The 115,343-nt window shown below is 59.2% G+C and carries 99 protein-coding genes and 1 pseudogene; 57 read left to right on the forward strand and 43 right to left on the reverse strand.

Annotated elements, in window-relative coordinates; all coding sequences use genetic code 11:
• The 4 genes from BN1800_RS10830 to modC all read left to right on the forward strand — a co-directional run.
• Positions 1-518, forward strand: a 518-nt coding sequence (locus BN1800_RS10830; RefSeq protein WP_086997254.1) for a class I SAM-dependent DNA methyltransferase, incomplete at its 5' end; no start/stop codon positions are given.
• Positions 519-733: 215 nt separating this feature from the next.
• On the forward strand, positions 734-1,525 hold the full coding sequence (modA, locus tag BN1800_RS10835; RefSeq protein WP_086997257.1) for a molybdate ABC transporter substrate-binding protein: 792 nt from the start codon (positions 734-736) through the stop codon (positions 1,523-1,525).
• A 50-nt stretch (positions 1,526-1,575) separates the two neighbouring features.
• Positions 1,576-2,274: a molybdate ABC transporter permease subunit gene (gene modB / locus BN1800_RS10840; RefSeq protein ID WP_086997262.1), complete on the forward strand. Its 699-nt coding sequence runs from the start codon at positions 1,576-1,578 to the stop codon at positions 2,272-2,274.
• Positions 2,271-3,338: a molybdenum ABC transporter ATP-binding protein gene (gene modC, locus BN1800_RS10845; protein WP_086997265.1), complete on the forward strand. Its 1,068-nt coding sequence runs from the start codon at positions 2,271-2,273 to the stop codon at positions 3,336-3,338. The genes modB and modC overlap by 4 nt, the downstream gene beginning before the upstream one ends.
• On the opposite strand, the gene BN1800_RS10850 is transcribed toward modC, so the two are convergent.
• A complete protein-coding gene (locus BN1800_RS10850; RefSeq protein ID WP_086997268.1) occupies positions 3,339-3,716 on the reverse strand; it encodes a winged helix-turn-helix domain-containing protein in 378 nt (125 codons plus the stop codon).
• Positions 3,717-3,889: 173 nt separating this feature from the next.
• Here BN1800_RS10850 and rsfS point away from each other — a divergent pair, with 173 nt between their 5' ends.
• The 8 genes from rsfS (at position 3,890) to BN1800_RS10890 (ending at position 13,342) form a co-directional block, all read left to right on the forward strand.
• A complete protein-coding gene (rsfS, locus tag BN1800_RS10855; protein WP_086997271.1) occupies positions 3,890-4,363 on the forward strand; it encodes a ribosome silencing factor in 474 nt (157 codons plus the stop codon).
• 116 nt (positions 4,364-4,479) lie between these two features.
• Complete coding sequence (gene rlmH, locus BN1800_RS10860) at positions 4,480-4,962, forward strand: 23S rRNA (pseudouridine(1915)-N(3))-methyltransferase RlmH (protein ID WP_027512206.1); 483 nt, start codon at positions 4,480-4,482, stop codon at positions 4,960-4,962.
• Positions 4,963-5,103: 141 nt separating this feature from the next.
• Positions 5,104-6,516, forward strand: coding sequence for a murein hydrolase activator EnvC family protein (locus BN1800_RS10865; protein WP_425298990.1), 1,413 nt, complete (start codon positions 5,104-5,106; stop codon positions 6,514-6,516).
• Positions 6,506-7,828, forward strand: coding sequence for a S41 family peptidase (locus tag BN1800_RS10870; protein ID WP_086997277.1), 1,323 nt, complete (start codon positions 6,506-6,508; stop codon positions 7,826-7,828). Before BN1800_RS10865 ends, BN1800_RS10870 begins: the two co-directional genes overlap by 11 nt.
• A 79-nt stretch (positions 7,829-7,907) precedes the next feature.
• Positions 7,908-9,101, forward strand: coding sequence for a divergent polysaccharide deacetylase family protein (locus BN1800_RS10875; protein WP_086997281.1), 1,194 nt, complete (start codon positions 7,908-7,910; stop codon positions 9,099-9,101).
• Positions 9,102-9,111: 10 nt separating this feature from the next.
• Entirely contained in the window at positions 9,112-9,645 is a 534-nt protein-coding gene (locus BN1800_RS10880; RefSeq protein ID WP_086997284.1) for an RNA pyrophosphohydrolase, read from the forward strand.
• Positions 9,646-10,046: 401 nt separating this feature from the next.
• Entirely contained in the window at positions 10,047-10,799 is a 753-nt protein-coding gene (locus tag BN1800_RS10885) for a protein-L-isoaspartate(D-aspartate) O-methyltransferase (RefSeq protein WP_086997287.1), read from the forward strand.
• A complete protein-coding gene (locus BN1800_RS10890; protein ID WP_143533941.1) occupies positions 10,796-13,342 on the forward strand; it encodes a spermine/spermidine synthase domain-containing protein in 2,547 nt (848 codons plus the stop codon). Before BN1800_RS10885 ends, BN1800_RS10890 begins: the two co-directional genes overlap by 4 nt.
• A gap of 153 nt (positions 13,343-13,495) precedes the next feature.
• Here the strand turns inward: BN1800_RS10890 and bfr are convergent, their stop codons facing one another.
• The 7 genes from bfr to BN1800_RS41355 form a co-directional block, all read right to left on the reverse strand.
• Entirely contained in the window at positions 13,496-13,981 is a 486-nt protein-coding gene (gene bfr / locus BN1800_RS10895; protein WP_027512212.1) for a bacterioferritin, read from the reverse strand.
• On the reverse strand, positions 13,947-14,363 hold the full coding sequence (locus tag BN1800_RS10900) for a (2Fe-2S)-binding protein (RefSeq protein ID WP_086997290.1): 417 nt from the start codon (positions 14,361-14,363) through the stop codon (positions 13,947-13,949). Before BN1800_RS10900 ends, bfr begins: the two co-directional genes overlap by 35 nt.
• Before the next feature lie 470 nt (positions 14,364-14,833).
• A complete protein-coding gene (mazF, locus tag BN1800_RS10910) occupies positions 14,834-15,190 on the reverse strand; it encodes a type II toxin-antitoxin system toxin MazF (protein WP_086997296.1) in 357 nt (118 codons plus the stop codon).
• Positions 15,190-15,453 carry a type II toxin-antitoxin system antitoxin MazE gene (mazE, locus tag BN1800_RS10915; protein ID WP_086997300.1) on the reverse strand — a complete coding sequence of 88 codons (264 nt, stop codon included), beginning with the start codon at positions 15,451-15,453 and terminating at the stop codon, positions 15,190-15,192. The genes mazF and mazE overlap by 1 nt, the downstream gene beginning before the upstream one ends.
• A 385-nt stretch (positions 15,454-15,838) precedes the next feature.
• Complete coding sequence (locus tag BN1800_RS10925; RefSeq protein WP_086997305.1) at positions 15,839-19,300, reverse strand: error-prone DNA polymerase; 3,462 nt, start codon at positions 19,298-19,300, stop codon at positions 15,839-15,841.
• A complete protein-coding gene (locus tag BN1800_RS10930) occupies positions 19,297-20,844 on the reverse strand; it encodes a Y-family DNA polymerase (RefSeq protein ID WP_342210300.1) in 1,548 nt (515 codons plus the stop codon). The genes BN1800_RS10925 and BN1800_RS10930 overlap by 4 nt, the downstream gene beginning before the upstream one ends.
• Entirely contained in the window at positions 20,756-21,700 is a 945-nt protein-coding gene (locus BN1800_RS41355; protein ID WP_086997311.1) for an ImuA family protein, read from the reverse strand. The genes BN1800_RS10930 and BN1800_RS41355 overlap by 89 nt, the downstream gene beginning before the upstream one ends.
• A 164-nt stretch (positions 21,701-21,864) precedes the next feature.
• On the opposite strand from BN1800_RS41355, the gene BN1800_RS10940 reads away from it, so the two are divergent.
• The gene (locus BN1800_RS10940) at positions 21,865-22,302 is read left to right on the forward strand and encodes a metallopeptidase family protein (protein WP_086997315.1); all 438 of its coding nucleotides are present in this window, start codon (positions 21,865-21,867) and stop codon (positions 22,300-22,302) included.
• Between the two features lies 1 nt (position 22,303).
• Here BN1800_RS10940 and BN1800_RS10945 read toward each other — a convergent pair whose 3' ends face one another.
• Positions 22,304-22,510 carry a DUF1737 domain-containing protein gene (locus BN1800_RS10945; RefSeq protein WP_086997318.1) on the reverse strand — a complete coding sequence of 69 codons (207 nt, stop codon included), beginning with the start codon at positions 22,508-22,510 and terminating at the stop codon, positions 22,304-22,306.
• Entirely contained in the window at positions 22,507-23,430 is a 924-nt protein-coding gene (locus BN1800_RS10950) for an HpcH/HpaI aldolase/citrate lyase family protein (protein ID WP_086997321.1), read from the reverse strand. Before BN1800_RS10950 ends, BN1800_RS10945 begins: the two co-directional genes overlap by 4 nt.
• Positions 23,431-23,541: 111 nt before the next feature.
• Here BN1800_RS10950 and BN1800_RS10955 point away from each other — a divergent pair, with 111 nt between their 5' ends.
• The 5 genes from BN1800_RS10955 to BN1800_RS10975 all read left to right on the forward strand — a co-directional run bounded on the left by BN1800_RS10955 (position 23,542) and on the right by BN1800_RS10975 (position 27,233).
• A complete protein-coding gene (locus tag BN1800_RS10955; RefSeq protein WP_027512220.1) occupies positions 23,542-23,772 on the forward strand; it encodes a hypothetical protein in 231 nt (76 codons plus the stop codon).
• 127 nt (positions 23,773-23,899) lie between these two features.
• Complete coding sequence (locus tag BN1800_RS10960; RefSeq protein WP_086997324.1) at positions 23,900-24,319, forward strand: VOC family protein; 420 nt, start codon at positions 23,900-23,902, stop codon at positions 24,317-24,319.
• Positions 24,320-24,455: 136 nt separating this feature from the next.
• Entirely contained in the window at positions 24,456-25,064 is a 609-nt protein-coding gene (gene leuD, locus BN1800_RS10965) for a 3-isopropylmalate dehydratase small subunit (RefSeq protein ID WP_086997326.1), read from the forward strand.
• A gap of 186 nt (positions 25,065-25,250) precedes the next feature.
• On the forward strand, positions 25,251-26,363 hold the full coding sequence (leuB, locus tag BN1800_RS10970) for a 3-isopropylmalate dehydrogenase (protein ID WP_086997329.1): 1,113 nt from the start codon (positions 25,251-25,253) through the stop codon (positions 26,361-26,363).
• Between the two features lie 111 nt (positions 26,364-26,474).
• A complete protein-coding gene (locus BN1800_RS10975) occupies positions 26,475-27,233 on the forward strand; it encodes a phosphatase PAP2 family protein (RefSeq protein WP_086997333.1) in 759 nt (252 codons plus the stop codon).
• Positions 27,234-27,373: 140 nt separating this feature from the next.
• Here BN1800_RS10975 and BN1800_RS10980 read toward each other — a convergent pair whose 3' ends face one another.
• Both BN1800_RS10980 and BN1800_RS10985 read right to left on the reverse strand, forming a co-directional pair.
• Positions 27,374-28,879 (reverse strand): xylulokinase, encoded by a 1,506-nt coding sequence (locus tag BN1800_RS10980; protein WP_086997336.1) that lies wholly within the window; start codon positions 28,877-28,879, stop codon positions 27,374-27,376.
• 100 nt (positions 28,880-28,979) lie between these two features.
• Positions 28,980-29,954: a sugar-binding transcriptional regulator gene (locus tag BN1800_RS10985; RefSeq protein ID WP_244564481.1), complete on the reverse strand. Its 975-nt coding sequence runs from the start codon at positions 29,952-29,954 to the stop codon at positions 28,980-28,982.
• Positions 29,955-30,165: 211 nt separating this feature from the next.
• On the opposite strand from BN1800_RS10985, the gene BN1800_RS10990 reads away from it, so the two are divergent.
• From BN1800_RS10990 to BN1800_RS11035, 10 genes are all read left to right on the forward strand, one after another.
• A complete protein-coding gene (locus BN1800_RS10990; protein ID WP_244564479.1) occupies positions 30,166-31,497 on the forward strand; it encodes a sn-glycerol-1-phosphate dehydrogenase in 1,332 nt (443 codons plus the stop codon).
• A 4-nt stretch (positions 31,498-31,501) separates the two neighbouring features.
• The gene (locus BN1800_RS10995; RefSeq protein WP_086997345.1) at positions 31,502-32,308 is read left to right on the forward strand and encodes an HAD-IIB family hydrolase; all 807 of its coding nucleotides are present in this window, start codon (positions 31,502-31,504) and stop codon (positions 32,306-32,308) included.
• Positions 32,305-32,733, forward strand: coding sequence for an FAD-dependent oxidoreductase (locus BN1800_RS11000; RefSeq protein WP_143533945.1), 429 nt, complete (start codon positions 32,305-32,307; stop codon positions 32,731-32,733). The genes BN1800_RS10995 and BN1800_RS11000 overlap by 4 nt, the downstream gene beginning before the upstream one ends.
• Before the next feature lie 138 nt (positions 32,734-32,871).
• Positions 32,872-33,759, forward strand: coding sequence for a carbohydrate ABC transporter permease (locus BN1800_RS11005; protein ID WP_027512230.1), 888 nt, complete (start codon positions 32,872-32,874; stop codon positions 33,757-33,759).
• Between the two features lies 1 nt (position 33,760).
• A complete protein-coding gene (locus BN1800_RS11010) occupies positions 33,761-34,642 on the forward strand; it encodes a carbohydrate ABC transporter permease (protein ID WP_027512231.1) in 882 nt (293 codons plus the stop codon).
• Between the two features lie 83 nt (positions 34,643-34,725).
• Complete coding sequence (locus tag BN1800_RS11015) at positions 34,726-36,222, forward strand: ABC transporter substrate-binding protein (RefSeq protein WP_086997348.1); 1,497 nt, start codon at positions 34,726-34,728, stop codon at positions 36,220-36,222.
• Positions 36,223-36,303: 81 nt separating this feature from the next.
• Positions 36,304-36,972: an SDR family oxidoreductase gene (locus BN1800_RS11020; protein WP_086997351.1), complete on the forward strand. Its 669-nt coding sequence runs from the start codon at positions 36,304-36,306 to the stop codon at positions 36,970-36,972.
• Positions 36,973-37,034: 62 nt separating this feature from the next.
• Positions 37,035-38,099: an ABC transporter ATP-binding protein gene (locus BN1800_RS11025; protein WP_027512234.1), complete on the forward strand. Its 1,065-nt coding sequence runs from the start codon at positions 37,035-37,037 to the stop codon at positions 38,097-38,099.
• A gap of 78 nt (positions 38,100-38,177) precedes the next feature.
• On the forward strand, positions 38,178-40,226 hold the full coding sequence (locus BN1800_RS11030; protein ID WP_086997354.1) for a bifunctional aldolase/short-chain dehydrogenase: 2,049 nt from the start codon (positions 38,178-38,180) through the stop codon (positions 40,224-40,226).
• Positions 40,227-40,337: 111 nt separating this feature from the next.
• Positions 40,338-41,366 (forward strand): 2-dehydropantoate 2-reductase N-terminal domain-containing protein, encoded by a 1,029-nt coding sequence (locus tag BN1800_RS11035; protein WP_086997357.1) that lies wholly within the window; start codon positions 40,338-40,340, stop codon positions 41,364-41,366.
• Between the two features lie 214 nt (positions 41,367-41,580).
• Here BN1800_RS11035 and BN1800_RS11040 read toward each other — a convergent pair whose 3' ends face one another.
• A complete protein-coding gene (locus BN1800_RS11040; RefSeq protein ID WP_027512237.1) occupies positions 41,581-43,467 on the reverse strand; it encodes an MFS transporter in 1,887 nt (628 codons plus the stop codon).
• A 236-nt stretch (positions 43,468-43,703) separates the two neighbouring features.
• Here BN1800_RS11040 and BN1800_RS41360 point away from each other — a divergent pair.
• From BN1800_RS41360 to BN1800_RS11050, 3 genes and pseudogenes are all read left to right on the forward strand, one after another.
• Positions 43,704-43,883 (forward strand): annotated as a pseudogene (locus BN1800_RS41360) (hypothetical protein); the annotation flags it as partial.
• A 111-nt stretch (positions 43,884-43,994) separates the two neighbouring features.
• Entirely contained in the window at positions 43,995-45,029 is a 1,035-nt protein-coding gene (locus BN1800_RS11045; RefSeq protein ID WP_027512238.1) for an aspartate-semialdehyde dehydrogenase, read from the forward strand.
• A gap of 186 nt (positions 45,030-45,215) precedes the next feature.
• Complete coding sequence (locus BN1800_RS11050; RefSeq protein ID WP_086997360.1) at positions 45,216-46,037, forward strand: lytic murein transglycosylase; 822 nt, start codon at positions 45,216-45,218, stop codon at positions 46,035-46,037.
• An 18-nt stretch (positions 46,038-46,055) separates the two neighbouring features.
• On the opposite strand, the gene BN1800_RS11055 is transcribed toward BN1800_RS11050, so the two are convergent.
• Positions 46,056-46,697, reverse strand: coding sequence for a carbonic anhydrase (locus BN1800_RS11055; protein WP_027512240.1), 642 nt, complete (start codon positions 46,695-46,697; stop codon positions 46,056-46,058).
• A gap of 73 nt (positions 46,698-46,770) precedes the next feature.
• A complete protein-coding gene (gene pdxY, locus BN1800_RS11060) occupies positions 46,771-47,649 on the reverse strand; it encodes a pyridoxal kinase PdxY (RefSeq protein ID WP_086997363.1) in 879 nt (292 codons plus the stop codon).
• A gap of 275 nt (positions 47,650-47,924) precedes the next feature.
• Here pdxY and BN1800_RS11065 point away from each other — a divergent pair, with 275 nt between their 5' ends.
• Both BN1800_RS11065 and BN1800_RS11070 read left to right on the forward strand, forming a co-directional pair.
• On the forward strand, positions 47,925-52,706 hold the full coding sequence (locus BN1800_RS11065; protein ID WP_086997366.1) for an NAD-glutamate dehydrogenase: 4,782 nt from the start codon (positions 47,925-47,927) through the stop codon (positions 52,704-52,706).
• A 31-nt stretch (positions 52,707-52,737) separates the two neighbouring features.
• Positions 52,738-54,138, forward strand: coding sequence for an MFS transporter (locus BN1800_RS11070; RefSeq protein WP_086997369.1), 1,401 nt, complete (start codon positions 52,738-52,740; stop codon positions 54,136-54,138).
• A 35-nt stretch (positions 54,139-54,173) separates the two neighbouring features.
• On the opposite strand, the gene purH is transcribed toward BN1800_RS11070, so the two are convergent.
• From purH to htpX, 5 genes are all read right to left on the reverse strand, one after another.
• Positions 54,174-55,790, reverse strand: a complete 1,617-nt coding sequence (purH, locus tag BN1800_RS11075) for a bifunctional phosphoribosylaminoimidazolecarboxamide formyltransferase/IMP cyclohydrolase (RefSeq protein WP_086997372.1) — start codon at positions 55,788-55,790, stop codon at positions 54,174-54,176.
• Positions 55,791-55,887: 97 nt separating this feature from the next.
• On the reverse strand, positions 55,888-57,561 hold the full coding sequence (locus BN1800_RS11080) for a heparinase II/III family protein (protein WP_086997375.1): 1,674 nt from the start codon (positions 57,559-57,561) through the stop codon (positions 55,888-55,890).
• Between the two features lie 70 nt (positions 57,562-57,631).
• Positions 57,632-57,850 carry a hypothetical protein gene (locus BN1800_RS11085; protein ID WP_143533948.1) on the reverse strand — a complete coding sequence of 73 codons (219 nt, stop codon included), beginning with the start codon at positions 57,848-57,850 and terminating at the stop codon, positions 57,632-57,634.
• A 363-nt stretch (positions 57,851-58,213) separates the two neighbouring features.
• A complete protein-coding gene (locus BN1800_RS11090; RefSeq protein WP_086997381.1) occupies positions 58,214-59,599 on the reverse strand; it encodes an RsmB/NOP family class I SAM-dependent RNA methyltransferase in 1,386 nt (461 codons plus the stop codon).
• Complete coding sequence (gene htpX, locus BN1800_RS11095; RefSeq protein ID WP_086997384.1) at positions 59,590-60,552, reverse strand: zinc metalloprotease HtpX; 963 nt, start codon at positions 60,550-60,552, stop codon at positions 59,590-59,592. Before htpX ends, BN1800_RS11090 begins: the two co-directional genes overlap by 10 nt.
• 108 nt (positions 60,553-60,660) lie before the next feature.
• Here htpX and BN1800_RS11100 point away from each other — a divergent pair, with 108 nt between their 5' ends.
• Complete coding sequence (locus BN1800_RS11100; RefSeq protein WP_086997538.1) at positions 60,661-60,885, forward strand: DUF1674 domain-containing protein; 225 nt, start codon at positions 60,661-60,663, stop codon at positions 60,883-60,885.
• Between the two features lie 227 nt (positions 60,886-61,112).
• Here the strand turns inward: BN1800_RS11100 and acs are convergent, their stop codons facing one another.
• Positions 61,113-63,068, reverse strand: a complete 1,956-nt coding sequence (gene acs / locus BN1800_RS11105; protein WP_086997387.1) for an acetate--CoA ligase — start codon at positions 63,066-63,068, stop codon at positions 61,113-61,115.
• Positions 63,069-63,300: 232 nt separating this feature from the next.
• On the opposite strand from acs, the gene BN1800_RS11110 reads away from it, so the two are divergent.
• Positions 63,301-64,002 carry a DUF1013 domain-containing protein gene (locus BN1800_RS11110; protein ID WP_027512251.1) on the forward strand — a complete coding sequence of 234 codons (702 nt, stop codon included), beginning with the start codon at positions 63,301-63,303 and terminating at the stop codon, positions 64,000-64,002.
• A gap of 74 nt (positions 64,003-64,076) precedes the next feature.
• On the opposite strand, the gene BN1800_RS11115 is transcribed toward BN1800_RS11110, so the two are convergent.
• From BN1800_RS11115 to BN1800_RS11125, 3 genes are all read right to left on the reverse strand, one after another.
• Entirely contained in the window at positions 64,077-64,982 is a 906-nt protein-coding gene (locus tag BN1800_RS11115; protein ID WP_086997389.1) for a flagellin N-terminal helical domain-containing protein, read from the reverse strand.
• A gap of 174 nt (positions 64,983-65,156) precedes the next feature.
• Positions 65,157-67,067 carry a propionyl-CoA synthetase gene (locus tag BN1800_RS11120; protein WP_086997392.1) on the reverse strand — a complete coding sequence of 637 codons (1,911 nt, stop codon included), beginning with the start codon at positions 67,065-67,067 and terminating at the stop codon, positions 65,157-65,159.
• An 83-nt stretch (positions 67,068-67,150) separates the two neighbouring features.
• Positions 67,151-67,810: a YggS family pyridoxal phosphate-dependent enzyme gene (locus tag BN1800_RS11125; protein WP_027512254.1), complete on the reverse strand. Its 660-nt coding sequence runs from the start codon at positions 67,808-67,810 to the stop codon at positions 67,151-67,153.
• A 190-nt stretch (positions 67,811-68,000) separates the two neighbouring features.
• Between BN1800_RS11125 and leuS the strand changes: the two genes are divergently transcribed.
• From leuS to holA, 3 genes are read left to right on the forward strand one after another with little or no spacing between them, the layout of a single operon-like run.
• Entirely contained in the window at positions 68,001-70,631 is a 2,631-nt protein-coding gene (leuS, locus tag BN1800_RS11130) for a leucine--tRNA ligase (protein WP_086997395.1), read from the forward strand.
• Positions 70,621-71,142, forward strand: coding sequence for an LPS assembly lipoprotein LptE (lptE, locus tag BN1800_RS11135; protein WP_086997398.1), 522 nt, complete (start codon positions 70,621-70,623; stop codon positions 71,140-71,142). Before leuS ends, lptE begins: the two co-directional genes overlap by 11 nt.
• Before the next feature lie 10 nt (positions 71,143-71,152).
• Positions 71,153-72,190: a DNA polymerase III subunit delta gene (gene holA / locus BN1800_RS11140; protein ID WP_086997401.1), complete on the forward strand. Its 1,038-nt coding sequence runs from the start codon at positions 71,153-71,155 to the stop codon at positions 72,188-72,190.
• 2 nt (positions 72,191-72,192) lie between these two features.
• On the opposite strand, the gene BN1800_RS11145 is transcribed toward holA, so the two are convergent.
• From BN1800_RS11145 to hemE, 8 genes are all read right to left on the reverse strand, one after another.
• On the reverse strand, positions 72,193-73,077 hold the full coding sequence (locus BN1800_RS11145; protein WP_086997404.1) for a ParB/RepB/Spo0J family partition protein: 885 nt from the start codon (positions 73,075-73,077) through the stop codon (positions 72,193-72,195).
• A gap of 19 nt (positions 73,078-73,096) precedes the next feature.
• A complete protein-coding gene (locus BN1800_RS11150) occupies positions 73,097-73,891 on the reverse strand; it encodes a ParA family protein (RefSeq protein WP_086997407.1) in 795 nt (264 codons plus the stop codon).
• A 19-nt stretch (positions 73,892-73,910) separates the two neighbouring features.
• A complete protein-coding gene (rsmG, locus tag BN1800_RS11155; protein WP_086997410.1) occupies positions 73,911-74,528 on the reverse strand; it encodes a 16S rRNA (guanine(527)-N(7))-methyltransferase RsmG in 618 nt (205 codons plus the stop codon).
• 19 nt (positions 74,529-74,547) lie between these two features.
• Positions 74,548-76,422: a tRNA uridine-5-carboxymethylaminomethyl(34) synthesis enzyme MnmG gene (gene mnmG, locus BN1800_RS11160; RefSeq protein ID WP_086997413.1), complete on the reverse strand. Its 1,875-nt coding sequence runs from the start codon at positions 76,420-76,422 to the stop codon at positions 74,548-74,550.
• Between the two features lie 37 nt (positions 76,423-76,459).
• Entirely contained in the window at positions 76,460-77,776 is a 1,317-nt protein-coding gene (gene mnmE / locus BN1800_RS11165) for a tRNA uridine-5-carboxymethylaminomethyl(34) synthesis GTPase MnmE (protein ID WP_086997416.1), read from the reverse strand.
• Positions 77,777-77,867: 91 nt separating this feature from the next.
• Positions 77,868-79,133, reverse strand: coding sequence for a transcription termination factor Rho (gene rho / locus BN1800_RS11170; protein ID WP_086997419.1), 1,266 nt, complete (start codon positions 79,131-79,133; stop codon positions 77,868-77,870).
• A gap of 188 nt (positions 79,134-79,321) precedes the next feature.
• Positions 79,322-79,858 carry a protoporphyrinogen oxidase HemJ gene (gene hemJ, locus BN1800_RS11175; protein ID WP_086997541.1) on the reverse strand — a complete coding sequence of 179 codons (537 nt, stop codon included), beginning with the start codon at positions 79,856-79,858 and terminating at the stop codon, positions 79,322-79,324.
• Between the two features lie 3 nt (positions 79,859-79,861).
• Positions 79,862-80,896: a uroporphyrinogen decarboxylase gene (gene hemE, locus BN1800_RS11180; RefSeq protein ID WP_027512265.1), complete on the reverse strand. Its 1,035-nt coding sequence runs from the start codon at positions 80,894-80,896 to the stop codon at positions 79,862-79,864.
• A gap of 403 nt (positions 80,897-81,299) precedes the next feature.
• Here hemE and BN1800_RS11185 point away from each other — a divergent pair, with 403 nt between their 5' ends.
• Genes BN1800_RS11185 through dnaQ form a run of 5 tightly spaced genes read left to right on the forward strand, consistent with a single transcriptional unit; the run spans position 81,300 to position 84,922 of the window.
• Positions 81,300-82,121, forward strand: a complete 822-nt coding sequence (locus BN1800_RS11185; protein WP_086997422.1) for a pyruvate, water dikinase regulatory protein — start codon at positions 81,300-81,302, stop codon at positions 82,119-82,121.
• 34 nt (positions 82,122-82,155) lie between these two features.
• Positions 82,156-82,755, forward strand: a complete 600-nt coding sequence (locus tag BN1800_RS11190; protein ID WP_086997425.1) for a Maf-like protein — start codon at positions 82,156-82,158, stop codon at positions 82,753-82,755.
• Positions 82,748-83,605, forward strand: a complete 858-nt coding sequence (locus tag BN1800_RS11195) for a shikimate dehydrogenase (protein WP_086997428.1) — start codon at positions 82,748-82,750, stop codon at positions 83,603-83,605. The genes BN1800_RS11190 and BN1800_RS11195 overlap by 8 nt, the downstream gene beginning before the upstream one ends.
• A complete protein-coding gene (gene coaE, locus BN1800_RS11200) occupies positions 83,605-84,216 on the forward strand; it encodes a dephospho-CoA kinase (protein ID WP_086997431.1) in 612 nt (203 codons plus the stop codon). Before BN1800_RS11195 ends, coaE begins: the two co-directional genes overlap by 1 nt.
• Complete coding sequence (gene dnaQ, locus BN1800_RS11205) at positions 84,209-84,922, forward strand: DNA polymerase III subunit epsilon (RefSeq protein ID WP_086997433.1); 714 nt, start codon at positions 84,209-84,211, stop codon at positions 84,920-84,922. Before coaE ends, dnaQ begins: the two co-directional genes overlap by 8 nt.
• A gap of 52 nt (positions 84,923-84,974) precedes the next feature.
• Here dnaQ and secB read toward each other — a convergent pair whose 3' ends face one another.
• Together secB and BN1800_RS11215 are read right to left on the reverse strand one after the other, a co-directional pair.
• Entirely contained in the window at positions 84,975-85,451 is a 477-nt protein-coding gene (gene secB, locus BN1800_RS11210) for a protein-export chaperone SecB (protein ID WP_086997436.1), read from the reverse strand.
• Positions 85,452-85,532: 81 nt separating this feature from the next.
• Positions 85,533-86,042: an FxsA family protein gene (locus BN1800_RS11215; protein WP_027512272.1), complete on the reverse strand. Its 510-nt coding sequence runs from the start codon at positions 86,040-86,042 to the stop codon at positions 85,533-85,535.
• Positions 86,043-86,168: 126 nt separating this feature from the next.
• Between BN1800_RS11215 and BN1800_RS11220 the strand changes: the two genes are divergently transcribed.
• From BN1800_RS11220 to gyrB, 5 genes are all read left to right on the forward strand, one after another.
• Positions 86,169-86,870 carry a Tim44/TimA family putative adaptor protein gene (locus BN1800_RS11220; protein ID WP_086997438.1) on the forward strand — a complete coding sequence of 234 codons (702 nt, stop codon included), beginning with the start codon at positions 86,169-86,171 and terminating at the stop codon, positions 86,868-86,870.
• On the forward strand, positions 86,867-87,985 hold the full coding sequence (gene mltA / locus BN1800_RS11225) for a murein transglycosylase A (RefSeq protein WP_086997441.1): 1,119 nt from the start codon (positions 86,867-86,869) through the stop codon (positions 87,983-87,985). Before BN1800_RS11220 ends, mltA begins: the two co-directional genes overlap by 4 nt.
• A complete protein-coding gene (locus BN1800_RS11230) occupies positions 87,985-88,548 on the forward strand; it encodes a Smr/MutS family protein (RefSeq protein WP_086997444.1) in 564 nt (187 codons plus the stop codon). The genes mltA and BN1800_RS11230 overlap by 1 nt, the downstream gene beginning before the upstream one ends.
• A complete protein-coding gene (locus BN1800_RS11235) occupies positions 88,545-88,922 on the forward strand; it encodes a helix-turn-helix domain-containing protein (RefSeq protein WP_086997447.1) in 378 nt (125 codons plus the stop codon). Before BN1800_RS11230 ends, BN1800_RS11235 begins: the two co-directional genes overlap by 4 nt.
• Positions 88,923-89,056: 134 nt before the next feature.
• Positions 89,057-91,492 carry a DNA topoisomerase (ATP-hydrolyzing) subunit B gene (gene gyrB, locus BN1800_RS11240; RefSeq protein WP_086997450.1) on the forward strand — a complete coding sequence of 812 codons (2,436 nt, stop codon included), beginning with the start codon at positions 89,057-89,059 and terminating at the stop codon, positions 91,490-91,492.
• Positions 91,493-91,548: 56 nt separating this feature from the next.
• Here the strand turns inward: gyrB and BN1800_RS11245 are convergent, their stop codons facing one another.
• The gene (locus tag BN1800_RS11245; protein ID WP_086997454.1) at positions 91,549-92,142 is read right to left on the reverse strand and encodes a nitroreductase family protein; all 594 of its coding nucleotides are present in this window, start codon (positions 92,140-92,142) and stop codon (positions 91,549-91,551) included.
• Positions 92,143-92,374: 232 nt separating this feature from the next.
• Here BN1800_RS11245 and BN1800_RS11250 point away from each other — a divergent pair, with 232 nt between their 5' ends.
• From BN1800_RS11250 to BN1800_RS11290, 9 genes are all read left to right on the forward strand, one after another.
• Positions 92,375-93,217: a fumarylacetoacetate hydrolase family protein gene (locus BN1800_RS11250; RefSeq protein ID WP_027512279.1), complete on the forward strand. Its 843-nt coding sequence runs from the start codon at positions 92,375-92,377 to the stop codon at positions 93,215-93,217.
• A gap of 201 nt (positions 93,218-93,418) precedes the next feature.
• Positions 93,419-94,690 carry a polyhydroxyalkanoate depolymerase gene (locus BN1800_RS11255; protein WP_027512280.1) on the forward strand — a complete coding sequence of 424 codons (1,272 nt, stop codon included), beginning with the start codon at positions 93,419-93,421 and terminating at the stop codon, positions 94,688-94,690.
• A 144-nt stretch (positions 94,691-94,834) separates the two neighbouring features.
• Positions 94,835-95,269: a DUF2852 domain-containing protein gene (locus BN1800_RS11260; protein WP_086997457.1), complete on the forward strand. Its 435-nt coding sequence runs from the start codon at positions 94,835-94,837 to the stop codon at positions 95,267-95,269.
• A gap of 94 nt (positions 95,270-95,363) precedes the next feature.
• On the forward strand, positions 95,364-96,128 hold the full coding sequence (locus tag BN1800_RS11265) for a M48 family metallopeptidase (protein WP_027512282.1): 765 nt from the start codon (positions 95,364-95,366) through the stop codon (positions 96,126-96,128).
• A gap of 77 nt (positions 96,129-96,205) precedes the next feature.
• Positions 96,206-96,874, forward strand: coding sequence for a phosphoribosylanthranilate isomerase (locus BN1800_RS11270; RefSeq protein ID WP_027512283.1), 669 nt, complete (start codon positions 96,206-96,208; stop codon positions 96,872-96,874).
• Positions 96,875-96,876: 2 nt separating this feature from the next.
• Complete coding sequence (gene trpB / locus BN1800_RS11275; RefSeq protein WP_086997460.1) at positions 96,877-98,097, forward strand: tryptophan synthase subunit beta; 1,221 nt, start codon at positions 96,877-96,879, stop codon at positions 98,095-98,097.
• A gap of 5 nt (positions 98,098-98,102) precedes the next feature.
• The gene (gene trpA / locus BN1800_RS11280) at positions 98,103-98,942 is read left to right on the forward strand and encodes a tryptophan synthase subunit alpha (RefSeq protein WP_027512285.1); all 840 of its coding nucleotides are present in this window, start codon (positions 98,103-98,105) and stop codon (positions 98,940-98,942) included.
• Between the two features lie 39 nt (positions 98,943-98,981).
• Positions 98,982-99,884 (forward strand): acetyl-CoA carboxylase, carboxyltransferase subunit beta, encoded by a 903-nt coding sequence (gene accD, locus BN1800_RS11285; protein WP_027512286.1) that lies wholly within the window; start codon positions 98,982-98,984, stop codon positions 99,882-99,884.
• Positions 99,885-99,911: 27 nt separating this feature from the next.
• Positions 99,912-101,264: a bifunctional folylpolyglutamate synthase/dihydrofolate synthase gene (locus BN1800_RS11290; protein WP_086997463.1), complete on the forward strand. Its 1,353-nt coding sequence runs from the start codon at positions 99,912-99,914 to the stop codon at positions 101,262-101,264.
• 48 nt (positions 101,265-101,312) lie between these two features.
• On the opposite strand, the gene trxA is transcribed toward BN1800_RS11290, so the two are convergent.
• From trxA to BN1800_RS11330, 8 genes are all read right to left on the reverse strand, one after another.
• Positions 101,313-101,633, reverse strand: coding sequence for a thioredoxin (gene trxA / locus BN1800_RS11295; RefSeq protein ID WP_086997466.1), 321 nt, complete (start codon positions 101,631-101,633; stop codon positions 101,313-101,315).
• Positions 101,634-101,708: 75 nt separating this feature from the next.
• Positions 101,709-105,260 (reverse strand): double-strand break repair helicase AddA, encoded by a 3,552-nt coding sequence (addA, locus tag BN1800_RS11300; protein ID WP_086997469.1) that lies wholly within the window; start codon positions 105,258-105,260, stop codon positions 101,709-101,711.
• Entirely contained in the window at positions 105,253-108,447 is a 3,195-nt protein-coding gene (gene addB / locus BN1800_RS11305) for a double-strand break repair protein AddB (protein ID WP_086997472.1), read from the reverse strand. The genes addA and addB overlap by 8 nt, the downstream gene beginning before the upstream one ends.
• A 3-nt stretch (positions 108,448-108,450) precedes the next feature.
• A complete protein-coding gene (locus tag BN1800_RS11310) occupies positions 108,451-109,185 on the reverse strand; it encodes a nucleotidyltransferase family protein (protein ID WP_086997475.1) in 735 nt (244 codons plus the stop codon).
• Positions 109,186-109,208: 23 nt separating this feature from the next.
• Positions 109,209-110,711, reverse strand: a complete 1,503-nt coding sequence (tsaE, locus tag BN1800_RS11315; protein WP_425298989.1) for a tRNA (adenosine(37)-N6)-threonylcarbamoyltransferase complex ATPase subunit type 1 TsaE — start codon at positions 110,709-110,711, stop codon at positions 109,209-109,211.
• On the reverse strand, positions 110,708-113,296 hold the full coding sequence (locus BN1800_RS11320) for a PAS domain-containing sensor histidine kinase (RefSeq protein WP_086997478.1): 2,589 nt from the start codon (positions 113,294-113,296) through the stop codon (positions 110,708-110,710). Before BN1800_RS11320 ends, tsaE begins: the two co-directional genes overlap by 4 nt.
• A 202-nt stretch (positions 113,297-113,498) precedes the next feature.
• Positions 113,499-114,899, reverse strand: a complete 1,401-nt coding sequence (ahcY, locus tag BN1800_RS11325) for an adenosylhomocysteinase (RefSeq protein WP_086997481.1) — start codon at positions 114,897-114,899, stop codon at positions 113,499-113,501.
• A gap of 167 nt (positions 114,900-115,066) precedes the next feature.
• A complete protein-coding gene (locus BN1800_RS11330) occupies positions 115,067-115,342 on the reverse strand; it encodes an HPr family phosphocarrier protein (RefSeq protein ID WP_027513443.1) in 276 nt (91 codons plus the stop codon).
• Position 115,343 lies beyond the last annotated feature (1 nt).

The raw sequence follows: 115,343 nt of genomic DNA on the forward strand, positions 1-115,343 counted from the left end.
TGACCGAGCTGGGCGGCTCGGGCAGGGTGCTGGAGATCGGAAGCGGTGGCGGGCGAGATGCACTTGAGCTTGAGAAGCGGGGAATTAGCGTCCGGCGCACCGACATTTCAAAGGGGTTCGTCGAACTGCTTCGCGAAAGTGGCTTCGAGGCCGACCTGCTGGACCCGCTGACCGAAGACTTGGCCGACCCGCAGCGTCCCGGCACGCCGTACGACGGGATCTGGGCCTGTGCCTGCCTGATTCATGTCGCGCGCGAGGATTTCGGCACGGTGCTTGGGCGGCTTGCCAAGGCGACCCGGACCGGTGGCCGATTGCACGCCTCGGTTAGAGAGGGCGAAGGCGAGGATGTGTCCACACACGGCAGTGCTGCAGCGCCCCGGCGCTACGTCGAGACGTACTGGCGCGCGTCTGCCCTGCGGTCCGCACTCACAGACGCCGGCTGGATCGTCAGCGAGGTACGTCGGTGCGTCGGAAAGCCCCATGATCGGTGGCTGAGCGTTCGGGCGAGTCGGGCGTGACGCACACAGAACTTGCCGGTGTGGCCGGTTGTGGCGATGAACTCTAGGTGGTCACCGCAATCGGGAGGGCAGCTTATTGACCAAATAAGGCAATCTTCCACGGAAAACGACAACAGCTTATCGCAGCTGCGCAATATATTTCTGAGAACATATCGATAGCCAATCCCATCTATATCGATATATTCATCTCGATATTTCGGACTGTGGAGTGAAGCATGGATAATCGTCGGGAATGGATGAAGCGCGTAATCGGGATGATCTCTGCGGCCTGGATTGGCACCGCAGGGCTGCCGCAGTCGGCAAGCGCTGCGGATAAGGTTGTCGTCTTTGCGGCGGCGAGCCTCAAGAATGCCCTTGATGCCGCAAACGCCGCTTGGACAAAAGAAAGCGGGAAGGAAGCCGTCGCTTCCTATGCAGCGAGCTCCGCGCTCGCCAAGCAGATCGAAAATGGTGCACCAGCCGATATCTTTATCTCTGCCGACGGCGACTGGATGGACTACGTCGCCAAGAAAGGCATGATCAAGGAAGACACTCGCGCAAACTTGCTTGGCAACCGCATCGTGCTCGTGACCGCCAGCGACAAGGCAAAGCAGGTCGGCATCAAGCCGGGGTTCGATCTTTCCGGTCTTCTTGGCGATGGCAGGCTTGCCATGGGAGAGGTGAAATCCGTCCCCGCCGGCAAATATGGCAAAGCCGCGCTCGAAAAGCTCGGCGTCTGGACGTCGGTGGAATCGAAGATTGCCGGTGTAGAAAGCGTGCGTGCCGCCCTTGCGCTCGTCTCCCGTGGCGAAGCGCCCTATGGCATTGTCTATCAGACAGATGCCGCAGCCGATAAAGGCGTAGCAATCGTCGGCACGTTTCCCGCCGATTCGCATCCGCCGATCATTTATCCTATTGCGCTACTTGCCGGCAGCAGGAACGCGGATGCCGGTGCCTATCTCGAGTTTCTGAAGTCGGATAAGGCCGCACTCTTCTTTACTGCGCAGGGCTTTGCGATTTTAAAGTGAAGAGAGATTTTATCCTGCAGTTTCGCTGAGACCTATCGGAGACACCCAACTTGGATTTTGGCCTGAGCAATGATGAGTGGACGGCGATCTTGCTCAGCCTGCGGGTTTCCGTTGTCGCCATGTTCGCAAGCTTGCCGTTCGGCATTGCGGTCGCGCTGCTTCTTGCCCGCGGCCGCTTCTATGGCAAATCGGCCCTCAATGGCATAATTCATCTGCCGCTGATCCTGCCACCGGTCGTCACCGGCTTCATTCTTCTGATCCTCTTCGGCCGCAGCGGACCGATCGGCAGCTTGCTGGATCAGTATTTCGGGATTGTCTTTTCCTTCCGCTGGACGGGCGCAGCGCTCGCCTGCGGCGTTATGGGGTTCCCGCTGATGGTCCGAAGCATCCGGCTTTCGATCGAGGCGATCGACCGCAGGATCGAGGAAGCGGCAGGCACGCTGGGCGCAAGCCCGCTCTGGGTGTTCCTGACCGTCACCCTGCCGCTGACACTGCCCGGGATCATCGTCGGAATGATCTTAGCCTTTGCCAAGGCCATGGGCGAATTCGGCGCGACTATCACCTTCGTTTCGAACATCCCGGGTGAGACGCAGACGCTGTCTGCCGCCATCTATACGTTCACCCAGGTTCCAGGCGGCGACGCCGGCGCCATGCGTCTTACCTTGGTTGCCATCGTCATCTCAATGGCAGCACTGCTGGCATCTGAATTAATGGCGCATCTCGCGGGCCGGAGGATCGATCCGGAATGATGCTCACTATCGAAACCAGACACCGCTTCGGCGCCTTCGCCCTTGACGCCGCTTTTACCTCCGAAGTCGGTGTGACGGCCCTCTTCGGCCGGTCCGGCTCGGGCAAGACCTCGATGATCCGCATCATTGCCGGCCTGGTCCGGCCGAATGAAGGCCGGGTTATCCTAGACGGGATGCCGCTGACCGATACGGCGAAAGGCATCTTCGTCCCCCGACATCGCCGCCGTTTCGGCTATGTCTTCCAGGACGGAAGACTGTTTCCGCACATGAGCGTTCGCAAGAATCTCTCTTACGGAAGCTGGTTCGCGCCGAAGGCTTCGCGGACCGGCAGCTTTGACCATATCGTGGATCTGCTTGGTATTGAAAGCCTGCTCGACCGAAGCCCTTCCAACCTCTCAGGCGGAGAAAAGCAACGTGTGGCAATCGGCCGCGCGCTGCTTTCCTCTCCGCGTCTTTTGCTGATGGACGAACCGCTCGCAGCGCTTGATGACGCCCGCAAAGCCGAGATCCTGCCCTATCTCGAACGCCTGCGTGATGAGACACAGATCCCGATCGTATATGTCAGCCATTCGATCTCCGAAGTGGCACGCCTTGCCAATCAGGTCGTCGTGATGCGAGAAGGCAAAGTTGAGGCGGCAGGCAGCGTAGCCGATGTGCTGAGCCGTCCTTCGGCGGCCGAGGACCGGCGCGAAGCGGGTGCGCTTCTCGAAGGCATTGTCGAAAGCCTCGATGAAAAGCATCGCCTTGCGACGCTCGCATTAAAAGGATCGCACCTTCATGTCCCGGGCGCTACGGTATCGCCGGGCAAGCGCGTTCGCGTCCACATTCCTTCCCGAGATGTCATGCTGGCGACCGTCAGGCCGGAAGGTTTAAGCGCGTTGAATATTATTGACGGTATCATACGGCAGATATCGCCTGCGGAAGACGGAACGGTCGAGGTGCAGGTCGACTGCGGTGGCGATATCATCCTGTCGCGCATCACGGCACTCTCCGCTGAGAGGCTCGATCTTGCATCCAACAAGCCTGTCTTTGCTGTCATCAAGACAGTTGCGCTGCAGCCTTGACTATTTCCTAACCGCCTCCGCCTGACTGCGGTTGCCCTCCAGCCAGGCAAGATCACCCGCAAGAGCTGTTCGCACGGCCTCCTCCATATGCCGGAAGCGCGACAGCAACTCCTCGCCAAATGGCGTCAGTGCGGCGCCGCCGCCCCTTTGGCCGCCGCGCTGGGATTCGACCACCGGCACCTTGAACATTCGGTTCATGTCGCTGACAAGCAACCACGCGCGCCGGTAGGACATATCCATCGCTCTGCCGGCTGCCGAAATCGAGCCGGTTTCGCGGATGTGCTCCAGGAGTTCCATCTTGCCGCGGCCCAGGCGATCCTCATGCGGAAAGCTGATGCGCAGGATGGGAACGAGTTGATGTCTGGCGGCGCTGTCCATGCAGTTCTGCGGTTACGGAAAATCGCGGGCACTGTACGCTTGGCCGTTGGCGCTGTACACCGCCGCCTTCGCTGCCGGCAACAATATAAATCTTGAACGCGAATCTAAGTCTTCGCGAAATGAATAACCGGCTCGTGTCTTGAAAGATTAACGGTTTAGTGCCTATCTTAACCATGATTTGGTTCGCCCAAATCAGTGATGCGCATGTTGTTTATTGCAGGAAAGGAAAAGCACTGACAACAGTACACGCCAAGGGAAGAACGCTCGCCGTTGTCCCGAAGAGCCTGGAACGTGGCGCCGATGCCGCCGCCCGCGCTCTGCAAGCTGTCCTCACGAGCCTTGAGGACTCCAAAGCCGAAGATATCGTCACCATCGACATTACCGGGAAATCTGCGCTGGGCGACTATATGGTCGTCGTCTCCGGCCGATCGAACCGCCATGTCCTGGCGATCTCGGATCACCTGCTCACCGACTTGAAAGACGAGGGCTTCGGTACAGCCCGCGTTGAGGGCAAGGAGGGCGGTGATTGGGTCCTGATCGACACCGGTGATATCATCGTGCACGTCTTCCGCCCCGAAATCCGCGAGTTTTACAACATCGAAAAGATGTGGGCAGCGCCGGATATGGACGAAGAAACGCGGCACTGATAGGCGGTCCGGGTTGTCCGGCGTCTGAGACGCGGCATTTGAACAGGCCGGAAACACGCGAGCCCGGCCGAGAGAGCCGGTACTGTGCCTTCGCGGCGCATGACGGGAGCGGGTGAATGCGGGTTGGTCTTTTTGCAGTGGGGCGGCTCAAATCCGGCCCCGAGAAGGATCTTGCGGCCCGCTATTTTGACCGTTTTGCCAAGGCTGGTCCCGCGGTTGGTCTCGAATTCTCACGCGTTGCCGAGGTTGCCGAGAGCCGCGCCTCGAATGCAGAGACGCGCAAACGCGAGGAGGCAGCCATGCTGCAAAAGACGCTGGCTGAAGGCAGTGTTCTCCTTCTTCTCGATGAGCGCGGCAAGGCGTTGGATAGCGAAGCCTTTGCAAACGTCCTCGGCAACTATCGCGACCAGGGAAAACGGGATCTGATAATTGCCATCGGCGGTGCCGACGGCCTTGATCCCGCGCTTTACGACCGTGCCGACATGACGCTGTGCCTCGGCAAGATGACTTGGCCGCATCAGTTGGTGAGAACGCTCATAGCCGAACAGCTCTACCGTGCCGTCACTATCCTCTCCGGTCACCCCTATCACCGTGCCTGATGGTCACGCAGCCGTGTTTTGCCACGTGCGGCCTTGTCCACCAATCTTTCTGGCAAATGACGCCAAATCAGCTTAGTCTCCGCGCGATTTGAAAGTTACCCCTGAACCCGCATGACGAGAACTGCCCGCAAGCGAAAGCGACTGATCCTACCCGCATTCGCGGCTGGCCTCGGCGTGACGGCGATTTTCGTCCAGTTCGATTTTGGCGGAGCAGGCGCGTTCGCCCAGAACACACCGGCGCCGGCGGCGGCCGGAGCACCTGAACAGCCCGCCGATGCGATTAAGCCGTTGCCAGACCCGGCCGCAGAACTCGCAAGAAAACGTGACGAGACCCGCACCCAACTCGAGGCCTTATCAAGAACGATCAATCTTTCGTCAGATAAAGTGATCGCGCTGCAGAAGAGCATTGCGAATCTGGACAAAAGCAGCACGAATATTCGCCAGGCGCTGATCGATTCCGCCGCACGGCGCAAGACGCTCGAAACGCAGATCCTCGAAAGCGAGAAGAAGCTCGCCGATCTCGGTGTCAAGGAAGACGCTATCCACCGCTCGCTTCATGAGCGACGCGGCCTGCTTGCTGAAGTGCTCGCCGCCCTTCAGCGCATGGGCCGCAATCCGCCGCCCGCTCTCCTTGTGACACCGGACGATGCGCTTGCCTCGGTGCGCAGCGCAATCCTGCTAGGTGCCGTCGTGCCCGGCATGCGCAGGGAGACTGATAAGCTTGCCGCAGATCTGGCCAATCTCGCAGCCTTGCAGGCAGCAAGTGCCGAGGAAAAGGCAAATCTTACCGCTACGATGACGAACAGCATCGAGGAAGAGCGGCATATGGATCTGCTCCTCGCCGAAAATGATAAATTGAGCCGCAGCAATGCTACGGATCTCGAAGCGGAGAAGAGACGCTCTGAGGAGCTGGCGGCCAAGGCGACAACGCTCGAAGGCCTTGTGACTTCGATGGAATCCGAGATTTCCTCTGTACGCGAGGCCGCTGAAGCAGCCCGCCGTGAGGAAGAGAACCGGAAACTCCTCACGGACGAGCAGCGAGCTCAGGCTAGGGCCCTGGCCGAGAGCGGCGTGCCTGATAAAAACCGCATTGCGCCCGCATATCCGTTCGGAGAATTGAAGGCGAAATTGGAGCTGCCCGTGGCGGGCGATATTCTGCGCCAATTTGGCGACGCCGATGGCACTGGACACGAGGCCATGGGAATGACGCTGGCCACCAATCCGGATACTGTGGTGACCGCGCCGGCAGACGGACTGGTGGTTTTTGCCGGCGCCTTCCGCAGCTATGGCCAGATGATCATCCTCGATGCGGGCGGCGGATACCACTTGGTTCTCTCTGGAATGGACCTGATCAGCACCCGCCAGGGAAAATTCGTTTTTGCCGGTGAGCCGCTTGCGGTGATGGGTGCAAAAAGAGTCGCGAGCGCGACAGCATTGGCGCTGGAAACCAACCGCCCAACGCTTTACATTGAATTTCGAAAAGACGGAAAACCGGTCGATTCCCGACCGTGGTGGTCCGCCAAAGACACTGGAAAGGCACGCAATGATTCGTAGGGCTTCTCTTGTTCTGGTCGGCGCATTGATGGGTGCGACCGCCATGGGCGTTATTTATGCAGCTGGGGTGCCGGCCGAAGCGGCCGGAGCATCCACCTACAAGGAACTCTCCGTGTTTGGCGACGTCTTCGAGCGCGTCCGCGCCCAATACGTCACGCCGCCGGCCGAAGACAAACTCATCGAAAATGCCATCAATGGCATGCTTTCGTCCCTCGATCCGCATTCGAGCTATATGAATGCCAAGGATGCCGAGGACATGAGCACCCAGACGAAAGGTGAGTTCGGCGGTCTCGGCATCGAAGTGACGATGGAAGACGAACTCGTCAAGGTTATCACGCCGATCGACGATACGCCCGCCGCCAAGGCAGGCGTTCTTGCGGGTGATTACATTTCCGAGATCGACGGCCAGTCCGTCCGTGGATTGAAGCTCGAAGAAGCTGTCGAAAAGATGCGGGGCGCCGTCAACACCCCGATCAAGCTCACGCTCATCCGCAAAGGTGCGGATAAGCCGATCGAATTGACGATCGTTCGCGACATCGTCGCCGTACAGGCCGTCAAGTCTCGCGTCGAGGATGACGTCGGCTATCTCCGGGTCATCTCCTTCACCGAAAAGACCTACCCGGACCTCGAAAGGGCGATCGCCAAGATCAAGGCGACGGTTCCGGCCGACAAGCTGAAGGGTTACGTACTCGACCTGCGCCTCAACCCCGGCGGTCTGCTTGATCAGGCAATCAAGGTTTCTGACGCTCTGCTGCAGCGCGGCGAGGTGGTCTCGACCCGCGGCCGTAATCCGGACGAAACCCGCCGCTTCAATGCCGGCCCGGGTGATCTCACGGATGGCAAGCCGGTGATCGTGCTCGTCAACGGCGGCTCGGCCTCCGCTTCGGAAATCGTCGCCGGTGCCCTGCAGGATCTGCGCCGCGCGACTGTTCTCGGCACGCGGTCCTTCGGCAAGGGCTCCGTCCAGACGATCATTCCGCTTGGCGAAAACGGCGCACTCCGCTTGACGACCGCGCTCTACTACACACCGTCGGGCCGCTCGATTCAGGGCACCGGCATCACGCCGGACATCAAGGTCGAAGAGCCGCTGCCGGACGATCTGAAGGACAAGATGGCAACCGAAGGCGAATCCAGCCTGCGCGGCCATATCAAGGGTCAGAGCGAGACCGATGAAGGCTCCGGTTCTGTTGCCTATGTTCCCCCGGATCCGAAGAACGACGTGCAGTTGAATTTTGCGCTCGAACTGCTTCGCGGCAAGAAGACCGATCCGGCCTTCCCCCCGAATCCGGACAAGGCGGTTTCCGCCAAGTAAACTTTCATAGGTCATCAGGCCGGATTTTTGATCCGGCCTGATTTTTTGCTGCTTCCCGGTTTTGGAGCGGGCGAGGAAATTGGGAACGGATTTGCATGCACCATTGGGCCAGAACCGCAAGGCTGGCCGAAAGCGGCCGAATGTCCTGCGGATTGGCCGGATTGCCGCTAGCCTCTGCCTGATCACGATCGGCGGCTTTTCTCTCTACACGATGCTCAGTGACGATGGCCTTCAGCGGACAAAGCCGCCTCTGGCCGATCCAGCGGCGTCACCACCAACGGATGCCGTCCAGAAACTCCCCACGCAGAGCCAAGCCGCAAATGGCATGCCTCGCTCCGATCCGCATTCGGGTGCGAATGTCGAGCAGATGGTGACCGGGGACGGCTCTGTTGTGACCAAATACAGCCCGCGGCCACGCCATGACAACGGCCCGGTTCTAGTGGACGCCATGCAGGTCGGCCAGGATCCGCGCATGGCAGCGATGCCGAATGAGAGCCTTCTGGAGGACGGCCCTTTTGGCCGCCTACCCATCATCGGGCCGGATGGCCGTCGCCCGATGGATCAGTATGCGCGTCCATGGTCCGGCGCACGCGGCACCCGTGTGGCGATCGTAGTCAGCGGTCTCGGTCTCAGTCAGACGGGTACGCAGCGCGCCATCAAGAAACTTCCGGAGGAAGTCACCCTCGCATTCGCCGCGAGCGGCAACAGCCTGCAGCGCTGGATGCAGGAAGCGCGCCGCGACGGACATGAGATCCTCATGCAAGTTCCACTGGAGCCCTTCGATTACCCGGCGAACAATCCCGGCCCGGAAACGCTGCTGATTTCGAAGTCACCGGGAAAGAACATCGAAAACCTGCATCGCGCGATGGCCGAAATCACCAATTATACGGGAATCATGAACTACCTGGGCGGACGCTTTCTCTCAAATCCCGATGCCATGGAGCCGGTGATGCGCGATATCAGCAAGCGCGGCTTGCTGTTTCTCGACGACGGTTCTTCCGCGCAATCAAAGACGGAAGCTGTGGCGAAGGGAACAGAGCTTCCCTATGCCTTTGCGGATCTGCAGCTCGACGGTCAGGTTGATGTCAATTCAATCCTGAAAAAGCTTGACGAGCTCGAGCGCATTGCCAAGCGGAACGGCGAGGCAATTGGCGTTGCGTCGGCTTTCAACGAGAGTATTGACGCAATTTCCAAATGGAGCGAAGAGGCGGGCATGCGCGGCATTGAGATCGTCGGTGTTGCTGCTCTTGCTACAGACCCCAAAAATCCTTGAGGAGCCCCCCGTGAATCAGGCGATAGTCAAAGCCGAAGACCTTCCTTACCGTCCCTGCGTCGGCGTGATGATCCTCAACCGCAACGGGCTCGTATGGGCGGGGCGGCGCATTCCGGATGGCAATTCCGAGTATGATGGCTCGCCTCAGCTATGGCAGATGCCGCAAGGCGGTATCGACAAGGGCGAAGATCCGCTCGACGCCGCATACCGCGAACTCTACGAGGAAACCGGCATCAGAACGGTGACCTTGCTCGCAGAGGCCAGGGATTGGATCAACTATGATCTGCCGCCGCAGCTGATCGGCATCGGCCTCAAGGGGAAGTTTCGCGGTCAGACGCAGCGCTGGTTCGCCTTCCGCTTCGACGGCGACGAAAGTGAAATCACCATCAATCCACCGCCCGGCGGCCACGATCCAGAGTTTGATGCCTGGGAGTGGAAATCCATGCACGAGCTGCCTGGGCTGATCGTGCCCTTCAAACGCGCCGTCTACGACCGGGTCGTATCGGAATTCAGCCACTTGGCCGACCTGCGAGCGGCGGACTGACGGCGGCAGCAGTCTCTCGTGTCCAGATCCAATTTGCCGGTCCCCGAACCACCGAGGACGCCCAAGGCTTACCGTCGATGATTTTGGCCTTTCCTGTTCAAGCTCGGAAATTTGAAGAAAACAGGATAGCCACCGGTAAACCTTTCAACGGCAGTCCTGCTTCGCCTCCCGACGCCTCCCTTTTCCGATCCTGTTCAGCATGGAGAATCTTTTGATTTCACGGGGCTGAAGGTTCTGCAATTCATCGAGGGTGGGGGTTACAGTAGACGCGGCCACTTTCTATCAGCCACGTCGCTTTTGTTGCGAGGTCTCAAGCCGGAGAGCGGCTGAGAGCCAAGCGAACCCTGTTCAAAATTGCCTCCGCAGCCACTATACTCTTTGCCTTGGACGGGAGAGAGCTCATGCGTCCACTAGCCCAGTGCCAAACGTTATTGGCCGCGGTTCTGGCGGGAGCTGCCGCTGTGGTTTCGACATCTGCGTCCGCTCAGGATCGCCTCGCCGAGCGTACGGCGATGATCGAAACAATCAATTTGCACGCTCGCTCAGCGCCGTCAGCCGTCGAGGGCCAGGGCATTGATCCGGTGGTACTGAAGACCATGGGGAAGGTGCCGCGCCACTTCTTCGTGCCCGAGGAGCTGCGCGGGGCGGCCTATCGAGATCGACCACTGCCGATCGGATACGGTCAGACAATCTCGCAGCCCTTCATCGTCGCGCTGATGACCGACCTGATCAACGTCGGCCCTGGTGACGTTGTCCTCGAGATCGGCACTGGCTCGGGCTATCAGGCAGCCGTCTTGTCGCCGCTCGCAGCAAAGGTTTACTCGATTGAGATCATACCGAAACTGGGCGAAAGGGCAGCCGCCCGGCTCGCGGAGCTCCACTTCGACAATGTCGAGGTGAAGGTAGGCGACGGTTACTATGGTTGGCCTGCGCACGCGCCATTCGACGGGATCGTGGTGACTGCTGCTGCCAGCCACATCCCCCCGCCGCTGGTCGAACAGCTCGCACGGGGCGGACGGATGGTCGTCCCCGTCGGAGGTCCCTTCGCGACCCAGTTTCTCATGCTGGTCGAGAAGCGAGTGGACGGAAGCATCATGACCCGGCAGCTGTTGCCGGTGAGCTTTGTGCCACTGAGGGGAGGTCAAGCCCGATGAGAGTGGGTCGCCTGCTGCCGGTCGGTCTCATATCGGCGGCGACCCTTGCCCACGAAGTGCTCCTGATGCGGCTCTTCTCGATCATTCAGTGGCATCATTTTGCCTATATGATCATAAGCATCGCGCTCCTGGGCTTCGGCGCGAGCGGTACATTCCTTGCGCTTGCCCACCGCCCTCTGGTGGATCGCTATCCCGCCGCGTTCGCAGCGTCGGCAGCCCTGTTCAGCACTACTGCGGTTGCCAGTGTCGCCGGTGCCGAACGGCTTCCGTTCAACGCGCTCGAGATTATCTGGAATCCGGGGCAGCTCGGTTGGCTCGCGGCCAGCTATGCTCTCCTGGTTCTGCCGTTCTTTTGCGGCGCAACCTGTATCGGCCTTGCCTTCATCCGCCACCCTGGCCAGATTGGACGCGTCTATGCCTTCGACCTGGTTGGCGCAGGGATCGGCGCGCTGGGCACCGTCGGGCTCTTGTTCCTTGTCCCTCCCCCTGCGGCACTGTATTTCGTCGCAGCGCTGGGATTCGCTGCGGCTGCTCTCGCCGCGACGGACATGGCTCGTCATCGGTGGCTCGCCGTCGGCAGTTTGGGGCTTGCAGCCTTGCTCATCGCGGTGTGGCTGCCACCGTCCTGGACGGCCCCCGGCCCGCACATGTCGCAGTACAAGGGCCTGCGCATGGCGCTCGAAGTGCCGAACGCGCGAGTGGTCGAGGAGCGATCAAGCCCGTTGGGACTGCTGACGGTCGTCGAGAGCCCGACCGTGCCTTTCCGGTACGCGCCGGGCCTCAGCCTCGCCAACACCCAAGAGCCGCCCGCGCAACTCGCCGTCTTCACCGATGGCGACAGTATTACGACGATCACCGCCTATGGCGGCGATCCCACGACAGTCGCATATCTCGATCGGACAACAGCGGCGCTCCCGTACCGCCTCCTTAAGCGACCGCGGGTGCTGATCCTTGGTGTCGGCGGCGGCGAGCAGGTGCTGCTCGCGCTGCGCGCCGGAGCCGACACCGTGGATGCCGTAGAGCTTAACCCGCAGATGATCGACCTTGCTCGCAATCGCTTCGCGGATTTCGCCGGCGGCATCTTTAGCCGCCCAAACGTGCATCTGCATTTGGCCGAGGCGCGCGCCTTCGCCGCGGCTACTGGCGAGCGTTACGACCTGATCCAGATGCCGCTCCTTGACTCTTTCAGTGCGGCCGCGGCCGGCGTACAGACCATGCATGAGAACTACACCTACACACTGGAGGCGCTGCGGGATTACCTCGCAGTGCTGAGACCGGGTGGTATTATTGCCGTCACGCGATGGCTGCGGGCGCCGCCACGCGACATCCTCAAGCTGTTCGCCACCGCTACCGCAGCGCTTGAAGCTGATGGCGTGGCCGAGGCAGGCCAGCACCTTGCGCTGATCCGCAGCTGGAACACTGCAACCCTCCTCGTCGCCAGGTCGGCGTTCACCGGCGAAGACGTCGCAGCCATCCGCGGCTTCGCGGCCGAGAATTTCTTTGACATTTCCTGGGCGCCGGGCATCTCGTCGGCCGACGTAAACCGCTACAACCAGCTCGACCAGGAGTATCTCTACGAAGGAGCCCTCGCTCTCCTCGGCCCCGAGCGGACCGACTTCATCGAGCGCTACAAGTTCGATATTGCACCCGCCACTGACGATCGGCCTTATTTCTTCGATTTTTTCCGCTGGCGCGCCCTGCCCGAACTCCTAGCGCTGCGCACCCAAGGTGGGGCAGCGATGCTCGACTGGGGCTACCTGATTCTGGCGACGACGCTCGTCCAGGCCGCGATCCTCAGCGCCATCCTGATTCTGCTACCGCTCTGGCTTCGCCGGCGCGCACTCGGGAGAGGAGTACATCGGCTGCGCTTCGGGCTCTATTTCCTTGCCTTGGGCCTGGCGTTCCTCTTCATCGAGATCGCCTTCATTCAGCGCTTCGTGCTGTTCCTCGGCCATCCGCTTTACGCTGTCGCCGTCGTACTTGCGGGATTCCTTGCCTTCGCGGGTCTCGGCAGCGCCGTAGCCGCACGCTGGATGGCGATCGTCGGACGCGGATCGGCGGTGCGCGGCATTGCACTCGCCGTCGTGGTGATCGCATGCCTGGCTACCACCTACCTCCTAGCGCTCCCTTTGATATTCGAACGGCTGGTGGCACTCCCGGATGCCGCGAAGATTGCGATCGCACTCCTCCTCATAGCGCCACTCGCAATCTTCATGGGCATGCCCTTCCCCCTCGGCCTCGGCCACGTTGGCGCCTCCTCGAAGGAGTTTATTCCCTGGGCGTGGGGGATCAATGGCTGTGCATCGGTGCTGAGCGCAATCCTCGCTGTACTGCTTGCCATGCATATCGGGTTCACTGGCGTCGTGGTGATCGCCACCATCCTCTATCTTGTCGCCCCGGCCCTACTCGCCGGGTCGTGGGACCCCTACGATCAGCAGACGCCGCAAGGCTTTGTCCCAGATCGGAACCGTGCGCGAGTTGAACCAACGCCTGAAAACCGGAACCGGCTAGCGACTACGCCGATCGAATCCGGGAGGGGATGATGTCCTTAGCTCTCGTCGCATGAGGTAATGCCCTTGTTCGTCACTGGCGACGGGAAGAGCCCGTTCCCGCGAATTAATCCTGCCGCACACGCGTCCTCGACGTGAAAAGCCAACCGGCCGCATTTTTGCGGCCGGTTGGCTTTGAAGGTTCAGTTACTCGGCCTCGTTGGCAGAGTCGGCGTTCAGCTGGCCATACTTGGCTTCGCCGATCTTCTCGAGCAAGTCGAGCTGCGTTTCGAGGAAGTCGATATGGCCTTCCTCATCGGCAAGGAGTTCCTCGAAGAGCTTCATGGAGACATAGTCACCGGCGTCATGACAGATGTCGCGCGACTTCTTGTAAGCTGTGCGGGCATCATACTCGCCGGCAAGATCGGCTTCCAGAACTTCCTTGACGTTCTGGCCGATACGCAACGGAGCAAGCGTCTGCAGGTTTGGATGGCCCTCAAGGAAGATGATGCGCGCGACGAGGCGGTCGGCATGATGCATTTCTTCGATGGATTCGGCGCGCTCCTTCTTGGCAAGCTTGGTATAGCCCCAGTCCTCCAACAGGCGGTAGTGAACCCAGTATTGGTTGACCGCGCCAAGTTCGAGGAAGAGTGCCTCGTTAAGCCGCTCGATGACTTTTTTGTCGCCTTTCAATGTCCGCTCTCCTGGTTTCTTCGTGGAATTGTCTCAGGCGGGACATGAAATCAAATATCTCATCATCCGTCGAGTGGCGACCGGCATGATATTCCTCAGTCGTCCGGATGATGAGATCGACGACATTAGGGAAACAGCCGCAGCAACGGCCGCGCTTTTCCATGGCGTGATAGACCTTCGCAGGCACGATAAGCTGCCAACAGTCTTCATCGAGAAGGCTGTTGATAACCTCCCGGATTTCCTTGTCGGTTATATAATTGCAGCTGCAAACGAGCACGTCTTCATTCCAAACATGACACTGACTATCGTGTTTTCTGCAAAAGAAGATGGGGACTGTCAAGAAAAAATCGAGATGGGATGCATATGGATTTTTGTTTGGCATTCACATGGTGGCAAAAACCTCTCGTCTGACATCGTTGGTTTCCCGCTCCCGCTGGCACCTCGCGTGCCTGCCTATGTTTTGGGGAGAGAACATGCCGCTGGGGCTTAGTGGCTGACGTAGTGGCAGGCTCCGGCTGTACGTTCATACTCGACCTCTTGGGACGGGGAACGTCTCCATTTGTTCCAGTTTTGGACAGAGCAGGTGAGCATGGTGTTTTTCAGAGGCGAATGTGTTGAAACCTCTGCTGTTATGAGTCCTGGCAGAGGAAACATCACGGAAATGGACACGGCTGGCAGCCAACGGGCTCGCGCACTGGAACTCCTGAAGGCCCGACATATGCTGCAGCTGAGGGATTTCGCGGCATTATGGCGCAAGTGCCGCAAACCTTATCGGCGGCTCGTAGCACACTTGAGTTTTGGAGATGCGATCACGTGATGATCGGTGCTTCCCAGCGATATTTTGATGGCCGGTTAAGCAGGATCGATCATGCTGACCACTCTGGCGACAATTTCGTCAGTGGTGGAGGTGTCTAGCGTGTCGACATGTCTGGCCGTCTTTTGTTTCACCCGCTCCATGATGTCGAGCGCTCTCACCTGATTGCATAGAGCGACCCCGGTCGTATGACCTGAGATGTTGACGGCAAGTCCAGCTTTGCGGGTAAACGCACCCCCCGTTGTAATAGGAACCGTAAGGCACATTCCCACAAGATTGATTTCGCGAGGGGTGATTACGACACAGCGATGATCATCCCTCATTTCATTACCTACGACTGGATTCAGGTCGACGAGAAAGACGTCGCCACGCTTCGGAACATTGCTCCGGACCATCAGGACACTTCGTTACCGACAGGCGAGCTAACATTCCAGGAGGCTGCTTCCTTGTTGAGCGCGGCCATTTCATCTGCTCCTTCGAGCAGCTCGGCTAAAGTATATCTTCTCTTCGCCTGCTTCGGCGTCGCCACAAGCGACCCATTACTGACAACCAAGGTCAACTCCGTGCCTACTTCGACGCCGAGCATTTTCAAAAGCGCGGGAGGAATGCTAAACACGGTTGCGCCGCCCTGACGGCGAATCTTTGCTGTGTTGCTCATCTGAATACCTACAATTTGTGCTACTTAAATAGCACATTTTTTAAATGAGATAAGGTGTTCTCTCGCAAAGTTCATGAGATGTAATCTTTCTACTTTTCCCATACCATCGCGCTCCAGAGCAATTCGGATCGACTCTCGGTCGCATCCCTGGTTTTCGTCCGCCATGTTCAGATCGATACGAACTCTGGACATATGCGAAGAGGGCCAGAATCTGGTCGATCATGCGACCCTATGTTGAAGCGACGGTGGCTGATGGCGCGTGAACCGAAGAGAAACGTCGGAGCATCGGTACGCGCCGGCTCCTGGATCGGAGAGATATACCCGCGCTACGCCAGATTAGCTTCCTATGGCTGGCCGCCCTGGCGGACATCGTTGGACGACAGTATCAATGAAAATTGCGTCCCCTCGGCATGACCTGTGCGGTCTCCGCGGCATTCGTCTCACCGCTTGCCGATATCATTCGCCTTTCGATGGCCGCTTTTTCGAGAATACCCGCCATCTTTTTTCCACGAGGATCGGCCGTCGGCCGCACTGCCTCGTCGGCGCGCTCGCATGCGCCGAAACGTTGCGCCTCCTTCTGCAGGAGACCGAGAGCGGGCGTCATATCTTCGATGTGCTCGACGACCGTATGAATTACGCCGCTATGACTTTGCAGTCTGCCGTGGATTTTCACGAGACGCGCGCCCATGACGATCGAACGGTATTTCTCGAAAGCCTTTTTCCAGATAATGGCATTGGCAACGCCCGTTTCATCCTCCAGCGTCATGAAGACCACCCCCTTGGCGGTGCCCGGCCGCTGGCGGACCAGCACCAGCCCCGCAATCGTCACCGTCTTTCCGTTCGACACGGTCAGAAGATCGACATTGCGCGTCATTCCAGCTCTCCGGAAGTCCTCTCGCAGGAAGGAAACAGGGTGCGCCTTCAGTGACAGCGAAAGATAGCGATAATCCTCGACCACCTGTTCGCCCGGCAGCATTTCGGGCAGTTTCATCCTCGGTTCGACTTGGAGATCGACATGGGATACCCGATCGAACAAGGGCAGCTTCTCTGCCGCACTTTTCACGTCGAGCGCCCGCGCTGCCCAGAGCGCCTCTCGCCGCGACAAGCCGATGGAACCGAACGCATCTGCATCTGCCAGCCGTTCGATATCCGATTTTTCAAGGTCTGAGCGCAGCCATAGGTCGCGGATCGATCTATACCCGGCACCCCGATTTGCGATCAATTTCTCTTTTATCCTGTCTTCGGAAAGGCCCTTCACCTGCCGGAAACCCAGACGAACCGCTCTCTTCGTCCGAATGACCTCGCACATATCCTTGTGCCGGAAATCGATTTTCGACCTGTCGAAACGGGCTTCCTCCAAGAGGCAATCCCAATCCGAACGGTTGATATCGACCGCCCGAATTTCCACGCCGTGCTCCCGCGCATCCCGGACCAGTTGCGCCGGCGCATAAAACCCCATCGGCTGCGAGTTCAGCATCGCCGCGCAGAAAACATCGGGATAATAGGCCTTGATCCAGGATGAAGCGTAAACGAGCAGCGCGAAGGAAGCCGCGTGGCTTTCCGGAAAGCCGTACTCGCCGAAACCCTTGATCTGGTTGAAGCATTGCTGCGCGAATTCACGGGCGTAGTTCTTTGCAATCATTCCATCGATGAACCGCTTCTCGAAATTGCCGATCGTTCCTGTTCTCTTGAACGTCGCCATTGCCCGCCGAAGCCGGTCGGCTTCTGCGGGTGCAAAACCTGCGGCGGTGATCGCAATCTGCATGGCTTGCTCCTGAAACAGGGGAACGCCGAGCGTTCTTTCAAGGACCGCTTCCAACTCCGGGTTGGGATATTCGATCGGGATGTTGTTTTTCCACTGTTCTCGGCGTTTCAGGTAAGGATGTACCATGTCGCCTTGGATTGGTCCCGGCCGCACGATCGCCACCTCGATGACGAGATCGTAGAATTTCCTCGGTTTCAGACGCGGCAGCATGCTCATCTGCGCCCGGCTTTCGATCTGGAAGACGCCCAGCGTATCGGCCCGGCACATCATGGCGTAGACGGGCTCGCCTTCCTCCCCGTGCTCCTTGTTACCGAGATCGGCAAGGGTCTTCTTCACGTCGTAATGAAGCTGAAGGAGCGAAAAGGCCTTCCGCAGGCAGGTCAGCATGCCGAGCGCCAGGACGTCCACCTTGAGGATCTTGACGTTGTCGAGGTCGTCTTTGTCCCACTCGATCATGTAGCGATCTGGCATCGCCGTCTTCATGATGGGCACGACTTCGTCGAGCCGGTCCCGGGTGATGACAAATCCGCCGACGTGCTGGGTGAGGTGGCGCGGAAACCCGAGAAGCTCGGACGCATATCTGAGAACATTCTTCGTCACCGGATCGCCAATGTCGAGGCCGCCCGCCTTTGCATCGCGCTCGGAGAGACTGTCCTCCGACCAGCCCCAGACGAGGCTACTGATCGCCGACTGAACATCTTCCGAAAGCCCAAAGGCCTTGGCGACTTCGCGGCCAGCCGAGCGCGTCCGATAAGTAGTCACTCCCGCCGTTAGCCCCGCATGCTCTATGCCGTATCTTTTATAGATGAACTGGATAACCTCCTCGCGCCTGTCATGCTCGAAATCGACGTCAATGTCCGGCGGCTCGTCCCGGTCCATCGAGATAAACCGGTCGAAGAGAAGCGTGCTCTTGGCCGGATCGACTTCCGTTATTTCGAGGCAGTAGCAGATGACCGAGTTCGCAGCCGACCCTCGACCCTGGCAAAGAATCTTCAGCTCACAACGGGCATGCTGGATGATCTTGTGAACGGTCAGGAAATAGGACGCGTATTTTTTCTCGCGGATGAGGTTGAGTTCATAGTCGATCTGCGCCGCGATCTTTTCGGGGATACCCTCCGGATAGCGTTTTTGCGCTCCCGCGCGCGTCAACCGTTCGAGCGTTTCGTAAGGCGTCTCGCCGGGATCGTTTTCAGGCGGATAATTGTGCTCCAACTCGCTGAGCGAGAAGGTGAGGCTGGAGAAGAACGTGCGCGTATTTTCGATCGCATCGGGATAGTCCCTGAAGAGACGGAACATTTCGCGTGTTCCCTTGAGGTAGCGCTCGGCATTCGGCGCCAGGAGGAAACCGGCTTCGGCAATCGGCACATGCTCCCGGATCGCAATCACGATATCGGAGAGGGGGCGACGCTCAGGATGATGGTAAAGGGGCTGATTGGTCGCGATCAGCGGAATGCGGTTGCGCGCCGCGAGCATGGCAAGCACTGCGAAGGCCTGCCTGTCGCGGCCGTCATAGGCCGGCACCAGCGCTATGTGGAGTGCTTTGCGGAATCGCTTCCGGAACCGCTCCAGACGGTCTTCCAGCGCCTTCAGTCCGGCAGCGTCGTCCAGGACGGACCGGTCGGGAACGAGAGCGAATACCATCTCGTCTCCCCATTCCATGAACTCCGTCTCCGTAAGAATGCAGGTCCCCTTCTCCGCCTCGTCCTTCAGGTTCCCGGCGCTCAGCAGGCGGCAAAGATGCGCCCACCCCTTCCTGTTCCGTGGATAGGCAAGAACATCCGGGGTTCCATCCGAAAAGACGAGACGTGCACCTGGCTGGATGCGGATTGGATCGGGAATGTTCCTCTCCTTCTCATCCGCTTCCAGAAGGCCGGCTTCCTTCCTCTCGAATTTTTTCCTGATCTCCTCCGCCTGCGCATGCGCCCGCACGACGCCGGCAACCGAATTCTTGTCCGCAATCCCGAGTCCGCCGAGCTTCAGGCATGCCGCCTGCACAACCATCTCCTCGGGGCTGGAGGCTCCTTCGAGAAACGAGAAATTCGTTCTCGCACCGATCTCGAAAAATGCGGGCACCGTGCTCATGCGAAAATCCCATGCATGAACCAGCGTGGAGGAAGTGCATGCCCGTAAAAACCTTCGCGATAGATCCAGAAACGGTGACCCGCATCATCCTCGATGCGGAAATAATCGCGCGCCTCGGCATCCGCGCCATCGATCCACCATTCCATGGCAAGCCGCTCCGGTCCCTCGCTTGTTGCCACGCGATGCTGCATACGCCGCCAGCGGAAGACTTGCGGCGGGCCGTCGGGCACTTCGGCAAGCAGGGCCTCCATTCGCTCCGGCCGGGCAAAAAGCCGCAGGGGACGCTCGCTCCGTGAAGGAAAGGAATTTCCCTCCTCCGCCTTCCGGCGTGCCGGAGGGCCTTCCATGGCGGGAATTGCAGTCACCGCCCGCTCCGGCACGTGGCTCTCGCGCAGTTGAAATCTCTGTAGGCAATCCGTGCCGAGGCGGGCCGAGACTCGGTCGATGAAAGTCGCAAGCGACATCTCCTTCTGTCGGCCTCCTTCGAAATCCCCCTGTGCCGCATCGAATGGATCATGGCGCAGCACATTCAGCCGCAGGATTTCAAAGCCGTAGCCGGCATCGAGATCGTCGTGGATTGCCTGCAGACGCTCGCAGAACAGCGAAGCGATATGCTTCGGATCCCTGAGAGGCTGTGAGGCCCCGACGGGAATCCTGAAGACCCTGCCGTCGACGCGAAACAGCACGAGTTCGAACGCACGGCCGCCGGCGCCGCGTGCCTCAAGCGATGCTTTCAGTGAGGCGGCAATCTGGCCGGTGACGGCGAGGATATCTTCTTCCGTACCAATCGGCTCGATGAGGCGTCGTTCCGCGGAAAGACTGGCAACGGGCCGCCGCGGGGAAACCGGCTCCTCTTCCGCTCCCAGCGCCTGATCGAGCCTGGGCAGGAGTTGCGCGCCGAAACGGCGGGCCAACGGTGCGCGGGGGGCACACAGGAGGTCGCCGATATACTTGAGCCCGAGCTTCTTCAGTGCCTCGACAGTCTCTTCCTCCAGCCGAAGGGCCGCGACCGGCAACGGCGCCAGCACATGTTCCATCTCATCGGCTTCAATGACGCCACCACTCCCGAAGTGGGAAACGGCCCAGGAGAGGCCCGGCGACGAAGAGATCGCGCCGCAAACATCGAGCCCCATATGGAAGAGCCGGGAAAGGATATCCTTGAGCATTGCCCTTTCGCCGCCAAAGAGATGGGCGCAGCCTGTAATATCCAGAAACAGGCCGTCCTTGCCGTCGAACGCTACCAGCGGCGTATAACGGTCGCACCAATCAGCGATGCCTTCGAGAAGCCGGCGATCGGCGGCCGGATCTTCCTCGATGACATCCAGAAGGGGGAATATGGCGCGCGCTTCGGCTACCCCTTGGTTTTTCTTCAGTTTAATCCGTTCCGCCACCTCATCGAGTGCCGTCAGGCGCATGGCATTGTTGAACCGTCCAGAACAGACGATCGGCGGCGCGTCAGGGCGTCCGGCCGAACGCCAGGACAGCCCCCACCTCTTGCGGGCGATTCTGTCGGTTGGAAGATGAGGAAAGCTGAGCGACAGAATGCGCTGATTGGTCGCCTGGAGAGCGAGTGTGCTCTGGTTGGTTAACGGGGAAAAACCGGCGGTCATAAGGATTCCATTCCAGAAGAAAGGAGACGGGAGCCGGGTTGCGGCTCTTCTCCAGGATGAGACGAAAAACCGGATTGCCGAGGCTGCCGCCTAACATCGAACCATCCGGCAGAGGCCGTGCACTGACCGGCGCGGGTTCGGCAAGGAGCCGGAACAAGGCGCTGCTCGCCTCCTCCTCGCCGCCCTGCCGCAACAGAAAAAGCGGACGGCCGGAAGCCTTTGCCCGCAAGCTCAATCGCCGGCTTTCCGTCAGGCCGAAATGAGCGGGATTACCGCGTACCTCCAGGATCGTGACGGGGAAGATGCCGCTTTCGACTGCCGCTTCGGCAAGCCATAGCGCCTCTTCCAACTTGTGTGGCGAAGCAATGAGAAAGCGTTCCGGCTCCAATCCGAAATCCTTGAGGCCGACAGCATAGGGAAGCCCTGCTTCCATCGTGCATATCCTGTCGCCGATCCAGAGAACGGGCATGCCATCCGCCGTCTCCTGTCGCTGCAGCAAAGCCGCAAGCGCCAGCACGAAACCGCTGGCGCCGCCTGCCTCCCTCAGCATCAGAGACCGGACTTCGGTAATGCCGTTAAGCGGCAGACCGCCTTCAAGTGCCTCGTCGAGAATGGGAATGCCGAAAGACAGGCGCGGGGGCGTTTTTGCGGATTTCGAATAGGTATCGTCACCAGTCGCAAAAGCCTCCTGCGCCGCCGCCGCAAGCGCCGGCGCAGGCTTGCCTTCGAGTTTCGCAATGGTTTCGCGGAGCGCAAAAAGCTGCTCGCGCGCCACGGCCGTCTGCGCCATGACGTTCACTCCAAAGTCAGATTGTTCCTGTTATGTTCTTATGGATTCCAGAGCTTGCTAGAAGAGTCAACAGCCAATTCTTGTGAATTTATTCCTGCCTTTGATTCCACACTCGAAAATCCTCCACAAAGGTTCTATATGGGCGCCAAAGGAAGGGATTTTTCATGGCCCGCATAAACCAGAGCGAGGATTGGCGGGACCGCCATGCTCCAACGCTCAGCACATTCGAGTCCCTGGCGATGGAAGCCTATAGCCATTTGCCGGATGAGTTCCGGTCGCTCACCGACAATCTGACCATCGAAATCGAAGATTTTCCGGACGATGACGTCTTCGAGGACATGGCGCTGGAAACGCCGTTCGATCTGCTTGGACTCTTTGAAGGCAGGGGCATTTCCGAGCGTTTCACGCTCGAGACCGGCGAGATGCCCAATCGTATCCGCATCTACCGACGTCCCATTCTGGATTATTGGGCGGAAAATGATGAAACGCTTGGAGACATCATCACCCATGTTCTCATCCATGAGATCGGTCACCATTTCGGCCTGAGCGATGACGACATGGAGCGGATTGAAGCCAGCGTCGAGGAAGCTGCCGACCGCTGAGCTATTGTTCGGAGAGTTTCATCTCCGGATGATAATCCTTGCCTTCGACCTCTTTGACGATCGCCTGGCCGGCAATCACCTGGCCGGTCTGAGCGTTGAAGGTCAGCGACGGCGCACCGTGAAGCGACCAGCCCTTGTTGAGCGCATTGGTTACGCGATGACAGAACGCGGCGTCGTCCTGGCCGGTCAAAAGGCGGTAGAGCTTCATGATAAAGGCTTTCGTTCAGCAGTCTGGCGTTCGGCAATCAGGCGGGCTTTATGGACCAGGCTTTCCGCCTGCACAAGATGCAGCCGCTCGATCATCCGGCCGTTTAAATTGATGACGTTGAGACCTTCGGCCGAAGGATCGGCGAAAGCCGCAATGATTTCTTCCGCCTCCCGGATGGCAGCCGCGTCGGGAGCGAAGTGCCGGTTGGCAGCCTCGATCTGCGCCGGATGGATCAGCATCTTGCCATCGAAGCCCATGGCTCGGCCATGCGCGCATTCGGCCTCGAAAGCATCCATTTCCTTGAAATCATTGAAAACGCTGTCGATCGCATCGAGACCATAGGCCCGCACGGCGAGGATGACCTGCATCAGCCACGGTACGAGATAGGTTCGGCCCGGTTGCGGCAGAACGCCGGTCTCCTTGCGCAGATCGTTCAGTCCGATAACGAAGCAATCGAGCCTCGAGCCCAAAGTGCGGCCGGCTTCTGCGATTGCGGCACCGTTCAGGATGCCACGCGGCGTCTCGATCATCGCCCAGATACGCAAGGTCTCCGGCGCATCCGCGTCGGCAAGAAGGTCGCTCACCGCCATGACGTCCTGCGGTTCGTCCACCTTCGGTAAAAGCACCGCATCCGGCCGGAGAGCCTGCACCAGTTCCATATCGGCATGGCCGAAACTCGACGAGAGCGCATTGATGCGGATGATCTTTTCCTTGTTCTCGAGCGGTTTCCCCGAAAAGAAGGTTTTCAGGTGTTCACGCGCTTCTTCCTTCTTCTCGAACGCCACAGAATCTTCGAGATCGAAAATGACGGCGTCGCAATCGAGCGCACGGGTCTTTTCGAGCGCGCGGAGATTGATGGCGGGAACGCTCAGCACTGAACGGTGCAGACTGAAGGAACGGACGGGCGAATTCTGGCTCATCACGAATGTGTGCCAAGCTTTGTGAAGAGTGGCAAGACAACAAAAAGCCATGCTTGACTTGCAGAGAGGAAAACCAAGGACCACATTCCTTTCGTAGAAAGGTCTAAACTCATGCAGAATATACGTTCCATCTTCCTCATGCTGTCAGGGATCACTGTATTCGTGGCGCTCGCTGCTCTCACCGTTTCGGTGACGCTCGCCATCGGCGGTATCCTGACCGTCCTCATGGTCGGCCGTGCGCTTTCGATGAAGATGAAGCCGGCGCCCGTCCGCGCCAAGGCTGAGGCAAAGCGTGAAATGCGCATCTGGAACGACGGCCGCGGCACGATCATCGATCTTTGATCGCAACCGGCCATTCAGCCCTTCACAAAAATTCTTTATGGAGCTGTCGGTTCCCGTTCTAGTCCCACGTCCTTGAAGCGGTCGGCCGTGATGCCGGACCTTTAAAATCAAGAGACGGAGGAAGAACATGGATAGCAATGAAAACGTCCCCGCCAAGATGCCCCCGGTCAAAAACTGCCTGCTGCCCTATCTGACGGTCGACGGCGCGCTCAAGGCCGCGGAATTCTATAAGAAGGCATTTAACGCCGAAGAAGCCTATGTCGTGCCAGCCGACGAGAAGGGTCGGACGATGCATGTGCATCTTTATATCAATGGCAGCTCTCTCATGCTGTCGGATGCCTATCCTGAATACGGCCATCCCTTCAAAGGCCATGAAGGCTTCGCAATACAGCTGATCGTCGATGACATCGACTCCTGGTGGCAGCGCGCCGTGTCTGTCGGCGCCGAGGTCGTCATGCCGGTCGAACGAATGTTCTGGGGCGACCGCTACGGTCAACTTCGCGATCCATTCGGCGTGCTCTGGGGGCTGAACGAAACGTCCAAGTAACGGGACATGGACGATGGACAGGCCGCGCGAAACGCCGTGTGGCCGCCAATTCAGAAAGATTCTCCTTCATTTCGGCGGGAAACTGGACTAGATGCTGATCAACGAAAGTACATCCGCTGAATTTGGAGCCTAGGTCATGGATAAATTCGTGAAGCTCACCGGCGTTGCAGCGCCCCTGCCTGTCGTCAACATTGACACGGACATGATCATTCCGAAGGACTATCTGAAGACCATCAAGCGCACCGGTCTCGGCAAGGGCCTCTTCGCCGAGGCCCGCTACCACGAGGATGGTTCCGAAAACGCCGATTTCGTGCTGAACAAGCCGGCATACCGCAACGCCAAGATCCTCGTTGCCGGCGGTAATTTCGGTTGTGGCTCCTCGCGCGAGCATGCCCCGTGGGCGCTTCTCGATTTCGGCATCCGTTGCGTTATCTCCACAAGTTTTGCGGACATCTTCTACAACAACTGTTTCAAGAACGGCATTCTGCCGATCAAAGTCAGCCAGGAAGATCTCGACAAGCTGATGGACGACGCTTCGCGCGGCTCCAATGCTGTCCTGACGGTCGATCTCGAAAGCCTGGAAATCACCGGCCCGGACGGCGGTTCGATCAAGTTCGACCTCGACGAATTCAAGCGCCATTGCCTGCTGAACGGCCTCGATGATATCGGCTTGACGCTGGAAAAGGGCAAAGCGATCGACAGCTTCGAGAAGAAGAATGCTGCGGCGCGTCCCTGGGCAGCTTAGTCTTCCAAACACAGCATGCGATCAAGCCGGGCTTTCACCCGGCTTTTTCTTTGCTGCTTGGAAAAATACGGGGATACACGTCACCATCGTGAAGCCACAAACCGTACCGATTCGGCCGTTCTGTTCCTTGAAATGGCTTCCGGCGGGGTCTAAGAAGCCGCAGCTTGTTTTTCCGCGGAGGGTTTCATGACAGCGCGCAATCTTTTCCTGCTGCCGGGCGACGGCATCGGTCCCGAGGCAATGGGCGAGGTCCGCAAGATCATTGCTTACATGAACGAGGCGATGAATGCCGGCTTCGTTACCGATGAAGGCCTTGTCGGCGGCAGTGCCTACGATGCGCATGGCGCAGCCATCTCCGAAGACGACATGAAAAAGGCGCTGGCAGCAGACGCCGTTCTCTTCGGGGCCGTCGGCGGCCCTAAATGGGACAGCGTGCCTTATGAAGTGCGCCCGGAAGCAGGCCTTCTGCGCTTGCGCAAGGACTTGGAACTCTTTGCAAACCTGCGCCCGGCAATCTGCTATCCGGCGCTTGCCTCCGCCTCTTCGCTGAAGCCGGACCTGGTCGAAGGACTCGACATCCTCATCATCCGCGAGCTGACGGGCGGGGTCTATTTTGGCGAACCGAAGGAGATCATCGATCTCGGCAACGGCCAGAAGCGTGGCATCGATACGCAGGTCTACGACACTTACGAAATCGAACGCATCGCCGGCGTCGCCTTCGAAATGGCGCGGACCCGCCAGAATCGCGTCTGCTCCATGGAAAAGCGCAACGTCATGAAGTCGGGCGTGCTCTGGAATCAGGTTGTTACCGAGACGCACAAGGCGAAATACTCCGACGTCCAGCTCGAGCATATGCTGGCCGATGCCGGCGGCATGCAGCTGGTACGCCAGCCGAAACAGTTCGATGTCATCGTCACCGATAACCTTTTCGGTGACATGCTTTCCGACGTCGCGGCGATGCTGACCGGTTCGCTTGGCATGCTGCCGTCCGCTTCTCTCGGTGCGCCGGATGGCAAGACAGGCAAACGAAAAGCGCTCTACGAGCCCGTCCACGGCTCGGCTCCCGACATCGCCGGTAAGGGCATCGCCAACCCGATCGCCATGATCGCCTCCTTCGCCATGTGCCTGCGTTATTCCTTCAACCTCGTGAAGGAAGCCGACAATCTTGAGAAGGCGATCGCCAACGTTCTCAACAAGGGTGTCCGCACGGCCGACATCATGGCCGAAGGCGCAAAGAAGGTTGGAACTGTTGAGATGGGCGAGGCGATCCTTGCCGAGTTCAAGATGCTTTCTGCCTGATATCTCACGTGAAAACGCTTTTCCGCCCTCCGTACCGATCAGTATGGAGGGCTTTTTATTGAACGCATCTGCTGCGGTTCCTATGTCCCATGGAAACGGCGAAGGGATGGCATGAGCAATACCGACGATCACAAACGAGGCTGGCGATCTTATCTGGGCACACGCTACGACGCCCGGCGCACGGTCCATCGCAGAGTTCCCTGGAAGGCATTCACGCTTTCCGCAATCAATGTGGTCGCCATTGCCTTTTTTGTCTTCGACAGACCGCTTGGACAGGCGGCGGAAAGCCTTTCGCCTCCCTTAGTAATGATCGCAGGCAACGTAACGGATATCGGCCGCCTTGCATGGATCCTTGCCGGCCTTTGCACCATTCTTGCCACCGGTTACGCTGTTCGAAGGCGGCTTTGGAAAGTCCGCCGCAAATTCCGCATGGTCTATTTCGTCCAGATGACAGCCTATGTCGGTCTGTCGGTGATCCTGGCCAGCATCTGCGCGAACACTTTGAAATTCCTGATCGGACGGGCGCGGCCGCTTATCTATGAGCAGGAGGGCATTTTCAGTTTCTCGCCCTTGACCATGGATTTCCTGCATCAGAGCTTTCCCTCAGGTCATGCGGCCAATATCGGCGCGCTCTTTGTGGCACTCATCCTCCTTTTTCCGCACGTCAGGCTCATTTTCATCGGTATCGGGCTCTGGCTCGGTGCAACCCGCATCATCATCGGCGTCCACTATCCGAGCGATGTCGTAGCAGGCCTGGCACTCGGTGCCTGGCTCGCATTTGCTCTCTCAATCCTTTTTGCCCGCTTCGGTCTGGTCTTTGCCATCGACCTCGAAGGCCGGCCTGTGCCGCGGCTCAGCAAGCTTATCTGAGGATCTGCTCGTAAAAAACTGTCACTGCCTTCTGCTAGCTAAACATCGGCCTGGATGCGACAGGGCGTGACATACTGGACTCCTGTTGCGCGACCGCTGTGATGATAGTCAGGACAAAACGAAACCACGGCTGAGCCTTCTCACATCCGCTGCCGATCGAGATCCAGATCCCGCACGGCATAATAGAGGTTTGCCTGCCGATGCGAGAGTCTCGCCCAGGCGTCGGCGGCAGTCGGGTCGGGTTCGACCTCTTCGGCGAGGCGCGACATCGCATTGGCGGCGGCGTGGAAGTCTGGATACCAGCCCGCACCGACTGCTGCAGACATGCCGGAGCCAAGCGCGGAGGCCTCGTTCGAGAGGCTGCGGATGACCGGCAGGCCGCTGGCATCGGCGACCATCTGGCGCCAGAGCCGGCTGCCGGCGCCGCCGCCGATCACGAAGATCCGCGTCGCGATCACGCCTGTCCGGCGCATCTCAGCAAGCGAACGGTTGAATTCGAGCGTGATGGCTTCCATGCCGGCGCGGTAGAGGTGAGCCATGCCGGTTTCCGGCCCGAGCCCGACGAAGCCGGCGCGGGCATTCTTGTCCCAGTGCGGGTCCATGCAGCCCATGAGATAAGAGAGTGCGGTCACGCCGCCCGAGCCGACGCCGAGGCCGCTCGCCTCCGCTTCCAGCGACTCGAAAATCGCCGGATTGGTGCGCCCGCCGGCGAAGGTATCGATCAGCCAGTTGACGAAATAGGCGCCTCCGCGCTGGCAGCTTTCGAGGAGATAGCCGTCCCCGTCCGGCGAGACGAGTGTGCGCCAGAAGCGGCTGAGTGCCGGCGTTGCCGACCAGCACCCGCCGACCACCGCCGTGCCGAGATTGAGATAGACGACGCCGGGGCTGATCGCATTGACGCCGAGTCCGGCGCAATTGCCGTCGCCGCCACCGGCATAGACCGGGGTGCCGGGAAGGAGACCCGTTGCCGCCGCCGCCGCTGGCGTGATGCGACCGATCTTCGTACCGGGACGGTGGAGCGCGGGGAGCTTTTCCGGCGCAATGGCGAGATGGTCGAGGATCTCGCGCGACCAGACCTTGTTCTCGATGTCGAGAATGCCGAACGGGTCGCCGCTGGTCCAGCTCGCCTGTGCCGTTCCCGTCAGTTTCATCGTCAGGAAATCATGCACGCTGAGGATCTGGGCGGCCTGGTCGAGGAGCTCCGGCTGGTGTTCGCGATAATAGCGCAGGCGGTTGACGCAGGGGATGACGTCAATCGGCTTGCCGGAAATCGCATGAAGCCGCTCGGCGCCGAGCTCCTGCGCCAGAACCGGCACGACGTCCTGCGCCCGCCGGTCGAGCCAGAGTGTCGCCGGCGCCAGCGGCTTGCGGTTCTCGTCGAGCAGCACCATCGTCTCGCGCTGGTTGGAAATCGCAATACCGTCGACACGGGCGGGATCGATCTTCTGCATGAGCGACGACAGCGCGGCCGCCGCGGCCGTCCACCAGTCCTCGGCGTCCTGCTCCGCATGCAGCGGATGGGGCGTCGAAATCACATGGGCGGCGCGGCCCTCGGCGCGCGGCGTGCCATCGGCCGTCCAGGCGATCGCCTTGACCGATTGTGTCGATGAATCCATGCCAATGACATAGCGTTCGTCCGGTTGCATCCTGATCTCCTCCGCGGCGCGAAGGAGCCGCGCCGTTCTTTTCCCTGTCGCCCGGCGCGTCCTCCCGGCCGGTGCGACAGTCTCTTCTCCCTGACGGAGGCTAGACCGCCAGCAGGGCCTCGCCCGTGGCAATGTCGGTGACGAAATGGGTGGCGTAGCCGGCCCCCAGCGTCGCGATGATCGCCGGGACCTTGGCCCGCCCGCCGGCGAGGCAGATGCGGCTCGGCACCTGTTTAAGCTCGTCGAGCGTGATGCCCACCATTCGTTCGTCGTGGTCCCCGCCCACCGCCGCACCATGCGCATCGATGAAGCGGCCGATGATGACGGCGACGGCGCCGCGGGCGATGTAATCGTCCACTTCCTCCCGGCTGGCGATGCCGGAGGCGCGCACCGTGCTGCGCGGACCGAGATCGCCGACGCCGAAAAGGATACGGTGGGTCGAATGGACCAGATCCATCTGCTTCTTCAGCACGGGTTCTGCCAGCAGCGCCGCCTTGAGCTCGCGGGTCGACAGAACGGCGGGTGCGAGCAGGTTGACGCAGCGCGCGTGAATGCGGTTCGACAGCAGCGACGTGCAGAGTTCCGGCGAGAAATCCGGCTCGCCGGTGGAACTGCCCGAAACCTGCACCACGGTGAGATTGGACAGTGGCCGCGTCAGCGAGATCTGGTCGGCGGCCGCCAGCACCGTGCGGCCCCAGGCGACGCCGATGATGTCACCATCCTCGATCTGGTCGGCGAGAACGCGCGCGCCGGCATCGCCCAGCCGCTGCGAGACGCTCTCCTCCTCGCCGTTCGGAATGACGAAAACGCCGGACAGGCCGAAGCGCTGCATCAGCGCCCGAGCGACGCTGGTGCGCCCGCCCGCCTGCGGGTTGATGTTGACCGAGACGATGCCGCGCTCGCGGGCTTCCTGCAGATGGTTGACGATCGTCGCGCGCGATACGCCGAGGCGCTTGGCGATCTCGCTCTGCGTCATCTGGTCTGCGTAGTAGAGCCAGGCGGCCCACATCACCGCGTCGTCGAACTCCGTGGGCAAGGATGACCCCGCCTCGGCGACGCTGCGCGCCGACTTCATTTCGCGTGTGGTCTTCTCCCGTCCCATCCCGTCCTCTTCCCTCGCTCGTATCAGACAGCGTGCAGTGTCATTTGTCAATCGTGTCTGTCATATGTATTGACAAATGACAGAGAGTGTTGTCATTTGCTACCGACAGCATGTGGAGGCGACCTCGTTGCCGCTTGAGCACGTGATTAGAGCCGTCGAGGAAGCGGTTCAAGGGAGGATGAAGATGCCCGGCAACGCGCCTGTGGGTGGCTGGACTACGCTCATCGACGACATCGTCGCCGGCAAATGGACGAATCCGGAGACCGGCGAGCGCGCCACGGTTCCCTATGAGTCCATCGTCATTGGCGAGAGCCTGCAGGGCCGCGAGGCCGATCTGGTCGCCGGCCTGGAGCTTGGCGAGCGCTATACGATCGTTGCCGACGCGCAGACGTTCGACGCCATGGGCGCGCGGGTGGAAAAGGCGCTGAAAAGCCTCGGGCCCGTCGACACCGTGATCCTCGATCATCCGCACGCCGACATGGCCGCGGTCCATGACCTGACGGAAAAGCTCGCCCGGTCCGAGGCTGTCATTGCGGTCGGTTCCGGCACGATCAACGATCTCTGCAAATTCGTCACCGGCCGTACCAACCGCCGCTATGCCGTCTTCGGCACGGCCGCATCGATGAACGGCTACACCTCGACCACCGCCTCGATCACGCTCGAAAACGGTCTGAAAGTGTCGCTGCCCTCGCACGCGCCGTCGGGCTTCTTCATCGATCTCGGGGTGACGGCGGCAGCGCCTGCCTATCTTTCGGCCGCCGGCTTTGCCGATTGCCTCGTCCGCTCCGTCGCGCAGGTCGACTGGTGGATGTCACACCGCCTGCTCGGCACGCTCTATTCGACTGTTCCCTACATCATCCAGGAGGATGACGAGCGCGAACTGAACCGGCGCGCCGCCGGCATCGCCACGGGGGATATCGCCGCCAACGGCTATCTCCACCGTGTGCTGGCGCTCTGCGGCCTCGGCATCTCCTTTACCGGCATGTCGAACCACGGTTCGATGGGCGAGCACCAGGTGTCGCACTACATCGACTGCTTTGCCAGGGACAAGCATCCCGGAACGCTGCACGGCCAGCAGGTCGGCGTCGCGACGCTCTCCATGGCGCGCCTCCAGCGCATCTTCCTGGACAGCGAGACGCCGCCGCAGATCCGCCCGAGCCGGATCGTTCCGCAGGCGATGGCGCGTCGCATGGGCGCGGAGGTTGCCGCCCAGTGCTACCAGGAAATCCAGCCGAAGATCTTCGACGCGCGCGGCGCGGCGGAGATCAACGAGAAACTGGCCACGCTGTGGCCGGTGCTGCGCGCCGAGCTCAATGCCTTCGCCCTGCCGGTTGCGGAGATGGAGCAGTTGCTCCGTGATGCCGGCGGTCCGATGACGGCCGCCGATCTCGGCCTGCCGGTCGAGATCTATCGCGAGGCGCTGATCTACAGCCGCGAGATGCGCAACCGCTATTCCTTCCTCGATATCGCGGCGGACACCGGGATGCTCGAGGATTTCGCCGGCGGGGAGGCGTGAGCGGATGCGCCCGATTGCCACCATGCCGCTTGATGTTGCAGCCCGGATCAAAGTGCTCTTCGCCGATATCGACGATACGCTGACGAATGAGGGCCGGCTGCCCGCCGTTGCCTATGGCGCGCTGGAGCGCCTGAGTGCGGCCGGCATTGCGGTTGCGCCGATCACCGGCCGCCCGGCCGGCTGGTGCGACATGATTGCCCGCATGTGGCCGGTGGCCGGCGTCGTCGGCGAGAACGGCGCCTTCTATTTCTCCTATGACCAGCAGACCCGCCGTATGCGCCGCAACTTTGCCATCGACGATGCCCAGCGGGCGGCGGACCGCGAAAGGCTTGAAGCTGTCCGTACCCGCATCCTCGCCGAGGTTCCGGGTGCGGCGATCTCGGCCGACCAGCTCTACCGTGAAGCCGATCTTGCCATCGACTTCTGCGAGGATGTGCCGCCGCTTGCCGATGGCGAGGTGGACCGGATCAAGCGCATCTTCGAGCAGGAGGGTGCTGTGGCCAAGGTGTCGTCCATCCATGTGAACGGTTGGTACGGAGCCTATGACAAGCTGACGATGAGCCGCCGCTTTGCCGCCGACATTCTCGGCGTCGATCTGGAGGCTGACAAGTCGCGGATCGTTTTCGTCGGCGACAGTCCGAACGACGCGCCGATGTTCGGCTTCTTTCCGAATGCCTGCGGTGTCGCCAATGTGCTGGCTCTCCGGAACCGCATGGATGCGGAGCCCGCCTATGTGACGACGGCGCGCGGCGGGTACGGCTTCGTCGAGGTGGCGAACCATATCCTCGCGGCACGAAGGGAAGTGGCATGAGCGGCGTGGTCTACGACATCGCCATCATCGGCGGCGGCATCAACGGCGCGGGCATCGGCGGCGACGCGGCCGGGCGCGGGCTGAAGGTGCTGCTCGTCGAACAGGCCGATCTCGGCTCATCTGGCCGCTGCGCTTCGAACGCGAGGCACGCCGTCTGGTCCGGCATTACGGGCTCGAGGCGCGCGCGATCCTCGGCACGGCGAAGAGCCGTCCGGAGCTTGGCCGCGATTTCGGCGGCTCCATCACGGCGGCGGAAGTCGGCTTCGATGACGCAGGAATACACCCGGACGGCGGCCGACATCATCCGGCGACGGACGAAATCGGGCCTGCGGATGAGCCGGGATGAGATCGAGGCACTCGACCTCTACATGCGAGAGCGACGGGAGATCGCCTCCGCATCGGCGGAGTGGCGAGCCCCGGAATAACAAGGCTCCTCCACCTGTCCCTTCGGGGCGGGTGGCGGAGAGACAGGAAGCGCCGATGGCGCTTCAGGAAAGACGAGGAGGACGGGACGCCCGCGGCTGGACTGCGGATGCGCCGCTGTACCCGGGAGGAAGAAGGCAATGCCCATCGTGCAGGTCAAACGCATCGCGATCTCGGATTCGCCATGGCCATGGCTCTTGCCGCTCATCGCGCTGCTGGTGGTCTTCACCATCTATCCGCTGATCTACAATATCTGGCTGAGCTTCCATGAATTCGCCCCAGCCACCCGAGGGCTGAAATTCGTCGGCTTCGCCAACTGGGTGCAGCTCTGGAACGACACGCGCTTCTGGAGCGCGCTCGGCGTCACCTTCGTCTATTTCGCCGTGGCGCTCACCCTCGAGATCATCCTCGGCATGGCGATCGCCCTGCTGCTCGATGCGGAGCTGCCGGGCTTCGGCGTGCTGCGGGCCGTCCTGTCGATGACGCTGGTGATCCCGCCGGCGATTGCCGGCATGATGTTCCTTCTGATGGAAGACCCGCAATTCGGCGTGCTGCCCTATCTGCTTGGCCAGTTCGGCCTGCTCGACAAGTCGACGCCGATCCTCGCCACCTCGTCGCTGGCACTGGCCGGGGTTCTCATTGCCGAGATCTGGCAGTGGACGCCCTTCATGGTTCTGATCTTCATGGCCGGCCTTCGTGCCCTTCCCGTGGAGCCCTACGAAGCGGCGAGCATCGACGGCGCCTCGTCCTTCCAGATGTTCCGCCGGCTGACCCTTCCGATGATGTCGAAGGTCATCGCGGTCGCGGTGCTGTTGCGCGGCATCGATCTGTTCCGCGTCTTCGACTACGTCTTCGTCATGACTTCGGGAGGACCCGGTACGGCGACCTATACGGTCAGCCTCTATGCCTGGCAGCAGACCTTCTCCTTTCTGAAATGGGGCTATGGCGCGACGCTGAGCCTCACCAGCCTCATCATCGTCATGGTGATGGCCAACCTCTTCATCCGCATCGCAAAGGTCAGGTGGTAACATGCAACAGAGCAAATCCGCCCGCGCGCTGCGCACCCTTGCCGGCTGGGTCGTCGTCGGGATCTTCTTCTTCCCGATCTACTTCTGGACCTCGGTCGCCTTCCGCGACGCCAAGGACATCTTCAACTGGCCGCCGATCATCGTCGATTTCGTGCCAACCGTGAAGAATTTCGAGCAGGTCTTCGGCATCTCGCTCGGCTTCTCCTTCGGCCAGCAGGCCGCGGTGACGCCCGGCGGCGGCAATTTCTACATGGCGCCGCGGCTGTGGGACTCGATCGTCGTCGCCTCGATGTCGACGGTCCTCGCCATCACCGTCGCGACGCTTGCGGCCTATTCGCTGTCCCGCATGCATTTCCGCGGCAGGCACGAATTCGTCAACTGGGTGCTCTCGACGCGCATGATGCCGCCTGTCGCCGTCGCCATCCCAATGTTCTTCATCTTCAAGCAGTTCAGCCTGCTCGATACCTATATCGGCGTCATCCTGATCCACGGGCTGATGAACCTGCCGCTCGCGGTGCTGCTGCTGAAGAGCTTCTTCGACGATATTCCCGCCGAGATCGACGAGAGCGCGCTTCTCGACGGCGCCTCGCGCTGGATGATCTTCCGCCGCATCGTGCTGCCGATGGCCAAGGGCGGCATCGCCGCCAGCGCGGTACTCTGCTTCATCTTCTCGTGGACCGAGTTCCTGTTCGTCCTGACGCTGACGCAGACGGGCCTGAAGACGGTACCCGTCGTGTCCTCGACCTTCGTCACATCAATCGGCACCGCCTGGGGAAACATGGCCGCGCTCGGCGCCGCCGCGATCGTGCCGGCCTTCATCGTCATTCTGCTGGTTCAGCGTCATCTCGTGCGCGGCCTGACGATGGGCTCGCTGAAGCAATAATCCGGCAGGCCGAAGGGGCTGGCCTGTCGTGTGAAGAGATACCCGGTGCCAATTCCGGCGTTGGATATGGAGGAGGAATACCTATGAACGAACGTGATAGAAAATCATACCTAGCGGCGGTCACCGACCGCTTCGTCCGGGGCGGTATGGACCGCCGCGAATTCCTGCGCGTCGCCGGCAAGCTCGGCCTCGGCGCCACGGCTCTCGGCATGGGCTTCGGCAACCGCCCGTTCATGCTGAACAAGGCCGTCGCCCAGGAACAGCTGAAGCCGTCGGCCGATGTCATGGCCTGGCTCAAGGATGTTGGTAAACCCTTCGCCGGCACGACGCTGAAGCTTGCGACGGAATCGACCCCGCCGTCGAATGCGATCAACTCTCAGCTAAAGCAGTATTTCGAGGAAGCGACCGGCATCAAGGTCGAGATCGAAGTCCTGCCGCTTGAGCAGGTTCTGCAGAAGCTGACGCTCGACGTCGCCTCCTCGCTCGGCACCTACGACCTCTACTATATCGACCAGAGCTGGTCGGCCTCGTTCAGCAAGGACGTTTTCGACCCGCGCGAGCAGATAGAGGCGAATGCCGAACTCGCCATGCCGAACTACAATATCGACGATTTCCTTCCGGCGCTCGTCGACGGTATCTCCAAGTACGAGGATCGCTGGGTCGGCGTCCCCTACGACATCCCTATCTTCATCATGATCTACCGCAAGGATATCTACGAGAAGCTCGGCCTCAAGGCTCCGACCACCTTCGAGGAACTGCTGAACAACTCGGCGACGATCACCAAGGAAATGGGCCCGACGACCTTCGGTTATGCCGGCCAGATGAAGTCCGGCCACTATGCGCTGGAATGCGAGTGGACCTCGATGCTCTGGGGCAATGGCGGCTCGATCTTCAGCGCCGACAAGAAGTTCGTCGGCAATGACGAACGCGGCATTGCCGCTCTCGACTACTACACCAAGCTGAAGGCCACCATGCCTCCGGGCGTCGACGGCTGGACCTGGGACGGCCAGGGCCAGGCGGTGGCGCAGGGCGTTGCGGCATCCATGCTCTCCTGGGGCGAGTTCTTCCCCTATTTCGACGATGCCAGCCAGACCAAGGTCTCCGGCCTCTGCGAAGCCGTCATCCCGCCGCAGCCGATCGCGCTGCGCAAGCCTTCGGAATGCGGTTACGGCGAAATCCCCGGCGTCGGCCACCAGGGCGGTTCCTCGCTCGCCGTGTCGCGCTATTCGAAGAGCCCCCATGCCGCCTGGATCTTCATGCAGTGGGCGACCTGCGCCGACACCCAGGCGCTGATCACCACGCTCGGCGGCGGCACGGGCCCGACCCGCGCCTCCGTCTATGACGATCCGCGCGTCGTCGCCAACGCCCGCGTCGGCGCCGGCACGACGCGCCACCTGCCGGTCGTGCGCGAGACAATCGCCAAGTACATGGGGTCCGAGCCGGATCTGCCGCAGTGGGCGCAGATCTCCTCCGACACCATCCCGGTCGGCCTCGGCAAGTACTTCGCCGGCAATTACGGCTCGTCGAAGGAAGCCATGGACGACATCGGCGCCCAGATCGAAACGATCGTGCAGGGCTGATGGGTCAGACAGGAGGGGGCGCTGCCAGGCGGCGCCCCCTCCATCCGACATCTTTCCCAGACGACCGAAACGGAGGAGACCATGGCAGACAAACCGTTGATCGCAATCACAGGCGCGAGCTCGGGCATCGGCGAGGCGGTCGCGCGGGCCTTTTCGAAGGCCGGCCATCCGCTGCTGCTAATCGCCCGCAGGCTCGTTCGGCTGGAAGGGCTGGGGCTGCCGAACGCGGTGCTGAAAAAGGCCGACGTGCGCGACCGCGCTGCGCTGGTCGAGGCGGTGCGGGAGGCGGAAGCGCAATACGGCCCCGTCGACATGATGTTTGCCAATGCTGGCGTCGCGCGGCTGGGCGACATCGCCACGCAGCCACCGGAAGACTGGGACGAGATGATCGCCCGCAAGCACGGCACGCTGATGATGATGAGCTCGATTGCCGGCCGGCAGGTCTATCCGGATCACACCGTCTATTGCGGCACGAAATTCTTCGTCCATGCCGTCTCGGAAAGCCTGCGCGGCTATATGGCGCCGCATGACGTGCGCGTCATCGTCATCTCGCCGGGCATCATCGATACTGAAGTGCTCGACGGCGTGCGCGACGAGACGACACTTGCCAACTACAAGGCGAACAAGGCGGCGATCGGCGGCGGTATTTCGGCGGGCGTCGTCGCGGACCTGATCCTTAATGCCTACCAGCTGCCGCAGCGTGCCATCGTCCAGGAAATCGTCATCACGCCGACAAGGCAGACCTATTGAAACATCGGCCGCCTCTGCCGCGAGCGGCGGAGCATGGCGCCCGACACATGGAGTGGAGCCCTATGGCGACCGTGGAATACCAGCGCATCGGAAAGTCCTTCGGTGCCGTGAGGATCATGCGCGACATCTCGTTCAAGATCGAGGACCATGAATTCGTGGTCCTGCTCGGGCCATCCGGCTGTGGCAAGACGACCCTTCTGCGCATGACGGCCGGGCTCGAGGGTATCAGCGAGGGCGACCTGAAGATCGGCGAGAAACGGGTCAACGACGTCCATCCGCGCGACCGCTCGATCGCGATGGTGTTTCAGAACTACGCGCTCTACCCTACGATGAAGGTCTACGACAACATCGCCTTCAGCCTGGAAGTGGCCAAGGTGCCGCCGGCCGAGATCCGGAAGAAGGTGGAGTGGGCCGCCGCGACGCTGAACCTCACCGACTATCTCGGCCGCTACCCGAAGGAGCTTTCGGGCGGCCAGCGCCAGCGCGTCGCCATGGGCCGTGCCATGGTTCGCGAGGCGCACGTGTTTCTCTTCGACGAACCCTTGTCGAACCTCGACGCCAAACTGCGCGCCCATATGCGCACCGAGATCCGCCAGCTTCACAACCGGCTGAAGACGACGACCATCTATGTCACGCACGACCAGATCGAGGCGATGACCATGGCCGACAAGATCGTCGTCATGCGCGCCGGCAAGATCGAGCAGATCGGCTCGCCGGACGACGTCTACGACCGGCCGGCCAGCAAATATGTTGCCGATTTCATCGGATCGTCGGCGATCAATTTCCTCCCCGGAACGGTCGTCGTGGCAGATGGCGTACCCGCCGTCGACACGGCGACCGGACGGGTGCCGATCGACCCCGCGACCACCGCAAAGCCCGGCCAGAAGGTCATCATCGGCCTGCGGCCGACGGATATCCTGGTCGACAGCGCCGGCCCGCTTGCGGCGAAGTCGGTGTTGCTGGAGCGGCTCGGCCACGACGCTCAGCTGTTCTGCGATGGCCCCGACGGCCGTTTCATCGCGGTGGTCGACAAGGCTGCCCGCTTCGCCGAGGGCTCGGACGTCCGCTTCGCGGTTCCGACCTCCAAGGTCCATGTTTTCGACGCCGGGACCGAAGTCCGCATCTGACGCTGCGGCTTTGCTCTCCCTCTTGACGATACGCTGAGCCGGACCGGCGCTGCCCGGCGGCCAGGGAAAGGAATATCCATGAAATCGCGCTGGTCAGACACCGAGTTCCACGCCGTGGTCGACGCCTATGTCGCTAGGGGCATCAACCGCGACCTCGCCATCCGCACCTATACGACCCGGCTTCTCGGCTCGGACCCCGAACTAGTGCTGCATGGCGGCGGCAACACATCGGTGAAGACCGTCTTTGCTGAGATGGACGGATCGACGGTCGATGTGCTGTGCGTGAAGGGCAGCGGCTGGGACATGGGCACGATCGAGCCGCAGGGCCTGCCCGCCGTCCGGCTCGAACCGCTGAAGGCGATGGTGGCCTTCGAGATCCTGTCGGACGACGACATGGTCATGCTGCAGCGCCGGCTTCTCCTCGATCCGACCGCCCCCAACCCCTCGGTCGAGGCGATCCTGCATGCGCTGCTGCCGTTCAAGCATATCGATCACACTCACGCCAATGCGATCGTCTCGCTGACCAACCAGCCGCATGGCGAGGAGATTGTCCGCGAACTCTTCCCCAAATCGATCATCGTTCCCTATGTCATGCCCGGCTTCGATCTGGCCAAGGCCTGCGATGCGGCCTTCCGCGCCAATCCGGAGGGCGACGGGATGATCCTGTTGAAGCATGGCATCTTCACTTGGTCGGATGACCCGCGCGTCGCCTATGAGGACATGATCGCCAAGATCGACCAGGCCGAACAGCGGATCGCCAAGGGCCGGTCGAAGCCGTTCCGCAGCATCGCCGTTCCGGCCAGGCTCGCCCCGGCAGCCGAGATCACGCCGATCCTGCGCGGCGCGCTCGCCATCGATACCGGCGTCGAGGGCGCCCCCCGGCGCTTCGTCCTCGAACATCGCGCCACAGACAAGGTCCTCGATTTCTGCAATGCGGAGACGGTCGAAAGCCTGGTGCGCCGCGGCAATGCGACGCCTGAACATGTCATCCACATCAAGCGCTTCGGCGTGGCCCTGCCGGCGCCCGAAGCCGCCAAGCTGGACGACTGGGCCGTCAAAGTCCGGCAGGCGGTTGCCGCCTACGAGGCCAACTACGAGGAGTATTTCGAGCGCAACAATGCCCGCGTTGGCGGCCACAAGCGGATGCTCGACCCCAAGCCACGGGTCTTCTATGTCGCCGGTGTCGGCCTGTTTGCCGCGGGTGCGGCCCGCAAGAACGCCATCGTAGCCGCCGACGTCGCGGAGGCCACCATCAATGTCATCACCAATGCCGAGGGAATTGAAGCCTTCGAGGCGCTGTCGGAGGCGGATCTCTTCGACATCGAATACTGGTCGCTGGAGCAGGTGAAGCTGACCAAGATGCAGGAGAAGCCGATGACGCGACAGGTGGCGATCGTCACCGGTGCGGCCAGCGGCCTCGGCCTTGCCGTGGCGGAAGCCCTGAAGGCAGAGGGTGCGGAACTGGCCCTCTTCGACATAGCCGAAGAGGCGCTGACCACCACCGCGAAGACGCTCGGCGCGCTTCCCGTCGTCTGCGACATCACGGATCCCGCGGCGGTCGATGCGGCAGTGGCAAAGGTCGCCGCGCATTTCGGCGGGGTCGACATCCTGATCTCGAATGCCGGCGCCGCCTTCCAGGGCAGCCTGCTGACGGTGGACGAGGCGACGTTCCGCAAGGCGTTCGACCTGAATTTCTGGAGCCATCATTATATCGCCCGCGCGGTCGTGCGGGTGATGGAACAGCAGAAGACCGGCGGCGCTCTCGTCTTCAACGTCTCGAAGCAGGCGGTGAATCCGGGCGCGGATTTCGGCCCCTACGGCACGTCGAAGGCGGCGCTGATGGCGCTGATGCGACAATATGCGGTGGAGCATGGTGCCTCGGGCATCACCTCGAATGCCGTTAACGCCGACCGCATCCGCACCGGCCTGATGACCGACAAGATGGTCGAGGATCGCTCCAGGGCACGCGGCCTGACGCCCGAGGCCTATATGCGGGGCAACATGCTCGGCCGCGAGGTGACCGGCGCGGATGTCGCCGCAGCCTTCGTGCATCTCGCCAAGGCCCGCACATCGACCGGCGCGGTCATCACCGTCGATGGCGGCAATGTCGCGGCGATGATGCGTTAGGAAAGATCGTAGGCGGACCTCCTCTTTGTTGGAGGGGGGAAGGTTCGCGCAGGCCGGGCCTGCGTGGTGCATAGGCGCAGGGCAAGTGGAAGACACCGAAAGGAACACAGCATGGCTACTATCCTCATCCTCGGCGCGGGTGTCATGGGATCGGCACTGGCCGTCCCGGCAAGCGACAACGGCCATACGGTGACGCTTGCCGGCACCCCGCTCGACACGCAGGTGATCGCCCGTCTCAAGGAGAAGGGCGGCGTGCATCCCAACCTCGACAAACCGCTTGCCGACACGGTGACGATCCTCGATGACCGGGAGGTGACACCCGAGCATGCCGCCGCCGCCGATTTCGTCATCATCGGCGTCTCGAGCCCCGGTATCGCATGGGCGGTCCGGCGGCTCAATGATCTGCTGCGAATGAGGAAACCGGTCGCCTTCGTCACCAAGGGGCTCGACCGTCAGGGCGACCGCATTGTGACCTATGCCGAAACCCTGCCGGGCCTGGTGCCGAATATCGCCTCCTTCATCGGCATCGGCGGGCCCTGCATCGCCAAGGAACTGTCAAACCGCTTCCCGACGCTGAGCATCTATGCCAGCCGCGACCGCGTGGCGGCGGAGACTGCCGCCGGGCTGATGCGAACACCCTATTACAGGCTTGCCATTGCCGAGGACGCAACCGGCGTCGAGGCCTGCGCGGCGCTCAAGAACTTCTTTGCCATCGGGGTCAGCGCAATGCAGACGCGTTACCCCGACCGGACGCGAGCCGACGGACAGTCAAAGAACCCGACGGCGGGTGCCTTCAACCAAGCTGCACAGGAGATGGCCGCGCTCTGCGAATATATCGGCGGCGCACGCGCCACCGCCTTCGACCTCGCCGGGCTCGGCGATCTCCATGTGACCGTCGGTGGCGGCCGCAACAGCCGGCTGGGCCACGGGCTCGGCGGGAACCGTACGGTCCCGGATGTGATGAGCGGCGAGCTGGCGGGCGAAACCGTCGAAGGTATCGATACGGCGAGGATCGTGGACGCCCTGCTCCAGCAGGTCGACGACGCGGCGACGCGGTTTCCGCTGGCGACGGCTATCACCCGCGCGGTGACGGGCAACGGGACGCTCGATTTCGACTTCGACCGCCTGTTCGGCTGGTAGGCGCCTCTCCTCCCGCCAGGCTCTCTCGAAACGTCCTTCCTCCCCGCGCGAGACGGCTCGCGCGCCTGGCCGGCCGTGGCCGCGTTCGCACTTCGGACTGCTCTTCAAGACGGATCTGGACGGGTGGCGGGTGCCGAAGCGGCTTCTCCAGGCATAAAAAAACCCGGCGCTGTTGAGGCGCCGGGGTTTCGTTTTTCCTGCTTGACGATCTATCTCAATCCATCGCGTGGATATCGCGGTCCTTGGTTTCCGGTAGGAAGAGCATACCGATGACTAAGGTGATGCCCGCAAAGACGATCGGGTACCAGAGGCCGTAATAGATGTCGCCTGCGAAGGCGCTCATCGCGAAGGCGGTTGCCGGAAGCAGGCCACCGAACCAGCCGTTACCGATGTGATAGGGCAACGACATGCCGGTATAGCGGATACGGGTCGGGAAGAGCTCGACCAGCAGGGCAGCGATCGGCCCATAGACCATCGTTACATAGATGACGAGGACCGTCAGCACGGCGATGACACCCACCCAATTGACCCTTGCCGGATCGGCGACCATCGTGAACGCTCCACCTTTGGCGATTGTATAGACCGCCATGTCGGTGACGCCGGTGGCTTCGTCCGCCGTGAGCAGCTTGCCCGCGATGAGCTGGTCGGCCGGCATGGTGGCTTTTTCGCCGGCACGGATCGCTTCCGCATTCAGGCTGAGTTCCGGATTGGAAGCGATAAAGGCGTCGAGCTTGGAGTCCGGCACCTTGGCGGCCGCCCGAACCAGCGGATAGCCTGCATTCTGAAGACCAATATTGACGCCCTTTTCAAAGGCAGCATTGAGCGATTTTGCCTTATCGCCGGCGGCAGCCGCGTCATAACCGGTGATCGTCTCGTTGGCGATCTTCACCGTGGCCGCCGAACCAGCAGGACCTGCGACGACATCATAAGGCACCGAATTCTTTGTCAGGAACGCGGTGGCGATATCACACGAAGTGGTGAACTTCGCTGTTCCCGTCGGATTGAACTGGAACTTGCAATCGCCCGGTGCCGCGGTGACTGTCGCCCGGACCGTTGCCTGTGACTCGGCAAGTGCGGGATTGGCGAAGTTGGTCATGGCCTTGAACAGCGGGAAGTAGGTCACCATGGCGAGCAGAAGGCCGGCCATGATGATCGGCTTGCGGCCGATCTTGTCGGAGAGCCAACCGAAGAAGACGAAGAAGCCGGTGCCGAGCAGCAGCGACGCGGCGACCATCAGGTTCGCCGACTGTCCGTCAACCTTCAGGATGTTCTGCAGGAAGAACAGCGCATAGAACTGACCGCAGTACCAGACAACGGCCTGGCCCATGACGGCACCGAGAAGCGCCAGCAACGCGACCTTGGCGTTCTTCCATTGACCAAAGGCTTCCGTCAGCGGCGCCTTCGAACCTTTGCCCTCGGCCTTCATCTTCTGGAACGCTGGTGACTCGTTCATCTTCAGACGAATCCAGACGGATACACCGAGGAGAACGACGGAGACGAGGAAAGGAATTCGCCAGCCCCAGGCGGCAAACGCAGTGCTGCCGAGCCAGAACTGCACCAACAGGATGACCAGGAGCGAAAGGAAAAGCCCGAGTGTGGCCGTCGTCTGGATCCACGAGGTGAAATAGCCACGCCGGCCATGTGGCGCATGCTCGGCGACATAGGTCGCCGCACCGCCATATTCACCGCCGAGCGCCAGACCCTGCAGCAGGCGAAGGCCGACCAGGATGATGGGGGCCGCGATACCGATCGATGCCGCCCCTGGAAGAATACCGACGAGGAAGGTCGACAGACCCATGATCAGGATCGTGATCAGGAAGGTATATTTGCGGCCGACCAGATCGCCGAGGCGGCCGAAGACCAATGCGCCGAAGGGCCGCACCAGGAAGCCCGCTGCAAAGGCGAGCAGGGCGAAAATGTTTCGTGTCGTTTCCGGGTACTGGCTGAAAAAGGTAGCACCGATATAGGTGGCGAGTGAACCGTAAAGATAGAAATCATACCACTCGAAAACGGTACCGAGCGACGAGGCGAAGATGACCTTCTTCTCCTCGCTCGTCATTGGGCCGGCTTTCGAGCCCTCGAAACTTGTGACATTTGCCATGGTCTGTCCTCCACAGAGTGATGAGCAAACGAGGCGCGTCCCAAATTCTCCTCGAAGTATCCCCTGGACGCGACTCGCCTGACTGGAGTGTGACAGAAAAGAATTCGGAGAAAGAGAGAGGCTTTGGGATTATGACTTTAGTCTAACGCGCGTGCGCAGATTGTCGCAGGCATCTGAGCGTGCGCGTCGCTGGATAGCAAATCTCGCCCGGCTCACGGCTGCATGGCTGACAACGCCGCAAAAACCTTGACTCCTGTGGAAAACCTTTTATGAGCAACGGCGGAAAAGGAATATCCATGGTTCGCGACGAACACGCCATTGCTGCATGCAGTGACCAGGCACCAAGTGCCGGGATGGATATTGCCGTTCCGGTTTCTTCCAAAACCAGGGCCAAAACGACGACGAAAACCGTCTGACGTCTCTGGCCTGCCGCTCTCTCCCCGGCCCGGCTGGGGACAGGAAGCCGCGATCATTTCGCGCCTTCCCCCTCACCAGACAAGAGGAGAGAAGAGAAAGAGAGCTTGAAAATGGGTTTCAAAGTTGCAGTTGCGGGAGCGACCGGAAATGTGGGCCGGGAGATGCTCAACATACTTTCCGAGCGCGGCTTTCCCGCCGATGAAGTCGTGGCGCTCGCCTCCGCGCGTTCGCAAGGAACGGAAGTCTCCTACGGCGACCGGACGCTGAAGGTTTCCAATCTCGAGAATTACGATTTCTCCGACACCGACATCTGCCTCATGTCTGCGGGTGGCGAGGTGTCCAAGAAGTTCTCGCCGAAGATCGGCCAGCAGGGATGCGTCGTGATCGACAACTCCTCGGCCTGGCGCTACGACGCCGACGTGCCGTTGATCGTTCCAGAAGTGAACCCCGATGCTGTGACGCAGTTCACCAAGCGCAACATCATCGCCAACCCGAATTGCTCGACCGCACAACTCGTCGTGGCTTTGAAGCCGCTGCATGATTTCGCCAAGATCAAGCGCGTCGTCGTCTCGACCTACCAGTCTGTTTCCGGCGCAGGCAAGGACGGCATGGACGAGCTCTTCAACCAGACGCGCGCCGTCTTCGTCGCTGATCCGATCGAGAACAAGATGTTCACGAAGCGCATCGCCTTCAACGTTATTCCCCACATCGACGTCTTCATGGAAGATGGCTACACAAAGGAAGAGTGGAAGGTTCTGGCCGAGACCAAGAAGATGCTCGACCCGAAGATCAAGGTCACCTGCACGGCAGTTCGTGTTCCGGTCTTCATCGGCCATTCGGAATCGGTCAATATCGAGTTCGAGAACGAGATCACTGCAGATCAGGCGCGCGATATCCTGCGTGACGCTCCGGGCTGCCTCGTTATCGACAAGCATGAAAACGGCGGCTACATCACGCCTTACGAATCTGCCGGCGAAGACGCGACCTATATTTCGCGTATCCGCGAAGACGCGACCGTCGAGAACGGCCTCAACATATGGGTGGTGTCAGATAACCTGCGTAAGGGCGCCGCTTTGAACGCAATCCAGATTGCTGAGCTCCTCATCAACCGCGGCCTCATCAAGCCACGCAAGAAGGCCGCCTGATACCAAAAATTAACCATAATTTGCTATCAGCCCCGCATATCGCTGGATATGCGGGGCTTCCTGTGAAAACCGGCAGACGGCAATCAGGGTTGCAAGACCCGCCGAAAAGGTGATCGTGACAAAATTATCTGCTGCTGGCATTCTTGCGCGGCGCCAAGCTTATGCAGATCGAGATCGGGGTTTCTCATGAGCATGACTAAATTCTTTGTGGCGGTCGTCGCAGTGGCGAGCGCACTCCACGCTGTTCCGGCAGCGGCAAAGGCTGCCCAATGCGGCAACAACAGCGCGGGCTTCCAAGCCTGGGTTACCGACTTCAAGCAGGAAGCGGCCGCCAGTGGCATCAACCCATCGGTCCTGAACCGAGCCTTTGCCAATGTAAGCTATAATAAATCGACAATCGCAGCCGACCGCGGTCAAAAGAGCTTTAAGCTGTCCTTCGACGCCTTCATGAAGAAGCGGGGCGGTGCAACGATCATCTCCCGCGGCAGAAGCATGAAGCGCTCCAATCAGGCGCTGTTTGCCTCGATCGAGCGCCGCTACGGCGTTCCAGCAGGCCCGCTGATCGCGATTTGGGGTATGGAGACCGGCTTCGGCAGCTATATGGGCAATCAGCACACGCTGTCTGCCGTTTCGACGCTCGCTTACGACTGCCGCCGCTCGGATTATTTCACCGACCAGCTTTATGCCGCTTTGCAGCTCGTGTCTGAAGGCTATCTGAACCCGCAAGCCCGCGGCGCAGCGCACGGCGAAATCGGCCAGACGCAGTTCCTGCCGCGCAGTGTTGTCCGTTTCGGCGCCGATGGTGACGGCGACGGTCGCATCGACATGGTCGGATCGCGTGCTGATGCCCTGGCTTCGACAGCAAACTTCCTCAGAGGGCACGGTTGGCAGATGGGCGCCGGTTATCAGCCAGGCGAAGCGAACTTTTTGGCAATCGCAGGCTGGAATGCCGCCACGGTCTATCAACAGGCAATCGCTTATATCGGCCAGCAGATCGACGGCCAGTGAGCTTCCGCCCGCGAAGATTTATACTTCCGGGCGGATAAAATCGCGCGTTTCCGCGTCCATCACCCATAATTCGCCGGTCGAAATATCGAACCAGGCTCCATGCAGGGCAATCTCTCCTGCCTCTTCCAGCGCCTTGATATCCGGAAAACTTCTCAGGTTGTTGATTGAGTTGCGGATCGAGACGCGCTCGAGCGCCGTCTGACGCTCAGCGGCGGTCATTACGTCATTGCTCTGAATCTGTTCGGCGGCAGGCCGGACGAGCGACATCCAGCGGCCGATGAAGTCGCCGGATGACAGCGGCTCGGCATTGGGATCAAGTGCTGCGCGAATACCGCCGCAGCGGCCGTGACCCATCACGACGATGTCGGAAACCTTCAAGACCTGCACGGCGAATTCCAAGGCGGCAGACGTCGCGTGGAAATGCCCGTCCGGCTCGTAAGGCGGCACCATGTTGGCAACGTTGCGGATGACGAAAAGCTCACCGGGGCCGGCGTCGAAGATAAGTTCGGGTGCGGCGCGCGAGTCCGAACAGGCAATAACCAGCGTATTCGGGTTCTGACCGTTTTCAGCCAGCATCTTATAGCGGTCGCGGGCGTCAGCGTAACGCCCGTTCATGAAGTTGCGGTAGCCGTCCAGAAGGGAACTTGGAAAACGCTGCATGACTGTCGATTAGCGCGCGGACGCAGCAAGATCAACAGCTGCACATGCGAAATGCGCAAACTGGCGTCCGCGGCTAACTTTTCCGCCTCTGGGCGGGGTGTACGAGGCGGCGCATCTGCACCATGGCCATCGGCGTCGAGAGGCTTGATGCGTCGCTTGCGAGCGTAAGCTCGTCGCTGCCGCGCTTGACCGCGCGCACCAGCGCTTCATAGACGCTGGCTGTTGCAAGCTGCAACGCTTTTTCGTCGTCCATCCCGGAAAGAAGCCGTGAGAGGAAGACAGCCGCCAGCAGGTCGCCCAGTCCATTCGGCGCATTGTCGATAACGCGATGCTCGGCAAGCAGGGCATGGCGGCCGGAGAGATAGAGATTTCCGGTGCCGCCGGCCATCATCGCAACAGCGGAAGTGACAAGCATGCGTGAGGGGCCGAGTGACAAAGCAGCTTCCATGACGGCTGTATTGTCCTCCAACGCTGCGCCAACCATCCAGGCCAACTCATAGCGGTTGGGCGTTGCCAGAGAAGCAAGCGGAATCAGGTGGTCGCGGATCGCCTTCGCCGTCGCTTCGGGCACATAGAGGCCGCCCAGATCCCCCATCACCGGATCGCAGACATAAAGCAGCTCCGGACTTTTTTCACGCAATGCGCTGACCAGGCGGGCAACGGAACGAGCCTGAGCAGCGTTTCCGAAATAGCCAGACAAAACCGCCTTCACTTCTCCAACCCACGGTGCACGGATGAGATCGTCGATGGCAGCATCAAAATCGGCTTCCGCAAAAGTGAGCCGGGTCGAACGGCCATGGCCGGGATGCCAGGGCAGAACGATCGTCGGCAGTGCCCAGACCTGATGGCCGAGCGTCTCAAGCGCGAAGACGGCGGCGCGATTGCCGACCGAACCGCGAATGACATGGCTGGAGATGACGATCACCGTTCCTGCAGCACCATTATCCGGCATGACGATTTAAACCCCGAATTCGATGCGCTGTTGATCGTCTTTTTGCCGCGCAGCTGTCAACCATTCTTCATCGATGCGTGGAAATCTCGACGAGCCAGTAAAGCGTAGGCAGCCTGTGGGTAAGACCCATCCTTTAATCGAGAATCTTTCGGAATTTTGCCGAAGCCGGGTCAAAGACGCACAAAAACTGCCTCAGTGGGGCATCTTTTAGAGATTTTTTCGATAATTCTTCTGCTAACTTGCCGCAAATCACACAAATCGGGGGAATGTCTTCAATGGCTGCCAAAAACAATCCGCGACGGGAGAAGCTGATCGAAAGCGCGAAGAAGATCGCTGCTGCAACCAAAGAACAGTATCTCGATCCGGAAATCCTCTTCGGCCGGGCGAGCGGCGACGACCTCGATCGCTACACGCCGGAGATGCTGGCGCTTTCCGCCGTTCATTCTGCTAAGGAGCTCTCGACCTGGGACGGCAAGGTTCCGCGCGTTACGATCGAAACGCTGGCCGGTGTCGAACCCGATGGCGTTGCAGTCTCGGTCCTGACGGTTACCGATCGCAATATGCCGTTCCTCTACGAGTCGGTCATGAGCGAGGTCACGAGTACCTATCGCGATCTCTACATGGCAGTGCATCCGATCCTGGTGGTGGAGCATGGCAAGGCGCCGGTACTTTATTCCGCCGAGGAACCGAGCGATCCGGCAAAACGCGTCAGCCACATCCAACTTCACATTTCGCCGTTGACCGCGACACAATCCGGCGACCTCCTGAAGCGCATCATGATCGTGCTGGAGCAGGTCCGCCAAGCCGTTTCCGACTGGAAACCCATGCTCTCCAAGCTCGACACGGTAATTGCCGAATTGGGCAGCTACAATGCCGGCCGCAAGAAGGCCGACCGCGACGAGGCACTGGCTTTCCTAGCCTGGCTGCGCGACGAGAACTTTACCTTTCTCGGCATGCGCGAATATGTCTATTCCGGCAAGGGCGGCGATGCTGTCAAAGTCGAGCGTCACAAGGGCGCCGGTCTCGGCATTCTTTCCAATCCAGATGTATTGGTGCTGCGCACCGGCAAGGATGCCGTAACGACGACGCCGGAAATCCTTGCCTTCCTGGACGGCCCGGACTTTCTGATCGTCACCAAGGCGAACGGGAAATCAGTCGTCCACCGCCGCGCCTATATGGACTATGTCGGCGTGAAGCGATTCGACAAGGATGGCAACGTCACCGGCGAGCTGCGTATCGTCGGCCTTTTTACCTCGACGGCCTATACGTCCCCCGCGTCGGAAATTCCGCTCATCCGTTCCAAAGTTGCCAAAGTGAAAGATCATTTCGGCTTCGATCCCATGAGCCATTCGGGCCGAATGCTGGAAAACACCTTGGAATCTTATCCGCGCGACGATCTTTTCCAGATCGACACGACGCTGCTCGCGAATTTCGCTGAACAGATCAATGATCTTGTTGAGCGCCCGCGTGTCCGCGTTCTGCCGCGCATCGATCATTTCGACCGTTTCGTCTCGGTCATCGTCTATGTGCCGCGTGAGGAATACGACTCCATCGTTCGGGAAAAGATCGGCACCTATTTGAAGACTGTCTACGATGGCCGGGTTTCCGCCTATTATCCGGCTTTCCCGGAAGGGCGGGTTGCGCGCGTACACTTCATCATCGGCCGGTCCGGTGGCAAAACGCCGCGCATCCCGCAACCGAAGCTCGAGGAAGCGATCCGTGCCATTACCGCCCGCTGGGACGATCGCTTTGAAGCGTTGGCGGGGCCAAGGGCGCCGAAGATCGGCGTCAGCAACGCCTTCCAGGATTCCTTCACCCCGGAGGAAACGGTTACCGATCTCCCGGACATTACCGATTGCGCCTCCGGCGAGCCGATACGCATCGCATTCTATTACCGCAATGATGCAGAACGCGGCCCGATCTTCTCACTCAAGATTTTCCATGCTGGCGAGCAGCTTCCACTCTCACGCCGCGTGCCACTTCTCGAAAATCTCGGTTTCAACGTGCTGAGCGAGCGGACTTTCGACATCGAAGTTCCAGCCGCCGACGGCTCGGTCAACGTCGTCGTGCTGCATGATATGGAACTCGAAGCCCGCAGCGGCGCTGAAATTGACCTCAGCCGTTATGGTGCCCCGTTGGAAGAAGCCTTCGTTTCCGCTTTCGACGGCACGATTGATAATGACAGTTTCAACCGGCTGATCCTTTCGGCTGGGCTTTCCGCGCGCGAGACGAATGTCCTGCGGGCCTATGCGCGTTATCTTCGCCAGGCGGGTATCGCCTATTCGCAGGATTACATCGCAACGACCCTCGACAAATACCCAGAGATCGCCGCTTCGATCTTCCGGCTCTTTTATGATGCACTCGATCCGCAGCTTAGCGAAAAGGCGCGCATGAAAAAGCTCGCCGATCTGCATCGATCGATCGAGGTGGCGCTCGCCAATGTGCCGAGCCTTGACGATGACCGTATCTTGCGCCGCTACATCAACGTCGTCGATGCGACGCTGCGGACCAACTATTTCCAGCGCACTGCCGAAGGCTCGCCGAAGGCGATGCTTGCCTTCAAGCTCGATCCGCATCTCGTCGACGGCCTGCCGGACCCCAAGCCCTTCCGGGAAATCTTCGTCTACGGGGTCGAAGTCGAGGGCGTGCATCTGCGTTTTGGCAAGGTTGCCCGCGGCGGTCTGCGCTGGTCGGATCGCGCCGAAGACTATCGCACGGAAGTTCTTGGCCTCGTAAAGGCGCAACAAGTGAAGAACGCCGTCATCGTTCCGGTCGGCGCCAAGGGCGGCTTCTATCCGAAGAGACTGCCCGCAGGCGGCAGCCGCGATGAAATCTTCAGTGCCGGCCGCGAAGCCTACAAGACCTATATTCGCACCCTGCTTTCGATCACAGACAACATTTCCGGCACCGATATCGTGCCGCCGGCAAATACGGTGCGGCTTGATGGCGATGATCCCTATTTTGTCGTCGCCGCCGACAAGGGAACGGCAACCTTCTCCGACACGGCCAACGCGTTGGCGCAGGAAGCCGGCTTCTGGCTCGACGATGCCTTCGCGTCAGGCGGCTCGGCCGGCTACGACCACAAGAAAATGGGCATCACCGCACGCGGCGCCTGGGAAACCGTAAAGCGTCATTTCCGCGAGATGGATATAGACATCCAGACGACGCCATTTACGGTGGGCGGTGTCGGCGATATGTCCGGCGACGTCTTCGGCAACGGCATGCTGCTCTCCCCGAAGATCAAGCTCATTTCCGCTTTCGACCATCGTGATATCTTCATCGATCCCGATCCGGATATGGAAAAGACGCTCGCCGAACGGCAGCGGCTATTCAACCTGCCCCGTTCAAGTTGGCAGGACTTCGACAAGTCGGTTCTTTCCAATGGCGCGATGATCATTTCACGCGCGTCGAAATCTGTCACGCTGACCCCGGAAGCGGTTGCGGCAATTGGCATCGACAAGGCGGTGGCAACCCCCTTCGAGATCATCACAGCAATCTTGAAGAGCCCGGTAGATCTCCTCTGGTTCGGCGGCATCGGCACCTATGTGAAGGCGCAGTCGGAAACCGATACGGAAGTGGGCGATCGTTCGAACGATCCGATCCGCATCACGGCTGATGAGGTGCGGGCGAAGGTGATCGGCGAAGGCGCCAACCTTGGCGTCACGCAAAAGGGCCGCATCGCTTATGGCCTGAAAGGCGGACGGAGCAATTCCGATGCGATTGACAATTCGGCAGGCGTCAACACCTCGGATGTCGAGGTGAATATCAAGATCGCGCTCGCCAAGGCGATGCATGACGGCCGGCTCACACGGGCAAAACGCGATCAGCTGCTTTCGTCGATGACAGACGAAGTGGCGGCTCTCGTTCTGCGCAACAACTATTTGCAATCACTGGCGATTTCGCTGACCGAACGTAAGGGAACCGCCAATGGCCTTGAGCTTGCGCGCTTCATGAGCGTGCTGGAAGGCGCCAAGCAGCTCAACCGGAAAGTGGAAACGCTTCCCGATGAGGCAACGCTTGCAGAGCGCTATGCTGCCGGCAAGCCGCTCACGCGGCCGGAAATCGCCGTGTTGCTCTCTTACGCCAAGATCGTGCTTTTCGATGCCGTTGCCGCCAGCGATCTTCCAGACGACACTTATTTCGCGTCGACCCTTTCAAACTACTTCCCGGCTAAGATGCAGAAAACCAATGCCTCCGACATCGCAACCCACCGGCTGAAACGCGAGATCATCGCGACGGTGCTTGCCAATGAGGCAATCAATCGTGGCGGCCCAGGCTTTGTAGTGAGCATGATGGATGCGACAGCCGCGTCAGCGCCGGAAGTCGTCCGTGCCGCAATCATCGCCCGCGATGGCTTCGACCTGACCAGGCTTTGGACTGAGACCGATGCGCTAGACGGCAAGATTTCCGGCCAGATGCAGAACCGTGTCTATGAAGAGATCGGCCACAGCTTCACCGTCCTGACTCGCCTGCTTCTGAAGACCGGCATGGCAAAAGGCGGCGTGGCTGAGACCATTAGCCGGCTTCAAACTGCATTGAAGAAATTGAAGCCCTCCTTCGCCGCGCAGGCCCCTGCAGAGTTCGAAGCGCGCGCCATGGAGTATCGCGATGCCGGGCTGCCGGAAATATTAGCTGCTGACATTGCCGGGCTGCCGAGCTTTGCGCTGGTGCCGGAGATCATGCAGATAGCCGAACGTACAGGCGAGGCACTCGGACGTGCCGCCGAAAGCTATTTTGCCGTATCGCAGACCTTCCGCGTCGGAAGGCTCCTGGCCGCCGGCGCCCGCATTCTCACCTCGGATCATTATGAAAACCTGGCGCTGGCGCGCAGCATCGACCAAATTGCCAGCGCCCGCCGCGATATCGTCATCTCGGCGCTGTCCGACCATGGCAAGGAAAAGCTGCCGGTTCAGGCGTGGCATGCAGTCGATCGCATCAGGATCAACCGCATCGCCGAAGAACTGTCAAACCTCAGCGATAGCGGCGATCCAACTCTTGCGCGCATCACGGTGGCCGCAGGTCTTTTGACCGATCTTGCGCGCGACCGGGCGAGGTGACACAGTCCGCCGCGAAAGCGGGAGTGTACGCGTGAGCAGAATAGACTGGACCGGAACGGGAACGCCGGCGCCGCAAAAGGCGTCGGAAAAGGGCATCTGGAGCTGGATGCTCTTCGATTGGGCGGCGCAGCCGTTTTTCACAGTCGTAACCACGTTCATTTTCGGACCCTACTTCGTCGCGCGCCTGACGGCTGATCCGGTTTCGGCACAGGCGATGTGGAGCAACACGGCGACGATCTCTTCGGTGATCATCGCCCTGCTCTCTCCAATCCTCGGCTCCATCGCTGATCAATCCGGTGCCCGCAAACCCTGGATAGCCTGTTTTGCGGTCATCAAAATTGCGAGCCTCTTCGGTCTCTGGTTTGCAGCACCCGGCTCGCCGGTTATCTACCCGGTGATGTTCATGATCCTGGCCTCGATCGCCGCCGAATTCTCGATCGTCTTCAATGATTCCATGATGCCACGCCTTGTGAGCAAAGACGAGGTTGGCAGGCTGTCCAACACAGCCTGGGGACTTGGTTACCTCGGCGGCATGATCGTGCTGATCGCTGTTGTCGGGCTGCTTGCGGGGAGCCTGGAAACGGGAACGACGCTGTTCGGGCTCAACCCGTTGTTCGGGCTTGATCCGCATACCGGCGAGGATGCACGCATTACCGGCCCGATCTCCGCCGTCTGGTATCTCATCTTCATCATTCCGATGTTCCTCTTCACGCCGGATGCGGCGAAGGGGCTGCCGTTCGCTGCTGCCGTACGTTCAGGCTTCAGACAGCTCGGGAACACGATCGACGAGCTGAAGCTCCGAAGAGGTATCCTGAAATTCCTGATTGCTCGAATGATCTATCAGGATGGCGTCAACGGGCTGCTGATCCTTGGCGGCACCTTCGCCGCCGGCATGTTCGGTTGGGCGACGATCGAAATCGGACTTTATGGGATCATCCTCAACGTCGTCGCGATTTTCGGCTGCGTCATCGCCGGACGCGTTGATCACCGCATCGGATCAAAAGCAACGATCCTGATCAGCCTGACGCTGCTGCTGCTCGCAACGCTCGGGATCATTTCGACGGGGCCGGGCTATACGCTCTTCGGCCTGCTGCCGATGTCAACGGCGGACGCCGGCGGGCTTTTCGGCACGACGGCGGAGAAGGCCTATATTCTGTACGGGCTGCTGATCGGTGTCGCCTTCGGTCCTGTACAAGCCTCGTCGCGCTCTTATCTGGCGCGCAGCGTCAGCCTGGAGGAGGCGGGGCGCTATTTTGGCATCTATGCGCTGTCCGGCCGCGCCACAAGCTTTATGGCAACGCTCCTCTTCTCCCTGATGACCTACGCCAGCGGATCAGCGCGTCTCGGCATGGCGACGCTGCTCCTTTTCCTCGCAGGCGGATTGATCCTGCTCGTCGCAACACCTTATCCGGCCGACAGGAAGCAAGATTGAATTGAACCCTGGCTGAGCGCCGGGGTTCTGTCAGCTCAATGGCGGAAATGGCGCATGCCAGTGAATACCATTGCGACGTCGTGCTCGTTGGCAGCGTCAATCACCTCTTGGTCGCGCATCGAGCCACCCGGCTGGATGACTGCCGTCGCACCCGCAGCAATCATCGACAGAAGGCCGTCGGCAAAGGGCAGGAAGGCTTCCGAAGCAACCGCAGAACCGCGTGTCATCGGGGCGGGTAAACCCAGCGCCTTTGCGGCTTCCTCGGCTTTCAGTGCGGCAATGCGGGCGGAATCGACGCGGCTCATCTGGCCGGCGCCAATGCCGGCCGTCTGGCCATCCTTGGCGTAGACGACGGCATTCGATTTCACATGCTTGCCGACCTTGAAGGCAAACTTCATGTCTTCCAGTTCCTGTGCCGTCGGCGCGCGCTTGGTGACGACCTTGAGCTCCAGATCCTCTATCATGCCGTTGTCACGGCTCTGGACCAGCAGCCCGCCGGAGACCGTTTTCGCTGTCAGGCCAGCGGCACGCGGATCGGGTAGACCACCGACAGAAAGCAGGCGCAGGTTCGGTTTCTTCGCAACGATCGCCTTGGCTTCTTCGGTTACGTCCGGAGCGATGATCACTTCGGTGAAGAGCTTGATGATCTCCTCCGCCGTCTCCGCATCAAGCGGGCGGTTAAGCGCGATAATGCCGCCGAACGCAGAAACGGAATCGCAGGCGAGCGCCCGCCTGTAGGCTTCGACAAGGCTCGGCCCCGTTGCGACGCCGCAGGGGTTGGCATGCTTGATGATGGCACAGGCGGGTGCCTTTTCAGGCAGGAATTCAGCGACGAGCTCGTAGGCCGCATCAGTATCGTTGATATTGTTATAAGAGAGCTGCTTACCCTGCAGCAGCGTCGCCGTCGAAACGCCGGGGCGCTTCTCGCCCGTGACATAGAAGGCCGCTTTCTGATGTGGATTTTCGCCGTAGCGCATCTCTTCCTTCAGGACGCCGCCGATCACCCGATGGCGCGGCGTATCGATGGAGAGCGCTTCGGCGAACCAGTTGGAAATCATCCCGTCATAGGCGGCCGTGCGGGCATAGGCCTTGGCTGCCATACGCTGGCGGAACGCATAGCTTGTCTGGCCGGCATCGGCCGAAAGCTGTTCGAGCAGTTCCGGATAGTCCGCGGGATCGGTCAGGATCGTCACGTAAGCATGGTTTTTGGCGGAGGCCCGGATCATTGCCGGACCGCCGATATCGATATTCTCAACTGTCGTCGGATAATCGCCACCGGCAGCACGTACGTCTTCGAATGGATAGAGGTTTATGACGGCAAGATCGATACCTTCGATGCCATGCAGCTTCATGGCTTCCTGATGTTCAGCATCATCGCGGATTGCCAGGAGACCACCGTGAACCTTCGGGTGCAGCGTCTTCACACGACCGTCCATGATTTCCGGAAAGCCGGTAACCTGCGAAACGTCGGTGACCGCCAGCCCCGCGGCGGCAATGGCCTTGTGTGTCCCGCCTGTCGAAAGCAGGCGTACGCCCGTCTCGGAAAGCGCGCGGGCAAGCTCGACAATACCCGCCTTGTCGGAGACGGAGAGCAGCGCGGTTTTGACTTTAACCTTATCGGGGGCGGGGATTTTCTTGGAAGTGACGGCCATGAACCTTCTCCGTTCGGGCTTCAGGAGACATCCGGCAAGGGACGCATAGGGTAATGGCGCCGCGTTAGCACGAGCTCTGCCGCTGCGCAAACAGCGACTAGCTCTTGCGGGACAAAAACCAGCGAATTTCCGGCTTTTCGGCGAAAACGAAGTCGATCTCGATCTGGTCGGAACCGCAGATACCGGAGGCGTCAGCAAAAAAGATATCTTCAGTGACCAGAACTTCGTTCCCCGGCGACGAGAAGAGCCAGCTCTCGCCATCGGGCGCTGTCAGCAACACGGACTCGCGGTCACTCGGCTTCACATTGATGGCCGGATGGATATGGAAGCGCGCTGCCGCACGAAGGGGCTCGTCGCTGACGCGCTCGCCCTGCCGCACCAGCCGATCACGGCCAGTGACGATGGAGCCTGCAGCATTCAGCGTCAGTTCGCGCTCATGGAGCACGCCGAAATTCTTTAGATAGCCGTCGTGACTGACCTTGATGCCATCGCGTCCGTCTTCTGTTTCGGCGCGCTCGACGCTAACGGTCCTCACCGAGTCCGACATGATATGACCGAGAAATTCCGAGGTCGAGAACCGGCTGGATGAGGTGTCGTTCAGCGTCACCGTCGAATGCGTCGCAGTCGTGCGCGCCATCTGCACATAGCGGCGACCGGCGAATTTCGGCGAACCGGAGTTGACGATAAAGCGATGACGGCCTGACGACATTTCAAAGGAAAGGCAGCCCGCATGCGCCGTGCGCGAAAGGAGGCCCACTGCCGGCGGGCCGGTATCGGCGATCAAAACGGTATTTCCCGCCATGAGACGTTGATAGCGCGAATGCGGCATTGCCTTGAAAGGCAGGCCCGCCGTTTCGTCATAACGCAGAACCGACATCAGCTCGTTGGCAAGCGTCGATGTTGCACCGTTGAAGAGCGCGAGATCGCCATTCTGGTGCCGGAAAAAGCGCAGTGCCGGATACATGCGATCAATGCCGGAAATAAGCTTCTGCGGCAGGTCGTGACCGAGATTGACATAGGTCTGGCGGAGCGGCAGGAGATCGAGAAGCAGCTCAAGGCCTGCGCGTGGATTGCGGGATATATGCCCGCCATCGGGCAGAATCTGGCTATCGAATTCATTATCCAGCGCCTGGGCGGCCTTGCGCAGCACACCTTGCCGCGCGGGCATCGCGATCGAAGCCATGGCGAGGGCGATCCGCAGACGGAAGAGAACTTCCCCCGGGGGTGCGAAAGCAGCCATGCGCCGCAGATAGCGAACCTGAAACGCCAAAGATTTCAAGAAACGGCGATAAAAGCCACGATCGGCATTCTGCAGCACAACCGGCGAATGCGAGAGCCAGGCGATCACCCGCTGCGAAGTGACATCGATTTCCCAGGCAATGCCTTCCATGCGGCCAGCATGCAATGAGAGCCAGCTGTCGACGATCGCCCGGGCGACGGCCGAAACCCGGTCGCTCTTATTGGCCCGCATATGACGAAGCCAGCCGAAACCATGCAGGCGGTTGGCAAAGGCGCGTGATGGAAGCGTAAAGCCGAAGGGCGGTTTGCCGTTCGTCTCCAGCAGGCGGCCCGCCAAAGCGAAACGGCCATTCATGATCTCATCGGCTATGTGAGAATCAATTGCACGAAGATCGGTCGGCGCGACGATAAGCCGCTCGGGCACTTGGATCGTTTGGCGGAAAAGGCGCAGACGCAGCAGCGCAATGCGCCGCAACACGCGGCGCCAAGCCTCCCGAACATACAAACTCGAAAACCGCCGGCCGGACTGCATATTCTATTGTCTATTGACCCTCATGATTAAGAATAGGTGAATAAGGGCCGGTTTCAGCGGTAAGACTGCATTAATTTGCAAAACGAAATATAGAAAAGACGTACTCCTGCCCCGCATGAGCGATCAGGCGATCCCGAGTGGCGTCGTCGAGATTGTGGATCGTGAGCGACCCTTCGAATTGCCCGAGTTCTTCGTGGAGTATGTTGCGGGCGATGGCCACATCGACGGCGGCCTGGTCGCCACCGAGGGAGCGGATCGGTTGCAGGTCCTCTTCAGCGGTCTGTCCCATCAATCCCAGCTCCTGTCCCTGTCGCCGCCCCATCTCCAGCGTTAAACTGTTTCTCAAAAACAGTATAACCGGCGAGGGGATAGGGACCAACGTGGGATGTCGTAGGGACCGTCCGGAGACACTAGAGGCGGACGTCGAGCCAGCCGGGAACGTTGTAACGTTTTTGCAGAAACGTTACAACCGACGCAGGGTAAGGCGTGGGAACAGGACCGTCGTACAGCCTCGGGAAACTGCCGCTGGGTTTCGTTAGTCACGAGGCTGGCGGCCTGCCGGAATCTCTCCGGAGCCTCTTCATTTACGACCGAGACACGTATTTCCATCTCGGGGAGGGCTGAAGGCAGTCCCGATCTCGCTTGGATACAATCAAGCAACACGCCGCAACACTGCGGCGTAAAAACCGTCAAGCCCCGAAGCGACCGTTTCGTGCATGCGCAGCATGGCAGGGGTCGTCCGGAATTCGCCAAGCGGAGTGATCGCCATTTCCAATCCGGGCCATCGAGCAGCATCGATCCGGACGCGCTCGATGGTCGGCGTGTCCACCAAAATGCGGCTCACAACGTCCTCTCCCTCGACGGGATCCAGCGAGCAATTTGAAAAAACAAGCGTGCCGCCAGGCCTCAGGAGCGTCAGCGCATGGCGAAGCAGCCGTTCCTGCACGCCGGCGAGCCTTGCAATGTCCTCCGGACCCTTCGTCCAGAGAACATCCGGATGTCGGCGCGTCGTACCCGTCGAGGAGCAGGGCGCATCGAGCAGGATAGCGTCAAACGGCTCTGCCGGCTCAAACTTCAGAAGGTCTGTCGCAAGCGTTTCCGCATCGAGGGCAAGGCGCTCGAGATTCGCGCGCAGGCGCTTCAAACGGCTTTCGGATTGATCGATCGCAGTGACGTTACCTCCGGCGAGAATGAGCTGTGCCGTCTTGCCGCCAGGTGCGGCGCAGAGATCGGCGACACGTTTGCCGGACAGGTTGCCAAAGAGCTTGGCCGGAATGCTTGCCGCGGCGTCCTGCACCCACCATTCGCCCTGATCGAAACCTTCAAGGGAGGGAATCGCGCCGTCAAAGGCCGCAAGACGCACGCCGCCTGTCGGCAGGACTTTCCCATTCAGCCTAGCCGCCCAGCCGGCTGCATCGGATTTCACGGTAAGATCAATTGCAGCCGGCTCGAGCTGGGATTGGGCGATCGCCGCGGCGGCCTCTTTCCCATAGGCCTGTTTAAGCCGTTCGATAAACCATGCCGGCATCGGCGAAATCTTCGCGACATCTTCGAGTACCTGTTCCTTCTCACGGCTAAGACGTCGTAGGATCGCATTCACCAGCTTTGCAAAGCGGCGATTGCGGGGATCCTGATTTGCCTGCTCGACGGCAAGATCGACAGCCGAATGATCGGGAACGTCGAGATAGAGGATCTGCGCTGCTCCAACCACAAGCACATGATGAAGTGCACGCGCGCCTTCCGGCAACGGTGAATCCAGTAAAGAGGCAATCGCCCCATCGATGCGGGGCAGGTAACGCAGCGCGGTGTTCAGGATGGCCCGAACCAGCGCACGGTCTCCTTCCCCAAGAGCCTTATATGCAGGGTTTCCGTGTTCATGATCCAACGCACCATCTAACGGCAGTTTGCGGTCGATGACGGCAGCGAGAATCTTCGCTGCGGCCGCACGCGCCTGCAGACCCGGTTTTGCGGCCGGACGCTCTGCAGGTGGCTTCTTCTTATGGAATGGCTTATTTCTGCCGTCTGAATTCAAGACCAGGGACCTTTTGGCGGTTGAGAACCACCGCGGCCAATACCCGTATTCGGAACCGAGCGCGACTTGCGCGACGGATTAGCAGTACGAACCGTTGCCGTCGAGCCATTCATACCGCTCCCTGCCATTTCCTGAAGTGCCGCAATACGGTTTTCCGTATTTGGATGCGTCGAAAACAGATTGTCCATCCGTTCCCCGGAGAGAGGATTGATGATGAACATATGCGCCGTCGCGGGATTGCGCTCGGCATCATAATTCGGGATATGCGCGGCACCCCGGGCAATCTTGCCGAGCGCGGACGCAAGCCAGAGCGGGTCGCCGCAGATTTCGGCGCCTCGCCGGTCAGCGGAATATTCACGCGTCCGGCTGATTGCCATCTGCACCAGCATGGCGGCAAGCGGCGCTACAATCATCGCCAGAAGCACGCCCACGAAGCCGAACGGATTACTGTTATTCTCGCGGCTGCCGCCAAAGAAGAAGGCGAAGTTGCCAAGCATGGAGATCGCGCCAGCGAGCGTCGCCGTGATCGTCATCGTTAGTGTGTCGCGGTTCTGGATATGCGCCAGTTCATGCGCCATCACACCCGCCACCTCTTCCGGCGAGAGCGCGCTGAGCAGTCCCGTCGAGGCCGCGACGGCAGCATTCTCCGGATTGCGGCCGGTAGCAAAGGCATTCGGCTGCGGACTGTCGTAAAGATAGACCTTCGGCATGGGCAAGCCGGCATTTCGTGCAAGATCGCGTACGATGCGGAAGAATTCCGGCGCGTTTCGCTCATCGACCTCCTGCGCCCGGTAAGCCGAGAGCACCATGCGGTCCGAATTCCAGTAGGAAAAGAAATTCATGCCTGCAGCAATCAGGAAGGCAATCATCATCCCGCCGCGACCGCCGATCAGGAATCCGACAAACATGAACAAGGCCGTCATGAAGGCAAGCAACATGGCAGTGCGAACGAGGTTCATCGAGGTCTCCATCTCCCGTCTGCGGCAAAAGGGTTTTAATCGAGCCGCCAGCGCACTATGATTTGGTCATTCGCCAGCCATTTTCAATATTTCCGGCGGGAGACGCAATTGCAGCCAGCGGACAACGATAATATAGACAGCACTGTGGTAGAAGGGGCAGAACCGCCTCGCAAGGTTCTGTCACCCGCCGCAAAACGCGCGCTTGCCGAAGCCGAGGAACGCCGCAGGAACCAGAAACCTCTGAAGCTGCCGCCGGAGATCGGCGGACGAGGAGGAGCCGAGCCCGCAAGGTTCGGCGACTATGAAATCAACGGCCGCGCCATCGATTTTTAAATAAATATCCTCTTCCTCAGATCGGAATTTATTCCTTCATCGCAAAAGTACTCGCGATTCTCCTGATGGCGCTATTCACGCTCCCGCCGCAGGGTTGGGTTGGCTTGTGACGAAATCGAAGGCCCGTCGCCGCTGCCCGTGAACAGGACGGCAAACGCAAGCCGCGCGCCATCTGTGCCTTCGCGAACTGAAAAGCGGCTCCCGGTTTTCCGGGTGCCGCTTCGATTTCAGGCGGTTACCTTGTTCTGCCTGTTGGCGATGAGGTCCTCGACTACTGCCGGATCGGCAAGCGTGGACGTATCCCCGAGCGAGCCGAAATCGTCTTCGGCAATCTTGCGCAAGATGCGGCGCATGATCTTGCCGGAACGGGTCTTCGGCAGACCAGGCGCAAACTGGATCTTATCCGGAGATGCGATCGGGCCGATTTCCGCGCGAACATGCTTCACCAACTGCTGGCGCAACTCATCGGATCCTTCGTTGCCGGCCATCAGCGTGACGTAGCAATAGATGCCCTGTCCCTTGATTGAATGTGGGTAGCCAACGACGGCGGCTTCCGACACCAGATTGTGCGAAACGAGCGCGGATTCCACCTCGGCGGTACCGAGGCGGTGACCGGAAACATTCAGCACGTCGTCGACGCGGCCGGTGATCCAGTAATAACCGTCCTCATCGCGGCGGCAGCCGTCCCCGGTGAAATACTTGCCCTTATACGTGGAGAAATATGTCTGGATGAACCGCTCATGGTCGCCATAGACCGTGCGCATCTGGCCAGGCCAACTGTCGGTAATGCAGAGGTTGCCATCAGCAGTGCCTTCCAGCACCTTGCCTTCATTGTCGACCAGTTGCGGCTTCACACCGAAGAACGGTACGGTCGCCGAACCCGGCTTCAGGTCGATCGCACCAGGCAGCGGCGTAATCAGGATGCCGCCGGTCTCGGTCTGCCACCAGGTATCGACGATCGGGCAACGGCCATCGCCGACGACATGATGGTACCACTCCCAGGCTTCCGGGTTGATCGGCTCGCCGACCGTCCCGAGCAGGCGCAAGGACGAGCGGGAGGAGCGGGTCACGAAATGGTCGCCGGCACCCATCAACGAACGGAGCGCTGTCGGAGCAGTGTAGAAGATGTTGACCTTGTGCTTGTCGATGATCTCCCAGAAGCGGCCCTGGTCCGGAAAGTTCGGTACACCTTCGAACATCAGGGTCGTCGCGCAATTCGCCAGCGGACCGTAGACAATGTAGGAATGGCCGGTCACCCAGCCGACATCGGCCGTGCACCAATAGATATCGCCATGGTGGTAGTCGAAGACGTATTCATGCGTCATCGACGCGTAAACGAGATATCCGGCCGTCGTGTGTAATACACCTTTAGGCTTGCCGGTTGAACCCGAGGTATAGAGGATGAAAAGTGGATCCTCCGCCTTCATCTTCACAGGCGGGCACTCGGCTTTCACCGTTGCCGCTTCCTGATGGTACCAGAGATCGCGGCCGTGAGCCCAGCCGGTCTTGCCGCCGGTCCGGCGCACGACGAGGACCTTGCTGACCGTCACATGCTGGCGGGCCGCGATGTGGATCGCGGTATCGGCATTGTCCTTCAACGGCACCGGCTTGCCGCCGCGCACGCCCTCGTCGCAGGTGATGACGAATGTCGATTCGCAGTCGACGATACGTCCAGCAAGCGCTTCCGGCGAGAACCCGCCGAAGACGACAGAATGCACGGCGCCGATGCGGGCGCAGGCGAGCATGGCAAAGGCCGCTTCGGGTATCATCGGCATATAGATGGTGACGCGGTCACCCTTCTTGACGCCGTGCTTCTTCAACACGTTCGCCATGCGGCAGACATGCTCGTAGAGTTCGTTGTAAGTGATCTTCTTGTCGATATAAGGGTTGTCGCCTTCGAAGATGATGGCAACCTGGTTGCCGTGCGTTTTCAGGTGGCGGTCGATACAGTTATAGGAAACGTTCGTCTGGCCGTCTTCGAACCACTTGATCGACACCTTGCCGGTAAAGGACGTATTCTTGACCTTCTTATAAGGCTTGAACCAGTCAATCCGCTTGCCGTGCTTGCCCCAGAACTTATCCGGGTTCTCGATGCTCTCCTCGTACCATTTCTCGTACTTGGCCTTATCGATTAGGGCATGGCTCTTCACCGGTTTCGTAACCGGATAGATCTTTTCCGACATGTGACTCCTCCTCAACACGGGCACCGGCGGCTAACTGCGCAAGGCGATCGCCGGAACGCGATTCATGGCATTCATAGCAGGTCAAAAGCACCCGGCAATTAGACAAAGGTCATTTCATTCCTGATCAATTGCAATTCTGCGTCACTACAGTTATATAGCGCCATATTTCCCGGATATTATGGTGATATCCACGGACCGCGACACCGTCGTGGACGACAGAAGGACTATATCCATGGCTCAACAACTGCTCATGCCGAAGGCGACCGCCATCTGGCTCGTCGACAATACGGCCCTGTCTTTCGATCAGATCGCCCAGTTCTGCAAGCTGCATCCGCTCGAGGTGAAAGCAATTGCCGACGGCGAGGCAGCGCAGGGCATCAAGGGCTTGGATCCAATCTCAACGGGACAGCTTTCGCGCGACGAAATCGCCCGCGCCGAAGCAAACCCGAACCACAAGCTGAAGCTCTCGGAGCCGAAGGTTCGCGTTCCCGAATCCAAGCGCCGCGGCCCGCGTTACACACCTGTTTCCAAGCGTCAGGACCGCCCGAACGCCATCCTCTGGCTTGTCCGCAATCATCCGGAACTGAAAGACGCCCAGATTTCGCGCCTCGTCGGCACGACCAAATCGACGATCGAACAGATCCGCGAACGCACCCATTGGAACTCGGCCAACCTGGCGCCGATGGATCCGGTCACGCTCGGCCTCTGCAGCCAGATCGATCTCGATATGGAAGTGGAAAAGGCATCCAAGGGTCGACCGCTGCCGACCGCTGCCGAACTCGGCGCCACGCTGCAGCCCGCCCAGGAAACCGAGCGCATGAGCCCGAGTTTCGAGCGCGAGGAAGAACGCGAAATCGATGCCGATGCCGTCTTCGCCAAGCTCAAGTCGTTGAAGTCTTCCTCCAAGGATGAAGACGAAGACGATCGTTTCTGACATGTCTACATAAACAAACGACCCGCCGGAGCAAATCGCTCCGGCGGGTCTTTTGTTTTCGGCTAGTCCAGAGTTTAGCTGCGGAAGAGCGACAAGATGTTCTGCGATGCCGAGTTCGCAATCGACAGGGACTGAATGGCCAGCTGCTGCTGCGTCTGAAGAGCAGTCAACTTGGAAGATTCTTCTTCCATATCCGCATCGATGAGACGACCGATGCCCGAGTCAATCGAGTCGCTTAGAGCCGAGACAAAATCTTCCTGCAGTTGGATGCGAGTGGAGATGGAGCCCAGCTGTGCACCGGCGCTGGTCATCGCCTTCAGAGCGGATTCGACAGCCGTCAGCGCAAGGCCGACGTCATTAGTCGTGAAATTGGTGATGTCCATCTTATAGACAGAGCCGATCGTACCGTTCGAGGTGCCGATAATGCCCGTGGAGGTCTCGATCAAACCGCCGCTCATGCCGAACAGGACGTTTCCGACGGAGCTGTCATCGAGGATATATTCAGTCTGTTTGACGGATACAGCGTTCGAGCCGTCACGAACAAAGGTCGAAACGACGCTCTTCGTACCCTCGCCAGCAACCCAGTTCTCGCCGGAGAAGGAGGCAGACTGAGCAATACTCAGGAGTTGTTCCTGAAGCTGGTCGATTTCTTCCTGGATCTTGGCCTTGTCGACGCCCGCTTCACTGGCGGCAACCAGCTTGGCCTTGATTTCAGAAACAATGTCGATGGCGCTGTCCATCGCGGCATAGGCAGTGTCGACCTTTGCAGCACCGAGGCCGAGAGCGTCAGAAACGGCCGAAAGCGCCTTGTTGTCGGAACGCATGGTCGTTGCGATCGACCAGTAAGCGGCATTATCAGCCGCCTTGCCGACGCGCAGGCCAGACGAAACGTGATCCTGGGTTTCCTTGAGGCTCTGGTTGACGCCGCGAAGGGTTTGCAGCGCCGCCATTGCGGCAGTGTTCGTTAGGATGCTTGACATCGCTTTTTGTCCAATTCGCTTGGGTGAAAGGGCATTCCGACCAAGGCCGGGAGCGGCGGTGCTTCATGCTCACCTGCAACAGGTGTCCGTAAGCCGAACCTAGCGAAAACATGGTTAACAACTCGTCAACGCCGGTTACAACTCGTCAACGAATCTTACCAAATAGGTAACTTCCTACATTGGAAGCGAGCCAAAACCCTTGCTGCGCAGGGCATCCGCGATTTCATGCAGAATTGCCGGATCATCGATCGTCGCAGGCATTTTCCATGGTTCGCCGTCCGCGATCTTCTGCATTGTGCCGCGCAGGATCTTGCCGGAGCGGGTCTTCGGCAACCGTTCGACGGCGATCGCCGTCTTGAATGCGGCCACCGGACCGATCTGGTCGCGAATCAGTTTGACGACTTCAGCTTCGATCGTCGCCTTCTCCCTTGTCACGTTCTTCTTGAGCACGAGGAAGCCGCACGGCACCTGTCCCTTGACCGGGTCTGCGATACCGACGACAGCGCATTCCGCGACGTCCGGATGCCTTGCGCAGACCTCTTCCATCGCTCCCGTCGACAGCCTATGGCCTGCACAGTTGATGATGTCGTCTGTGCGCGACATGATGAAGAGGTAGCCGTCGTCATCGACATAACCGGCATCCGCTGTCTTATAGTATTCCGGAAACTCCTCGAGATAAGTCGAGCGAAAACGCTCGTCGGCATTCCAGAGTGTTGGCAGGCAGCCCGGCGGCAAGGGCAGCTTGGCGACGATGTTGCCGAGCGTGCCGGGCGGGACCTGATGTCCGCCATCATCAAGCACTTGGATATCATAGCCGGGCATCGGCACCGATGGCGAGCCGTGCTTTACCGGCAGCTTATCAAGCCCAAGTGGATTGGCGGCAATCGGCCAACCGCTTTCCGTCTGCCACCAATGATCGATGACAGGCACAGCAAGCATCTTCTCCGCCCATTTGAGAGTTTCGGGATCGGCCCGCTCGCCCGCAAGAAAGAGTGCTCGAAAATGCGGTTTCGAATAGCGATGCACAAACTCACCGTCGGCATCTTCCCGGCGAATTGCACGAAAGGCGGTTGGCGCGGTGAAGAGAACGCGCACATCGTATTCGCAAACCACGCGCCAGAAAGCACCGGCATCCGGCGTGCCGACGGGTTTGCCTTCGAAGATCACAGTGGTCACGCCCGCAAGCAGCGGCGCATAGACGATATAGGAATGACCGACGACCCAGCCGATATCGGACGCGGTCCAGAAAACTTCGCCGGGTTTCATTCCGTAGATGTTTGCCATTGACCAGTGCAGCGCAACCATATGCCCGCCATTGTCACGGACGACGCCCTTCGGCTGACCGGTGGTTCCGGATGTATAGAGGATATAAAGCGGGTCGGTTGCTTTGACGGCGACACAGGAAATGTTCTTGCCGCGGTGAAGCGCTACGGTTTCTCGGAAATCATGATCCCGGCCCGGCATAAGTTCGGCCGTCAGTTGCGGCCTTTGTAGAATAAGGCAATGGGCCGGCTTTGATTTCGCAGCAGCGATGGCCTGATCGACAAGCGGTTTATAAGCAACGACACGGCCGGGCTCCAATCCGCAACTGGCAGTGACCACAAGCTTTGCACCGGAATCATCGATGCGGGCTGCAAGTTCGTTGGCTGCAAACCCTCCAAAAACGACGGAATGGACGGCACCGATGCGAGCGCAGGCAAGCATGGAGAAAATGGCTTCCGGCACCATCGGCATGTAGATGATGACACGATCACCTTTGCCGACGCCGAATGCTTGAAGGGTCGCCGCGATCGCCTGCACTTCGGCGAGCACTTCGTCATATGTGAAACGCGCCTTGGCGCCGCTCATGGCGCTGTCGAAGATAACCGCTGTTTCGGTGGCGCGGCCTGCCGATACATGACGGTCCAGGCAATTGTAACAGGTGTTGGTCTCACCGTCCGCGAACCAGCGGCCATAAACGCCCTCTGATGGCGAGAAGATCTGCTGCGGTTCCGTGAACCAGTCGATTGCTTTTGAAGCTTCGCGCCAGAATGCTTCCGGATCGCTCCTCCAGCTCGCATAAACCTGATGATAGCTGCTCTGCATTTGCTCCTCCCCAGGACATGCAAACCGTGTAGCCAATCTAGGACAGGGGAGGCTGGACCGGAAGCCCGACGAAAGCAGAACGACTAACGCGCGCCGAAAATAGCAGATCCGACTCGCACGCTCGTCGCACCGAGGGCCACGGCCGTTTCGTAGTCCCCGGACATGCCCATGGAGAGTTTTTCCACCCCGCATCTTCCTGCGATCTTAGCCAGCAGCGCAAAATGCGGACCGGGATTTTCCTCGGCTGGCGGAATGCACATCAGGCCTTCGATCGAAAGACCGAGCTCATTCCGGCAGAAATCGACAAACGCGGGTGTATCGGCGGGAGCAATACCGGCCTTTTGCGGCTCCAGCCCCGTGTTGACCTGGACGTAAAGTCGAAGGCTCTTCCCTTGCCGTTTCATTTCCCCGGCGATCGCGCGGGCAATCTTTTCACGATCGACAGTCTCTATGACATCAAAGAGGGCAACGGCATCCGCCGTCTTGTTCGATTGCAGCGGCCCGATGAGATGCAACTCGATGCCGGCCGTTTCAGCCTTGAGTTCGGGCCATTTGCCTTGGCTTTCCTGGACGCGGTTCTCGCCAAAAATGCGCTGACCAGCCGCAATCGCGGGACGGATGGCTTCCGCATCGAAGGTCTTTGACACGGCAACGAGTTGAGCCGATCCGGCAGGACGCCCGGACTGACGCTCCGCTGCCGCAATGCGCGAGCGAACATCGTTCAACCGCTCTTGAAGTTCCATTGTCTTATCCCGACATGACCGATGGCATGCACTAACCGCGGGTGACCTTTTTGCCAAGAGCCTGCGCCCAAAAAGCACTCTGGCTGCGAGGGATCTGGTGCTTGCAGTGCCCCGCAAAACTTGACGGTACGACGGTTTCATGGTGAAGGTCACCACCAACCTCCCCTGATTTTTCGGAAATTCGAATACCATGACTACCGAACGTTATAATCCGCGCGATGCCGAGCCTCGCTGGCAGCAAAAATGGAACGAGGCGAAGGTCTTTGAGACCGACAACGCCGATCCGCGCGATAAATACTATGTACTTGAAATGTTTCCCTATCCTTCGGGCCGCATTCACATGGGCCATGTGCGCAACTATGCGATGGGTGACGTCGTGGCCCGTTACAAACGGGCCCGGGGCTTCAACGTTCTGCACCCGATGGGCTGGGATGCCTTCGGTATGCCGGCGGAGAACGCTGCCATGGAGCGCGGCGTTCACCCGGCATCCTGGACTTACCAGAATATCGACTCGATGAAATCGCAGTTGAAGGCCATGGGGCTTTCGCTCGACTGGACCCGGGAATTTGCCACCTGCGACGTGGAATACTACCAGCACCAGCAGCATCTTTTCCTGGATTTCCTGGAGAAGGGCCTGGTCTACCGAAAGCAGTCGAAGGTCAATTGGGATCCGGTCGACAACACCGTTCTTGCCAACGAACAGGTCATAGACGGCCGTGGCTGGCGTTCGGGTGCACTGGTCGAGCAGCGGGAGCTCACGCAGTGGTTCTTCAAGATAACCGATTTCAGCCAGGATCTGCTTGACGCTCTGGACACGCTTGACCAGTGGCCGGAGAAAGTTCGACTGATGCAGAAGAACTGGATCGGCCGCTCCGAGGGTCTTTTGATCCGTTGGGAGATCGTGCCGCAAACGGCGCCTGCCGGTGAAACCGAGGTGACAGTTTATACCACTCGTCCGGACACGCTCTTCGGAGCTTCGTTCCTTGCAATCTCTGCCGACCATCCGTTGGCAAAGGACGCTGCAGCGAAAAGTCCGGCTATCGAAGCCTTCTGCGAGGAATGCCGCCGGGCCGGCACGTCGCTGGCAGCCCTTGAGACGGCCGAGAAGAAAGGCATGGATACCGGTATCCGCGTCAAGCATCCGTTTGATTCGTCTTGGGAACTTCCGGTCTATGTCGCAAATTTCGTGCTGATGGATTATGGCACGGGCGCTATTTTCGGCTGCCCGTCCGGCGATCAGCGTGACCTTGATTTCGCGCGCAAATATGGTCTGCCCGTTGTCCCCGTCGTCATGCCAAAGGACGGAGATGCTGCAACCTTCACGATCGGCGATACCGCCTACGATGGCGACGGCATGATGATCAACTCCCGCTTCCTCGACGGCAAAACGGCAGACGAAGCCTTCAACCTCGTCGCCGACCGCCTGTCGAGCACGATGCTCGGCAACGTGCCGCAGGGTGAACGCAAGGTAAATTTCCGTTTGCGCGACTGGGGCATTTCGCGGCAGCGGTATTGGGGTTGCCCGATCCCGGTCATTCATTGCGATGACTGCGGGGTGGTGCCCGTCCCGAAAAGAGACCTTCCCGTGAAACTCCCGGCAGATGTTACCTTCGACCAGCCGGGCAACCCGCTCGACCGCCACCCGACCTGGCGGCATGTCGCTTGCCCAACCTGCGGCAAGGACGCGCGGCGCGAAACGGACACGATGGACACCTTCGTCGATTCGAGCTGGTACTACACCCGCTTTACAGCGCCGTGGGAAGGTGTGCCGACAGATCCGGCTGCCGCAAACCGCTGGCTACCCGTCGATCAATATATCGGCGGTGTCGAACACGCTATTCTGCATCTGCTCTACTCGCGTTTCTTCACCCGCGCGATGCGCGAGACCGGTCATGTCGACATCAAGGAACCATTTAGAGGTCTCTTTACCCAGGGCATGGTCGTCCATGAGACGTACAGCCGCGGTGCCGGCATGAACCGCGAATGGGTGGCGCCTGCCGACATCCGTATCGAAGAGATCGAGGGCAAACGCCGCGCTTTCCTGCTGGAGGGCGGAGACGAAGTCTCGATCGGATCAATCGAGAAGATGTCAAAGTCCAAGAAGAACGTCGTCGATCCGGATGATATCATCGCTTCCTACGGCGCTGACACGGCGCGGTTTTTTGTTCTCTCCGATTCACCGCCAGATCGTGACGTGATCTGGTCGGAAGCAGGTGTCGAAGGGGCGCATCGCTTCACACAGCGCCTCTGGCGTTTGATTTCCGAGGCCTCCGAAGTCCTGGTCACCGTATCGCCGAATCCGGCTAAGGATGGCGAGGGGCTTTCGATTTCCCAAGCTGCGCACAAGACTTTGAAGGCTGTACAGAACGACTATGACAAGCTTTGGTTCAATAAGGCGGTCGCGCGCATCTATGAACTCGTGAATGCCTTGTCTGGCCCGTTGGCGAAAGTAGCGACAGGCGGAGGTGACGTCGCCTATCGCGGTGCCGTTCGAAACGCAGCGGAAATCTTGGTTCAACTCGTTGCGCCCATGACGCCGCATCTTGCCGAAGAATGCTGGGCAGCACTTGGCAACAGCGAGATGCTCGCACGCACCCCTTGGCCTGCCTATGACGAAGCTCTGGTCGTGGAGAACGACATCGTATTGCCGATCCAGATCAACGGTAAGAAGCGCGCCGAATTGACAATTTCTCGAGACGCAGATCAGAATGCCGTAACGCAGGCGGTCTTGAAACTCGACGCCGTCATCAGCGCGATGAACGGTCAGGCGCCGAAGAAAATTATTGTGGTTCCGCAAAGGATTGTGAACATTGTCGTTTGATATCGCTCCCAGGCTCGCACGCGGCGCCGCAATCACCGCCGTCCTTGCGTTCGCAGCCTTACTTTCCGCCTGCCAGGTTCGTCCACTTTACTCGGAAACGTCGGGAGTTGCCGGCAAGCTCGCTTCCGTTGGCTTTTCGGATGCAACGACTCGTGTCGAACAGGAGGTTCGCAACCGCCTGATCTTCCTTGCGACGCACGGCGCAGGCGAGCCTGTCAAGCCGGCCTACGAAGTTGAGCTGCATGTGCGGTCCGATGTAGTCGACGCGCTTCTCACCGAGACCTCCGATGAGTCGCGTGCCGGTCGCGTGACCGTCAGCGTTGATTACACACTGCAGGCGACAGCGGATGGCCAGGTCATCAAGTCGGGTAACCGTTATGTCACCGCGCTTGTCGATTTCCCGACCCAGCAGTTTGCCAAGCAACGCGCGATCCGTGATGCTGAGAACCGTGCAGCGCGCCAGGCTGCCGAGCTCGTAGGCCTCGATATCGCCGGAGCGCTCGGCCGCTGAGGAAAAGAACGTGGCGGAAATAAAATCTCACGAGTTTGAAGGCTTTCTTCAACGTTCGGTTTCCGCCTACCGCATGTTCGTCATCTATGGACCGGATCGCGGTCTGGTTTCCGAGAGAGCTGGGCAAATAGCCGGGAAAACCGGCGTTGCGCTGGATGATGCTTTTTCGCTTATCAAACTCGACATCGGCGACCTACAGAAGCACCCTGGGCGCCTGCAGGATGAGGCAGACGCTATCGGGCTATTCGGAGGTGAAAAACTCCTTTGGATTCGTGGCGCGGCAAATGAAAAATACCTGGTCGATGCCCTCGGCGAGCTTTCTCAAAAGTCGCTCGACGCAACGTCCATCATCGTCGAAGCCGGAGATCTGAAGAAGGGCTCCCTTCTTCGCAAGCTTGCCGAAGGCACACGTAGCATCGTTGCGATTCCCTGTTATCCAGATGATGCACGCGCCTTGAATGCTTTGATCGACAATGAGTTGGCGTCAGAAGGCCTGCGCATCACGCCTGTCGCACGGCAAGCTTTAGTCGAACTGATCGGCGGTGATCGCATCGCCTCACGCAATGAGGTCAGAAAGCTCGCCCTCTACTGCCGCGGCATGGAGATGATCGAAGAGCATCATGTGAGCGAGATTATTGGCGATGCCAGTGCTATTTCGGTCGATGACGCCGTGGACGCTATATTAAGCGGAAACACCGGCAATTTCCTGCATTCCATGCGGAAGATCTCGGCATCGAAGACGGCTGTCTTCCTCGTCATCCAAGCCTGCCTGAAACAGTTCCAACTTCTCGACGCGATGCGCGCAGAAATGGAGGAAAAGCGGCTTCAGACAGCTCAGGTCATGCAGACGCACGGCCGCCATCTGCATTTCCGGCGCAAACCCATCATCGAACAGGCGCTACGCACCTGGAATGCTGACGCCATTCGCCGTGAGACAAACAGGCTGCAATCGGCGATCTTGCAGACAAGAAGGCGTCAGAGCCTAGAGGACAGCATTGCATTGCAGACATTGCTCTCTACAACTCTTCAAAGCAGGCGGAAGGGCTAGGCTTACCGCCGCTCAAGGAGCCGGCAGATTTCTTCAAGCTGCTCCAACGACTTGTAGGCAATGCGGATCTGGCCGCCGCCGGACTTGTGATTTATGGTGACATCGAGGCCCAGCGTATCGGAGAGCGTGCGCTCAAGTGCCAACGTATCGGAATCTTTCTGATCGCGTGGGGCAGACGGACGCTGTGGCTCGGATTGGGCCTTGATATCGTTCTGCGCAAGCTTTTCGGCGTCTCGGACGGACATTCCCTTCGAGACGATCGTGCGGGCGAGGGCCGTCGGATCGGATGTTGAAACCAGTGCACGTGCATGCCCCGCCGACAGACTGCCGGCTGCAAGAAAATCGCGGACAGGCTCGGGAAGCTTAAGCAGGCGCAGAGAATTTGCGACATGGCTTCGGCTCTTGCCGATGATCTCACCAAGATCATTTTGAGTGTAGCCGTATTCCGCGATAAGCTGCTCGTAACCCAACGCCTCTTCGAGGGGATTGAGGTCTGATCGTTGGACATTCTCGACAATGGCAATCTCGAGCGCCGTCTTGTCATCGACATCGCGGATGATCACCGGAATTTCGACAAGGCCCGCGAGCTGGGCTGCTCGCCATCTTCTTTCGCCGGCTATTATTTCATATCGGTTCGTTGCAATCGTACGAACAACGATCGGCTGGACGATGCCATGCTGACGAATAGAGCTGGCGAGATCGTGGAGTTCGCTATCATCAAAAAAACGACGCGGATTGCGCGGATTCCTGCTGACAAATTCGATCGGAATGAGACGGTCTGCACTTACGCTGCTCTTTTCGCCGTCGACCGGCACCGGCTGATCCATTTCGCCGATCAGCGCAGCAAGTCCGCGGCCTAAACGTCTCTTCGATACATCGTCATTCATTTGCGGTACTCACTAAATCTTAAGCGGCGAGACGCTGGCGCTCGCGCTGGATGACCTCCGAGGCCAGCTGCAGATATGCCTGGCTACCGGCGCATTTCAAGTCGTAAAGGATCGCAGGCTTGCCATAGGAGGGTGCTTCGGAAACACGGACATTGCGCGGGATGAGCGTATGGTAAACTTTCTCCCCAAGGTGCATCCGAACATCGCTCACTACCTGCTGGGCGAGATTGTTTCGCGCATCGAACATCGTCAACACGATACCCTGAATATCCAAACGCGGATTTACCGTTCGCCGCACTTGATCAACCGTCTCCAGGAGCTGACTTAATCCCTCCAATGCAAAGAACTCGCATTGTAACGGGACCAAAACGGAATGCGCCGCAGCCATCGCGTTCATCGTCAAAAGATTGAAAGAGGGTGGGCAATCCAGCAAAATGTAAGTAAATTCAAATGCTTGCTGAGTCGTAAGCGCCTTGCGCAGCTTGAAAACCCGATCACTCTGCTGCGCGATCTCCATTTCGACACCAAGCAAATCCATTGTCGATGGTACGATGGAAAGATTTGGCACAGCGGTCGGCATAGCCGCCTCAGTCACCCCGGCCTCGCCAATAAGGAGATCATAAGATGAGAGCTTGCGGTCTTTCCGGTCAATCCCGAGGCCAGTGCTCGCGTTACCCTGAGGATCCAAATCGACGATCAAAACTCGTTCGCCGATAGCAGCCAAGGCAGTTGCCAGGTTAATGGCAGTTGTCGTCTTTCCAACGCCGCCTTTTTGGTTCGCTATTGTAATAATCCGGTTCCGTTCAATGGCCATGGCCGCATCATCCGAACTGTTAAACCAAGCGTTGGAGATTGAAAATCTCAAGTATGACCGAATCTCGCTCGACAACGCTTCGATGTTCTAGCAGATCAAAACGCCACCGACCACGTGCCTTGGCAATTTCAACGCCGTAATCCCGGCCTTTATGGAAGTATGCACGCGTATTTTTGTTGCGAAGCATCCAAGGTTCCGCAAAGTCGCATAGTTTGTCGAGATCGGCGAGGGCGCGGGCGGATATAGCATCGCAGGAGGCGACAACAGCCGGTCCATCCTCAATGCGGATCGAATGCACAGAACCGCGTGCCCCTGTTTCCCGAAGGGCCAGCCTGAGGAAAGACGCTTTCTTGTTGTTGCTCTCAAGAAGGTGAACCCACCCATCGGCAAGCTCGGCCAAGAGGATGGCGGTGATCACGCCGGGAAATCCGCCGCCGCTGCCCATATCCACCCACCGCTTCGGGCCGGGAGCTAATTGAAAGATTTGGGCGCTGTCGGCGACGTGTCTTTGCCACGCGTCATTCAACGTTGAGGGAGCGACTAGGTTGATGGATTTAGACCACTTGCTAAAGAGAGCAACAAAATGCTCCAGTCTATCTTGTGTTTCACGTGAAACACTTTGACCGTTCAATTCCATGAAAGACTCTCAAAAAGTGTTAGGCAACCGACCGCCGCGCAGCCTCTGTTCTTCGCAAATGAACGAGCAGGAGAGAGATGGCCGCCGGCGTCATGCCATCTATCTTTGCGGCTTGAGCGACGTTGAACGGGCGCTGATTGCCAAGCTTCTGCTTGAGCTCGTTCGAAAGGCCAGGCAGCATCGAATAGTCGAAACCCTCTGGGATGAGTCGATTTTCGTCGCGTTGGACATCGACAATGTCTGAGGACTGCCGGCGCATATAAACGGCATATGATGCTTCAATCTCTATGGCCTCTGCGATCGGCTTGCTAAACGCCCGAAGTTCGGGCCATACATTTGACAGCAGAGCCATGTCGAAATCGGGATACGCGAGTAACTCATAGGCAGAGCGCCTCTGCCCATCCAGATTAATCTTCAACCCATACTCGCGGGCCTCATTTGGCGTAATGTGTAATGCCTTAAGCTGTTCTCGCGCACCGTCAAGAGCACATTCATATTCGCGGAATTTGGCACGACGAGCCTCTCCCAAACAGCCGATCTCATCCGCAATTGGAGTAAGCCGCATATCGGCATTGTCCGCACGCAGAGAAAGGCGGTATTCCGCACGCGAGGTGAACATGCGATAAGGCTCGGCGACACCCCTCGACGTCAGATCGTCAATCATGACGCCGATGTAAGAATTCGTACGGCTTAGGTAGACCGGCGTTTGGCCGCCTGCGCGGCGTGCCGCATTAAGGCCCGCCACGAGACCTTGGGCCGCTGCCTCCTCGTAGCCTGTCGTTCCGTTGATCTGGCCGGCAAGATAGAGCCCCGGCATCCTCTTTACTTCAAGAGAAGGTGTCAGCTCGCGCGGATCGACATGATCATATTCGATTGCATAGCCAGGCTGGATGATGGAAGCCTTCTCAAGGCCTGGTATGGTCCGGATAAAGGCATCCTGCACCTCTGCCGGCAGCGACGTCGAAATACCATTCGGGTAGACAGTGTCATCGTCCAAGCCTTCCGGCTCAAGGAAGATTTGATGCCCATCCCGCTCGCCGAACTTCACGATCTTATCTTCGATCGAGGGGCAATAGCGCGGTCCAACGCCCTCGATCTGCCCGGAATACATTGCCGAGCGATGCAGGTTATCCTGAATGAGTTTATGTGTGGCAGTCGTTGTGCGGGTTACCCCACATTCAATCTGAGGATTCGTAATTGCGCCGGTCATGAATGAGAACGGTGTTACCTCGTCATCCGCGCCCTGTCGGCCAACCGATGCCCAATCGATGGTTTTCCCGTCAAGGCGCGCTGGCGTACCTGTCTTAAGACGGCCGAGCCGAAGCCCCAGGCGCGATAGTGTTCCAGATAAACCAAGAGACGGATCTTCACCGACACGGCCCGCCGGAATCTTCTTATCCCCGATATGAATAAGCCCGCGCAGGAAGGTTCCCGTCGTAAGAACCACAGCGCCAGAATTCAGAATCCGGCTATCTTTCATTGTGACGCCGGTGACGCTACCCTCTGATATATCAAGATCAAAGGCATCGCCTTCGATAACGTCAATATTATCAATAGCTTCTATTGCCGCCTGCATGGCGGTTCGATAGAGCTTCCGATCGGCTTGGGTCCGCGGGCCGCGGACCGCCGGGCCTTTCTTGCGATTGAGCATGCGAAACTGGATGCCGGCAGCATCGGCCACACGACCCATGAGGCCGTCCAGCGCATCCACCTCCCGCACGAGGTGACCCTTGCCAAGGCCACCAATCGCCGGGTTGCAGGACATGACCCCGATCGTGTCTCGCCGATGCGTCACCAGAGCTGTACGAGCACCTAGGCGAGCCGCTGCGCTGGCCGCTTCGCAACCTGCATGACCACCTCCGATTACGATGACGTCGTATTGATAGATGGTCATTTCGCCTTCTCACACGCTTTCAGATGTTTCACGTGAATCATTTTCCGATGCAAAACTCGGAAAAGATTATATCGAGTAAATTGTCGACGTCGACGCGTCCCGTAATTCTGCCCAGGGCGTTCCCCGCGATGCGAAGATTCTCGGCTCTAATGTCAAGTCCCGCTGACGGGTCGGCCAACGCTGCCCCGATCGCCTCCAGACATTCCATAAGCGAATCCCTTTGCCGCCTGCGGCTTGGGATCGCCAGGCTATGGCTGCTGACTTGCCGCTCCAGTCGCTCGGCGATGGCGGCGCGAAGAGCGAACAATCCCACATCCGTGACAGCAGATATCGTCAGGTCATAGGCGAACGGACCAGTCGCCGCGGATATATCGGCCTTTGTCCCAACCCGCAAGACTTCCGTATTCGTGATCGGCGAAAGCTCGTTCCTGCCTTGGGTCATATCCTCGAGATAGAGCACAAGATTCGCCTCAGAGATGATCCGCTCGGCCCGCCGTACGCCCTCGCGTTCAACGAACTCATCTGTATCGCGCAAACCAGCCGTGTCATAAAGCTTTACGAGGAAACCATTGATATCGAGATCGACGTGAAGAACATCACGCGTCGTTCCCGCTATATTCGTGACAATAGCAACCTCTCGCTGCGCAAGCGCGTTCATCAAGGTCGACTTTCCGGCATTTGGCGCGCCTGCAATGACGACTTTGAAACCATCGCGAATGATCTCGCCCGCCTGCGCATGCGCGAGGTGGTTCTCTACCTCGGCATGCAGTTGAGCGATATCATCCCACACCAGAGCTGAAACCGAACCGGGCACGTCATCTTCATCGGCAAAGTCGAGTTCAGCTTCAATCAGAGCACGAGCTCGCGTCAATCGTTCCGCCCACGAATCGTATAGCTCGGATAGTTTGCCCTGGCTATGCTCGACCGCCAGGCGCCTTTGCATCTCCGTCTCTGCGGCAATCAGATCCGCCAGACCCTCAATCTCGACGAGGTCAAGTTTGCCGTTTTCAAACGCCCGCCGCGAGAACTCACCCTCCGCAGCCATCCGCACGCCCTCAATCGCCTCTAGTTCCTCAAAGAGGGCATGAATGACGGCTCGACTCCCATGAAGCTGAAGCTCGGCGCAGTCTTCGCCTGTAAAAGAATCTGGCGATGGAAAGAAGAGTGCCAACCCACTGTCTATAACCAAACCGTTACGGGAACGAATCGTTCGCAGAGACGCCCTGCGTGGCGGTGGGGTGTCGCCGATCAGCAGTCGCAAGGCATCGCGCGTCTTCACACCACTGAGGCGGACAACCGCAACGCCGGAAGGAACAGTTCCACTCGATAGCGCATAAATGGTTTCGTTCGACATCCCCGACCACTCTGGCCACGCTCGGATTCCTCATAAGCGAAAGCCGGCCATCGCGAAACGGCCGGCTTTATTTCAGGAATCCGGCTATCTGTTATGTATTCATAGAGTCGAAGAAGTCTGGATTGCTCTTCGTCTGCTTCAGCTTGTCGATGAGAAACTCGATAGCGTCGGTTGTTCCCATCGGAGCAAGAATACGTCGAAGCACGAAGATCTTCTGCAGATCCTGGCGCGGAACAAGCAGATCCTCCTTACGCGTGCCGGACTTCAGAATATCCATCGCCGGGAAGATGCGCTTATCGGCCACCTTACGGTCGAGAACGATTTCCGAGTTACCGGTTCCCTTGAATTCTTCGAAGATCACTTCATCCATGCGGCTGCCGGTATCAATGAGCGCCGTGGCGATAATCGTCAGAGAGCCGCCTTCTTCGATGTTACGGGCAGCGCCGAAGAAGCGCTTCGGCCGTTGTAGGGCGTTGGCATCAACACCACCAGTCAGAACCTTGCCGGAGGACGGCACAACGGTGTTATAGGCGCGGCCAAGGCGCGTGATCGAATCGAGCAGGATGACGACATCACGGCCGTGCTCGACGAGCCGCTTCGCCTTCTCGATCACCATCTCAGCGACCTGCACGTGACGGACCGCCGGCTCGTCGAAGGTTGAAGAAATGACTTCGCCGCGCACTGAACGCTGCATGTCCGTCACTTCCTCCGGCCGCTCGTCAATCAGCAGAACGATAAGGTAGCATTCCGGATGATTTGCGGTGATCGAATGTGCGATATTCTGTAGAAGAACAGTCTTACCGGTCCTGGGCGGAGCGACGATGAGGCCACGCTGGCCCTTACCGAGCGGCGCGACAAGGTCGATGACACGCGCAGACAGATCCTTCGATGTCGGAACATCGAGCTCCATCTTGAAACGTTCATTGGGATAAAGCGGCGTGAGGTTATCAAAGTGGACCTTATGGCGGATCTTTTCCGGATCTTCGAAATTGATCGTGTTCACCTTGAGCAGGGCGAAATAGCGCTCGCCTTCCTTGGGACCACGAATCGGTCCCTCGACCGTATCGCCGGTTTTCAGCGAGAAGCGGCGGATCTGCGATGGAGAGATGTAAATATCGTCTGGACCCGGGAGGTAGTTGGCGTTTGCCGAACGCAGGAAGCCGAAACCATCTTGCAGAACTTCCACGACGCCTTCGCCGATGATCTCTACATCCTGGCTCGCGAGAACCTTCAGGATTGCAAACATCAATTCCTGTTTGCGCATGGTGCTTGCATTTTCGACCTCGAGCGATTCGGCGAACGCCAGAAGATCGGTCGGGGATTTGCTCTTAAGTTCCTGAAGCTTCATTTCAGCCATGAAGTGACCATTACTCTGTATTTCGAAGGGGGGAAGGCTATGTTGCGTCGTTTCGGTGTTGCGAAAGGGCTCGCAGACGACTGAACTCAAAACACATGCCACGAAGATGAGATGCGCGGAAAATAGCGACTAAGCTGAGATGCCGCAAGGGGGCTGTTTAAAATGAAGTAAATTTAAGCGGCGCCCCTTCAAAACGGCTTAACGACAACCAGGATGACGATGAGAATCATGAGTAGCGTCGGTGCCTCATTCATAAATCTCCAATATCGCGCCGTGCGCCGGTTTTCATCCCGTGCGAAAGCATCAACCGCGCGACTGAAGAACAAGTGAACGGCCGTCAAGAGCACGACGAGGGCGATCTTGGCATGAAGCCACGCACCCTGAAAACCGTAGACAGACCAAGCTAGATACAGACCGAAAACCCAGGTCAGCATCATCGCCGGGTTCATGACGATCTTCAGCAGGCGCCGTTCCATAACCTTGAAGGTTTCCGACTGTACGGAACCTGGCTCCGCGTCGGTATGGTAGATGAAGAGCCTCGGCATATAGAACAGCCCGGCCATCCAGGAGATGACCGCAATGATGTGCAGTGCCTTGATCCAAAGGTAGAGGTTGGCTGGGTTCCATGCAAACAGCCCGACGGCAAGCAGCGCAAAAAAGGCGAGGGCGAAATGTGCCCGTCGCCGCGCATAGCTTCCTGTTCGCTCATCCGTCTGCTTTTCCATCATTCAATTCCCGCCACGGCGAACGCGTTTGACAAGCAGACGGACATTTTCCGGATCGGCCTGCGGCGTAATTCCGTGGCCGAGGTTGAAGATCAACGGTCCGCCGCCAAGGTGCATCATGATGTCGTCGATACCCTCCTCAAGCGCGCGCCCACCGGCGACGACGCGCATGGGATCGAGATTGCCTTGGACCGGCCCTTCCTTCTGAAGCTCGGCAGCGAATTCAAGTGGAACGGACCAATCAAGCCCAATCGCGTCAGCATCGGTCTTCTGCCTGTAGGTCTTCAGAAGATAACCTGCACCCTTGGCAAAGGCGATGACCCGAGCCTTCGGGCGCTGCGCTTTGACGCGGGCAATGATCCGAGCAACTGGCTTGACGGCAAACGCCTCAAATTCCTTTTCTCCAAGAACGCCTGCCCAGGAATCGAAAATCTGCACTGCATCGGCGCCGGCATCGATCTGCGCTACCAGATACTCGGCAGAGATATCCGCAAGCAGCATAAGCAGTCGTTCAAACGCTTTCGGATGCTGGTAGGCAAAAAGCCTCGCCGGGGCCTGATCAGGCGTGCCGTGCCCTGCGATCATGTAAGTCGCCACCGTCCAGGGCGCACCGCAAAAGCCGAGAAGTGTCGTCTCTTCCGGGAGTTCCGTGCGCAACCGGCGCACTGTCTCGAACACCGGCTTCAGATAGTCGATAACACCATCAGCAGCCAGACGTGAAATTCCAGCCTCGTCGATCGGGTCCATTTCCGGACCATGGCCTTCCGTGAAACGCACATTGCGCTTCATGGCATCCGGAATGACGAGAATATCAGAGAAGAGGATCGCCGCATCGAAGCCGTAGCGGCGGATGGGCTGCAGTGTCACTTCGACAGCGTGCTCCGGGGAATAACAGAGGTCGAGGAAGCTTCCTGCCTTTGCACGCGTTTCTCTATACTCCGGCAGATAACGGCCTGCCTGTCTCATAAGCCAGATCGGAGGAGGGGAGAGAGTTTCACCGTCGAGAACTCTCATGATTTTCCGGCGCGTTTCGCTCAAGCGCTTCGTCCCTTTAAGAATCTAAAGATATTTTAAAAGGTTTCTATTTCTTAGAGTCGGTGTCTATCAAGGATTAAAATCCATCCACTGCTGATACAATTTGTTGCGCGCATCAAAGATATCAGGACAATATCGATCGCATTCCATCGTAGATTTTGGAGAAGTTCGAATCTAAAAATGATTCCAGAAACTTGCCTCGAAGGGTGAGGCGGCGTTGTCTGTGGATATCCTGTGTATTTCAGATGAGTTCTTTAGCGCCGATCACAAAATCCACAGACTGCCCTTTGGTGCTCTCCAGAAAATCCGAAATGTGGATAAGGGGTCACGTTTTCCCTTGCCTCAAGCCATGCCGGTCCCTTAGCTCTCTATCATCCAGTCTTTTCAACAGGCAGCGGAAAATAGCGTGGAGAACCGCACGAACTTCTTCCATCTGCATCTGATTTCTGACTCGACCGGTGAGACTCTGATCTCAGCCGGTCGTGCCGCGTCCGCCCAGTTCAAATCCGCTCAGCCGGTAGAACATGTCTATCCGTTGATACGGAATCGTAAGCAGCTGTTTGCTGTTCTCGATGCGATCGACAACGAGCCGGGCATCGTCCTCTACACGGTCGTCGATCGGGAACTCGCGGGGCTGATCGATGAGAGATGTGTGGAAATGGGCGTCGCCTCGGTCAATGTGCTTGAGCCCGTGATGGCCGCTTTCCAGCTTTATCTCGGTGCTCCGTTGCGGCGTCGCGTCGGTGCCCAGCACGTGATGAATGCCGGGTATTTTGCGCGTATCGAGGCGCTCAATTTCACCATGGATCACGACGATGGGCAGATGCCCGAGGATTACAACGACGCCGACGTCGTCGTCATCGGCATCAGCAGGACATCGAAAACACCGACGAGTATCTATCTCGCCAACCGCGGCATCAAGACAGCGAACATTCCGATCGTCTACGATGTGCCCTTGCCGGAAGCGCTTCTCACTGCAACGAGGCCGCTGATCGTCTGTCTCATCGCAACGACGGATCGGATATCGCAGGTGCGTGAAAACCGGGTGCTTGGTGCGACGCCTGGCTTCGACCGTAGCCAATATACGGATCGAGCAGCGATCTCCGAAGAACTAAAATATGCCCGGTCTCTTTGCGCGCGCCATAATTGGCCGTTGATCGATGTGACCCGTCGTTCCATCGAAGAGACGGCGGCCGCAATCGTTGCCCTGCGCCCCAAGCTGCGCTAAGCGCTGACATTATCAATCTTGAGCTAGGAGACGCATGACATCGAAACTGATTCTCGCCTCGTCCAGTCCATTCCGGCGGATGCTGCTTGCGAACGCCGGTCTGGAGTTTGAAGCGCATGCGGCAAAGATCGACGAGCGGGCGATCGAAGCACCGCTCGAAAGAGAGGGCGCATCTCCAGACACTGTCGCCTCGGTGCTTGCTAGGGCCAAGGCAGAGGAGGTGAGCAGCCGGTTTCCGGATTCTCTCGTCATCGGCTCGGATCAGACCATGTCGCTTCGTGATCACGTGTTTCACAAGCCGCACGACATGGCTGACGCCGCCAATCATCTGAGAGTACTTTCGGGGCAAACACATCGTCTGAACAGTGCGATCGCCATCATCGGAAATGGTGCGCTTCTATGGGAGCACGTGTCACACGCGTCGCTGACGATGCGCGTTCTGTCGGCGGATTTCATATCGCGCCATCTGGCAAGAGTTGGCGACAAGGCGCTCGGCAGCGTTGGCGCCTATCAGCTGGAAGGCGAGGGAATTCAACTTTTCGACCGGATCGACGGCGACTACTTCACGATCCTTGGCCTGCCAATGTTGCCACTGCTTCAGAAACTAAGGGAATTGGGCGCGATCGATGGATGATTCACGTGAAACATTCGGCCCGAATGCTTTCGTTACCGGCTTCCCGGTGCGGCACTCACGCTCGCCCTTGATCCACGGATACTGGCTGAAAAAGCTTGGACTTCGCGGTAGCTACCGCCCATACGAGGTTGCTCCCGCCGATTTTGCGGCATTCATGGGATCGCTCAAGGATCAAAGCTCCCAATTTATCGGCGGCAATGTCACCATCCCACACAAGGAGATGGCCTGTCGGCTCGCCGACAGGCCGGACGAACTCTCCCAGGAACTCGGTGCTTCCAACACGTTATGGCTGGCGGAAGGAAAACTCCATTCGACCAATACCGACGGGCAGGGATTTACCGCGAACCTGGACGCGCGCCACCCTGGTTGGGATAAACATGACACCGTAGTAATACTCGGGGCAGGTGGGGCGAGCCGCGCGGTCATACAGGCAGTGCGCGACCGCGGCTTTCGGGAGATTCATGTCGTCAACCGAACCGCTGCGCGCGCGCAGGAACTTGCCGATCGCTTCGGTGAGAAAGTCTATGCACATCCAATGGGAGCACTCGCGGAGGTCATGAAAGGAGCGGGGCTTTTCGTCAATACGACATCGCTCGGCATGGACGGCGAAACGGCACCGGCAATCGATTTCCTGCCACTCGACGAAAATGCGGTCGTCACCGATATCGTCTATGTGCCGCTGAAGACACCTTTGTTGAAACAAGCCGAGGAACAAGGTTTTGTGATCGTGGACGGACTCGGTATGCTGCTTCACCAGGCAGTGCCGGGCTTTGAGAAATGGTTCGGCAAGCGCCCGGTCGTGGATGACGAGCTTCGTGCGCTCATCGTCGCAGATATGGAAAAGCACTGATGATCCGGATCGGTCTCACGGGTTCCATAGGCATGGGAAAATCAACTGCGGCAAAGCTCTTTGCCGAAGCCGGTATTCCCGTCAACGATTCCGACGCTGTGGTGCATGAGCTGTATGCCGGAGAGGCGGCGCCGCTGGTCGAAGCTGAATTCCCTGGCACAGTGAAATATGGCGCTGTCGACCGGCAGGAACTTGGCCGCCAACTTTCGCGCAGACCAGATGGCTTCAAGGCGCTGGAGGCGATCGTGCATCCGTTGGTTCGCAAGCGCGAAGCCGAATTCGTAAAATGCGAGCAAGCGCGAGGATCGGAGATAATCCTGCTCGATATCCCGCTGCTTTTCGAAACGGGTGCCGAGACCCGAGTCGACATAATCGTCGTCGTGAGCTGCGATCCACAGATTCAGCGCGACCGGGTGCTTGCGCGTCCGAACATGACAGAGGAAAAATTCAGTATGATTCGCTCGCGGCAAACCCCGGACGCCGAAAAGCGGGCGCGTGCCGACTATGTCATCGATACGGGGCACGCCATCGAAATCACGCGGGCGAGGGTAAGCGAAATCATCGCGGATCTGAATGCGCGGATCGCGAAAGGAGATTTTCGGAATGCGTGAAATCATATTCGATACGGAAACCACCGGCCTCGACAGCCGCATCGATCGCATCATCGAAATCGGCGGCATCGAGCTGCTGAACCATTTCCCGACCGGCCGCACAATCCATATCTACATCAATCCCGGCAGTCAAAAAGTCCATCCCGATGCTCTGGCCGTTCACGGCATTACCGACGAGTTTCTGAAGGAAAAGAGGCCATTTGCCGAAGTCGTTGAAGAGATCATCGACTTCTTCGGCGACGCAAAGTGGATCGCACACAACGCAACCTTCGACATGGGATTTGTCAATGCAGAGCTTGCTCGCCTTGGCATGCCGCCGATCTTGCCGGAGAGGGTGGTCGATACGCTATCACTCGCACGGCGCAAACATCCTATGGGACCGAATTCGCTCGATGCCCTCTGCCGCCGCTATGGTATAGACAACTCGCACCGCACAAAACACGGTGCACTTCTCGACTCGGAACTGCTTGCCGAGGTCTATATCGAAATGATCGGCGGGCGTCAGACCGCTCTTGGTTTGAGTGTTGCGGCTGCAACCGGGTCAGGCGACGCCGAGATTATTCTGGAAGAGGCCGTCGACATCGTTTTGAAGCGGCCCCGCCCCCTCGCGCCACGCCTCAGCGAAGCAGAAGCTCAGGCTCACGACGCATTGATTGCTGCGCTCGGCAGCAAAGGCATCTGGGCCAAATACGATCGTCTAAATTAAAAAATGCCCGGGCTTTCACCCGGGCACTGCAGTCTAATCAGGTACTTCGAACTCAGTTTGTCTGCACCTTTGCGCGCGTCTGCTCTTCAGCGACGCGCTGCGCAAACATCTGTGCGAAGTCGATCGGGTCGATCATCAACGGCGGGAAGCCGCCATTGCGCGTAACATCAGCAATGATCTGGCGGGCAAACGGGAAGAGCATGCGCGGGCATTCAATAAAGAGAACCGGAAGCATGTGTTCCTGCGGGAAGCCGGCAACGCGGAAGACACCACCATAGACGAGTTCGGCATGAAAGACTGTCTTGTCGCCATCCTTGGCCTCGGCGTTGAGCGACAGCACAACGTCGAAATCGCTATCCGAAAGCGGATTGGCATTGACGTTGACGCTGATATTGATCGCCGGAGCCTTGTCGCGCGCCTGAAGCGAACGCGGCGCGCCGGGATTTTCGAAGGAAAGATCCTTCGTGTACTGAGCGAGAATTGTGAGGCTCGGGCTTGTCGAGCCGCTGCCGTTGTTTTCATCAGCCATTGGATTTTCCTCGAGGGGCATTGAATGGTGCCGCCATCTAACATTTCGGGAAAAGGCTTACAACCCTAGGCGAACCCGTCTCTACTCGCCAAGCCGCTTGCCGGACCAAGGAGAATCTTTGTTCGGCTCGCGGCGGTAGTCGTCCTCATCAAGATCGACGACTTTTGAGTCCGGCTTGGATCGGTTGCCGGATTCGGATGATTGCGATGCCGCAAAGCCCTTCTTCGTTCCAACGATAACGAATCGCTTGCGGATGTAGTTCCAGGCAAGGTCACGAATGGCGGGGATGAAAAGCAGGATGGCGATGACATCCGAAATAAATCCCGGAACCATGAGAAGCAGCGACGCAATGACGAGCATGGCCGGCCGCAAAAGGTCCCGGCCCGGCATTACGCCGGTTCGCCCCTCGGCAGACATACGCTGCAGAATGCCGATTCCCTGGCGGCGAAGCAGAGCCATGCCGATTGCAAAACTCAGCACGACGAGGCCAAGGGTCGCCAGCAGGCCGATAGCGCGCCCGACGATCACGAAGCCCGCTATCTCGGCCAGCGGCAACAAAAGAACAAAACCTGGAAGCATTGCAAGTCGCATCGTCTCTCCAACCGGCGTTTGCCGGGCCTCGATCGCAATCGCGAGATTGCGGCTATTTGAATCATCTGTATATGCGGCCTATATGGGAGTACAAATCATGGATGTTAACGGCGGCTGCGGGACGATATGAGTTCAAACGACTTCATCACTTTGTTTTTCCTTGTGGCTGCGGTGCTGATTTTTTTTCAGCTCCGCAGTGTTCTCGGGCGCCGCACGGGAAATGAGAAGCCGCCGCGCGATCTTTTCACGCCGCGCGATGCCGCCGGTCCTGAGCATTCCGATGCCGGCAAGGTCGTAACGCTACCCCGCCGTGATACGCCCGCAGAAGAGGAAGATCGCTTCGCGGCGATCGACGCTTTCGCGCCTGCCGGCACGCCGCTCAATGAATCTCTGCGCGCACTCAGTAAGGTCGATCCGTCCTTTGAGCCAAAGGAATTCCTGAACGGCGCGAAAATGGCCTACGAAATGATCGTCATGGCGTATGCCGACGGCGACAGAAAAACGTTGAAGAATCTTTTGTCCCGCGAGGTTTATGAAGGTTTTGACGCGGCGATCGCGGATCGCGAGGCCAAGGGCGAGAAGGTGAAATCCACCTTCGTCGGCATCGATAAGGCGGACATCACTCAGGCGGAAGCCAGAGGCAGCGAGGCACAGATTACGGTCCGTATCGCCAGCCAGCTGATCTCCGCGACCTATGACAAGGCCGACAAGCTGATAGAGGGCGATGCCGAGAACGTAGCTGAGGTCAATGACATCTGGACCTTCGCTCGTGATACGCGCTCGCGCGACCCCAATTGGAAGCTCGTGGCAACCGAATCGGAAACATGAGTGACAATAAAGCGGACTTCGTTCTGCAAGCTGTCGATTTCGATGAACTCAAAGGCTGGAGGGATGATGATCCCTCCAGCCTTTTTGAAGTCATGGAAACCTGCCGCCGCCAAATTGCCGGCAGGAAACCTTACCGTACCGGATCGCTGGGCCTGAGCGCCGATGATCTTTTGCCTTTGCTACAAGCCGCCCGAAATGCGAAACCCGCCTCGGCTTCCGAGGCGCGATCCTTCTTTGAACAGAATTGTCGGGCGTTTCTCATCAGAAGAGGCGACGGCCGGCGGGGTTTCGTTACGGCCTTTTACGAGCCGGAGATCGCCGTTTCCGGCAAACCTGGTTCCACCTATCGCTTCCCCTTCTACAGACGGCCTGACGATCTGATCGAGCTGGACAATAGCAACCGCCCCGCAGGCCTCGATTCATCTTATGCCTTCGGCCGCCTCGAGGATGGAGAGATAAGCGGCTATCCCGACCGACAGGCGATCGACCAAGGCTTTCTCGACGGCCGAGGCCTTGAAATCGCTTGGGCCAAATCCAAGGTCGATGTTTTCTTCGTGCATGTGCAAGGTGCGGCACGTCTGCGCTATCCGGATGGACGGACGGCACGGATCACATATGCGGCAAAGGCCGGACATACTTTCTCTGCCATTGGCAAGCTCTTGGTCGATCGCGGTGAAATCGATCGTGCGAATATCTCCATGCAGTCGATCCGCGCGTGGCTCGCAGCGCATCCAGAACAGGTCGATGAGGTTCTCTGGCACAATCGATCTTATATTTTCTTTCGCGAGGCGCCGGTTGCCGATTCCGAAGCTGGACCGGTTGCAGCAGCGAAAGTGCCGTTGCTGGCCGGACGATCACTTGCGGTCGACCGCCTGATACATACCTTCGGCTTTCCCTTCTTCATCCGCTCTGAAAGCCTGACACACCTTGATAAGGGGAGGCCGTTCCAGCGTTTGATGCTTGCCTTGGACACTGGCTCCGCGATCGTTGGTCCTGCGCGTGGCGATATTTTTACGGGTTCCGGCGATGAAGCGGGCGAACTGGCGGGTACGGTGCGCAACGACGCAGACTTTGCCATCTTGATTCCGAACGCTGCGGCTGGAAGGTTCGGCTGATGACGAGGGACCGCAAGCTCAGCACGGACGAGCGAATTCTGTGGGGCAAAGTTGCGCGCAGCACGCGACCGCTTGCCGGAAAAAAAGGCGAGCTCACCGAACTTGATGCCTTTCTGGCGAAAGCCGAAACCGAGGTTGGGGATGCCGAGCAGAAATCGTCTGCCGAAATGGAAGCGCAAGCCGCAATCCCCCGCCCAGCAGCGAAGCAGCCTTCCAGCACCCATCATCCGCTGGAGCGGCCAGTCAAACGTAAGATCGCCAAAGGCAGGCTGGCACTGGAGGCGCGTATCGATCTCCACGGCCTGGTGCAAAGCGAAGCGCATGTCATGCTTCTCGATTTCCTCATCCGCGCGCATGAGCGCGGCATGCGGCATGTGCTGGTGATCACCGGCAAGGGCAGTTCGATGGGAAGCGAAGGCGCATTGAAACGGGCCGTTCCGTTTTGGTTTTCGAAGCCGGAGTTCCGCTATTTGATTTCGTCTTACGAAGCGGCTGCGCAGCACCACGGCGGCGAGGGGGCGCTTTATATCCGGCTCTCCCGGCGGCAGGGGGACAGGTCATGACGCCGTTCGGTGAAGCGGTTCGAAAGCTTCGGGTCCGCAAGGGCGTATCGCAGAAGCAGATGGCAGCGGCGCTCAATGTCTCGCCCGCCTATCTCTCCGCACTCGAACACGGAAAGCGCGGCATGCCGACCTTCGACCTGCTTCAGCGGATCGCCGGCTATTTCAACATCATCTGGGATGAAGCCGAAGAACTCTTCCTGCTCGCCCGCGCATCGGACCCGCGCGTAGTGATCGATACCTCGGGTCTGCCCCCCGAATATACGGCGTTTACCAATCGTTTGGCGGCCCGGATTCGCGACCTTGACAGGGCAGCTTTGGCCGAGCTAGCGGCTATGCTTGAAAATCTCGGCAAAGCTGACGGAAAAGCGTCATAATCCCCTGCTTTATGCCCGATTAGCAGGCTCTACCATTGGGAATGGTGCTCAAAAACCTTATATTCCGGAATGAAAAAGGCTGGTGATTCGCGACGCGAATTCAGGCGCTTACAACAGGGAAATTCAAAGACAGTATGACCGATACACCAGCGACGGAAAACGGCGTTAATACCGAATATGGCGCGGATTCCATCAAGGTCCTCAAGGGCCTTGATGCCGTGCGCAAGCGCCCCGGCATGTATATCGGTGATACCGACGACGGTTCCGGCCTGCATCACATGGTTTATGAAGTCGTCGATAATGCGATCGACGAGGCGCTGGCTGGCCACGCCGACATCGTCACCGTCGCGCTCAACCCCGACGGCTCAGTTACGGTGACCGACAACGGCCGTGGTATTCCGACGGACATACACACCGGCGAAGGCGTTTCCGCAGCCGAAGTCATCATGACGCAGCTTCATGCCGGCGGTAAATTCGATCAGAATTCCTACAAGGTTTCCGGCGGCCTGCATGGCGTCGGTGTTTCGGTAGTTAACGCCCTTTCCGTCTGGCTGAAACTGAAAATCCGCCGCCAGGGCAAGATCTATGAAATGAGCTTCACACATGGCGTCGCTGATGCGCCGCTCAAGGTGACAGGTGACGCGGGTAGCGATACGGGCACGGAAGTCAGCTTTATGCCGAGCACCGGAACCTTCACGATGACGGATTTCGACTATGGCACGCTGGAGCACCGCCTGCGCGAGCTTGCTTTCCTGAATTCCGGTGTTCGCATCTTGCTGACTGACAAGCGCCATTCCGACATCAGGCAAGAAGAGATGCTTTACGACGGCGGCCTTGAGGCCTTCGTCTCCTATCTCGATCGTGCCAAGAAACCGCTGGTCGATAAGCCTGTCTCTATCCGCGGCGAAAAGGATGGAATTACCGTCGAAGTCGCGATGTGGTGGAACGACAGCTACCACGAGAATGTCCTGTGTTTCACTAACAACATTCCACAACGCGACGGCGGCACGCACATGGCCGGCTTTCGCGCCGCGCTGACGCGCCAAGTTGTCTCCTATGCCGATAGCTCCGGCATTACCAAGAGGGAGAAAGTTACACTTCAGGGCGAAGACTGCCGCGAGGGCCTGACGGCTGTCCTTTCGGTGAAGGTGCCGGATCCGAAGTTCTCGTCGCAGACGAAAGACAAGCTGGTGTCCTCGGAAGTTCGTCCGGTCGTCGAAAGCCTGGTCAATGAAGCGCTCGGCACGTGGTTTGAAGAGCACCCGAGTGAAGCCAAGGTGCTCGTCAGCAAGGTCGTTGAAGCCGCCGCCGCCCGCGAAGCGGCTCGTAAGGCCCGTGAACTGACGCGTCGCAAGGGTGCGCTCGATATCGCCTCGTTGCCCGGCAAGCTCGCCGATTGCTCCGAGCGCGATCCGGCAAAGTCGGAAGTATTCCTCGTTGAGGGTGACTCTGCGGGTGGCTCTGCGAAGCAAGGCCGTTCCCGTGAAAATCAAGCAATCCTGCCTTTGCGAGGCAAGATCCTCAATGTCGAGCGGGCCCGCTTCGATAAAATGCTGTCGAGCCAGGAAATAGGCACGCTGATCACGGCACTCGGCACCGGCATTGGCAAGGATGAGTTCAACGCCGATAAGCTTCGCTACCACAAGATCATCATCATGACGGATGCCGATGTCGATGGCGCCCACATTCGTACGCTGTTGCTGACATTCTTCTTCCGTCAGATGCCGGAGCTGATCGAGCGCGGTCACCTCTATATCGCCCAGCCGCCGCTCTATAAGGTTTCTCGCGGTAAGTCCGTTCAGTACGTGAAGGACGAAAAGGCGCTGGAGGATTATCTGATCGGTCAGGGCCTCGAGGAGGCGGCGCTGAAGCTCGGAAGCGGCGAAGTCCGTACGGGCCAGGATCTCCGTGAAGTCATTCTCGATGCATTGCGCTTGCGCGCGTTGCTCGAAAACCTGCATTCTCGCTACAACCGCGCTGTCGTTGAGCAGGCGGCAATCGCCGGGGCCATGAACGCGGAAGCAGTCAGCGATCGCGCAAGGGCCGAACGGCTTGCAGATGATGTTGCCAAGCGTCTCGATATCATCGCCGAGGAAACCGAGCGCGGCTGGGAAGGCGACCTGACCAGCGAAGGCGGGTTGCGGCTGGAGCGAATGGTGCGCGGCGTCAAGGAAGCCGTCGTGCTCGACATGGCGCTCATCGGCTCGCAGGACGCGCGTCACATCGATCAGCTCTCGTTGCGCCTCAAAGAAATCTACCAGACCCCGCCGGCGCTTTCGCGCCGCGACGGGGACACCGAGATTTCCGGTCCGCGCGCTCTGCTCGATGCAATTTTTGCCAGCGGCCGCAAGGGACTGACGATGCAGCGCTACAAGGGCCTTGGCGAAATGAATGCCGAACAGCTCTGGGAGACGACGCTCGACCCGAACGCCCGTTCGCTGCTACAGGTCAAGGTCAACGACGCGACGGATGCCGATGGCCTGTTCGCCCGGCTGATGGGCGACGAAGTCGAGCCGCGCCGCGAATTCATTCAAGATAACGCGCTCAGCGTTGCAAATCTTGATATCTAATTGATTTCTCGTGCAAAAAGGCACGCTCACTGGAGCGCCTTTTTGTTTCGGCAGGGTCAATTGGCAATGAATTTTCCGTTGAAGGCCACCTCGGCAAGCGGCATGCGCTGGCTTGGCACTTCGCGTGCCTGGTTGCGTTCTGATAGAACGCTTTTCTCGCCAAGGCGGCCGATGGCTATGCCGGCCTCGACGCGATAGCCTTCCGGGATAGCGAAGGTTTGCCTGATCTCATCGTGTTTGATTCCGCCCATGCCGTGGGCGTAGAAGCCTGAAAAGCGTGCCTGCATGGCGAGATGCCCCCACGCGGCCCCGGCGTCGAACGAATGGGTATAGCGCGGTTTGTTCTCCGAGAAATCGCCGCTGAAACTGCGTGAGATAACGAAGATCAATGCAGAAGCATTCTTTGCCCATTCCTGGTTCGATTCGACGAGCAGGCCAAGATGCTTCTCGAAATGTACCGTGCCCTTAAGAGCGTAGATGAAGCGCCAGGGCTGCTGATTGCTGGAAGATGGCGCCCAATGCGCTGCGTCCAGGATCGTCAGCAATTGCTCTTCGGTTATGATTTCGCCGGTGAAAGCACGTGGCGACCAGCGATCGAGAAACATCGCATCGATAGGGTATTCGGATGTGCGGCTATTGGCTTCGGTCATCGTGTTTCCGGATATTGGTTGAGCGCGCTGGAGCGAATGATATTGCCCGCCCACGAGAGCTTTGCAAGCAAACCCATTGCCGCAGATGCTTCTCATTTCATTCAACCGGCGCCAATTCAGTTCCGGCGAAATTTTTAACAATGCGTACCGCTTCAGCAAAAAGCCGTAATGACACGCTTAGTCGACTGGTTCATAGGTGATGGAGTCCGTTTTCGATGAGGAGGAGATTTTTATGAAGTTGATGCGCGTTGGCGAACCGGGCCGTGAAAAACCGGCGCTACTCGATTCCGATGGCAAGATCCGCGATCTTTCGGCGCATGTTTCCGACGTCGGTGGTGAAGCGATTTCGCCGGCAGGTCTTGCAAAGATCGCAGCGCTCGACACGAAGAGCCTCCCGGAATTGACTCCGGGCCGTATTGGCGCCTGTGTTGCGGGCACCGGGAAATTCATCTGTATTGGCCTAAATTTCTCTGATCACGCTGCCGAAACTGGCGCAACGGTTCCGCCGGAACCGATCATTTTCATGAAGGCCACCTCCGCGATCGTCGGCCCCAACGACAACGTCGTCATCCCGCGAGGCTCGGAAAAGACCGATTGGGAGGTTGAACTCGGCGTTGTCATCGGAAAGACAGCAAAATATGTCACCGAAGCCGAAGCGCTGGACTACGTTGCCGGCTATTGCGTCTCCAATGATGTCTCGGAGCGCGCATTCCAGACGGAACGCTCCGGCCAGTGGACTAAGGGCAAATCCTGCGACACCTTCGGCCCGATCGGCCCCTGGCTCGTTACAAAGGATGAGATCGCCGATCCGCAGAATCTCGGCATGTGGCTGAAGGTCAACGACGAGACGATGCAGAGCGGGTCGTCGAGGACGATGGTCTACGGGGTCGCTTATCTGGTCTCTTATCTCAGCCAATTCATGTCGCTGCATCCGGGCGATGTGATTTCCACCGGTACGCCGCCGGGCGTCGGCATGGGTTTGAAGCCGCCGCGTTACCTCAAGGCTGGCGATGTCGTCGAACTTGGAATCGAAGGCCTCGGCACGCAGAAGCAGACCTTTGTCGCGGATCGCTGAAACTGTCCGATCTTTAACAATTGTGAGTGTATCATATGCCGGGAATCACATTTCCGGCATTTCTTTTTGCGATGCGGATGCCTATGTTGCTATGCAGCAAAAGCCTGTTACTCTCAATTGAAGTGCCCGCAAACGATGGAAAGAAGTGGATGGCTTGCCTGACGGCGCTGTCCTTTCCGCAAAAGAAAGGTGGCGCAAATCATGTTTTATCAGCTCTATGAATTGAACCATGCTGCGATGGCGCCGTTCCGCGCTGCCGCCGATGCGATGCGGCTTGTTTATGCCAACCCGCTCAATCCATTTTCGCAAACGCCGTACGGCCGCGCGATAGCCGCAAGTCTCGAAATGTTCGAGCGGACGACGCGCCGCTACGGCAAGCCGGCGTTCGGACTGAAGGAAACAGTCGTCGGCGACAGGAAGGTCGCAGTGCGCGAAGAGATCGTCTGGTCGCGCGCCTTTTGCAATCTTCTGCATTTTGCGCGCAACACGCCGTCCGGTCACCGCGATCCCCGAATATTAATCGTTGCGCCGATGTCCGGTCACTATGCAACGCTGCTTCGCGGTACAGTCGAAGCGCTGCTTCCGAGCGCCGATATCTTTATTACCGATTGGATCGATGCCCGCATGGTGCCGATGACGGAAGGCACTTTCGATTTCGACGACTATGTCGATTACGTCATCGAGATGCTGCATTTCCTCGGCCCTGATACGCATGTCGTTGCGGTATGCCAGCCCTCCGTGCCCGTTCTGGCGGCGGCTGCGGTGATGGAAGAGGCAAATGATCCGCTATCGCCGTCTTCGATGACACTGATGGGCGGGCCGATCGATACACGCATCAATCCGACAGCGGTCAATAAACTCGCAGAGGAAAGGCCGCTCGAGTGGTTTGCCGAAAACGCAATCATGAATGTGCCGTGGCCGCAGCCTGGCTTCATGCGCCCGGTCTATCCGGGCTTCCTGCAGCTCTCCGGCTTCATGTCGATGAACCTCGACCGCCACGTCATCGCTCACAAGGAGTTCTTCATGCATCTCGTGAAGAATGACGGCGAGCCCGAAAAGCACCGCGATTTCTATGACGAATATCTTGCCGTGATGGACCTGACCGCGGAATTCTACCTGCAGACGGTCGATCAGGTTTTCATGAAGCACTCTCTGCCGAAGGGAGAGTTGATCCATCGTGGCAAGCGCGTCGATCCGGCCGCAATCCGCAATGTTGCGCTCCTGACCGTGGAGGGCGAGAACGACGACATTTCCGGTGTGGGCCAGACGAAGGCGGCGCAGACGATCTGCATCAACATCCCGGACGACATGCGCATGCACTACCTTCAACCGGACGTCGGCCACTACGGCGTCTTCAACGGATCACGCTTCCGTAGCGAGATCGCGCCGCGTATCGTCAACTTCGTCCGCGAACACTCTCGCTCAGGAAAGCCGGCCGTAAAGCGCGTCATCAGGGGCGGCAAATCCGCCTGAGTTAGAGGATGCTGATTTAATGCTGCTCGTTCAAGGCCTTGTCCGATTTCGCGGGCAATCGTCTTGAAGGGCTGGCTGGCGGTTACCACATCGATTTTCAGCGTTCGGTATTCCGCCGGGCGCAGAAAGCGAGGATAACGCACGATGAACCAGTCAGCATTGCTTCGCCCGGATTGGACTCCGGCCACCGTTGCGTTGATGGTGCTCGGCTTCGTGGTCTTCTGGCCTCTGGGCCTGGCCATGCTTGCCTATATCATCTTCGGCGACCGCCTTCGTGGTTTCAAGCGCGATGCGAATAACGCGACCGACGGCTTCTTTGCCGGCTGCCGCCGTTCGCATGGCCGCTACCGCCCGCATTTTTCGACCGGCAACGTCGCCTTTGACGATTGGCGGAAGGCCGAGCTTGACCGTATTGAGGAAGAGCGTCGTAAGCTCGATGAAATGCGTGAGGAATTCGATACCTATATGCGCGAGCTTCGCCGCGCGAAGGATCAGGAAGAGTTCGACCGTTTCATGCGCGACCGCAAGAATTCAAAGCGCAATGACAACGGACCCGCTGCCGAATATCAGACGCCTTAACGGTGTCAGTAGATGATCAGCAAACCGGCATCAACGATGCCGGTTTTTCTTTTTCTATGCCGGATTAGCTGCGAATCGTATAGAAAAAGCACTTATGTTTCCGCTCCTTTCCAAACCGAGACGTACCGTTGCGCGAAAACCTGCTCCGCCCGAAACGCGGACGCTGGACGTTGCAGGCAGGCTGATGCCGCTCACGATCAAGCATCATGATCGCGCAACCCGCATTACGCTGCGTATCGAGCCCGGCGGCAGGGCGCTGAAAATGACGGTACCGAAGGGCCTTGCGCAGCGCGAGGTCAATGCCTTCCTCGATCGTCATCAGGGATGGCTGCTGACGAAACTGGCAAAGTTCTCCATCGACAGCGCGCTTTGTGACGGCCGTGAAATTCTGCTCCGGGGCGTCAAGCACCGGATCGAACACACGGGCAGTCTGCGCGGCCTGACCGAGGCGGTCATGGTCGATGGCCGGCATATGCTCAGGGTCAGTGGCCTACCGGAACATCTTGGCCGCCGGATCGCAACCTTTCTGAAGAAGGAGGCGCGGGCCGACCTCGAGCGGCTCGCCCGCTTCCACGCCCATTCGATCCAAGCGCCGGTCAAATCGATCTCCATCAAAGACACCCGCAGCCGCTGGGGCTCATGCTCGTCGGAAGGAAACTTGAGTTTTTCCTGGCGCATCGTCATGGCGCCGGCCTCAGTGATCGATTATCTGGCGGCCCACGAAGTCGCGCACCTCAAGGAAATGAATCACGGCCCGCGTTTCTGGGCGCTCTGCGAAAAGCTCTGCCCACATATGGAAGAGGCGAAATCCTGGCTGAAGCGCTACGGAAGCCAGCTTCACGCAATTGACTTTGATTGAGCGCATAGCCGCGGTAAATTAAAGCCTCAGTCGCAAATTGGCTCGACTCTTTTGCCTTTTCGTGTCACTCCGCTGCCATGAAACCCGATATCAAAATCTGCGGCCTGAAGAGCGCTGAAGCGATCGATCGCGCGGTGAATCGCGGCGCGAGCCATATCGGTTTTATCTTCTTCGAGAAGAGCCCGCGTTATATCGAGCCGGATCTTGCCGGAAAGCTTGCCGATCCTGTCCGCGGCAAAGCGAAGATCGTCGCCGTCACAGTTGATCCGACCAATGACGAACTCGATGAAATCGTCGCGCTTTTGAAGCCGGACATGATCCAGCTTCACGGTAATGAGAGCCCGGAACGCGTCTTGACGATAAAAGCCGTCTACGGTCTGCCAATCATGAAGGCATTCTCCATTCGCAGCGCCGATGATCTGAAGCCGGTTGAGGCTTATATTGGGATTGCTGACCGGTTTCTGTTCGACGCCAAACCGCCGAAAGGATCCGAACTACCCGGCGGCAACGGGGTTTCCTTCGATTGGAGTCTGCTCGGCTGGCTTGACGACGGCGTGGATTACATGCTTTCCGGTGGGCTGAACAAGGACAACATTGCCGAAGCGCTGGCGATCACCAAAGCGCCGGGTATCGACGGCTCCTCCGGCGTCGAAAGCGCGCCCGGCGTGAAGAGCGTTGCCATGATCGATGATTTTTTCGATGCGGTCGAGAGGGCTTGCGAGCCTGAAACGGCCTCAAGGAGTTGAGAGTGAACCAGACGCTAAAACCCAATTCCTTCCGTTCCGGCCCCGATGAGGACGGCCGTTTCGGCATTTATGGCGGCCGTTTCGTCGCCGAAACGCTCATGCCGCTGATCCTCGATCTGCAGGACGAATGGAACAAGGCAAAGGACGATCCGGAATTCCAGGCGGAATTGAAACATCTTGGCAGCCACTACATCGGCCGCCCGAGCCCGCTTTATTTCGCTGAGCGCCTGACAGCCGAGCTTGGCGGTGCGAAGATCTATTTCAAGCGCGAAGAGCTGAACCATACGGGTTCGCATAAGATCAACAATTGCATCGGCCAGATCCTGCTTGCCAAGCGCATGGGCAAGACCCGCATCATTGCCGAGACCGGCGCTGGCCAGCATGGCGTTGCCTCTGCAACGGTCGCCGCCCGCTTTGGCCTTCCCTGCGTAGTCTACATGGGTGCGACCGACGTCGAGCGTCAGGCGCCGAACGTTTTCCGCATGAAGCTCCTCGGCGCTGAAGTGAAGCCGGTAACGGCAGGTCACGGCACGCTGAAGGATGCGATGAACGAGGCCCTTCGCGACTGGGTCACCAATGTAGATGACACCTATTATTTGATCGGCACCGCAGCCGGCCCGCACCCCTATCCGGAAATGGTTCGCGATTTCCAGGCGGTCATCGGCACGGAAGCCAAGCTGCAGATGCTGGAAGCCGAAGGACGGCTGCCCGATCTCATCATCGCGGCGGTTGGCGGCGGTTCGAATGCAATCGGCATCTTCCATCCGTTCCTGGATGACGCAGGCGTCAAGATTGTCGGCGTTGAAGCCGGCGGCAAGGGTCTGCAAGGCGATGAACATTGCGCCTCGATCACAGCCGGCTCGCCGGGTGTCCTTCACGGCAATCGCACGTACCTGCTCCAGGATGGAGACGGCCAAATCAAGGAAGGCCACTCGATCTCGGCCGGTCTCGATTATCCCGGCATCGGCCCCGAGCATTCCTATCTGAACGACATCGGCCGCGTCGAATACGTGCCGATCATGGACCACGAAGCGCTCGATGCTTTCCAGACGCTGACGCGCCTGGAGGGCATCATTCCGGCGCTTGAGCCGTCGCATGCGCTGGCCGAAGTCATCAAGCGTGCGCCGAAGATGGGCAAGGACGAGATCATCCTGATGAACCTCTCCGGCCGCGGCGACAAGGATATCTTCACCGTCGGCAAGATTTTGGGAATGGGTGTGTAAAAAGCATGACCGCACGTATGGATAAACGCTTTGCCGATCTGAAGGCTGAAGGCCGTCCGGCGCTCGTGACCTATTTCATGGGTGGTGACCCGGACTACGAAACCTCGCTCGGCATCATGAAAGTGCTGCCGGAAGCCGGCGCCGATATCATCGAACTCGGCATGCCGTTCTCCGACCCAATGGCCGATGGCCCGGCAATCCAGATGGCTGGCCAGCGCGCGCTGAAGGGCGGACAGACGCTCAGGAAAACGCTGCAGCTGGCCGCCGATTTCCGCAAAAGTGACAGTACGACGCCGATCGTTATGATGGGTTACTACAATCCTATCTACATCTACGGCGTTGAGAAATTTCTTGACGATGCGATTGCTGCCGGCATCGATGGCCTGATCGTCGTCGATCTTCCGCCGGAAATGGACGACGAGCTCTGCATTCCGGCAATCCGGAAAGGCATCAACTTCATCCGTCTGGCCACTCCGACGACCGACGAGAAGCGTCTTCCGACGGTTTTGAAGAACACATCCGGTTTCGTCTATTACGTCTCTATGAACGGCATCACCGGTTCTGCTCTACCGGATCCTTCGCTGGTTTCCGGGGCCGTGAAACGCATCAAGCAGCACACCAATCTGCCCGTCTGCGTCGGCTTCGGTGTCAAGACGGCCGATCATGCCAAGGTCATCGGCAGCTCGGCCGATGGTGTCGTCGTCGGTACGGCCATTGTCAATCAGGTGGCGACAAGCCTGACTAGGGATGGGAAGGCTACAGCGGACACAGTCCAGGCCGTGGCCACCCTCGTTCGCGGTCTTTCATCCGGGGCACGTTCGGCGCGCCTTGTTGCTGCCGAATAGTGTCCCCACATTGGCTGTAGTCAATCAGGAGTTTTCGACTTGAACTGGATCACCAACTACGTTCGCCCGCGCATCAATTCCATGCTGGGCCGTCGCGAAGTGCCGGAGAACCTCTGGATCAAGTGCCCGGAAACGGGCGAGATGGTCTTCCACAAGGATTTGGAAGACAACAAGTGGGTCATTCCGGCTTCGGGCTATCACATGAAGATGCCTGCAAAGGCACGCCTTGCCGACCTCTTCGATAAGGGCGAATATGAGTCGCTGCCGCAGCCGAAGGTCGCGCAGGATCCGTTGAAGTTCCGCGATTCCAAGAAATACACGGATCGCCTGAAGGATAGTCGTCTCAAGACCGAACAGGAAGACACGATCCTCGCTGGCGTTGGCAAGGTCCGTGGACTGAAGCTCGTCGCCGTCGTGCACGAGTTCAATTTCATGGGCGGTTCGCTCGGCCTCGCTGCCGGTGAGGCGATCGTCAGAGCCTTCGAGCGCGCGATTTCCGAAAAGTGCCCGCTGGTGATGTTCCCGGCCTCCGGTGGCGCGCGAATGCAGGAAGGCATCCTTTCGCTGATGCAGTTGCCGCGCACCACCGTGGCAGTCGACATGCTGAAGGAAGCAGGCCAGCCCTACATTGTCGTTCTCACTAACCCGACGACGGGCGGCGTTACCGCCTCCTACGCCATGCTGGGCGATCTTCATCTGGCCGAGCCGGGTGCCGAGATCTGCTTCGCCGGTAAGCGCGTCATCGAGCAGACGATCCGCGAGAAGCTGCCGGAAGGTTTCCAAACCTCGGAATATCTGCTCGAGCACGGCATGGTCGACATGGTCATCAAACGGCACGATATTCCCGAAACGCTTGCGCGTGTGCTGAGCATCCTAACCAGGAAGCCTGCTAACTCGGTTGCGACGAATGGCGGCGCGATTGCAATCGCAGCGAGCGCTTGATTAAAACCTGCTTGGGCGGGGTGCTGAATGATACCCAGAGGCCAGACCGCAGTGAGTGAAGCAGCGCAGGAGATCGACAAGCTGATGGGACTGCATCCCAAGGGCTTCGATCTTTCGCTCGATCGCGTTACTCGCCTTCTCGAAGTTCTCGGCAACCCGCAGAACCGGCTGCCGTGTGTCATCCATGTCGCCGGAACGAATGGCAAGGGTTCAGTTACTGCCTTTTGCCGCGCGCTGCTGGAAGCCGGCGGCTACGCCGTTCACGTCCATACCTCGCCGCATCTGGTCAACTGGCATGAGCGTTATCGAATCGGTATCGAGAACGGTCGCGGCCAGCTGGTTGACGACGCGGTTTTCGCAGACGCGCTCCGGCGCGTCGCAGAAGCCAATGCCGGGCAGAAAATTACGGTTTTCGAAATCCTGACGGCCGTCACTTTCCTGCTCTTTTCCGAGCACCCAGCCGATGCGGCAATCATTGAGGTCGGCCTCGGTGGCCGGTTCGACGCCACAAACGTCATCTCCGATCCGGCTGTTTCGGTCATCATGCCGATCTCGCTCGACCACCAGCCCTATCTTGGTGACCGCGTCGAACTGATCGCGGCCGAAAAGGCCGGCATCATGAAGGCCGGCCATGCCGTGGTGATCGGCCATCAGGAATATGACGCGGTCCTGGATGTGCTGATGGCGACTGCCGAGCGCTTGCATTGCCCGACTGCCGTCTTCGGCCAAGATTACGTGGCGCATGAGGAGTACGGCCGCCTCGTCTATCAGGACGAATTCGGTCTTGCCGACCTGCCATTGCCGCGGCTTCCGGGCCGCCATCAATATGCCAACGCAGCGGCCGCAATCCGCGCTGTCAAGGCAGCGGGTTTCGTCGTCACTGAAGCGATGATGGAAAAGGCTATGAATTCCGTCGAATGGCCTGGCCGCCTCCAGCGGCTGACCGAAGGCAACCTGATCGCACACGCTCCGCCCGGTGCCGAGATATGGGTCGATGGGGGCCACAATCCCGGCGCCGGCGAAGTCATCGCGGAAGCGATGGCAAATTTCGAAGAGAAGCAGCCGCGTCCGCTCTACCTCATAACCGGCATGATCAATACCAAGGAGCCGATCGGCTATTTCAAGGCCTTCGTAGGCCTTGCGGAAAAGGTCTTCTGCGTGCCGATCCGCGGCAGCGACGCGATGATCGATCCCGTGGTTCTGTCAAATTCTGCCTATGATGCAGGCCTTGTCGCCGAGCCGATGTCCACAGTCGGTGAAGCGTTGGACGTGATCAAGGAAACCCTTGATCCGCAGGTTCCGCCGCCGCGAATCCTGATCGGCGGCTCTCTCTATCTCGTCGGCGATGTCCTTGCTGACAATGGAACGCCCCCCAAATGAAATAGCCCGGTCGAAGCCGGGCTATTTCATTCAGTATGCAATCAAAAATTAAGCTGCATTCGAAATCCAGCTCGAAAGAGCGGTCTTCGGAGCAGCGCCAACCTTGATATCGGCAACTTCACCAGCCTTGAAGATGGCAAGCGTCGGAATCGAGCGGACGCCGAACTGAGCTGCCAGTTCCGGGTTTTCATCAATATTGAGCTTGGCGACCTTAACCTTGCCGGCAAGTTCGATCGCAATTTCCTCGAGACTCGGAGCGATCATCTTGCACGGACCGCACCACTCAGCCCAAAAATCAACGACGACGGGTTCTGCAGATTCCAGAACTTCCGACTGGAAGTTGTTGATATCGACTTTCACGGTAGCCATAGGCTGCTCCTTTAGCGGAATTTACTGTTGATCCACATGTGATGGTGCGGTGCCAAATTTTCAATGTCCGGTATTTCACTTTGTTTTGAGTCCTGCAAGCGCCATTTCGAGCGCGCTCGCGGTCAGGGTATGAACGGTAGCGTTGTCGGTATAAACCAGCATGCAATCGATGCGCTTGCCGGGATAAAGCGGTGCCAGGATTTCGCGGTAGATCGCAAGCTGCGCTTGATGCGCGAAGGGAATATCCTTTGCCGTGGCGGGCGGCACGCGGTTGGTCTTGTAATCGATGATGACCACGCGGTCGTCAAACACGGCCAGCCGGTCGACACGGCCGGAAACGGCATAGTGGCGCCCCTCCAGGGCCAGCGTGCCCATAATCGAGACCTCCGGCTGCGCATGCGTTGCAAAAATGGGCTGAAGACTCTGATCTGCCAGTAGCCGCAGAACCGAATCAACCAGCCCTTGCCGTTCGGCTTCCGGCCAGAAACGTGCAGCACGGGCCGCGTACCGCGCTGCGGCGTCCGCTCTCTCGACTGGAGCGATGTCCGGTAGAGTCTGCAGCATGCGATGGATCAGGCGCCCTTTTTCCAACGATCGGTCCGAGCGTGTTTTTTCCGCAAAGAGCGGCGAACTGATCAACAGGTTATCCGCCTCCTCATCGATGATCGTTCCGGCGCCGGATGGGCTGAGAGGTCTCGGCAGTTGCCTTTGCGGCGGGAGCGGTTTGAGAATGCTGGAGGGCAAGGTTTCCCGTTCGTCCTTGTCTTCTGGTCTCTCGGAGCGCTCGAACGTGCGGCCTACTTGCGGCACGCGCCATTTCACGCCCTGCCATTCGCCATCTAGTCCTTCGAAAGTTGCGGGCATAACGTGCGGGTGGCTGTCCGCCATCGCCGATGAAATCATCATGTGCCAGGTATCGGTGTTTGCCCTGACACCGCGATAGCCGCAGACAATCAATCGGTCGGCGGCACGCGTCATCGCCACATAGAGCAGCCGCCGGTATTCCTCCTCCGCCAATTTCTGAAGCCGTGCCGTATCGGTTTGCGTCATCGAATTGGTAAGGTCGCTGACCGGGACCCAGACCGGTATCAGAGGGGCGTCTGCGTTTGTTTCGAGCAGACGCAGTTTTGGCATGTGCGTATGCGTGAAAGCCTTCGAGCCGCCGTCGACAAGGAAAACGATCGGTGCTTCCAACCCCTTGGAAGCATGTACGGTCATAATCCGCACCTCGTTGCGGCCCTTGTCCTGCTCGCGCTTCACTTCGGGCGCTTCGAGCTCCAGTGTCGAGATGAAGGATTGCAGGCCAGGGAGTCCCGAGCTTTCGTGATCGAGCGCGAATGTCAGGAACTCGTCCAGAATATCGCTGACCTCGGTGCCAAGACGCGCGAGAAACTGCCGCCGGCCGCCGTGAACGCCAAGCAGACGCGAGTAAAAGTCGTGGACGGACAGGTTTCGTGATTGATGAAGAAGTAGCGCGAGCTTTTCAGCCGCGGCCGCATATCGCTCGTTACCGTCTGCTGCAAATTTCTGCAGATGAGTCCAGACGCTTTCATACTCGCCGCGCAGTGCAGCGAGTGCGAAGATATCGTCTTCCGACAGGTCGAACAGCGGGCTCTTGAGCACGGCCGCCAATGAAAGATCATCCTGCGGCAATAGGAGGAAACGGCCAAGCGCCAGCAAGTCTTGGACGGCGATATGGCTGGTGAGCTTGAGGCGGTCGGCACCCGCGACCGGAATATTGTTGCGCCGCTTCAGCGCGCGGGTCAGAGCGTTGACAAAGGCATCACGCTTGCGGACCAGCACAAGGATGTCGCCAGCCTGGATAAGGCGTTCCTTGCCTTTCTCGACGATCGTCTCGTGTCCGACAAGCCGCTCGATCGTGTGGGCCATACGCCGGGCAAGGATCGCGGCCGGGGCGCTTTCGGGCGTCGCGTCGAATGGCGCCGTCCAGTCTTCGTCCTTAACGGTGGTTTCGGGGGCAATCGTCTCCCAGAGATCGACGGCACCCGGGTGACCGATGCGGCTAGAGCGGTGAACGACCGGCTCTTCGACGGCGCTAAGGCCTCGCGCGTTTTCGGGTGATGCAAAGATGTGGTCGACCGCAGCAAGAACGTCGGATGTCGAGCGAAAGGAAAGGGGCAAACGCACGGACGAAAACATTTGACCGCCTGCCGAAACCCGCCTCCTTGTGTGCTCGCTCTCCTCGGAGAAACGCTCCGGGCGCGCGCCCTGGAAGGAATAGATCGATTGCTTCTCGTCCCCGACGGCAAACAGCGTCCGCGCGACGGCCCGTGCACTTTCGCCGGAAAAGAAATCTTCCGCCAGCGACTGGATCACGCTCCATTGGATCGGGCTCGTATCCTGCGCCTCATCGACCAGGATATGATCGATACCCTGGTCGAGCTTATAGTGAATCCAAGGCCCGACACCGCTCTTCATCAGCAGATCCGCGGTTCGGGTGATGAGATCTTCGAAATCCAGCTGACTGCGATGTTTTTTTAGATCCTCGTAATCCTGGTTCAGCCGGTCGGCGAGGATAAGCGCTGCATGCGTGGCATTGAACATGCGCATGATCTTGAGGCGGTCGCGGCAGGCGACGATATGCGCGCGCGCTTCGGAAATCGCATCTGCAAGCTCAGGTGCATCGGAGAGCATGGCTTTGACGGTGAATTGCGAATCCGACTTAGGTTCGCCCTTCGCCGTCAGGAATATCTTTTCCAGCAATTCGGCGCACTTCGCCGCGTTCCGCTCATTGGAAGCCTGCCGCAAGCCGTAGGTGACTTCCTGTGCCTTCGCACCGCCCTTCTGGGCTGCCAGTGTCAGGTAAAGGTCGAGCGTCAGGCCGAAAAGACCCGGCAGCGGCCAGTATTGCGAGATGATCTGGGTCTCCGTCTCGTCGGCCGAAAGTTGCAGTTCCCTGCGCAGCGTGGCCGCAATCCCGCCTCGGTGTTCAGCCGTTGAAATGAAGCGGCGAATGGCGTTACGGTTGGCGACGATCTCGCCAAGCAGTGTCTCCAATCCGGTCTCGTCACCGAGATTGAGAACATAGGAAAAGGCATCAGCAAGTGTGGGATCCTGCTCGGGTGTCGTCGCGGTCAACAGGGAGCGGCGCGCATCGGCGAGCAATGTGGCCGCGGCGCGATCGTCGAGAACCGAAAAGTGTCCGGCGACATTGGCCTCCAGCGGAAACTGATGCAGCAAGGCCTCGCAAAAGGCATGGATGGTTTGGATTTTCAGTCCGCCCGGCGTTTCCAACGCCTTGGCAAAAAGCCGTCTCGCTTCGGCAAGCTTGAGCTGATCCGGTATCGCGCCTTCAATCTGTGTTATCCGGCTTTTCAGTTCCTCGTCTGGCAGCACCGCCCACTCGGCCAAACGTGCGAAGACACGGTTCGACATTTCAGATGCGGCTGCCTTGGTATAAGTGAGGCAGAGGATGGCAGAGGGCCGCGCGCCGGCAAGTAGGAGCCGGATGACACGCTGCGTCAGCACATGCGTCTTTCCAGAACCAGCATTGGCTGAAACCCAGGCTGACCGCGACGGGTCGGAGGCAATCGACTGCTGGATCGTCGTCCAACTGATCCACGTGCGCGGATCGTCGCCCTCTGGAAGTGCGGTCGGATCATTCATCACCGCTCCCCTCTTCATTTTCGGCCGTCGACCACTCGGAGACGCGAGCCAGGTGATCGTAATCGCCGCCGAAATCGAACTGCTGCGCCGGAATTAACCGTGACGTGAAGCCACGCTCGCCGGACTGCAGCAGAGACACGAATTTGACCAATTGATCGATCGATTCCTCTGCCAGGTCGCGGGCCGATTTTGCCTTGTCGCTGCGCGTCGAAGTCTCGTTGTTGACCACGTCAGTGCGGAAACGGCTGCCGGGCCGGAGGCGCACATAGATGAGATCCTGCGGCACCAGGCTTCCGATGTCGCGAAACGCACCGGCACTGAGCGCCGCAGCCTCGAGCGCCAGCTGTGGGTCGAGTAGCGCGCGCGCCTGCGCGGGCGTTGGATTGAAGCCGGTTTTGTAGTCGATGATGTCGGCGGCGTTGGGACCGGTCGCATCGATGCGGTCAGCCACGCCGGTCAACCGGATGCTGATGGGTTCGAGCTCCACGCTGCCGCGCACTTCCGTATAGGTCTTGCGGATCGCCGGCCGCCGCTCCGCTTCCCATTCGAGAAATGCGCGCGCCACCTCCCGGAAACGCGGACGCCAGACCGCGTCGATGTGCGGCGGCAGGCGCTCCACATCGAAGAGTTCCGTCAGAATGGTTTCCATCGCGTCTGCGGCTTCCGGCATACCGGCAGCATGACCTTCACGGACAAAGCGGTCGATGATTGCGTGATAAAGTGTCCCGCGCTCTGCAGCACCCGGATCGCGGTTGAAGGGATCGACCGGATCGAGCCGCAGGATGCGGCGTGCATAGATTGAATAGGGGTCGCGCCGCAAGCGGCCGGCCTCGCTGAAGGAATAGGATTTCGGCTGCAATTCGAGCGGTGGCGTGGGCGAGGGGCGCTGCGCAGGCACTTGGCTCCTGCCCTCGTCCAGCAGGCTTACCCAATGCACGAAGCGGTCGCCGCGTGCTTTCAGTTCCCTTTCGAAAGTCTCGCCACCCAGCGCCAGCAGCCGCTGAAGCCAGCGCGAAGCGACCGTCGGCGTCGAGCCTTGCCGCAGCGAGCGCGAAAAGATCAGATGCCGTGTTCCGCTCGCCATTTCGAAGTCATGGGCGAGTTGGCCGATGCGTCGCTCCGGCGGCTCGAGGCCGATTTCCGTCTTCATTGCGCGCGAGATGAAAGGATTGTTTGCCGTCTGACCGGGCCAGGAGCCTTCATTCAGTCCCCCTAGGATCAGCGTGTCGACGCTTTGCAGCCGCGCCTCCAATGTGCCGAATATGAAGACCCTCGGATGGCTGAGCGCGCGCGGTTTGACCGCCTGGCCTGCCGAAAGAGCCGCCATGATATCGATCCATTGCGGTCCATCGGCTTCGATCTGGCCCTCCGTCTCGATCACTTCTCTCAGCAGGCTTGCAAGTGAATCACCCGCTTCACCAGCCCAGAGATTGGCGAGGGTGCCGCGTTCATCGACTGCTACAGCTTCGAGCGCACGTCCGGTCCGCTCTGCCCAATCGGAAAGGGTGAAGCTGGTCGTCAGTCCACTGCCATCCGGTCGGTGCCGGACGAGCGCGGATGCCAGTGGTTCGGTCGCATTCGACACCCGCCGGGCAAGATTGCGCGCTTGCTCCACCGCTTCCGGCGGAAGCGACCTCCGCCAGTTCGGCGCGTGTCTATCCCGTGCCTGCTCTGAAAGTTGATGATCGAGTAAGGGTTCCAGCGCGGTGATATCAACTTCGGCAACGCCACCACGCAAGGCGAGTAGTTCCAGTGCCTCGATGGCTTGTGTGAGCGCGCCGCGTTCGAGGCCGAAGCGGGCCAGTGGATGTTTGAGCAAGGCCACGATTAAGACCGGATCGCCGGGCCGGAGTGTTGCTTCGAGAAGCAGTTGCAAAAGCGTGCCCTGCAGCATAGCAGCAAGTGGCGTGCCGGCCGAGTCGTCGGCCAAGATGCCGAAACGGGAGAGCTCTGCCATCACGCGTCGGGCGAGATTGCGGTCGGGCGTGATAAGCGCTGCCTGGCTGTCGCCGTTTCGTCCCGGCTGCTCCAATGCCAGCCGTAAGGCTATGGCGATCGCGGTCGCTTCCTCGCGTTCGTTTGCGGTTTCGATCAGCGAGACATCGGCAAAGGCTGCCGCCAATGCATCATTCGGGAGCTCCTTCTTCCATTCGCCCCAATTGCTCGTCGCTTCCGCGGGCACAAGGGCGCGGGAAAGAATTTCTGCGCGGCGATGCAGATCTTGTTCCGCCTCCTCGATTACAACGACGTCGCCGCGCGTGAGTTTCAACCGTTTGAGGAGGGATGAAAGGCCATATTGCGGGTGACTTCGGCTCGCGGGGTTGGTCCGCTCGTCAGCGGTGATCTCTGGCGCAACCATCTGCCAATGCGCATCCGGCATGGATAGATCGAGACCTGGCAGCACGATCACGCCTTCAGGAAGATTGGCGACGGCAGCGATGAGGTCGGCCGTCGCCGGCATCGAGCCAGTGGACCCGGCAATAATAATTGGTCCGGCGGGTTTGGCAGCTGTGAGCCGATTGGCCTCCGCGCGTAGGATGGCATTGCGATGCCGTGCCGGTGATGATTTTCCGAGCTCGGCAAGCCGTTCCGGCCAGAAAGCGCTGGCAATCTGCAGAAATTCGGCCGTCAACTGCCACCACAGAGCGTGATCTTCGGCATCGAGCTTCGAGAGCTCCGACCACTCGCGATCCTCGGTCTCGATGGAATCGATCAATTCGGCAAGATTGCGTGCGAGCCAGATCGCGTCTGCCGGGCTCGCCGGCGCAGCCAAGGGCGAGTCAGCGTGGACACGCCGAACGATGTCTGGCAGCCTGTTGCGCCACGCGAGGATGAGGCGAGCAAGTTCCAGTAGGCGCGCCGTGTTCGAAAGCGGCTGCGCGAGATCGAGTGTCGCAGGTAGCGCCTCCTCGAAATAGCCGCTGTCGTCATCCGTCTCGCCGAGCGGCCGGATAACCGGCAAGATTGCCGAACGGCCACCAAGGAGATCGACGAATTCCGAACGCAGCACGCGGGCAGCGCGTCGCGTTGGCAGGTAAATCGTCACCTTGGAGAGCGAAAGCGGATCATCTGGATCGTGCCGGAAGAGCGGCGCGAGACGGCCGTCGCAGAGCGCCGCGGCAAGCGTCTTCAGGAAAGGCAGACCTGTTGGGATCGTTAGAACGCGGGGCTGGTGCCGTTCGGCCATCCGTCACACAAACGTCCGGAAGCGCCGGATCGTTTCCTCCGCTTCGCCGATCGCCTCCGGCGTCCCGACCGTCAGCCAATGGCCTTCGAGCATCGTACCGAAAAGCCGTCCGCGCTCGATCGCTTTATCGAAGTAGATATTGATATTGAACGGTTCATCGGCGGGCGCGTCGTCCAACAACGATGTGTCCATGACGATCGCGCCGGCATAGACGACGGGATTCGGACCCTCTTCATGATAGCGGGTAAGCCTGCCATCTGGGGCAAGGTTGAAGTCATTCTTGCCGTTGTGGCCGGTCGTATCCGCGAGCTTGACGCAGAGCATCGCCATGTCCATCCGGCTCGCATCGAAGAATCCGGCTAAATGTCGAAGATTGCTCGGCCTGTCAGGGCGCTCGCCGATCCAGAAAAGATCGGCATTGGTGACGAAAACCGTGCCACGATCAAGCAGCTTGAGGCCCTTTGCCAGGCCGCCGCCATTGTTCATCAGCCGGTCGCGTTCGTCGGAAATAATGATTTCGAGCGCTTCGTAGGAATTCAGATGTGCGAGCATCTGGTCGGCAAAATGGTGGACGTTAACAACCGCCCTCTCGACGCCTGCCTCGGCCAGCGAGTCCAATGCATAGTCGATCATCGGCTTGCCGTCGATTTTCACCAGCGGCTTCGGGATCGTATCGGTGATAGGGCGCATGCGGGTGCCAAGGCCGGCAGCCAGCACCATGGCTTGTTTGATGGTCATCTGATCCGGGACTATGATTCGCTCTAACCTATTCCAGCCCTTGCGCACCAATCGCGCAAGGGGGCGAGCGCTTCGTGTTCAAACGCCACCTTGAGATAGGAGAGCGTGCGGGGCATGTGTTTCGTATAGCCGGGCTTTCCGTCGCGCTGTAACAGCCGCACCCAGAGACCGGCAAGCTTGCAGTTGCGCTGGGCCGACATGATCGCCCAGCTTTTCAGGAAGCCGGCTTCCTCAAAGTTGCCCTGTGCACGACGAAGAGCCAAATAGTCGTCCATGAGCTGCTTGAACAGGGCAGGCTCGATGGTGACGCGCGCATCCTGCACGATAGACGCAAGGTCATAGGCGGTCGGGCCAATCATGGCGTCCTGAAAATCGATGAGACCGACCTTCTGAATGCCTTGCTGTCCTTCGCGCCAGATGATGTTTGGCGAATGAAAATCGCGGAGCAACAGATTTTTTTCCGCCGATGCGAGATCATCGATAAGCGCATCCCAGATCGCCAGATACTCCTGACGCTCGGGATCGCTGGCAGCCGTACCGCGCTGCCAGGGGAGATACCAGTCGAGAGCAAGGCGCACTTCCATCTTCATCGCGGTGCGGTCGAAATCGGGAATGTGATGGATGCGGGTTTCGGTGACGCGGATATCGCGTGGAATTTTCATCCCGTGCAGTTGTGCCAGACAGGCGACACTTTGTCGGTAGCGCTGGGCAATGGGCTTGCCGTCCGCGTCGAGTACCCCATCGCTGCCGAGATCTTCGATCAGCAAAATACCCTGATCATAGTCGACCTCGTAGATTTCGGGCGTTGCAAAGCCCCTTTTGCGTAGCACATTGGCAATTGCAACAAAAGGATAGGCATTCTCGGCGATGTGGGCAACCTTCGGATAAGGCTTTCCATCGAGTACTGTCGGTCCCTCGGGAAGCGGCGGCCAGTCCATCAGGATCTTGCGACCGTCCTGATCCGGATAGATGGCTTCATAGGCACGCAGCGACGCATCACCCGTCAGGAAGCGGCGCTTGGCGGTTGGGTGCCCGGCTTTCGTGAGAAAAGCGCGGATTGCGAGAGCCCGGCGGATTCTCTGCATCTGCCCGGGCGGTGCGGCGATCGTTGCGCGCCGGCCACTGCCTTCGTGTTCCAGTTTCATCGCGATGCGATCGGCGGGGAGTTCGCCTTCTGCCATTTCCGGCCATTCGACAAGGCAGATGCCGCTTTGAATGGCTTCGTCGAAGCCGAGCTCCTCCAGTTCCGCACCGTCAGCGAGGCGGTAGAGATCGAAATGCGAAACTGGGATCCGCAAATCGTAGGATTGAACAAGCGTGAACGTCGGGCTCGGTACCTCAAGCCGTTCGTCGTCCGCTATCGCGCGCAGAAGCGCGCGAGCAAGGGACGATTTTCCTGCGCCGAGATCTCCGGAAAGTGCTAGGCAATCGCCGGCTTTCAGCGCGAGCGCCAGATCTTCTCCGAAGCGGATTGTTGCCGCCTCGTCCTTCAGAAAAAGGGAGATTGCGCTGTTTTCCGTGATCATTCTGCCGCTGCGATGGAATGCGGCAGGCTGACTGAGGGAATCCGGCAAATAACCTTCGTACCCCTGCCTGGTTGGCTGTCGATCGCCACCTTGCCATTATGCAGGCTAACGAAGCTGTCGACGATCGAAAGGCCGAGGCCTGCACCACCACGCTTGCCGCTCTTTTCGCCCGTAGCAAAGCGGTCGAAAACCGTTGCGATCATCTCCTGCGGAATACCCGGGCCGCGGTCACGGACCGAGAAGACGAAATCCGTGCCCTCGCGATGGCATTCGAGAGAGATTGCAGCACCATCCGGCGAAAAATTCGCAGCATTGGCGAGCAACTTCAGCAGGATTTGCTTCAGACGCTGAGGATCGGCGACGATCGAGCCAAGGTAGGCAGGCGCCGTGATCTCCAGCGTTACACCGCTTTCCTGCAACCGATCAGCGATCTGCATGGAGACATCATCGAGAAGATCGTTGAGATCGATCTCCGAATAATTGAGCCGCATGATGCCGGCATCGACGGTCGCAAGATCGAGAATATCGTTGACCAACGTCAGCAAAACGGATGAGGACGTCGAAATGTGGTCGATATATTCGGCTTGGCGGTCGTTCAGTGGTCCGACACCTGGCGTGCGCAGCAGATCGGCAAAGCCGATGATATTGGTCAGCGGCGAACGCAGCTCATAGGAGACATGTTGGACGAAATCGTTCTTCAGTTCGTCGGCCTTGCGCAGTGCTTCGTTCTTTTCCGTCAACGCACGTTCGGCGCGGACGCTGTCCGTCATGTTGACGAAGGTCAGCATTGTCTGCGCATTCGGCAGCGGGATGATGGCGTAGTCCAGCACAAGGCCGGAAAGCAATTCCAGTGTTCCCTGGCTGGAGCGGCGCTCGTCATCGAAGCTGGTAATCAACTCTGCAAAGGTCTTCCAGCCGTCCGGCCGGTCATAGGATGGCAAGCACGCTTCGCCGATCGCGCGAATATGCGTTCCCGGCTTGGCTTCGGCTTCTGTAATGCCCCAGAGCATACGGAAGGCCGGGTTCGAAAGGCGCATACGGCCGTCAGGTCCGAAAACGGCAACGCCTTCGGAGAGATGGTCAATCGTTTCACCCTGAACCTTGACCAGCGTGTTGTATCGCGTTTCGAGTGCGACCTGTTCGGTCAAATTCTCGAAGACCCACGTCGCGCCGCCTTGTGGATGCGCGGTCGCAAAGACCCGCAGCGTCTGCCCATTCGGTAAATGCCAGAGGTCCGTTTGCGTATCGAGCGCCCGATAGACGGAAAGCGCGGCCTCCTTCCAGCTTTTCCAGTTGAGCTGATCGGAAAGCTTCTTTGCGGCGCGCAAACGCTCCAGCAGTTCGGCATTGTCAGGTTTGCTTTCGAGGAAAGCGATGTCGAGTTCCCAGAGTGCGACGAAGGCCTGGTTATAGAATTGCAGACGGCGGTCGCCATTGAAGATCGCAACGGGCGTCGCGAGGTGGTCCAGCGTTTCGGCATGGCTTTTCAGCGTGCGTTCAAGCTCTGCGCGAAGCGATTCGGCATCCGAAACGTCGATAGCGATGCCCGCTGAACCGCTCGGCAGCTTTACGTCCACGACGTCGAAGAAGGTGCGATTGCCACGAACGACAGTCGAAATCCTGTCGTGGAAAGGTGATTCCGGCGTGGCGGCAGCACGGATGCGTTCGCGGGCGATCGTTGTCAGGAACTCCCGTCCTTCGTTGATCGCGTGCTGCGGCGACTTCGCCTCGACCGCATCGCCATAGGCCTGATTGACCCAGGCGAGGCGTCCTTCGGAGTCGCGCTGCCAGGCAGGCAGGTCGATCGCGTCGAGCAGGTTCTGGAAGGCCGAGATCGAGGACATCAGCCGGTCGCGCTCGATCTTCAATTCGGCAAGCTCGGCGCGAAGATTGTTGAGTGCCACGAAGCGTACGAAAGCGCGGCCACCGGAAACCCGGCCTTGCGCCTCGAGAATTTCTTCGCGATTGGTTTCGACGACCATATCGAAGCTTTGTGCGGCACTACGCAGACGATCGATCGCCCTTTCGAGCTCCGACGCAGAACGAGGTTTCAGCCACAGGCCGAACGCCAGGAATTCGCTGTCTTGCGGCGCACCGGTCTCGGCTGGAAGCTGGCCGAGCAGCTCTGGCCGCTCGTGGCCGTCCCAGACAACGATGCGGCGATTCTTGTCGGCGATCAGCGCCTGGTATTGCGAAATACGCTGATGCGCATCGGAAAGAGCAGAGCGGATTTCGCGGCTTTCGTTTTCAAGATTGCCGCGCTGGCGCACGAGCCAGAGCGTCGAAAGCAAGGCTGCGGAAATGACGCCGATCACGACGGAAAAACCGACGACCTGCGACGATGTGAAAAGATGCGCGGATGCCATTGCTTCGGATTCGACTTGAGCCAGAACTGGTCGCGCCAAAGCTGCGATAGCCGTCCCGCCTGCGCAAATTCTTGCGAGCCGCGCCAGTGATCCCGAGCTTACCTTCACGGTTGTTCTGGCCGCCGCACAAGTATGTTTTTCACCTGCCTCGACTGAACGGACATCAGGCCAAACGCCCTCGTCCGCCTGTCCCGGCAGGTTGTGATTCACTTTCGACATCAGCGGTATGTCTCCGTCCTTCAATGTGCCGCATTACGACAAGACATCCCATTTTCGGGCAAACCGGATAACTCCGCGCCACGAATCGAGTTCTAAAACAATACTTCGGAAGGGAATCGGCGGAAAGGTGTGTTCCAAAAAATAAGGATGCCGCATATGTCAATGCGGCATCCCCAAGATGTTGTGGATATTGTTGCTCAGATTAATATCTGTAGTGGTCAGACTTGAAAGGACCCTTCGGCGAAACGCCGATATAGGCGGCCTGTTCTTCAGAAAGCTGCGTCAGCTTCACGCCAAGCTTGTCGAGGTGCAAGCGCGCAACCTTCTCGTCGAGGTGCTTAGGCAGGATGTAGACCTGGTTGGAATATTGATCCGGCTTGGTGAAGAGTTCGATCTGAGCCAGGGTCTGGTTGGTGAAGGAAGCCGACATGACGAAGGACGGATGGCCTGTCGCGTTGCCGAGGTTGAGCAGGCGGCCTTCGGAGAGAAGGATAATGCGATTGCCCTTCGGGAACTCGATCAGATCGACCTGTGGCTTTACATTCGTCCACTTGAGGTTGCGGAGCGAAGCAACTTCGATTTCGTTGTCGAAGTGGCCGATATTGCCGACGATCGCCATATCCTTCATCTGACGCATATGGTCGATGCGGATGACGTCCTTGTTGCCAGTCGTGGTGACGAAGATATCAGCCGACGAGACGACGTCCTCGAGCAGCACGACTTCATAACCGTCCATGGCGGCCTGCAGCGCGCAGATCGGATCGGCTTCCGTGACCTTGACGCGGGCACCGGCGCCGGAAAGTGACGCCGCCGAACCCTTGCCGACGTCGCCATATCCGCAGACGACGGCAACCTTGCCGGCCATCATCACGTCAGTGGCGCGACGGATGCCATCGACCAGCGATTCCTTGCAACCGTACTTGTTGTCGAATTTCGACTTGGTGACCGAGTCGTTGACGTTGATCGCCGGGAAGGGCAACAGGCCCTTCTGGCTAAGCTGGTAGAGGCGGTTGACGCCAGTGGTGGTTTCTTCGGTGACACCCTTGATCGCATCACGCTGTTTCGTGAACCAGCCTGGTGAAGCGGCAAGCCGCTTCTTGATCTGTGCAAAGAGGATTTCTTCTTCTTCGGAATGCGGGTGCGAGAGCACGTCTTCGCCAGCTTCAGCACGCGCGCCGAGCAGGATGTACATGGTAGCGTCGCCACCATCGTCGAGGATCATGTTGGAGAGACCGCCATCGCCCCACTGGAAGATCTTGTCGGTGTAGACCCAGTAGTCCTCGAGCGATTCGCCCTTGACGGCAAAGACCGGAACGCCGGAAGCCGCGATTGCGGCAGCGGCATGGTCCTGCGTCGAGAAGATGTTGCACGAGGCCCAGCGGACTTGGGCGCCGAGCGCCACCAGCGTTTCGATCAGAACAGCCGTCTGGATCGTCATGTGCAGCGAGCCCGTGATACGCGCGCCCTTCAGCGGTTGCGACGGGCCGAATTCGGCGCGGCAGGACATGAGGCCCGGCATTTCGGTTTCGGCGATCGTAATTTCCTTGCGGCCGAAATCCGCCAGACCGATATCGGCGACGACATAATCTTTTTCAGTGCTCATCGAGGTCTCCAGCTGAAAAGCGTCTCATAGTCAAAGCGCGCAGTGATGGCGCAATAGCTCGAGCGCGTGCATGACGCACGGCCGTGCTCGCCGTGTAGCAGGCTTCATAGGCAATGGCAACAAGGATATAAAGAAGTCTTTATATGTTTATATGAAGCCCGGAAAGCTCACATTTCTTCGCCGAACTTGTCCTGGACCAATTGATCCAATGCGTTCAGCGCTTCGGCGGCCTGGTTGCCGCACGCGGATACGAGAACGGTCGTGCCCGGACTCGCAGCAAGCATCATCAAGCCCATGATCGAGGTGCCGCCGACCGTCATGCCGTCCTTCGAGACTGTAACGGCAGCATCGAATGTTTCGACCATCTGGACAAATTTGGCGGAGGCGCGCGCGTGAAGTCCGCGTTTGTTGACGATGAGCAGTTCCCGGGAAAGCGCGGTCATG

Source organism: Rhizobium sullae (assembly GCF_900169785.1).
GTDB lineage: Bacteria > Pseudomonadota > Alphaproteobacteria > Rhizobiales > Rhizobiaceae > Rhizobium > Rhizobium sullae.

What these genes read in the sequence shown, in the direction of transcription:
- modA (WP_086997257.1), top strand. Translation starts at nt 734, where the DNA reads ATGGATAATCGTCGGGAATGGATGAAGCGCGTAATCGGGATGATCTCT.
- modC (WP_086997265.1), top strand. Translation starts at nt 2,271, where the DNA reads ATGATGCTCACTATCGAAACCAGACACCGCTTCGGCGCCTTCGCCCTT.
- BN1800_RS10850 (WP_086997268.1), bottom strand. Translation starts at nt 3,716, where the DNA reads ATGGACAGCGCCGCCAGACATCAACTCGTTCCCATCCTGCGCATCAGC.
- rsfS (WP_086997271.1), top strand. Translation starts at nt 3,890, where the DNA reads ATGATTTGGTTCGCCCAAATCAGTGATGCGCATGTTGTTTATTGCAGG.
- rlmH (WP_027512206.1), top strand. Translation starts at nt 4,480, where the DNA reads ATGCGGGTTGGTCTTTTTGCAGTGGGGCGGCTCAAATCCGGCCCCGAG.
- BN1800_RS10870 (WP_086997277.1), top strand. Translation starts at nt 6,506, where the DNA reads ATGATTCGTAGGGCTTCTCTTGTTCTGGTCGGCGCATTGATGGGTGCG.
- BN1800_RS10885 (WP_086997287.1), top strand. Translation starts at nt 10,047, where the DNA reads ATGCGTCCACTAGCCCAGTGCCAAACGTTATTGGCCGCGGTTCTGGCG.
- BN1800_RS10890 (WP_143533941.1), top strand. Translation starts at nt 10,796, where the DNA reads ATGAGAGTGGGTCGCCTGCTGCCGGTCGGTCTCATATCGGCGGCGACC.
- BN1800_RS10900 (WP_086997290.1), bottom strand. Translation starts at nt 14,363, where the DNA reads ATGCCAAACAAAAATCCATATGCATCCCATCTCGATTTTTTCTTGACA.
- mazF (WP_086997296.1), bottom strand. Translation starts at nt 15,190, where the DNA reads ATGGTCCGGAGCAATGTTCCGAAGCGTGGCGACGTCTTTCTCGTCGAC.
- mazE (WP_086997300.1), bottom strand. Translation starts at nt 15,453, where the DNA reads ATGAGCAACACAGCAAAGATTCGCCGTCAGGGCGGCGCAACCGTGTTT.
- BN1800_RS10925 (WP_086997305.1), bottom strand. Translation starts at nt 19,300, where the DNA reads ATGAGCACGGTGCCCGCATTTTTCGAGATCGGTGCGAGAACGAATTTC.
- BN1800_RS41355 (WP_086997311.1), bottom strand. Translation starts at nt 21,700, where the DNA reads ATGGCGCAGACGGCCGTGGCGCGCGAGCAGCTTTTTGCGCTCCGCGAA.
- BN1800_RS10940 (WP_086997315.1), top strand. Translation starts at nt 21,865, where the DNA reads ATGGCCCGCATAAACCAGAGCGAGGATTGGCGGGACCGCCATGCTCCA.
- BN1800_RS10945 (WP_086997318.1), bottom strand. Translation starts at nt 22,510, where the DNA reads ATGAAGCTCTACCGCCTTTTGACCGGCCAGGACGACGCCGCGTTCTGT.
- BN1800_RS10950 (WP_086997321.1), bottom strand. Translation starts at nt 23,430, where the DNA reads ATGAGCCAGAATTCGCCCGTCCGTTCCTTCAGTCTGCACCGTTCAGTG.
- BN1800_RS10955 (WP_027512220.1), top strand. Translation starts at nt 23,542, where the DNA reads ATGCAGAATATACGTTCCATCTTCCTCATGCTGTCAGGGATCACTGTA.
- BN1800_RS10960 (WP_086997324.1), top strand. Translation starts at nt 23,900, where the DNA reads ATGGATAGCAATGAAAACGTCCCCGCCAAGATGCCCCCGGTCAAAAAC.
- leuD (WP_086997326.1), top strand. Translation starts at nt 24,456, where the DNA reads ATGGATAAATTCGTGAAGCTCACCGGCGTTGCAGCGCCCCTGCCTGTC.
- leuB (WP_086997329.1), top strand. Translation starts at nt 25,251, where the DNA reads ATGACAGCGCGCAATCTTTTCCTGCTGCCGGGCGACGGCATCGGTCCC.
- BN1800_RS10975 (WP_086997333.1), top strand. Translation starts at nt 26,475, where the DNA reads ATGAGCAATACCGACGATCACAAACGAGGCTGGCGATCTTATCTGGGC.
- BN1800_RS10980 (WP_086997336.1), bottom strand. Translation starts at nt 28,879, where the DNA reads ATGCAACCGGACGAACGCTATGTCATTGGCATGGATTCATCGACACAA.
- BN1800_RS10985 (WP_244564481.1), bottom strand. Translation starts at nt 29,954, where the DNA reads ATGAAGTCGGCGCGCAGCGTCGCCGAGGCGGGGTCATCCTTGCCCACG.
- BN1800_RS10990 (WP_244564479.1), top strand. Translation starts at nt 30,166, where the DNA reads ATGCCCGGCAACGCGCCTGTGGGTGGCTGGACTACGCTCATCGACGAC.
- BN1800_RS10995 (WP_086997345.1), top strand. Translation starts at nt 31,502, where the DNA reads ATGCGCCCGATTGCCACCATGCCGCTTGATGTTGCAGCCCGGATCAAA.
- BN1800_RS11000 (WP_143533945.1), top strand. Translation starts at nt 32,305, where the DNA reads ATGAGCGGCGTGGTCTACGACATCGCCATCATCGGCGGCGGCATCAAC.
- BN1800_RS11005 (WP_027512230.1), top strand. Translation starts at nt 32,872, where the DNA reads ATGCCCATCGTGCAGGTCAAACGCATCGCGATCTCGGATTCGCCATGG.
- BN1800_RS11010 (WP_027512231.1), top strand. Translation starts at nt 33,761, where the DNA reads ATGCAACAGAGCAAATCCGCCCGCGCGCTGCGCACCCTTGCCGGCTGG.
- BN1800_RS11015 (WP_086997348.1), top strand. Translation starts at nt 34,726, where the DNA reads ATGAACGAACGTGATAGAAAATCATACCTAGCGGCGGTCACCGACCGC.
- BN1800_RS11020 (WP_086997351.1), top strand. Translation starts at nt 36,304, where the DNA reads ATGGCAGACAAACCGTTGATCGCAATCACAGGCGCGAGCTCGGGCATC.
- BN1800_RS11025 (WP_027512234.1), top strand. Translation starts at nt 37,035, where the DNA reads ATGGCGACCGTGGAATACCAGCGCATCGGAAAGTCCTTCGGTGCCGTG.
- BN1800_RS11030 (WP_086997354.1), top strand. Translation starts at nt 38,178, where the DNA reads ATGAAATCGCGCTGGTCAGACACCGAGTTCCACGCCGTGGTCGACGCC.
- BN1800_RS11035 (WP_086997357.1), top strand. Translation starts at nt 40,338, where the DNA reads ATGGCTACTATCCTCATCCTCGGCGCGGGTGTCATGGGATCGGCACTG.
- BN1800_RS11040 (WP_027512237.1), bottom strand. Translation starts at nt 43,467, where the DNA reads ATGGCAAATGTCACAAGTTTCGAGGGCTCGAAAGCCGGCCCAATGACG.
- BN1800_RS11045 (WP_027512238.1), top strand. Translation starts at nt 43,995, where the DNA reads ATGGGTTTCAAAGTTGCAGTTGCGGGAGCGACCGGAAATGTGGGCCGG.
- BN1800_RS11050 (WP_086997360.1), top strand. Translation starts at nt 45,216, where the DNA reads ATGAGCATGACTAAATTCTTTGTGGCGGTCGTCGCAGTGGCGAGCGCA.
- BN1800_RS11055 (WP_027512240.1), bottom strand. Translation starts at nt 46,697, where the DNA reads ATGCAGCGTTTTCCAAGTTCCCTTCTGGACGGCTACCGCAACTTCATG.
- pdxY (WP_086997363.1), bottom strand. Translation starts at nt 47,649, where the DNA reads ATGCCGGATAATGGTGCTGCAGGAACGGTGATCGTCATCTCCAGCCAT.
- BN1800_RS11065 (WP_086997366.1), top strand. Translation starts at nt 47,925, where the DNA reads ATGGCTGCCAAAAACAATCCGCGACGGGAGAAGCTGATCGAAAGCGCG.
- purH (WP_086997372.1), bottom strand. Translation starts at nt 55,790, where the DNA reads ATGGCCGTCACTTCCAAGAAAATCCCCGCCCCCGATAAGGTTAAAGTC.
- BN1800_RS11080 (WP_086997375.1), bottom strand. Translation starts at nt 57,561, where the DNA reads ATGCAGTCCGGCCGGCGGTTTTCGAGTTTGTATGTTCGGGAGGCTTGG.
- BN1800_RS11085 (WP_143533948.1), bottom strand. Translation starts at nt 57,850, where the DNA reads ATGGGACAGACCGCTGAAGAGGACCTGCAACCGATCCGCTCCCTCGGT.
- htpX (WP_086997384.1), bottom strand. Translation starts at nt 60,552, where the DNA reads ATGAACCTCGTTCGCACTGCCATGTTGCTTGCCTTCATGACGGCCTTG.
- acs (WP_086997387.1), bottom strand. Translation starts at nt 63,068, where the DNA reads ATGTCGGAAAAGATCTATCCGGTTACGAAACCGGTGAAGAGCCATGCC.
- BN1800_RS11110 (WP_027512251.1), top strand. Translation starts at nt 63,301, where the DNA reads ATGGCTCAACAACTGCTCATGCCGAAGGCGACCGCCATCTGGCTCGTC.
- BN1800_RS11115 (WP_086997389.1), bottom strand. Translation starts at nt 64,982, where the DNA reads ATGTCAAGCATCCTAACGAACACTGCCGCAATGGCGGCGCTGCAAACC.
- BN1800_RS11120 (WP_086997392.1), bottom strand. Translation starts at nt 67,067, where the DNA reads ATGCAGAGCAGCTATCATCAGGTTTATGCGAGCTGGAGGAGCGATCCG.
- BN1800_RS11125 (WP_027512254.1), bottom strand. Translation starts at nt 67,810, where the DNA reads ATGGAACTTCAAGAGCGGTTGAACGATGTTCGCTCGCGCATTGCGGCA.
- leuS (WP_086997395.1), top strand. Translation starts at nt 68,001, where the DNA reads ATGACTACCGAACGTTATAATCCGCGCGATGCCGAGCCTCGCTGGCAG.
- BN1800_RS11145 (WP_086997404.1), bottom strand. Translation starts at nt 73,077, where the DNA reads ATGAATGACGATGTATCGAAGAGACGTTTAGGCCGCGGACTTGCTGCG.
- BN1800_RS11150 (WP_086997407.1), bottom strand. Translation starts at nt 73,891, where the DNA reads ATGGCCATTGAACGGAACCGGATTATTACAATAGCGAACCAAAAAGGC.
- rsmG (WP_086997410.1), bottom strand. Translation starts at nt 74,528, where the DNA reads ATGGAATTGAACGGTCAAAGTGTTTCACGTGAAACACAAGATAGACTG.
- mnmG (WP_086997413.1), bottom strand. Translation starts at nt 76,422, where the DNA reads ATGACCATCTATCAATACGACGTCATCGTAATCGGAGGTGGTCATGCA.
- mnmE (WP_086997416.1), bottom strand. Translation starts at nt 77,776, where the DNA reads ATGTCGAACGAAACCATTTATGCGCTATCGAGTGGAACTGTTCCTTCC.
- rho (WP_086997419.1), bottom strand. Translation starts at nt 79,133, where the DNA reads ATGGCTGAAATGAAGCTTCAGGAACTTAAGAGCAAATCCCCGACCGAT.
- hemJ (WP_086997541.1), bottom strand. Translation starts at nt 79,858, where the DNA reads ATGGAAAAGCAGACGGATGAGCGAACAGGAAGCTATGCGCGGCGACGG.
- BN1800_RS11190 (WP_086997425.1), top strand. Translation starts at nt 82,156, where the DNA reads ATGACATCGAAACTGATTCTCGCCTCGTCCAGTCCATTCCGGCGGATG.
- BN1800_RS11195 (WP_086997428.1), top strand. Translation starts at nt 82,748, where the DNA reads ATGGATGATTCACGTGAAACATTCGGCCCGAATGCTTTCGTTACCGGC.
- coaE (WP_086997431.1), top strand. Translation starts at nt 83,605, where the DNA reads ATGATCCGGATCGGTCTCACGGGTTCCATAGGCATGGGAAAATCAACT.
- dnaQ (WP_086997433.1), top strand. Translation starts at nt 84,209, where the DNA reads ATGCGTGAAATCATATTCGATACGGAAACCACCGGCCTCGACAGCCGC.
- secB (WP_086997436.1), bottom strand. Translation starts at nt 85,451, where the DNA reads ATGGCTGATGAAAACAACGGCAGCGGCTCGACAAGCCCGAGCCTCACA.
- BN1800_RS11215 (WP_027512272.1), bottom strand. Translation starts at nt 86,042, where the DNA reads ATGCGACTTGCAATGCTTCCAGGTTTTGTTCTTTTGTTGCCGCTGGCC.
- BN1800_RS11220 (WP_086997438.1), top strand. Translation starts at nt 86,169, where the DNA reads ATGAGTTCAAACGACTTCATCACTTTGTTTTTCCTTGTGGCTGCGGTG.
- mltA (WP_086997441.1), top strand. Translation starts at nt 86,867, where the DNA reads ATGAGTGACAATAAAGCGGACTTCGTTCTGCAAGCTGTCGATTTCGAT.
- BN1800_RS11230 (WP_086997444.1), top strand. Translation starts at nt 87,985, where the DNA reads ATGACGAGGGACCGCAAGCTCAGCACGGACGAGCGAATTCTGTGGGGC.
- BN1800_RS11235 (WP_086997447.1), top strand. Translation starts at nt 88,545, where the DNA reads ATGACGCCGTTCGGTGAAGCGGTTCGAAAGCTTCGGGTCCGCAAGGGC.
- gyrB (WP_086997450.1), top strand. Translation starts at nt 89,057, where the DNA reads ATGACCGATACACCAGCGACGGAAAACGGCGTTAATACCGAATATGGC.
- BN1800_RS11245 (WP_086997454.1), bottom strand. Translation starts at nt 92,142, where the DNA reads ATGACCGAAGCCAATAGCCGCACATCCGAATACCCTATCGATGCGATG.
- BN1800_RS11250 (WP_027512279.1), top strand. Translation starts at nt 92,375, where the DNA reads ATGAAGTTGATGCGCGTTGGCGAACCGGGCCGTGAAAAACCGGCGCTA.
- BN1800_RS11255 (WP_027512280.1), top strand. Translation starts at nt 93,419, where the DNA reads ATGTTTTATCAGCTCTATGAATTGAACCATGCTGCGATGGCGCCGTTC.
- BN1800_RS11260 (WP_086997457.1), top strand. Translation starts at nt 94,835, where the DNA reads ATGAACCAGTCAGCATTGCTTCGCCCGGATTGGACTCCGGCCACCGTT.
- BN1800_RS11265 (WP_027512282.1), top strand. Translation starts at nt 95,364, where the DNA reads ATGTTTCCGCTCCTTTCCAAACCGAGACGTACCGTTGCGCGAAAACCT.
- BN1800_RS11270 (WP_027512283.1), top strand. Translation starts at nt 96,206, where the DNA reads ATGAAACCCGATATCAAAATCTGCGGCCTGAAGAGCGCTGAAGCGATC.
- trpA (WP_027512285.1), top strand. Translation starts at nt 98,103, where the DNA reads ATGACCGCACGTATGGATAAACGCTTTGCCGATCTGAAGGCTGAAGGC.
- BN1800_RS11290 (WP_086997463.1), top strand. Translation starts at nt 99,912, where the DNA reads ATGATACCCAGAGGCCAGACCGCAGTGAGTGAAGCAGCGCAGGAGATC.
- trxA (WP_086997466.1), bottom strand. Translation starts at nt 101,633, where the DNA reads ATGGCTACCGTGAAAGTCGATATCAACAACTTCCAGTCGGAAGTTCTG.
- addA (WP_086997469.1), bottom strand. Translation starts at nt 105,260, where the DNA reads ATGAATGATCCGACCGCACTTCCAGAGGGCGACGATCCGCGCACGTGG.
- addB (WP_086997472.1), bottom strand. Translation starts at nt 108,447, where the DNA reads ATGGCCGAACGGCACCAGCCCCGCGTTCTAACGATCCCAACAGGTCTG.
- BN1800_RS11310 (WP_086997475.1), bottom strand. Translation starts at nt 109,185, where the DNA reads ATGACCATCAAACAAGCCATGGTGCTGGCTGCCGGCCTTGGCACCCGC.
- tsaE (WP_425298989.1), bottom strand. Translation starts at nt 110,711, where the DNA reads ATGATCACGGAAAACAGCGCAATCTCCCTTTTTCTGAAGGACGAGGCG.
- BN1800_RS11320 (WP_086997478.1), bottom strand. Translation starts at nt 113,296, where the DNA reads ATGTCGAAAGTGAATCACAACCTGCCGGGACAGGCGGACGAGGGCGTT.
- ahcY (WP_086997481.1), bottom strand. Translation starts at nt 114,899, where the DNA reads ATGAGCACTGAAAAAGATTATGTCGTCGCCGATATCGGTCTGGCGGAT.
- BN1800_RS11330 (WP_027513443.1), bottom strand. Translation starts at nt 115,342, where the DNA reads ATGACCGCGCTTTCCCGGGAACTGCTCATCGTCAACAAACGCGGACTT.